We start from the raw sequence: 113703 nt of genomic DNA, 5'->3' as shown, positions 1-113703 counted from the left end.
CATCGTGGCGACGGCCGCGGCGAAGCGGAGCTCCACGGAAATCCGAGGGAACGTTAGCGGTCGACAGACCCAGACGCGGGCCGACACGCCCGACCTCGGGGGCCGGGGAGACCTAAGACGGAACAAGCAAGACGCGACAGAAGGCTGGTCCATTGCCCACGATCCAGCAGCTGGTCCGCAAGGGCCGCCAGGACAAGGCTGCCAAGCAGAAGACCGCGGCCCTCAAGGGGAGTCCGCAGCGGCGTGGCGTGTGCACTCGCGTGTACACCACGACGCCCAAGAAGCCGAACTCGGCGCTGCGCAAGGTCGCGCGTGTGAAGCTGACCAGCGGCATCGAGGTCACCGCCTACATCCCGGGCGAGGGCCACAACCTGCAGGAGCACTCGATGGTGCTCGTGCGTGGTGGTCGTGTGAAGGACCTGCCCGGCGTTCGCTACAAGATCATCCGCGGTTCGCTCGACACCCAGGGTGTGAAGAACCGCAAGCAGGCGCGCAGCCGGTACGGCGCGAAGAAGGAGAAGAGCTAATGCCCCGCAAGGGTCCGGCCCCGAAGCGGCCGCTGATCTCCGACCCGGTTTACGGTTCCCCGCTGGTCACCCAGTTGATCAACAAGGTGCTGACCGACGGCAAGCGTTCGCTGGCCGAGCGCATCGTCTACGGCGCGCTGGAAGGTGCCCGGGAGAAGACCGGCACGGATCCCGTCGTCACGCTCAAGCGTGCGCTGGACAACGTGAAGCCGAGCATCGAGGTGAAGAGCCGCCGCGTCGGTGGTGCCACCTACCAGGTGCCGATCGAGGTCAAGCCGGGCCGCTCGACGACCCTTGCGCTGCGGTGGATCGTCAGCTTCTCCCGCGCCCGCCGCGAGAAGACCATGATCGAGCGTCTGCAGAACGAGCTGCTCGATGCGAGCAACGGCCTCGGGGCCAGCGTGAAGCGCCGCGAGGACACCCACAAGATGGCCGAGTCCAACAAGGCGTTCGCCCACTACCGGTGGTGAACGTAGCCCGGCTGCCGAGACAAGCCAGGCCGGGCCCCAAGCTTCGAGACAGGGGAACAGTGCAGTGGCACGCGACGTGCTGACCGACCTGAACAAGGTCCGCAACATCGGCATCATGGCTCACATCGACGCCGGTAAGACCACCACCACCGAGCGGATCCTGTTCTACACCGGGATCAACTACAAGATCGGCGAGGTGCACGACGGCGCCGCGACGATGGACTGGATGGAGGAGGAGCAGAAGCGGGGTATCACCATCACCTCGGCTGCCACCACCACCTTCTGGGCCGACCACCAGATCAACATCATCGACACCCCCGGCCACGTCGACTTCACCGTCGAGGTGGAGCGTTCGCTGCGGGTGCTCGACGGTGCCGTTGCCGTGTTCGACGGCAAGGAGGGTGTCGAGCCCCAGTCCGAGCAGGTCTGGCGCCAGGCCGACAAGTACGAGGTCCCGCGCATCTGCTTCGTCAACAAGATGGACAAGCTGGGCGCGGACTTCTACTTCACCGTCCGCACCATCGAGGAGCGCCTCGGTGCGCGCCCGCTGGTCATCCAGCTGCCGATCGGCGCCGAGAGCGACTTCCAGGGCGTCATCGACCTGGTCCGCATGAAGGCGCTGACCTGGCGGGGCGAGGTCAAGAAGGGCGAGGACTACGAGGTCGAGGACATCCCGGCCGACCTCGCCGACAAGGCCGCCGAGTACCGCGACAAGCTGATCGAGGCCGTCGCGGAGACCGACGACGCCCTGATGGAGAAGTACTTCGGCGGCGAGGAGCTGTCCGAGGCCGACATCAAGGCCGGTATCCGCAAGCTGACCGTCGCCCGCGAGGCGTACCCGGTGCTGTGCGGCTCCGCGTTCAAGAACAAGGGCGTGCAGCCCATGCTCGACGCGGTGATCGACTACCTGCCGTCGCCGCTGGACGTCCCGGCCGTCGAGGGCACCCTCACCGACGGTGAGACCCCGGCCTCGCGGAAGCCGTCGGTCGACGAGCCGTTCGCGGCCCTGGCGTTCAAGATCGCCGCGCACCCGTTCTTCGGCAAGCTGACCTACGTCCGGGTCTACTCGGGCAAGGTCGCCGCCGGCGCGCAGGTCATCAACTCGACCAAGGAGCGCAAGGAGCGCATCGGGAAGCTCTTCCAGATGCACTCCAACAAGGAGAACCCGGTCGACGAGGCCCAGGCCGGCCACATCTACGCGGTCATCGGCCTGAAGGACACCACGACCGGTGACACCCTGTGCGACCCGCAGAACCCGATCGTTCTGGAGTCGATGACCTTCCCCGAGCCGGTCATCAAGGTGGCCATCGAGCCCAAGACGAAGGCCGACCAGGAGAAGCTGTCGACCGCGATCCAGAAGCTGGCCGAGGAGGACCCCACCTTCCAGGTCCAGCTCGACGAGGAGACCGGTCAGACGATCATCGCGGGCATGGGCGAGCTGCACCTCGAGGTGCTGGTCAACCGCATGAAGTCCGACTACAAGGTCGAGGCGAACATCGGTAAGCCGCAGGTCGCCTACCGCGAGACGATCCGCCGCACGGTCGAGAAGTACGAGTACACGCACAAGAAGCAGACCGGTGGTTCCGGCCAGTTCGCGCGCGTGATCATCAAGCTGGAGCCGCTGTCCACCGGTGACGGCGCCCTCTACGAGTTCGACAACAAGGTCACCGGTGGCCGCGTGCCGCGCGAGTACATCCCGTCGGTGGACGCCGGTGCCCAGGACGCCATGCAGTACGGTGTCCTCGCCGGTTACCCGCTGGTCGGGCTGAAGGTGACCCTGTTGGACGGCGCTTACCACGAGGTCGACTCGTCGGAAATGGCCTTCAAGATCGCCGGTTCCATGGCGCTCAAGGAGGCCGCGCGCCAGGCCAGCCCGGTTCTGCTGGAGCCGGTCATGGCCGTCGAGGTGACCACCCCCGAGGACTACATGGGTGACGTCATCGGCGACCTCAACTCTCGCCGTGGCCAGATCCAGGCCATGGACGAGCGGGCAGGCACCCGAGTCGTGAAGGCACTGGTTCCGCTGTCCGAGATGTTCGGGTACGTCGGCGACCTGCGGTCTCGTACCCAGGGTCGGGCGAACTACTCGATGACGTTCGACTCCTACGCCGAGGTTCCCTCGAACGTCGCGAAGGAGATCATCGCGAAGGCGACGGGGGAGTAAACCCCACAGCACCCAACGCGGGCGCGCACAGGGGCCTCCCCTAGGGTCCGCACAACCGACCAGATCGATCGCCGTTCGGCTGCCACGCCGGCGGTGAAGCAAAGCAAGAGTCCAGGAGGACATTCCAGTGGCGAAGGCGAAGTTCGAGCGGAGCAAGCCGCACGTCAACATCGGGACCATCGGTCACGTCGACCACGGCAAGACCACGCTGACCGCGGCGATCACCAAGGTTCTGCACGACAAGTACCCGGAGCTCAACGAGTCCCGGGCGTTCGACCAGATCGACAACGCGCCGGAAGAGAAGCAGCGCGGTATCACGATCAACATCTCGCACGTCGAGTACCAGACCGAGAAGCGTCACTACGCCCACGTGGACGCCCCCGGTCACGCGGACTACATCAAGAACATGATCACCGGTGCCGCCCAGATGGACGGCGCGATCCTGGTGGTCGCCGCGACCGACGGCCCGATGCCGCAGACGCGTGAGCACGTGCTGCTCGCCCGCCAGGTCGGTGTGCCCTACATCGTCGTGGCCCTGAACAAGGCCGACATGGTCGACGACGAGGAGATCCTCGAGCTCGTCGAGCTGGAGGTCCGCGAGCTGCTGTCCTCGCAGGAGTTCCCCGGCGACGACGCCCCCGTGGTCAAGGTCTCCGGCCTCAAGGCCCTCGAGGGCGACCCGAAGTGGTCGGAGTCGGTCCTGGAGCTCATGCAGGCCGTCGACGACAACGTGCCGGACCCGGTGCGTGACCTCGACAAGCCGTTCCTGATGCCGATCGAGGACGTCTTCACCATCACCGGCCGCGGCACCGTCGTGACCGGTCGCGTGGAGCGCGGCCAGATCAACGTCAACGAAGAGGTCGAGATCGTCGGCATCAAGGAGAAGTCGCAGAAGACGACTGTCACCGGTGTCGAGATGTTCCGCAAGCTGCTCGACTCGGGCCAGGCCGGTGACAACGTCGGTCTGCTGCTGCGTGGCATCAAGCGCGAGGACGTCGAGCGCGGCCAGGTCGTCGTGAAGCCCGGCACCACGACTCCGCACACGGAGTTCGAGGGCTCGGTCTACATCCTGTCCAAGGACGAGGGTGGCCGTCACACGCCGTTCTTCAACAACTACCGCCCGCAGTTCTACTTCCGCACGACCGACGTGACCGGCGTCGTGACCCTCCCCGAGGGCACCGAGATGGTCATGCCGGGTGACAACACCGAGATCAAGGTGCAGCTCATCCAGCCGGTCGCCATGGACGAGGGTCTGCGGTTCGCCATCCGCGAGGGTGGCCGGACCGTGGGCGCGGGCCAGGTCACCAAGATCATCAAGTGATTCCATCCGGCCCCGGAGTGCTTATAGCACCCCGGGGCCGGGTTGTGGAACCACGTGTGCGACACTAGTTGAGTTGCTCGTTGCGGGGCGGCCGATATCTGTTCAGAAATCGGCCGCCCCGGCACGAGTGGCCTTGGTCCGTGGGAATCCCAGGGGGAGACCGCGGGCGCGACAGATGGCCGGCACGGCCGTCTCGCGGTGAAGACCAACCGGCACGACGACGATCCTCTTACGGGATCAGTCTGCGCAGCGGGCGCGACACGCCCGACCGCGTGGATCGGACGCGAGGGCGTTGACGTGCGGAAACCGGCGCGAAAGTGCCGGTAGAGATAGCGGCACAAGACGAAGGAACGAGCTGCGACCATGGCGGGACAGAAGATCCGCATCAGGCTCAAGGCCTACGACCACGAGGCGATCGATGCCAGCGCGCGCAAGATCGTCGAGACGGTGACGCGCACCGGCGCCTCGGTCGTCGGACCTGTGCCGCTGCCCACCGAGAAGAACGTTTACTGCGTCATCCGCTCGCCGCACAAGTACAAGGACTCGCGCGAGCACTTCGAGATGCGCACGCACAAGCGGCTGATCGACATCCTCGACCCGACGCCGAAGACGGTCGACGCGCTCATGCGCATCGACCTCCCGGCGAGCGTCGACGTCAACATCCAGTAAGCGTTGGGCGAGCGGCGGAGATAAGAGACTCATGTCTGACAGGCAAGTAAAGGGCATCCTGGGCACCAAGCTCGGCATGACCCAGGTCTTCGGCGAGGACAACCGGATCGTTCCGGTGACCGTCGTGCAGGCCGGGCCGAACGTGGTGACCCAGATCCGTACCCAGGACAACGACGGCTACCAGGCCGTGCAGCTGGCTTTCGGCGCCGTGGACCCGCGCAAGGTCAACAAGCCGGTGACCGGCCACTTCCAGAAGGCCGGCGTGACGCCGCGGCGGTACCTCGCCGAGCTGCGCACGACCGACGCCGAGAGCTACGAGGTCGGCCAGGAGATCACCGCCGAGGTGTTCCCCGCGGGCTCCCGCGTCGACGTCACGGGCACCAGCAAGGGCAAGGGCTACGCCGGTGTCATGAAGCGCCATGGCTTCAAGGGCCAGGGCGCCAGCCACGGTAACCAGGCCAAGCACCGCGCCCCGGGCTCGATCGGTGGCTGCGCCACCCCGGGCCGCGTCTTCAAGGGTCTGCGGATGGCCGGCCGGATGGGTGGCGTCCGGGTCACGACCCAGGGCCTGACCGTCCACGACGTGCGCGCCGAAGAGGGCCTGCTGCTGATCAAGGGCGCCGTCCCCGGCCCCAAGGGCAGCCTCGTCTTCGTCAAGACCGCCGCGAAGGGTGGTGCGACCGAATGACCAGCGTTGAGCTGAAGACCCCCGCCGGCAGCGCCGAGGGCACCGTCGAGCTCCCCGCCGACATCTTCGACGTGCAGGCCAACGTGCCGCTGATGCACCAGGTCGTGGTGGCCCAGCAGGCCGCCGCGCGCCAGGGCACGCACGACACGAAGACCCGCGGCGAGGTCTCCGGTGGCGGCAAGAAGCCGTACCGCCAGAAGGGCACCGGCCGCGCCCGCCAGGGTTCGACCCGCGCCCCGCAGTTCGCCGGCGGTGGCACCGTCCACGGCCCCACGCCGCGCGACTACAGCCAGCGCACCCCGAAGAAGATGAAGGCCGCCGCCCTGCGCGGTGCCCTCTCCGACCGGGCGCGCGCCGGCCAGGTGCACGTCATCACCGAGCTGGTGTCGGGCGAGAAGCCCAACACCAAGGAGGCGAAGAAGGCCCTCGCCGCCGTGACCCAGGCCAAGCGCCTGCTGGTCGTGCTGCACCGCGAGGACGAGCGGGGCTGGCTGTCCGCCCGCAACCTGCCGAACGTGCACCTGATCAACCCGGACCAGCTCAACACCTACGACGTGCTGGTCAACGACGACGTGGTGTTCACCAAGGCCGCGTACGACGCCTTCATCGCCGGCCCGGTCAAGGGCAAGGCGGCCAAGGCTTCCGCGCGGGCCAGTGAGGTTGAAGGGAGTGAAGCGCAGTGAGCAGCGTTGCCATCCCGGACCCTCGTGACATCGTGCTCGCGCCGGTGATCTCCGAGAAGTCCTACGGGCTCCTCGAAGACCACAAGTACACGTTCGAGGTCCGGCCGGACGCCAACAAGACGCAGATCAAGATCGCCGTCGAGCAGATCTTCGGCGTCAAGGTCGTCAGCGTGAACACGCTGAACCGGCAGGGCAAGCGCAAGCGGACCCGCTACGGCTTCGGCAAGCGCAAGAACGTCAAGCGCGCCGTCGTGACGCTGTCCGCCGAGAGCAAGCCGATCGAGATCTTCGGCGGACCCGCCGCGTAAGGGACGGAAGCTGTCATGGGTATTCGTAAGTACAAGCCGACGACTCCGGGCCGCCGTGGCTCGAGCGTGTCGGACTTCGCCGAGATCACCCGGTCCGAGCCGGAGAAGTCGCTGCTGCGCCCGCTGAGCAAGTCGGGCGGCCGCAACTCCTCGGGCAAGATCACCACCCGGCACAAGGGTGGCGGCCACAAGCGGGCCTACCGGGTCATCGACTTCCGGCGCAACGACAAGGACGGCATCCCGGCCAAGGTCGCGCACATCGAGTACGACCCCAACCGGACCGCCCGCATCGCGCTGCTGCACTACGCGGACGGCGAGAAGCGCTACATCATCGCGCCGGACAAGCTCAAGCAGGGTGACACCGTCGAGGCCGGCCCGCGGGCCGACATCAAGCCGGGCAACAACCTGCCGCTGCGCAACATCCCGGTCGGCACCGTGGTGCACGCCATCGAGCTGCGTCCCGGTGGCGGCGCGAAGATCGCCCGCTCCGCCGGCGCCCGCGTGCAGCTGGTCGCCAAGGACGGCCCGTACGCCCAGCTGCGGATGCCCTCGGGCGAAATCCGCAACGTGGACGTGCGCAACCGCGCCACCGTCGGCGAGGTCGGCAACTCCGAGCACCAGAACATCAACTGGGGCAAGGCGGGCCGCAACCGCTGGCGCGGCAAGCGCCCCACCGTCCGTGGTGTCGTCATGAACCCGGTCGACCACCCGCACGGTGGTGGTGAGGGCAAGACCTCGGGTGGTCGCCACCCGGTCAACCCGAACGGCAAGCCGGAGGGCCGCACCCGCCGCCGCAAGCCGTCCGACGCACTGATCGTCCGCCGCCGGCGTACCGGCAAGAAGCGCTGAGCAGGGAGGTAAGACAACATGCCGCGCAGCCTGAAGAAGGGCCCGTTCGTGGACGACCACCTGCTCAAGAAGGTGGACGCGCTCAACGAGTCGGGCAAGAAGACCGTGATCAAGACCTGGTCCCGCCGGTCCACGATCATCCCGGACATGCTGGGTCACACCATCGCGGTGCACGACGGCCGCAAGCACGTGCCGGTGTTCGTCAGCGAGGCCATGGTCGGCCACAAGCTTGGCGAGTTCGCTCCGACGCGGACCTTCAAGGGTCACGTCAAGGATGACCGGAAGTCGCGCCGCCGCTGAGCGGGCACACGAGAGTTAGGGAAAGCAAGCGATGACAGCCCCAGAAACCGCTCCGGCCCAGGTGGCCGTGGCGCGGGCTCGCTTCGTCCGGGACTCGCCGACGAAGGTGCGCCGGGTGATCGAGCTGATCAAGGGTCTTAGCGCCGCCGAAGCCCTCGCCGTGCTCCGGTTCTCGCCGTACGCGGCGAGCCAGCCGGTGGCGAAGGTGCTCGCGAGCGCCGTGGCCAACGCCGAGAACAACCTCAACCTGGACCCGGACACGCTGTTCGTGAAGAACGCGTACGCCGACGAGGGGCCGACCCTCAAGCGCATCCAGCCGCGCGCCCAGGGCCGTGCGTACCGGATCCGGAAGCGGACGAGCCACATCACGGTCGAGGTGGAGTCGCGTCCGGAAGCGAAGAAGAGCGGTAAGAAGAAGGCAGGTGGCCGCTAGTGGGCCAGAAGATCAACCCGCACGGCTTCCGGCTGGGAATCACCACCGACTGGAAGTCGCGCTGGTACGCCGACAAGCAGTACGCGGAGTACGTGGCCGAGGACGTCAAGATCCGCAAGCTGCTCTCCACCGGCATGGAGCGCGCCGGCATCTCCAAGGTCGAGATCGAGCGCACCCGTGACCGCGTGCGGGTGGACATCCACACCGCGCGTCCGGGCATCGTGATCGGCCGCCGCGGCGCGGAGGCCGACCGGATCCGCGGCTCGCTGGAGAAGCTGACCGGCAAGCAGGTCCAGCTGAACATCCTCGAGGTGAAGAACCCCGAGGCCGACGCGCAGCTGGTCGCCCAGAGCGTCGCCGAGCAGCTGTCCAACCGCGTGGCGTTCCGCCGCGCGATGCGCAAGGCGATCCAGACGACCATGCGCTCGTCGCAGGTCAAGGGCATCCGCGTGCAGTGCAGCGGCCGTCTCGGCGGTGCCGAGATGTCGCGGTCGGAGCACTACCGCGACGGCCGGGTCCCGCTGCACACGCTGCGCGCGGACATCGACTACGGCTTCTTCGAGGCCCGTACCACCTTCGGCCGCATCGGCGTGAAGGTGTGGATCTACAAGGGCGACCTGGTCGGCGGCCTGAAGGCCAAGGCCGAGCGGGACGCCGCGGCCGCCAACGAGCGTCCGCGCCGGGAGCGTCCGTCGCGCCCGCGCCGGTCTGGTGCGCAGGGCACGACGCCGACCTCGACCGAAGCCGGCCGCGCCGCTGCCGCCGCGAAGGCCGACACGGATGTCGCGACCAGCGAGGCGCCCGCGCAGGGCTCGCCGGACGCGGCCGAGAAGACGGAGGGCTGAGGCGTGCTCGTCCCACGCAAGGTCAAGCACCGCAAGCAGCACTCGCCGAAGCGTTCCGGTGCCGCCAAGGGCGGTACGAAGGTCACCTTCGGTGAGTACGGCATCCAGGCGCTTGAGCACCACTACGTGACCAACCGGCAGATCGAGTCCGCTCGTATCGCCATCACCCGGCACATCAAGCGTGGCGGCAAGGTCTGGATCAACATCTTCCCGGACCGCCCGCTCACCAAGAAGCCGGCCGAAACCCGCATGGGTTCCGGTAAGGGTTCGCCCGAGTGGTGGGTCGCGAACGTCAAGCCGGGCCGCGTCATGTTCGAGCTGAGCTTCCCGAACGAGGCCCAGGCTCGTGAGGCGCTGCGCCGCGCGATCCACAAGCTCCCCATGAAGTGCCGCATCGTGACCCGTGAAGGTGGTGAGTTCTGATGGCGCAGGCAGGTGTCGCCGCCGCAGAGCTGCGTGAGCTCACCAACGAGGAGCTCGTGCTGCGCCTGAAGGAGGCCAAGGAGGAGCTGTTCAACCTCCGCTTCCAGATGGCCACCGGGCAGCTGGACAACAACCGCCGCCTCCGCACCGTCCGTGCCGACATCGCTCGGATCTACACGGTCATGCGGGAGCGCGAGCTCGGCCTGTCCGTTTCCCCCGACGCCGAGAATGAAGAAGGTGCTGCCTGATGAGTGAGCAGACCCCAGAGCTCGCCGCGCAGCCGGTGCAGAGTGCCGAATCCGGTCGCAACTACCGGAAGGTCCGCGAGGGCTACGTCGTCTCGGACAAGATGGACAAGACGATCGTGGTCGAGCTCGAGGACCGCAAGAAGCACCGCCGCTACGGCAAGGTTCTCCGCTCCACCAGCAAGGTGAAGGCGCACGACGAGGAGAACACCGCCGGCATCGGTGACCGCGTGATCCTCATGGAGACCCGCCCGACCTCGGCCACCAAGCGGTGGCGGCTCGTGCGGATCGTGGAGAAGGCCAAGTAATCGGAGGCCCATTCGGGCCTCCTCCGTTCCGCCAGGCTCACCGCCGCGTGAGAACCGGCGCGACATACAGGAGTTGACGTGATCCAGCAGGAGTCGCGGCTGCGAGTCGCCGACAACACGGGTGCCAAGGAGATCCTCTGCATCCGCGTGCTCGGTGGCTCGGGACGGCGCTACGCGGGTATCGGCGACATCATCGTCGCCACCGTCAAGGACGCCATCCCGGCTGCCGGGGTGAAGAAGGGTGACGTGGTCAAGGCCGTCGTCGTCCGCACGACGAAGGAGCGGCGTCGCCCGGACGGCTCCTACATCAAGTTCGACGAGAACGCCGCCGTGCTCATCAAGAACGACAACGAGCCGCGCGGCACCCGCATCTTCGGCCCGGTCGGCCGTGAGCTGCGTGACCGCAAGTTCATGAAGATCATCTCGCTGGCGCCGGAGGTGCTCTGATGAAGGTGAAGAAGGGCGACACGGTCGTCGTCATCGCCGGCAAGGACAAGGGCGCCAAGGGCAAGGTCATCAAGGCCTACCCGGAGCGCCAGCGGGTGCTGGTCGAGGGCGTGAACCGGATCAAGAAGCACACCCGGATCTCGCAGACCCAGCGCGGCGCGCAGTCCGGCGGCATCGTGACCCAGGAGGCCCCGATCCACGTGTCGAACGTGATGGTCGTGGACTCCGACGGCAAGCCGACCCGCGTGGGCTACCGCATCGGCGAGGACGGCAAGAAGGTTCGCATCTCGCGCCGGACCGGTAAGGACATCTGATGACGACCGCAGAGAAGATCGTGCCGCGGTTGAAGACGCGGTACCGCGAAGAGATCAAGGGCGAGCTCCGCAGCGAGTTCGGCTACGAGAACGTCCACCAGATCCCGGGCGTGGTCAAGGTCGTCGTCAACATGGGTGTCGGCGACGCCGCGCGGGACAGCAAGCTGATCGACGGTGCGATCCGCGACCTCGCGGCCATCACCGGTCAGAAGCCCGAGGTGCGCCGGGCGCGCAAGTCCATCGCGCAGTTCAAGCTGCGTGAGGGCCAGCCGATCGGTGCGCGCGTGACCCTGCGCGGCGACCGCATGTGGGAGTTCCTGGACCGGCTGCTGACGATCGCGCTGCCGCGTATCCGTGACTTCCGCGGGCTGTCGGCCAAGCAGTTCGACGGCAACGGCAACTACACCTTCGGTCTCAACGAGCAGTCGATGTTCCACGAGATCGACCCCGACTCCATCGACCGCCCCCGCGGCATGGACGTCACCGTTGTCACCACCGCTACCACCGACGACGAGGGCCGCGCGCTGCTCCGCAAGCTCGGCTTCCCGTTCAAGGAGAACTGATGGCCAAGAAGGCTCTGATCGCCAAGGCGGCCCGCAAGCCGAAGTTCAAGGTGCGTGCCTACACGCGCTGCAACAAGTGCGGCCGGCCCCACTCGGTGTTCCGCAAGTTCGGACTGTGCCGGGTTTGCCTGCGCGAGATGGCGCACGCGGGCGAACTCCCCGGCGTGTCCAAGTCCAGCTGGTAGGAACGACAGAAGCTCCCACTTCGCCACAGGCCCTCTGAGCAGGGGGAACCAGGCGAGAAAGGTTGAAGGTCACCATGACGATGACCGACCCCATCGCAGACTTCCTGACACGTCTGCGCAACGCCAACTCGGCGTATCACGACGAGGTCGTGGTGCCGCACTCGAAGCTCAAGGCGAACATCGCCGAGATCCTGAAGCGCGAGGGTTACATCTCGGGCTACCGGGACGAGCCGGGTGAGAAGCACAAGAACCTCATCGTGGAACTGAAGTACGGCCGCAACCGCGAGCGCAGCATCGCCGGTCTGCGCCGGGTGTCCAAGCCGGGTCTGCGGGTGTACGCCAAGTCGACCGAGCTACCGAGCGTGCTGGGCGGGCTGGGCATCGCGATCATCTCGACGTCGGGCGGCCTTCAGACCGACCGGCAGGCCAAGCGCAACGGTGTGGGCGGGGAAGTCCTCGCCTACGTCTGGTAACGGAAGGGAGAGCAGGCATGTCGCGCATCGGTAAGCAGCCGATCACCGTCCCTTCCGGGGTCGAGGTGACCATCGACGGCCAGAACATCTCGGTGAAGGGTCCCAAGGGCACCCTTTCCCACACTGTCGCCGAGCCGATCACGGTCGAGCGCGGTGAGGACGGCGCGCTGCTGGTCAAGCGCCCGGACGACGAGCGGGAGAGCCGTGCCCTGCACGGTCTGACCCGCACGCTGGTCAACAACCTGGTCGTGGGTGTGACCGAGGGTTACGAGAAGAAGCTCGAGATCCACGGTGTCGGTTACCGCGTCCAGGCCAAGGGCAGCAACCTCGAATTCGCCCTCGGCTACAGCCACCCCGTGCTGATCGAGGCGCCGGAAGGCATCACCTTCAAGGTCGAGACCCCGACCCGGTTCTCCGTGTCCGGCATCGACAAGCAGAAGGTCGGCCAGATCGCCGCGGTGATCCGCCGGCTCCGCCGTCCGGACCCGTACAAGGGCAAGGGGCTGCGCTACGAGGGTGAGCGCATCCGTCGCAAGGTCGGAAAGACGGGTAAGTGATCATGAGCGAAACGGCAACGAAGAAGCGGAAGCCGGTCGGCAAGGACATTTCGACCCGGCGCCGCGTCGCGAAGGCGCGCCGTCACTTCCGGCTTCGCAAGAAGGTCGGCGGGACCGCCCAGCGGCCCCGGCTGGTCATCCACCGGTCCTCGCGGCACATCACGGTCCAGGTGATCGACGACGTGGCCGGGCACACCCTGGCGTCGGCGTCGAGCCTCGAGGCCGACGTGCGTGCGCTCGAGGGCGACAAGAAGGCCAAGGCCGCCAAGGTCGGCGAGCTCGTGGCCGCCCGCGCCAAGGGTGCGGGCATCTCCAGCGTCGTGTTCGACCGCGGTGGCAACCGCTACCACGGCCGCATCGCCGCGCTGGCCGACGCCGCTCGCGAGGCGGGGTTGGAGTTCTGAGAACCATGCACATGCTCGCGAATGGAAGGAAAGCCTGATGCCGGGACGTACACGGCAGGGCGGTGGACAGGGCGGTCCGGGCGGCAACGACCGCGACCGTCGTGACCGCCGCGACCGCCGCGACGGTGGCCGTGGCGGGGCCGGCCAGGAGAAGACCCCGCACCTCGAGCGCGTCGTCGCGATCAACCGCGTCGCCAAGGTCGTGAAGGGTGGTCGTCGCTTCAGCTTCACCGCCCTGGTGGTCGTCGGTGACGGCGACGGTCAGGTCGGCGTCGGCTACGGCAAGGCCAAGGAAGTTCCCGCGGCCATCGCCAAGGGCGTCGAGGAAGCGAAGAAGAACTTCTTCCGCGTGCCCCGGATCGCCGGCACCATCCCGCACCCGGTCCAGGGTGAGGAGGCCGCCGGTGTGGTCCTGCTCCGTCCGGCCAGCGCCGGTACCGGTGTCATCGCCGGTGGCCCGGTGCGTGCGGTGCTGGAGTGCGCGGGCGTGCACGACGTGCTGTCGAAGTCGCTGGGCTCCGACAACGCGATCAACATCGTGCACGCGACCGTGGCGGCCCTGAAGGGCCTGCAGCGTCCGGAGGAGGTGGCGGCCCGTCGCGGTCTGCCGCTCGAGGACGTCGCCCCGGCCCGGATGCTGCGGCAGCGCGCGGGACAGGGGGTCTGACATGGCTCAGCTCAAGGTGACCCAGGTCCGGAGCAAGATCGGCACCAAGCAGAACCACCGGGACACGCTGCGGACCCTCGGGCTGCGCAAGATCCGGCAGTCCGTGGTGCGCGAGGACACTCCGGAGGTCCGCGGTCTGATCCACACCGTCCGCCACCTCGTGACTGTTGAGGAGGTCAAGGCATGACGGCCATCAAGATCCACCACCTGCGCCCGGCCCCGGGCGCCAAGCGCGAGAAGATCCGCGTCGGTCGTGGTGAGGGTTCGAAGGGCAAGACCGCCGGTCGCGGTACGAAGGGCACCAAGGCCCGGAAGAACGTGCCCGCCGGGTTCGAGGGTGGGCAGATGCCCATCCACATGCGGCTGCCGAAGCTGCGTGGGTTCAAGAACCGCTTCCGCACCGAGTACCAGCCGGTGAACGTCGGCGACATCGCCCGGGTCTTCCCGGACGGTGGCGACGTCACCAAGGAGCAGCTGGTGGAGCGCGGCCTGGTTCGCAAGAACCAGCTCGTCAAGGTCCTCGGCAACGGCGACCTGAACGGCGTGAAGCTGAACGTCTCCGCTGACAAGTTCTCCTCGTCCGCGAAGGAGAAGCTCGAGGCGGCGGGCGGCTCGGCCACCGAGCTCTGACGCTTTGACGCGGGACGGCCCGCCGGTCTTCGGACCGGCGGGCCGTTCCTGTTTCGCCCGTCCGGCCGCACGGCGCTGCTCCAGGGGGATGACCTGCGACGATCGTGACGCTGTCGTGACGGCCGTGCTCGCCTAGCGGTGTCACCATCGGACGATGTCGTTCCCGGCGGCACCACCCCCCATGGGCTACGCGCCCGTTCCCCATCGGCCTTCGGGGTGGCAGGGGAAGCGGGTCGCAGGCGCCGTATTGGCTCTGCTCGCCGCGGCGGCCGCCGTCACCGGGGCGTTCCTGCCGCTGTTCGTCGGCGAGCTGCGATTCGACGGCGAGACCCAGCTGAAGCTGACGGTGACCGGGTGGGACCTCAGCGCGGAAGCGGCCGGCCCTGGCATCCCGACGTCGACGGCCGGGGAGCCCGTCCGCAACGGCTGGGCCCTGGCCGGGGCGGGGTTGCTGCTGCTCATCGCGGCCGTGATCGGCCTTGCCGCCGCCCGTCGCGCGTCCTCGCCGGGCGGGAAGTTCGCCGCCGCACTGGCGAGCGGCATCGGCGCCGGCTTCCTCGCCGCGACCACGCTGTCGATCGGTCTCCAGGCCATCAGCCTGCACGGAAGCTTCCGCCCGGCCGGCATCGCCGAGGGCACCGACGGCGTCACCACCGCGGACAGCTTCGGCGTCGGATTCTGGCTCGTCGCGGGCGCGACGGTGCTGGCGATCGTGGCCGCGACGCTGGCCGCCGGCCGGGGGAAACGCGCGCCCGCCCCACCACCTCCGACGTACGACTACGACCCGGTCACCCCGCGCTACGGATTCCCCGCACAGCAGCCCCTCCCGCGCCCACAGCCACCGGTCAACGGCGGCGACGCGCTCAACCCCCGCCGCGACCAGCCCGGCTCGTGACCGCGGGGGGAGTGGCGGTGGGAAGTGGGGCGCGTGCGGCACGCGCCGTGCCGCACGAGGAGTGCCGCCTCACCTGCCCGGATACCACCACTCCCAGCCTTCGCCCGTGATCCCGGGGCTGTTCTGGATCAGTGTGCCGTTCGCCTCCGGGACGACCAGCGCGACCGTGCCGGTGAGCTCCTGGTTCCGCTGGTACGGCACCGGCAGCGGTCCGCTCCCGGGCTCCTTGGATTGGCACAACGAGACGTTCGCCGGGGTGGTTCCGCCGTTCTCCCCGGGTTCGGCGAACGACGTGTACCGGAACGCCTCGGGAATCAGCTCGGCGGCGTTCTTGTCCGGGCCGGTGTTGGCCCGCACGTGCAGCAGGAGAACGTGCTTCGTGCCCGTCGAGCCGTTGCACGGCGGGTCGATCTCGATCTTCTCGATGGTCCAGGTCGCGGGTTGGCTGCCATCGGCCTTGGCGCTCAGCTCGGCCGTGTCACCGAGTCGCAGCTTGGTGTAGCCGTTCGTTTCGCTCTGGCCGCTGGTGGACGCGGACGCGGGAGCCGTCGGCTTCGGCTGGAACGGAACGCCGCCGTCCGACTGCGAGGAGCTTGAGCAGCCGGTCAGCAGGAGCGCGATCGCGACAGCGGGAACGAGGTGGCGCACGGTCTTCCCCTTTGTCCGGGTGGTGTTCGGTGCAGCCAGCTTGTTGTACCGGAAATTTCCGTCGCCATCCCCGAGAACGACGAACTCCGTCGGGTGGCGGTTCTCGTTCGGAAGGATCCGGCCGGCCCGCCGGCCGAACCCGGGGTCCGGCTCATAACACGGCCTACCTCACAACCCTCCAACCCCCGGCTGTTAGAGTCGGGCGACGCGCTTCGGGGACCCATCTGCCCCGGAGCGCTGCTGGCTTGCCAGCGACATGGTGTTCCTGCCGGCCAGCGTGCCGGCCAAGCCGATCGCCGGTGACACCCACCGGCGACGCCGAGGAGGTCCCCCGCGTGCTCAGCGCCTTTCGCTCGGCTCTCGCCACGCCGGACCTGCGCAAGAAGATCCTGTTCACGCTGTTGATCGTGGCCGTGTACCGGATCGGTGCGGTCACTCCGGCGCCCGGGGTCTCCTATCCGAATGTGCAGGCTTGCCAGGCAGGTGCCGACCAGTCCGGCATCTACTCCCTGCTGAACCTGTTCAGCGGCGGGGCGCTGCTGCAGCTGTCGATCTTCTCGACCGGCATCATGCCGTACATCACGGCCAGCATCATCATCCAGCTGCTCACCGTCGTCATCCCGCGGTTCGAGGAGCTGAAGAAGGAAGGCCAGGCGGGCCAGGGCAAGCTGACGCAGTACACCCGCTACCTGACGATCGCGCTGGCGATCCTGCAGGCGACCGGTGTGGTGGCGCTGGCCGACCGCGGCCAGCTGTTCCCGGACTGCGCGCAGTCGATCATCCCGGACAACAGCATCTTCTCGCTGGCGCTGATCGTCATCACGATGACGGCGGGCACCGCGGTGATGATGTGGCTGGGCGAGCTCATCACCGAGCGCGGCGTCGGCAACGGCATGTCCGTGCTGATCTTCCTGAACATCGCGGCCCGGATCCCGGCCGAGGGCATGAACATCCTCAACAACCAGGGCGGCCTCGTCTTCGCGCTGGTCTGCGTCTTCGGCCTGGTGATCATCGCCAGCGTCATCTTCGTCGAGCAGGGCCAGCGCCGGATCCCGGTGCAGTACGCCAAGCGGATGATCGGCCGCCGGATGTACGGCGGCACGTCGACCTACCTGCCGATCAAGGTGAACCAGGCCGGTGTCATCCCGGTCATCTTCGCTTCGTCGCTGCTCTACCTGCCGGACCTGATCAGCCGCCTGTTCGGCGACCCGACCAGCGGCTCGGGCTGGCGGGCCTTCCTGCAGACCTACGTGGTCAACCAGTCCAGCTGGGTGCACATCCTGCTGTACTTCGCGCTGATCATCTTCTTCACGTACTTCTACATCACCATCACGTTCAACGTGGATGAGCGCGCGGAGGAGATGAAGAAGTTCGGCGGCTTCATCCCGGGCATCCGCCCCGGTCGGCCGACCGCCGAGTACCTGAGCTTCGTGCTGGGCCGCATCACCTTCCCCGGCTCGCTCTACCTCGGCATCATCGCGATCCTGCCGAACTTCTTCCTGTCCATCACGCAGCAGGGCAACAACCAGAACTTCCCGTTCGGCGGCACCGCCGTGCTGATCATGGTCGGCGTCGGCCTCGACACGGTGAAGCAGATCGAAAGCCAGCTGATGCAGCGGAATTACGAAGGGTTCTTGCGATGACGCGCCTGGTTCTTGTCGGCCCGCCCGGAGCAGGAAAGGGAACTCAGGCGGTAGCGCTGTCGCAGCGGCTCTCCATCCCGCACATTTCCACCGGTGACCTCTTCCGCGCACACGTGGCGGAGCAGACGCCGCTGGGCGAGGAGGCCAAGCGCTACCTCGACTCCGGCGAGCTGGTCCCGGACAGCGTGACGAACGAGATGGTCCGCGAGCGCCTGGCCGAGTCCGACACCAAGGCCGGCTTCCTGCTGGACGGGTTCCCGCGCAACACCAAGCAGGCCGAGGTCCTCGGCGAGATGCTGGCCGAGTCGGACAGCGCGCTCGACGCCGTCATCCAGCTCGACGTGCCGGAGGACGTCCTGGTCGAGCGCCTGCTGGGCCGCGGCCGCACGGACGACACCGAAGAGGTCATCCGCCGCCGCCAGCAGGTCTACCAGTCGGAGACCGCGCCGCTGCTGGACTACTACCGGGACATCCTGGTCAAGGTGGACGGCGTCGGCGAGGTCGACGAGGTGTCCTCGCGGATCGTGAACGCGCTCGACGACCGCGCGTGAACCTGGTGCCTTCCGTGCTGCGCCGCCACCGCGGCATCGAGATCAAGACGCCCGGCGAGCTGGACGCGATGCGGGCCGCCGGGATCGTGGTGGCCCGCACCCTCGCGGCGGTCGCCGAGGCCGCCAAGCCCGGCGTCAGCACCGGCGACCTCGACGAGATCGCCGAGCAGACGATCCGGGCGGCCGGCGCGGTGCCCTCGTTCAAGGGCTACCACGGCTTCCCGGCCTCGATCTGCGCGTCGGTGAACGAGCAGGTGGTCCACGGCATCCCGGCGAAGACGACCGTGCTGGCCGAGGGCGACCTGCTGTCCGTGGACTGCGGCGCCATCCTCGACGGCTGGCACGGCGACTCCGCCGTCACCCTCGCCATCGGCACCGTCTCGGCCGCCGACCAGGCGCTGTCGGCCGCCACCCGCGCCGCGATGCTGGCCGGCATCGAGGCCGCGGTGCCCGGCGCCCGGCTGACCGACATCTCGCACGCCGTGCAGTCCTCGGCCGAGACCTCCGCGGCGGCCGACGGCATCGACTACGGCCAGATCGTCGAGTACGGCGGGCACGGCATCGGCACCGAGATGCACATGGAGCCGTTCCTGCCCAACGTCGGCAAGCCCGGCAAGGGGCCGAAGCTCAAGCCCGGCATGGCGCTGGCCATCGAGCCGATGCTGACCGGCGGCAGCGCCGAGACCGTCGAGCTCGAGGACGGCTGGACCGTGGTGACCGCGGACGGCTCGCGCGCCGCCCACTGGGAGCACACGGTCGCCGTCACCGACGACGGACCGCGCGTCCTGACCCTCCCCGAAGGCTCCTGACCTGCGGTTTCGCCCCTTCGGGTGCGATCAGGGGTATCGTCGGAGTGACGTTGCCTACCACACATCACCCCGCCTCGCGAGGTGCGACACAGGCTGCGTACACTATCTAGTCGGCGTACTCATCACGCCGGTTCCAACGTGCTCGTAAATGCTCGGGTCCTCGGGATCGGTGCGGCGTGTCCGCTGAACGCAAGAGTTGCCCATTTCGCTGCTCTACCCAGTCACGAAACGCGGAGGACATGGCTAAGAAAGACGGGGCCATCGAGGTCGAAGGTCGGGTCATCGAGCCACTCCCCAACGCGATGTTCCGAGTCGAGTTGGAGAACGGTCACAAGGTCCTGGCACACATCAGCGGCAAGATGCGGCAGCACTACATCCGCATCCTCCCGGAGGACCGGGTCGTCGTGGAGCTGTCGCCGTACGACCTGTCTCGCGGGCGGATCGTCTACCGCTACAAGTGACACGGTGAGCAACGCATAAGGAAGCAGGAGACGTGAAGGTCCAGCCGAGCGTCAAGAAGATCTGCGACAAGTGCAAGGTGATCCGCCGCCACGGCCGGATCATGGTGATCTGCGAGAACCTGCGGCACAAGCAGCGGCAGGGCTGATCACCGCCTGCACCACGCAGAGCGGACGGACAGCTGAATACCCTCCCCGCACCTGCCGGGCCGCGCGAGCGGCCCAGCCGACCCCCGGACTCCAGGCCGGGGCCGGGACACCGGACACGCAAGTGCTCCGGACGACGTGCGAGTCGGTCCCGGAACCGGGCGGGGAGCACACCTGGAGTGACGAACACTAGAAGGAGCATCAAGCGCCATGGCACGACTCGCCGGCGTAGACCTCCCCCGCGAGAAGCGGTTGGAGATCGCGCTGACCTACATCTACGGCATCGGTCGTACCCGCTCGAAGGAGCTCATCGCCGCGACGTCGCTGAACCCGGACACCCGGGTGCGCGACCTGTCCGACGACGACCTCGTCAAGCTGCGGGACTACATCGAAGAGAACTTCAAGGTCGAGGGTGACCTCCGCCGCGAGGTGCAGGCCGACATCCGTCGCAAGATCGAGATCGGCTGCTACGAGGGCCTGCGGTGGCGCCGTGGTCTGCCCGTCCGCGGTCAGCGGACCAAGACCAACGCCCGCACCCGCAAGGGTCCGAAGAAGACGGTCGCCGGCAAGAAGAAGGCTGGCAAGAAGTGAGCGTCCAGGGCAAGAAGGTCGTGCGGATCGGCGCCGGGCAGGTGCGCCGCCGCAACAATTCGTGCGTTTCGCCGAAGGCCCTGTATGCCCGCCCGATGGCGCTTCGCCAGCTCTACACCGACGCCGGCTCGCTGATCCGGCGTGGCCAGCAGGAGGCCCGCGAGGCCGCCGCTGCCGCCGCTCAGACCGAAAACTCGCGCTAGGCAGGAGAAACCACCCAACATGCCACCCAAGGCTCGCGCCGGGGCCAAGAAGGTCCGGCGGAAGGAAAAGAAGAACGTGGCCCACGGCCACGCGCACATCAAGAGCACGTTCAACAACACCATCGTGTCGATCACCGACCCGAACGGTGCCGTGATCTCGTGGGCCTCGTCCGGTCACGTCGGCTTCAAGGGCTCCCGCAAGTCCACCCCGTTCGCCGCGCAGATGGCGGCCGAGAACGCTGCCCGCAAGGCCGCCGAGCACGGGATGAAGAAGGTCGACGTGTTCGTCAAGGGCCCGGGTTCCGGCCGGGAGACGGCGATCCGTTCGCTGCAGGCCGCCGGTCTCGAGGTCGGCACCATCCAGGACGTGACCCCGCAGCCTCACAACGGCTGCCGCCCGCCCAAGCGGCGCCGGGTCTGAGGAACGGGGAGGAGTAACAACACATGGCTCGCTACACCGGCCCCGCGACTCGCATCTCGCGGCGCCTCAAGGTTGACCTCGTCGGCGGCGACCAGGCTTTCGAGCGCCGCCCGTACCCGCCCGGCCAGCACGGCCGCGGCCGCGTCAAGGAGAGCGAGTACCTGCTTCAGCTCCAGGAGAAGCAGAAGGCTCGCTACACCTACGGCGTCCTCGAGCGGCAGTTCAGCCGCTACTACAAGGAGGCCGCGCGGCGCCCCGGCAAGACCGGTGAGAACCTGCTGCAGATCCTCGAGTCCCGTCTGGACAACGTCGTGTACCGCGCCGGACTGGCCCGGACCCGGCGTCAGGCGCGTCAGCTGGTCGCGCACGGTCACTTCACCGTCAACGGCGTGAAGGTGACGATCCCCAGCTACCAGGTCGAGAAGTTCGACATCATCGACGTGCGGCCGAAGTCGCTCCAGATGCTGCCCTTCGTGGCCGCCAAGGAGTCCTTCGGCGACCGGCCGATCCCCGGCTGGCTGCAGGTCGTGCAGTCCAACCTGCGCATCCTGGTGCACCAGCTCCCGGAGCGGGCGCAGATCGACGTTCCGGTCCAGGAACAGCTGATCGTCGAGTACTACTCGAAGTGATCGGTAGCGGCGGCGCGCACCCGCGCGCCGCCGCATCGCCATCCCTTTCGGCGTCATATGGCGGGCGCCGGCAGGAAAGGAAGAGAAGAAAGTGCTGATTTCCCAGCGACCGGCCCTCGGCGAGGAGCCGATCAACGAGACCCGGTCCCGGTTCACCATCGAGCCGCTGGAGCCCGGCTTCGGGTACACCCTCGGCAACTCGCTGCGGCGCACGCTGCTGTCGTCCATTCCGGGCGCGGCGGTCACCAGCATCCGCATCGACGGTGTGCTGCACGAGTTCACCACCGTTCCCGGGGTGAAGGAAGACGTCACCGACATCATCCTGAACCTCAAGGAACTGGTCGTGTCCTCGGAGGAGGACGAGCCCGTCACCATGTACCTGCGCAAGCAGGGCCCGGGTGAGGTCACCGCGGCCGACATCGTGCCCCCGGCCGGTGTCACCGTGCACAACCAGGATCTGCACATCGCCTCGCTGAACGGCAAGGGCAAGCTGGAGATCGAACTGGTCGTCGAGCGCGGTCGCGGTTACGTGCCTGCTCAGCAGAACAAGCAGGCGGGTGCCGAGATCGGCCGGATCCCGGTCGACTCGATCTACTCGCCGGTGCTGAAGGTCACCTACAAGGTCGAGGCGACCCGTGTCGAGCAGCGCACCGACTTCGACAAGCTGATCCTGGACGTCGAGACCAAGCCGTCGATCACCCCGCGCGACGCCGTCGCCTCCGCCGGCAAGACGCTGGTCGAGCTGTTCGGCCTGGCTCGGGAGCTCAACGTCGACGCCGAGGGCATCGAGATCGGCCCGTCGCCGCAGGAGGCGGACACCATCGCCGCCTACGCGATGCCGATCGAGGACCTGGACCTCACGGTCCGGTCGTACAACTGCCTCAAGCGCGAGGGCATCCACACGGTCGGCGAACTGGTCTCGCGCAGCGAGGCCGACCTGCTCGACATCCGCAACTTCGGCGCGAAGTCGATCGACGAGGTCAAGATGAAGCTCGTCGGCCTCGGCCTCTCGCTGAAGGACAGCCCGCCCGGGTTCGACCCCACCGCGGCTGCCGCGTCCTACGAGGGCGGCGAGAGCTGGTCCGCCGAGGGTGTCGGCGGTCTGTCGGACAACGGCCACGACGACGGCCAGGACTACGCAGAGACGGAGCAGCTGTAAGGACGGCAGCCCGCCCCGCCGGATGAGCGTGCGGGGCGGGCGCCGGCCTGAAAGCGGCCGGATTTACGAGGAGAAGCAATGCCCACCCCCACGAAGGGCCCCCGTCTCGGTGGATCCGCGGCCCACGAGCGGCTGATGATGGCGAACCTCGCCACGTCGCTGTTCGAGCACGGCAAGATCACCACGACCGAGGCCAAGGCCCGCCGGATGCGGCCGCTCGCCGAGAAGCTGATCACCAAGGCGAAGCGCGGCGACCTGCACAACCGGCGTCAGATCCAGCGCGTGATCCGCGACAAGGACGTGGTTCACAAGCTGCTGGCCGAGATCGGCCCGTTCTTCGCGGACCGCAACGGCGGCTACACCCGGATCACCAAGACGCTGCCGCGCAAGGGCGACAACGCCCCGATGGCGGTCATCGAGCTGGTGTCCGAGAAGACCGTCACCTCGGAGGCGGAGAAGGCGCGGAAGACCAAGTTCGCGAAGGACGAGGCTGCCGCGGCTCCGGCTGAGGTGGAGGAGACCAAGGCCGAGGCGGCCGACGATCAGGACGCCGAGGCGCCCGAGTCGGCCACCACCGAGGCGACCGCCGAGCCGGCCGAGGGTGCCGACGACGCTGCTGCCGAGGCCAAGGACGACGCCAAGAAGGACGAGTCCTGACGGCAGAAGTTCCACGCGACGAGCCCGCTGCTCCCTCCGGGGAGGGCGGGCTCGTTCGTCTGCGCCTGGACGTCAGCTACGACGGCACGCAGTTCTCCGGGTGGGCCCGCCAGCCGGGCCGCCGCACGGTGCAGGGCCTGCTGGAGGAGGCGCTGGCGAAGCAGCCGCCCGGGGCCGCGGTGCCGAAGTCGGTCGTGGTGGCCGGTCGCACGGACGCCGGTGTGCACGCGACCGGGCAGGTCGTGCACGTGGACGTGGTGCCGCTGTCCGGGCCGGCCGGGCGGCTGGCGGTGGACGAGCGGGGGATTCCCGACCTCGAGCGGATGCGGCACCGCTGGAACCGGTTCCTGCCCGGCGACGTGCGGGTGCTGGACGCGCGGGTCGCGCCGGAGGGTTTCGACGCCCGGTTCTCCGCGATCCGCAGGCACTACCGCTACCGGGTGTCGGACGCGCCATGGGGCGTGGACCCGCTGCGCCGGTTCGACACGCTCGGGTGGGGCCGACCGCTGTCCCTGACGGCGATGAACCAGGCGTCGGAGGCGCTGCTGGGCCTGCGGGACTTCGCAGCGTTCTGCAAGCAGCGCGAGGGCGGCACGACGATCCGCGAGTTGCAACGGTTCGCGTGGCGCCGGATCGACGAAAACGTGGTGGAGGCCGAGGTCTCGGCGGACGCGTTCTGCCACTCGATGGTCCGCAGCCTGGTCGGAGCAATGCTCCTGGTCGGCGACGGCCGTCGCCCGGTGGAGTGGCCGGCGGAGCTGCTGCGCGGGGGAGTGCGGGACAGCGCGGTGGCCCCGGCGCACGGCCTGACGCTGATCGGGGTCGACTACCCGCCAGACGAGGAGCTCGCGGCACGGGCCGAGCAGACGCGCAACATGCGCGCGGCGTCCGAGGCGAGCTAGTTATCCACAATCCACAAGGGTTGTCCACAGGTATCCACAGGACGGGTGCGCCGATACGATCCGTCTGTGATCAACGAGGTGGACGACCTCGACTGGGAGGAGTTCGGTCTCGATGTCCCCGAACTCGTTCGGCGAGTCGCGGCCGGTGACGGTGGAGCACTGGACGACCTTCTCGGGATACTGTGGCACGACTACGATTTCCAGGGTCACGAACCCATCGCACGTGCGCTGCCGTTCCTGATCGAGCTGCTCGACGTACCCGCCCTCGACCGGGTTGCGCTGCTCGACGTCATGATCGAGATCAACGAGCGGCACACCGCGCCGGACGGGGAGGAGCCGACGGGGTTGTGGGCCGCGGCCGCCTGGCAGGCGGTGCTCGACGGTGCGCCCGCCTACCTTCGGTTGCTCCTGGACGATCCCACCGCCGACGCGGAGATCCGGGCCAGGGCGGCGCACCTGCTTGGAGCGGGCGTGCCACGCGGCTCCCAGGCAGTGGCGGTGATGGAGCGGCGCAGCCGGGAGGATCCGAGCCCGGTGGTCCGCGCCTGTCTCATGCTGGCGGTCGAGATGACTGGCGCACCGACCGCACCGCTGCTGGACGGGTGGCTGGCGGATCCGGAGCCGTTGCCCCGTCTGGTGGCCGCGCTGATCGCACCCCGGCCGCCGGTGGAGGCGGCCTGCCGGGATTTGGCGGCCTCGATCCCACTGCTCGCCCTGATGCCGGTGGTGGGCGACGACGCGGTGACGTTCCTGTGTGAGCGTCTGCACGGGCAGTGGGAGCTACTCGTCGCACTGCTCGACTCCTGGCTGGCCCACGAGGACGCCGCCACGCGCCGGATGGCGATTCCGGGGGCCGCCTTCGCGATCAAGGCCTGGCGGCCGGCGCTCGCGCGCCTGGCGCCCGGGCTGGCGCAGTGCCTCAACCCCGACGCGGATGCGTCGTCGCGGTGGACTGCTCGAGGCATCCTGGAGATCTTCGCGCACGCGGGCACGGGTGGTGCGGTCGCGGCGGACGACCTGTGGCTTCTGATCGAGACGCACCGTGGGAAGGACTGGGACTCCGACGTCCTGACCGCCACCAGCTTCGCGTTGGCGACCTTGTGCGAGATGCGAGACACCCGGGTCGGGTCCTACGTGGCCGATCAGCTGGCCGCCCCCGACATCGACTGGTTGCGCCTGGACCTGCAGGTGGTGGAGCGTCTCGGTCCGTGGGCCGCTGCTACCTGCCGTCGGGAGCTGCTGCGCCATGTCGTCCTCGCTGAGGACGGTGAACTGCACCTCGGTGCCGTCAAAGCGCTGGCCCGGATGAGCACGGCAGGCGACTCCGACATCAACGACGTCGTCGCCGCGTTGCGTGCCCGCATCCACTCCCGCGTCCACGCCCTGCCGGGGCGTCGCCCACGCCCGGAAGTCTTCTGCCGCCTGCTGGGTGAGCTCGGTCCGGTGGCAGCCGTGGCGTTGCCGGACCTGCGGGCCCTGCTCGACCACGAAGCGGCGGACGTGCGGATCGAGGCGGCGCGGGCCGTCTTCCGGATCAGCGGTACTGCCGCCGAGGCGTTGCCCTTGATCAGGACGGGCCTGGAGTCGGACGATCGGGTTCGGGCGCTGGCACTGCTCGCGGAACTGGGATCGGCGGGCGCGGAGTTCGCCGACGCGGTCCGCGACCTCGTCGCGAGCGAGGACAGCCTGATCGCGACGCGCGCGGCGATCGCCTACTGGCGGGTGAACCTCGATGCCGAACCGGTCGTGCCCGCGCTCCTGCGACACCTCGAAAGCGGGGACCTCGGGGTGCGGGCCGGCGCCGGAGCGGTCATCCCGCGCGTTTCGGCGAAGTCGGAGTTCGACCCGATCAAGGAAGAGAGGGCCACCGCACGCGGCGACGCCGTCCGGTGCCTGGCGGAGATCGGCGCCGAAGCCGCGCTGCCGATGCTCCGGCGGACGATGACGACCGACGTGCGGCAGATCTGGACCGGCGAGCTGAAAGCGGTGGCGCAGGACGCCGAATGGGTCCGGCTGTGCGCGCAAGCGCTGGCGTCGATCGAGAGCTGACGCGAGCGCCGAGCTCCCGCGCAGGGCCGGCCCCTGCCGGACGCGGAGCAGACGCGACGTCCGGCAGGAGCGGGAAACCCGGCGGGATCCGCCGCCACGGGTCCGAGTGCCGCCCCGCAGGTAGCGCAGCGGCGACGACGGGATGCCGGGGCAGCTCCTCGTCTCGGGCTCAGTCGCCGCGGCGGACTGGGCCTAGCAGTGCTTGCTCCTTGGGCGTGGTGACCAGCCGCAACGGTCGCCAGAGGTTCTGGCCCAGTGCCACCACCTGGTCGTCCTTCAGCGTGGTCAGCTGCCGCATCATCTGGGGCGGCAACCGCCAGATGCGCGCGGCCAGCTCGGCCTGTCCGGCGGGCAGGCGCTGCATCAGCACGACGTCCGCGGCGTTCGCGATCGTCGTTGCCTGGGGGTGCAGGTACGGCAGCACGTAGACCGTCGTGTGCCAGGGCGACCGTGGCGGGAACAGGTCCTGCGGTGTCGGCCCGCCGTCGGTGACCACGAGCAGCGGCGCGTCCTCCGACGGGCGCGGCATCTCGACCGGCGAGAGCCTGCGAATGGTCACCAGGGGCGACGGTCGCCCGTTCGGCTGGTTCCCGGCCGCCTTCGGCAGCACCTGCCACGCCGCCGGCCGCCCGGTCGCGATGGTCACCCACGCGCCGACCGCCATCGCCCGCAGCGCCACCTGCCGCGCCAGGTACAGACCACCCACCAGCACGATCCGGGTGGGCGCGGCACGCAGCGCGGAGATCGTCAGCGGCTCGCCCTTCAGACCCGAGCCGACCACGATCCCGCCGCGGTCACCGGACGGGCTGACCGCGTCCAGCAGCACCGGGTCCACGACGAACTCGGGCGCCACACCCGTGTTCCGGCCCGGGTCACGAAGCCGCAGGCTCATGCGGTGCCTCCCATCGGCATGGTCGCGGCGAGCCCGTCGATCTGCAGGCCGCGCAGCGGGGTCAGCGACACACCCACGCGCTCGGCGAGCGAGTTGAGCCGCTCGTCGGCGGTGTCCAGCTCACGCGGGTTGCGCGCGCTCAGCCGCACCACCCCGCGCAGGCCGACCTTGCCCTCGTCGTCCGCGGGCGAGATGGACATCGCCACCGTGGAGGACAGCGTGCGGACACTGGTCAAGGCGTTGAGCGTGGTGGTGATCTTGCCCTTGGGCCAGCCGGTGATCGCGTAGCTGGCGTGCCCGATGCCGGCCGCGGTCGCGCTGGTCCAGTTCTCCTTCATGCTCACCTTCGCGCCGCCGGCGACCGCCGCGGTCAGCTCCGCGGCCGAGATCCCGGCCCGCAGCAGCTCGTCCGGGCTGAGCGGGCGCGTCGGCACGCCCTGCGACTCGAGGGCGTTGCGCACGCGGGACAGCGCGCCGATCAGGGCGCGGTGCGCGCCGACCACGCCGCCGCCGCGTTCCCGGATCGCGGTCGGGCAGCGTCGCGGGTCCAGCCGGATGGCGACCCACGTGGTGCGCCGCGCCGCGGCCGGCAGCGGTCCGAGGACCTCCAGGTAGGACGTCAGCGCGGGCGAGTCCGCGGGCAGCGCCGCGCTGCCCGGGTAGCAGTGCCAGATCACCTGGATGGAGTCCAGGACCACACCCCGGTCCTCCAGACACGGCGCCAGCGCCGACAGCGGCAGGCTCGGCGCGCCACCCGCCTGGGTGATCAGCGCGGGCGCGGGCTCGACGAGCAGGACCGCGGTCCACGTGCCGTCGTGCCAGGCGAGCCCGACCTCCTGCAGCTCGTGGTCCTTGCCGTGGGCGACCACGAGGTCCGGCACGACGAGCCGCAGCAGGCTGACGCGCACGTCCTCCGGGCCGGTAACGGACACGTCGCCGGTCGCGATGGCCTGGGCGTCGGGCTTCGGCGGCGTCGACACCCGATCGTGGTTGCGGAACGAGTAGCGCAGCGTAAGTCCAACCCATTGGGTGAACCACTGACCGCGCCAGCGCAGGATCGCGATGATCAGGGCGGCGGCGAGCACGCCGATGCCGACGTAGAGCAGCGACTCGTTGATCGCGATGAGGATCAGCCCGATCGCGAGGCCGATCTCCAGCACCACGAGGTTGGTCACCGGGACGGGACCGAGCCGGGTGTTCAGCACGCGGCGGCGGGCCGGGGGAGCGACCGGCGCCGGACGTTCCGCGGGCGGCTGCGCGGGCGGCGGGGGTCCACCCGGTCCACCGGGACCACCCGGTCCACCCGGACCGCGACCACCAGGTCCACCGGGGCCACCAGGTCCACCCGGGCCTTGCGGGCCGCGCGGTCCGGCGGGTCCTCCCGGCCCGCCCGGCACACCGCCGCGCGGCGGCGGACCCGGCGGACGGCCCCTCGGCGGCGGCGAACCCGGAGGCCCACCCGGACGTGGCGGAGTGGTGACGGACATCCGCTCGTTCTTCCCCTCGTACCTACAGCGATCCCGGCAAGCCGGTCGGCCGGGAACCCGACCCTAACCGGAGTTGGGACAAACCCACACCGGCGGAGTTCCCGTACCGCTATCCTGCGGAACCGTACCGCGACTCGGGGAGCAGTAGGTCGAGAATGCCGTCAACACCGACAACGAAATCGCAAGTTCACGCTTACCAGTTCGTGCTGCGCCGCATGCAGTCCGCGCTGGTCCGGCGTGACTCGGTCATGCTCCACGACCCGATGCGGACCCACGGCAGAGCGACGATCGTGGGCTTCATCCTGGCGCTGCTCGGTGTCGTCGGCTTCGTGATCTTCGGCTTGATCAGCCCGAAGCCGGCTGTGCCGGACTCGGGCAACATCGTGATCGGCAAGGAGTCCGGCGCGATCTACGTCGTCACCGGCAACCCGAAGCAGCTGGTCCCGACCTTCAACCTGGCCTCGGCGCGGCTGTTGCTGATGTCCCAGTCGGGGCAGGGCAACGCGGCGGCGACGTCGGCGGTGGAGCCGTCGGTGGTGCCGGACGACCAGCTCAAGGACATCCCGCGCGGACGGCTGACGGGCATTGTGGACGGTCCGCAGCTGCTGCCCACCACGTCGCAGCGGGTTTCCGACGACTGGGCGGTGTGCGACCAGCTGACCATCCGGTCCGACCTGCCCAGCCAGCTCGCCCTGCAGCAGGCCACGAACGCGACGACGGTGCTCGCCGGTGTGCCGAACCCCGGCCGTGAGCTGGGCGACGACGAGGCGGTGCTGGCCGTCGGCGACAACGACAAGCCGTACCTGATCTACCGCCTGGAGCGGAACCCGAACCAGCCCAACGCGAACACGGTGCGGGCGGAGCTGGACCCGAAGCGCGCCGGTGTCTACACGGCACTGGGCCTGAACCCGCAGAACGCGCGGCGCATCTCGATCGGCCTGCTGAACGCCATCCCGCAGGTGACGCCGTTCACGCCGCCCTCGATCCCCGGGCAGGGCAGCCCGTCGCAGTTCTCGGCTCTGGAGAACTTCAGCCTCTCGGTGGGTGACGTGTTCGCGGTGCCGTTCGCGGACGGCACCAGCGTGAACTACGTCATCCTGCAAAACGGCATCCAGCGGGTGTCCCCGGCGGTAGCCGACCTGATCCGGTTCTCGTCCGACTCCAACGCCGCCCCGCGCCCGCAGGAGGTGCGGCCGGACGTGATCAGCAGCATCCGGCAGATCCAGCCCGGTGACGCGGACGCGCTCAAAGTGGACACCATGCCGGCCAAGCTGCCGACGGTCCTCGACCCGACGCAGACGCCGGTGACCTGCCTGGGCTGGAACGTGGTGAACCCCGGCGACCCGACGACGGAGGACCAGCACACGGCCGTCTACGTCGGCACGCAGCTCCCGGTTCCCGCCGACGCGAAGCTGATCCAGATCGGCCAGCCGAGCCCGGACGGCCTGAAGATCGACAACTTCTACATGCCCCCGGGCCGCGGAGCGGTCATCCGATCGGCGACGTCGAAGCAGTCGTTCAAGACGGGCCCGATCTCGCTGGTGACCGACCGGGGCCTGCGGTACGGGGTGCCAGACGCGAACACGGCGAACGCGCTGGGCCTGACCGACCCGAGGCCCGCCCCGGACGCCATCGTGCGCCTGCTGCCCACCGGAGCGTCGCTGAACGTGCAGGACGCGCAGCGGAGCTACGACTCGGTCCCGGTCTCCCCGAACGCGGGAACCTTCCCGACGCAGCAGCAACAAGCGACCGGTGGAACCGGAGCGTCCAGGAACTAGGTCCACACAGGACAGAACAGCCCCCGCGCGAAAGGCGGGGGCTGTTCTGTTTCTTCATTGTTTTCCCAGCACCACAACACAAACCGCAAGCCGGCAACGCAACGCCACCGACTACCCCAACCAGACCTCCCCCGCCCCCGATCCACAGCCGATCTTTGGTCGCCGATCAGGCGTGTCAAGGTACTCTTTCCCGCCTTGACACGTCTGCTCGGCGACTGAAACACAATCAGGCATCGGGGGCGGGGGTGGTCGTAAGGTGACCTTTGGCGCCGTGAGGCGCTCTTTTCACCGCCCGCAGGGCGGGCTCTTCGCCTGCCTCAAGTCACTTCTAAAGATCAAGAGATGTCCTCGCCGGACGGGCAGGCTCCGGGATGACGGGGGACCGTTGTCGTCTCACCTCGGGTGGGTGGGAGCTGGGTGGTCATCCCGTCGCCTTCCGGTTTGTGCATATCACCTTGAGCCAGGGCCGCAAGGTTGGCATCTTCGGCCGCCGGAGAGAGCCTGGGTTGCGGCCCTGGCTCAAGGTGATCGTTCCGGTGTCAGGCGACGGGATGACCACCCAGCTCCGGGTTGGTTCAAAGATCAAGGGCACGGCGCTGCCGCCGTCAGTGGGTGCGGCGGATCGTGCGCATCACGAACATCACCACGAGCAACACCACCAGGCCGCCGCCGGTGCCGGCCAGCGCCACGATCATCGGTGTCCAGTTCTTCGGGTTCGCCTCCGGCAGTCCGGACGGCAGCTGCCGCCCGGCGTTCGCCGCCAGGCCCTCCTCCGACGGCACGATCGCGGTCAGCGCCGCCACCGGGTTCACCACGCCGTAACCGGTGAAGTTGTCCCGCCCGCCCTGTGCGCCCGGGTGCTGTGCGGTCACCCGGATCCGGTTCATGATCTGCCGCGCCGTCAGCTGCGGGTATTGCGCCGCCACCAGCGCCGCGACCCCGGCCACGTACGGCGCCGCGAAGCTCGTGCCCTGGATCGGCGTCGCCTTGTCATTCTCGATCGTCTGGTTCGCCAGCTGCGACGAGCCCTTCGACGGGTCCAGCGAGATGATGTTCGTGCCCGGCGCGGCCACGCTCACCCACGGCCCGTGCACGCTGAACGGCGCCACCCCGCCGGTCTCGTCGATCGCCGCCACGGACAGCACGTCGTCGGCGAACCACGGGGGCGTCACGATCGATCGCGGCCGGTTCGGGTCGGGCTGGTCGTTCTGCGGGCAGGTCTCCGACGTGTTGCCCGCCGCGGCGACGACCACCACGTTCCGGTCCACCGCGTACCGCACCGCGGCCTGGATCGCCCGCTCGCCGTCGGTGATCGAACCGTCCGCGGGGCGGCAGTTGTCCACCGACATGTTGATCACGTCGACGTTCAGGTTCACCGCGCGCACGATCGCCTGCGCGAGCGACAACGTGGTGCCCGCGCCGTTGGCGTCGTTCTGCTGGCGGCCGCCGGTCTGCTGCCCGCTGGTGCCGCCCTGGGCATCCGGCTTGGCGTAGTTCTGGCTGGACTGCCGGATCGACACGATCGTCGAATCGGGCGCGACACCGGTGAACCCGATCTGGTCCTGCGGGGTCTGCGCCGCGATGATCCCGGCCACCTCGGTGCCGTGACCGTCGCAGTCGTTGAGGCCGTTGTCACCGGCCGAGACGTAGTCGCCGCCGCCCTCGAGGCGGGGCAGGTACGGGTGCTGGGTGACCCCGGTGTCGATCACCGCGACCCGGATCCCGCCGCCTGCCGACCCGGTCCTCGCGCGCGCGAGCTGCTGGGCCTCTTCGATCTGGAGGTACTGCTGGCCCCACGGCTTCTCGCGCAGCATGACCTCTTTCTGCCCGAGGTCGCGCGTCACGCAGGCGTTCTTTTGCTGGTAGTCGAAGCTGTTGCGTCCACCGTTGTCGCTGGGCAGGTAGCTGGCGACGAACGGCGGCGGCACCGCCCAGTACCCGTCGGAGCCGGTGCCGCCCGTCTGCGCCTGCGCCGTGCCGGTCGCCAGCACGCCGATCGACGCCGCCAGCAGGACGGTCGCCGTCCGGCCGGGCACACCGAGTCTCCGCACGCGAGTTCCCCCTCGAGTCATGCTCAGCCGAACGAGATGTGCCGCAGCGTGGCGTAGAGGTCCATGACCGCCAGCGCGAGCGGCAGGACGGTGGCGATGCAGATCGCCTCGAAGATCTCCACGGTGCGGCGCAGCGGCGGCGAGAACCGCTGGTTCGGGAACACCACGCCGACCACCAGCGAACCGGCCCCGATGATCACCAGCACGCCGAACACCCACAGCAGGCGGCCCATCGGGGTCTGCGTGCCCAGCCAGCCGAGCAGGATGCCGGCGCCGGAGACGATCCCGGTGGTCAGCAGCGCCACGGCCTGGCTGCCGTTGGCGTAGGAGCGGGCGCGCAGCAGCAGCACCATCGTCGCGACGGCCGCGGTGAGGATGCCCCACACGCCGGGCGCGGTCGCGGTGATGATCGCGGCGATCGCGGTCGCGCTGCCGCACCCGATCAGCAGACCGGTCATGTAGTTGTGGGCGACGGCCGTGCGGCGCTCGATCTCGGTGTAGTCCGGGAACGTGGTGTCCTCTTTGAGCTCCTCGGCGGTGCCCGGCACGTGCGGCAGCGGCAGCTTGGCCAGCCAGATCGTCGCGCGCGGCAGCAGCGAGATCAGCGCGAGCGCGCCGGCCGCGGTGCCCGCGGCGATGCCGGCCGCCGGGTGCGCGATCAGGGTCGCGACGGTGAACGCGATCACCCCGATCACCCCGGCGGTGGCGGCGGCGATGAACGTCGTGATGCCCGCGCCCATGATCATGATCGCGACCGCGGCGAGGATCACCACCAGACCGCTGGCCAGGAGCAGGTTCGCGCGCACGGTCAGCCCGGGCACGGCGTAGAAGCCGGCCACGAAGGCGAACGGCAGGCCGCCCGCGGCGGCGATCACCACACCGGTCGCCTCGGCCTGGTAGGCCTTCGCCAGTGTCGCGCCGACCGCGAGGCACGCGATCGCGGCCACACCCGCGGTGAGCGCGGCGGCGAGGCCGTTGCCGCCGAACAGCGGGCCGCCGAAGAACAGGGCCAGCGCGGCGGTGAACAGGGCCAGACCACCCGCGATGTGGCCGATGCGGCGCGCGGTCTCCTTGGTCCACGGCCGGAAGGTGTCCGGCTGGGCGTCGGCGATCGCGTCGACCACGTCGTCGTACAGCGGCGGCGGCGGGTTGTCGTTGCGCTTGCGCAGCTGCAGCAGGTCGCCGTCGACGATGCCGAGCGAGGCGAGCGTGCGGCTCGGGTCCAGCGGCGCGTCGCCGAGCTTTGCCAGCGCCCAGCCGCCGTGGCGGGCGCCGCCGTCCGGCGACTTCTCCCGGGCCATGTCCAGCAGCATCGGCATCAGGTCGGCGACCGCGACGTCGGCGGGCAGCGCCACGTCGATCCTGGTGCGGGGCGCGACCACCGTCACCCTGCTGAATACCGTCGTGCCCGTTGCCACTTGCCTGCCCCCTACCCGAGAGAATGCTGCGGGCTACTTATACCGAACGACCGTGTCCGCGGCAGCCGCTGCCCGTGAATTCCTGCCCAACGTGCGCCCGCGGATCGTTCCGGACTGTCGGTGGGCGGTCCTAGTATTACTGCACCTGGCTCCGCCTCGGGGGTGGATTCGGGCAATCGGTGCCGGGTTGGGCGGTCTCGACCTCGGAAGGGGTCGTTGTTCGCTACCGTGTGGGCGCTGGAGGAGCAGGCGAGATCGAGTTGAAGAGGGGACCCTTCGGTGAGCACGCTGCAGTTCAAGAGGTCACCAAGGCTTGCTGCGCCGCGCCCACCGGGTGGTGAGGTCCACCTCGAACCGCCACCCGAGGTGCCCCGCACGATCCCGGGCAACGTCGTCCAGAAGATGATGCCGGTGGTCATGATCGTGGCCACGCTCGGCATGGTCGTGGTCATGTTCACCACCGGCGGTGCGGCCGCGCGCAGCCCGCTGACCCTGATGTTCCCGCTGATGATGGTCATGTCGATGGGGGGCATGTTCGCCGGCGGCGGCAAGAGCGGCGGGGCCAAGAAGGCCGAGATGAACGAGGACCGCAAGGACTACCTGCGGTACCTCGGGCAGATGCGCGAGCGGGCCCGCGAGGCGATGGCCGAGCAGCGCGCGTCGCTGGAGTGGGTGCACCCGGATCCGCAGGCGCTGTGGTCGCTGGCCGCGAGCCGCCGCATGTGGGAGCGCCGCCAGAACGACCAGGACTTCCTGCACCTGCGCGTGGGCCGCAGCTCGCACCGGCTGGCCACGCGCCTGGTGCCGCCGCAGACCGGACCGGTCGACGAGCTGGAGCCGATCGCGACGCTGGCGCTGCGCCGGTTCGTGCGCGCCCACTCGATCGTCCCCGACCTGCCCACCCAGATCACGCTGCGCGGCTTCGCGGCGGTGAGCCTGAGCGGTGACAAGGAGCTGACCCGCGGTCTGACCAGGGCGATGCTGGCCCAGCTGGTCACCTTCCACAGCTGTGACGACGTGCTGCTCGCCTTCGCCACCACAGGGCGCGCGAAGGCCGAGTGGGAGTGGGCGAAGTGGCTGCCGCACGTCCAGCACCCGGAGCTGGCCGACGGCATCGGCCAGCTGCGGATGATGGCCGGCTCGCTCGCGCAGATCGAGCAGTGGCTGGACGCGGAGCTGCGCGACCGGCCGCGGTTCTCGCGCAACGCGACGCCGTCGCCGGACCAGCCGCACATCGTGATCGTGCTGGACGACGCCGAGGTCACCCGCGAGGAGCAGATCATCCTCGAGGAGGGCCTGGTCGGCGTCACGCTGATCGACCTGTCCGATTCGCTGGGCAACCTCGCCGCGCGCCGCGGCCTGCGCCTGGTGGTGGAGAAGGAGCGGGTCGGCGCGCGCAGCGGCGGCGGCATCGAGTGGTTCGGCAAGCCGGACACCCTCAGCGTCGTCGAGTGCGAGGCGCTGGCCCGCAAGCTCGCGCCCTACCGCGTCGGCAGCGCCGCGCAGGAGGCCAGCGAGGACGAGCCGCTGCTGTCCAACCCGACGCTGTTGGAGCTGCTCGGCATCCCGGGCGACCCGATGACGTTCGACGTGCAGCAGGCGTGGCGGCCGCGGCCGGTGCGCGACCGCTACCGCGTCCCGTTCGGGATCGGCGAGTTCGGGCAGGCCGTCGAGCTGGACATCAAGGAAGCCGCGATGGAGGGCATGGGCCCGCACGGCCTGTGCATCGGGGCGACCGGTTCCGGTAAGTCGGAGTTCCTGCGCACGCTGGTGCTCGGCCTGCTGGCCACGCACTCCAGCACGACGCTGAACATGATCCTGGTCGACTTCAAGGGTGGTGCGACGTTCCTCGGGCTGGACAAGGCCCCGCACGTCGCCGCCACGATCACCAACCTGGCCGGTGACCTGACGCTGGTCGACCGGATGAAGGACGCGATCGCCGGTGAGGTCGCGCGCCGCCAGGAAGTGCTCGCGAAGGGCAACTACAAGAACGTCTGGGACTACGAGAAGGCCCGTGAGAACGGCGCCGACCTCGACCCGCTGCCCGCGCTGTTCATCTGCATCGACGAGTTCTCCGAGATGCTGACGGCCAAGCCGGACTTCATCGACATCTTCCTCCAGATCGGCCGCGTCGGCCGGTCGCTGCAGATGCACATGCTGCTCGCCTCGCAGCGGCTGGAGGAGGGCAAGCTGCGTGGTCTGGACACGTTCCTGTCCTACCGGATCGGCCTGAAGACGTTCTCCGCCGCGGAATCCCGCGCCGCGATCGGGGTTCCCGACGCGTTCGAGCTGCCCTCGATCCCGGGTTCCGGGTACCTGAAGTACGACACGAACACGATGGTCCGCTTCAAGGCGTCCTATGTGTCCGGTCCGTACCGGCCGGCGGGGATGCAGGCGGCCGGGCCGATCGCCAACGTGGTGCGCGCGGACAAGCGGCCGCAGCTGTTCGTGCCCGACTACGTCGAGCTGCCGCCGGAACCGGAGCCCGAGCCCGTCCGCATGGAGGCCGCGCCCCGGCCGCAGCAGGAGGAGGGCACCGAGCCCACCGAGCTGGAGGTCATCGTCAACCGCCTGGTCGGCCAAGGCCCGCCGGCGCACGAGGTGTGGCTGCCGCCGCTGGACGAGTCCAACTCGCTGGACACGCTGCTGCCGAACCTGAACCCGACCGACGACCGCGGTCTGTCGCCGGTGGGCTTCTTCGGCAACGGCAAGCTGCAGGTGCCGATCGGCATCGTCGACCGGCCGTTCGAGCAGCGGCGCGACCCGCTGTGGGCGGACTTCTCCGGCGCGGCCGGTCACGGTGTGATCGTCGGCGGCCCGCAGTCGGGCAAGTCGACCCTGCTGCGCACGCTGATCATGTCGCTGTCGCTCGCCAACACCCCGGAGGAGGCGCAGTTCTACTGCATCGACCTCGGTGGTGGCACGCTCGCCGGCCTGTCCGAGCTGCCGCACGTCGGTGGTGTCGCGGTGGCCCGGCGCGAGCCGGACAAGGCCCGCCGCATCGTGGCCGAGCTGAACGCGCTCGCCAACGCGCGGGAAGGCCTGTTCGGACAGCTGGGCATCGACTCGATGGCCGACTTCCGCAATCGCAAGCGGCGCGGCGAGATCACCCCGGAGCAGGACCCGTGGGGTGACGCGTTCCTGGTCGTCGACGGCTGGCGCGCCCTGCGCGACGACTTCGAGGAGCTGGAGCCGCAGATCACCGCGCTGGCCCAGCGCGGTCTGGCCTACGGCGTGCACGTGATCATCTCGGCGAACCGGTGGGCCGACATCCGTCCGGCGATCAAGGACATGCTGGGCACGCGGTTCGAGCTGCGGCTCGGTGACCCGAGCGAGTCCGACATCGACCGCCGGGTCGCGGTGAACGTGCCCGAGGGCCGCCCCGGCCGCGGTCTGACCCGCGACCGGCTGCACATGCTGATCGGCCTGCCGCGGATCGACGGCTCCAGCGATCCGGAGACGGTCGGTGCGGGTGTCGCGGACGCGGTCGCCAAGATCAAGGCCGCGTGGCCGGGCCGCCCGGCCCCGCAGGTGCGGCTGCTGCCGGAGATGGTGTCCTACGAGGACGTGCTCTCGATGGACAAGCAGCGGCACACCAAGCTCATCCCGATCGGCATCAACGAGGACGAGCTGGCGCCGGTCTACCTGGACTTCGACGCCGACCCGCACTTCATCGCCTTCGCCGACGGCGAGTCCGGCAAGACGAACCTGCTGCGGCAGATCACGCGCGGGATCACCGAGCGGTACACGGCCAAGGAAGCGGTCATCGTGCTGGTCGACTATCGGCGCACGATGCTCGGGTTCGTGGAGGGCAACCACCTGCTCGGCTACGCGGTGTCGGCCAACCAGCTGGACGGCATGGTCAAGGACATCGTCGGGTCGATGACCCGGCGGCTGCCGGGGCCGGACGTCACCCAGGAGCAGCTGCGCAACCGGTCCTGGTGGAAGGGCCCGGAGCTGTTCATCGTGGTCGACGACTACGACCTGGTCGCCACCCAGACGTCCAACCCGCTCAAGCCGCTGTCGGAGTTCCTGGCCCAGGCCAAGGACGTCGGCCTGCACATGGTCGTGGTGCGCCGCACGGGTGGTGCGTCGCGGGCGGCCTACGACCCGATCATCGGCAAGCTGAAGGAGATCGCGGCGCCGGGCATCGTGATGAACGGCAGCAAGGACGAGGGCCAGCTGCTGGGCAACGTCAAGCCGTCCGCGATGCCGCCCGGCCGTGGTGTGCTGGTGAGCCGCAAGGTCGGCAAGCAGCTGATGCAGGTGTCGTGGATCCAGCCGGACTGATCGGAACGGTCGTACCCGGGCGCGGGAGCCGTGGCCCGGCTCCGGTGCCCGCGCGCCGCGGGGGCGCCTCGTGACCCTGCGCGTCGCTGTGGACTTCGGGACCTCGAGCACCTGCGTGGTGGCCGCGTTGAACGGGCGGCCGCCGCAGGTGGTCGTCGTCGACGGGCAGCCGCTCATGTCCTCAGCCGTGTACGCCGCGGCGGACGGCACCCTGTTCGTCGGGCAGGAGGCCGACCGGCAGGCGGCGATGGACCCCTCGCGCTACGAGCCGAACCCGAAGCGCCGCATCGACGAGGGCGAACTGCTGCTCGGCGACCGGGTCCTGCGGGTCACCGACGTCGTGCGCGCGGTGCTCGATCGGGCCGTCACCGAGGCCCGCCGTCTCGCCGGCAACGCCGAGGTCGACCTGCTCGTGCTGACCCACCCGGCCGACTGGGGGGCGGTCCGCACCCGGCTGCTGCGCCAGGCCGCCGGTGGCCTGGCCCGCGAGGTCACGCTCGTGCCGGAACCGGTCGCGGCCGCGGTCTTCCACGCCGCGACGTTCGCGCCCGAGGAGATCAACTCCGACCGCACCGTCGAGATCAGCAACCGCCCCGGCGCGACGCTGGCCGTGCTCGACCTCGGCGGCGGCACCGTCGACGTGAGCGTGGTGAGCCGCGTTCCCGGCCACCGCGGCGGTTTCCAGGTGCTCGCCACCCGCGGTGACCCGAGCTTCGGCGGCGCCGACGTCGACCAGCTGCTGCTGGAGCACGTCGGCGGCCTGGTGTCGTCGGCCGATCCGGAGGCGTGGCGCCAGCTCGTCGAGGGCCGCGAACTCGCCGACCGGCGCCGCCGCCGCGTGCTGCGGCAGGACGTCCGCGGCGCGAAGGAAACGCTGTCCCGGCACGCCTACACCGACGTCCCGATGCCGCCGCCGTTCGCCGACGCGCACGTCACCCGGGAGGACCTGGAGCGTCTCGTCGCCGCGCCGCTGGGGCGCGCGGTCGAGCTGACCTGCGCCGCGATCGAGGAGGCCGAGCTGCGGCCGAAGCAGCTCAGCGCGATCTTCCTGGTGGGCGGGTCGAGCCGGATCCCGATGATCTCCCGGCTGGTGCACGAGCGCACCGGTGTCGTACCGACCACTTTGGACCAGCCGGAGACGGTCGTGGCCCGCGGTGCGCTGCTCGCCGTCCAGAAGGCGCCGTCCGCGCCACCGCCGCGCGTGCCGGCCCGGCAGCTCGCCGACCAGCGCACGGAGGTCGTGCGCAACCCGAACGCGCCGCGTCCCGGGTTCTCGCCCCGGCCGCCCACCCCGCCCGGCGGGTTCAGCGGTCCCACCGTGCCGCGGCAGGCGCCGGGAGTGCGCCGTCCGCCACCGGGCCCGCCGCGCCCCGCGCACCACAGCCCGGCCCCGCACAGTTCGGGACCGGGTTCGCCGCCGCGCGGGATCCCCGCGACGCCGGCGCGCACGAAGCCCAAGCTGCCGTGGATCATCGGCGGTGCGGTGGTGCTGGTCGCGGCCGCGGTCGCCGGGCTGCTGCTGGCGCTCAACGCCGACGGGGAGCCGGAGCAGCCACCCGGGAAAGTCGTCGCGCAGTACCACTACCAGTTCAACGCGCCGCAGGACTGGACGCAGACCGGTGGCGATCCCGATCTGCGGGAGACGCTGATCAAGCCGGACGACGCGCAGCAGCAGTTCGATTCGGTGTCGGTGCAGGAACACGCGCTGTCCTACGACGCGTCGGCCGATCCCGGCCGGCTGGTGGGGGAGTTGCGGTCGCAGATCATGGCCGCCCCGTCGCAGTACTCGGGGTTCAACCCGGACGCGACCTACGCCGGCCGGAAGGTCATCTTCTACCACCAGGTCCTGCCCGGCCAGAACGCCTCGATCGACTGGTACGCCCTCGCGCAGGGCAAGGTCCAGGTGAACGTCGGATGCGTGTACGCGAACGAGAACGCGCGCGGGCGGGTCGACGGCGCCTGCACCCAGGTGATCCGGACGCTCAACATCAGGACGTGAAATCGCTCGCCCACTCGTCCGGGTGAGCGCGGCATTCACTCTCGCAACTACTTCCGGGAAGAGCGGGACAAGGCGGAACCGCCCATGGCAAGGTCGTCGTCGTAGGTCCGTAAGGCGGTTGGGATCATTACGGACGACACCACGACGAAGGGGGTAGTTCCTCATGGCAGGCGGCTTTGAAGGGGATCCGGCAGAATTTGCGGCCGCGCACCTGAAGGTGTCCGAGGCCAAGCTGGCGATGGACCAGAACCTGATGCAGCTGGCCAACAACATCGAGGCCACGCAGGCGGGCTGGACCGGCCCCGCGGCCAAGGTGTTCCAGGAGGTCATGGACGCGTTCGGGCAGAAGTCGGCGAAGCTGAACGACGCGCTCGAGCACATCGGCGAGATGTTGAAGTCCTCCGGTGTCCAGTACGAGGTGCAGGACCAGGAAGTCAACCAGCAGCTCAGCTCGCTCCAGGCCGCTCTCGAAGGCCTGTGATCGCGGCCTGAGCGCCGTTCTCCCACCTGACTTCCAGACCAGAAAGGACAATCATGTCGGGCCCGATGAAGGTCGATTACGCCACCATCCACCAGGCGGCGGAAGACTGCAACAAGACCGGCGGTGAGCTGGAGAACCTCTTCACGCAGCTGAAGTCGGATCTCGCTCCGCTGACCAACTCCTGGACGGGTGACGCGCAGCAGGCGTGGCACGACCGCCAGGAGGAGTGGAACCGCGCGCTGGAGGACATGAAGGCCCTCCTCGCCCGGATCGCCACCGCGCTGCCGCAGATCGCCGACGGCTACCAGACGACGGACACCGGCATCACCAAGATGTTCGGCGGCTGATCATTCGTCGAAAGGGCCCCGGCTGCGCGCCGGGGCCCTTTTTCCGTTTGTCAGCGCGGCATTCCGACTTCGTACTGGGCCTGGTCGTTGAGAACGCGGACGGTCACCTTTTTCGGTTGTCCCGCGACGGTGACGGTGCATTCGAACGTGGTTCCCGTGCGGACGGGCTGGTCCTCGGGGCACTGGGCGTTCTTGACGTCTCCCTCGCCGAAGTCCTCGCGGAGGATCTTGAGGACCCCGTCCTGGACGGCGGCCTGGTCGAGGGTGTCGCCCTGGAACGCGCCGAGCAGCCAGGCGCCGGCCCCACCGCCACAGAGCAGAACCACCACCGCGAGCCCGATCAGGAGCGGTTTCTTGGAGCGCTTGGCCTTCTCCGGAGCGAACGCACCGAACCCCCCGTAGCTCGGCTGCCACTGCTCACCCTGCTGCGGCTGAGGCCCACTGGGCGGGTTGTGGGACTGGCTCGGGCCGGTGGCGGGGTACTGCGGCGGCGCGCCAGTGCCGTGCCCCCAGGGTTGGGGTGTCGGCCCGCTCGCCGGACCGCTGGTGTGTTGCCCCCACGGTTGGGGCGTCGCCCCGCTCGCCGGACCGCTGGTGTGTTGCCCCCACGGTTGAGGCGTCGCCCCGCTCGCCGGACCGCTCCCGGACGGGTTCCACGGTTGTCCCATCGGCCCACTCGCCGGACCGGGACCTGCCGCGCTCTGCCCGGCGCCGCCGGGCTGGCTCCACGGCTGCGGCACCGGGCCGCTCGTCGCGCCGGGGCCGGGCTGGCCGGAATGAGCCCAGCCCTGCGGCGCCGCCCCGCCGACCCCACTCGCCCCGGGCTGCGAGTAACCCCCGCCTTGCCCGGGCTGTGCGCTGCTGTGCGGGCCGTACGCCCCAGGCGCCCAGTTCTGCTCGCCCGGCTGCCCGGTGTTCCCAACCTGCGCCCCCGAGGCCCCCTGCTCCTCCGAAGACCCCGCCGATCCCCACGGCTGCCACCCGGGCTGTTGCGGCTGGTTCACGCCACTCACCTACCCTGCCCCTGGATGTCATCCATCCGGGCGTAGAAATCAGCCACCGCCGCGCTGTCCGCCAGCACCGTGACCTGCGACGGGTCCGGGATCTTGGGCAGGTCGACCTCGGAGGGCGTGCCGTCGAGCCGGTAGTGGTAGTCGATCTCCAGCTCGTGCCCGTTGCCGGTGATCTTGCCCGTCATCTCGATCTCGGTGAGCTTGCCCTGCGGGTCCAGCGCGACCCGCGTCTGCAGCGTCTGCGCCTTCATCTCGGCCGTCAGCTCGGAGGCGATCGCCGCCGGGAAGGTCACCACGTCGTTGTCGATGAACGCCGTCAGCGTGACCTCCGCCATCAGCTCGACGCTGCCGTCGGGCTTGCTGTTCGCCCGCTTCGCGCCGTGGCCGTCCTCCACCGAGTCCTGCACGGCGCCCAGCATCTTGCAGACCGTCTGCGCGCCCTCCCAGAAGCACTCGTTGTACTGGCCCGACGTGTACGGCATCTGCACCCACGGCGTCGGCGCGAGGCTCGCGTACACGGGCCCCAGCAGCATGTACTCGACCGGGCTGTTGGCCGGGTGGTAGACGTCGAGGTACTCGTTCGAGTCGAGGTTGGAGTGGTTGCGGCTCAGCCGGGCGGGCGGGTGCCCCAGCTGCACGGCGCTGATCGTCGCGTTCAGGCGCCTCTCGTCGAACCGGACCACCTGGTCCAGCCGGGTCTTGCGGGTCTCGTTGGCGCTGAACTGGTCGGACAGCTTGTTGAGCGTGTCGTCGAACTTCGCGCTCACGTACGCCGCGGCGTCCTCGCCGTCCGGCACGGGCGTCCCGGCCTGTGCGCTGCCGCACCCGGCGAGCAGGCCCACCGTGGCGAGCACCGCGGTCAACCTCGGTAGTCTGGATCTCGTTCGCGCGGACACGCCGGTGGCCCCCTCCAGGCGAAAAACCGTGTTGTCGACTGCGCGTAACCCTAGTATGTAAGCCGGGACCACCCCGCTTTCAAGGTCGCCGAACCCGGCGGGTATCTTTATATGTCGTTGTGCGTGCAGCAAGCGTTCGCGCTGGGTACGCACTCGACCCCAAACGCACCGTTGACCACGAGGTAGACCCTTGCCCACGTACAGCCCTAAGCCTGGCGATGTCACCCGTGCCTGGCATGTGATCGATGCCGAGGATGTCGTGCTCGGCCGGCTCGCGACCGAGGTCGCCACGCTGCTGCGCGGCAAGCACAAGCCCACGTATGCACCTCACGTGGACACCGGTGATTTCGTCATCATCGTGAACGCCGAGAAGGTCCGTCTGACCGGTAACAAGCGCGACCAGAAGTTCGCGTACCGGCACAGCGGTTACCCGGGCGGTCTGCGCAAGCGCTCGTTCGGCGAGCTGCTCGACACGCGGCCGGACCGGCTGCTGGAGAAGGTCGTCAAGGGCATGCTGCCGAAGAACAAGCTCGGCCGCGCCCAGGCGAAGAAGCTGAAGGTCTACGCAGGCCCGCAGCACCCGCACGCTGCGCAGCAGCCGCAGCCGTTCCAGATCACCAAGATCGCGCAGGTCGCCAAGTGAGTGAGGAAGTGTCTGTGACCAGCACCGAGACCGAGGCCTCCGCGGCCACCGAGGCCCCTGAGGCCACCGAGGCGGTCGTGACCAGCGAGACGCCGGCCGCGCCGCGGCCGTCGCGCGCTGCCGGTGGCTCCGCCCAGACCGTCGGCCGCCGCAAGGAGGCCGTCGTCCGCGTGCGGCTCGTCCCCGGCACCGGCAAGTTCAAGCTCAACGGGCGCAGCCTCGAGGAGTACTTCCCGAACAAGGTGCACCAGCAGCTCATCCGTGAGCCCCTGGTGACCGTCGAGAAGCCGGACTCGTTCGACATCTTCGGCAACCTGACCGGCGGTGGCATCTCGGGCCAGGCCGGCGCGCTGCGCCTGGCGATCGCCCGCGCCCTGGTCGAGGTCGACGCCGACGACCGTCCCGCGCTGAAGAAGGCCGGGTTCCTGACCCGCGACGCGCGTGCCACCGAGCGCAAGAAGTACGGCCTCAAGAAGGCCCGCAAGGCCCCGCAGTACAGCAAGCGCTGACCCGCGCTCAGCTCGTTCGAAGGCGCCCATCCGGTTCCGGGTGGGCGCCTTCGTCGTTCCCGGCAAGGTGACACACCGGCTGGGTTCGTCACGCGCGAAAAGGGCATTCTTCCAGCGGAACGCACCCTGGCGACGACGTCACGGGGCAGCGTTACCGTCGAACCGGAGGACGCTAGGTTGTCGGGGTTGCACGGCTCGAGGAGAGGATGAGATGGCTCGCCTTTTCGGCACCGACGGGGTTCGAGGTCTGGCCAACGGGGAGCTGACGCCGGAGCTGGCGCTGTCCGTGGCGGCCAGCGCGGCCCGCGTGCTCGCCGCGCACGACCGCTCGCACCGCCCGGTGGCCGTCGTCGGGCGCGACCCGCGGGCCAGTGGTGAGATGCTGGAGGCCGCCGTGGTGGCGGGCCTCGCGTCGGCCGGTGCGGACGTCCTGCGCGTGGGCGTCCAGCCGACCCCCGCCGTCGCCTACCTGGTCGGCGCCCTCGAAGCCGACCTCGGCGTGATGATCTCCGCGTCCCACAACCCCATGCCGGACAACGGCATCAAGCTCTTCGCCTCCGGCGGGCACAAGCTGCCGGACGGCATCGAGGACGAGATCGAGGCCGGCCTGACCGGCGACGGTCCGCGCCCGACCGGCGCCGAGATCGGCCGGGTCAGCGACGTCGCCGACGCCATCGACCGCTACACCGACCACCTGCTCGCGGCCACCCCGCACCCGCTCACCGGCCTGCGGATCGTGGTCGACTGCGCCAACGGGGCGGCCTCGTTCGCCGCGCCCGAGGTCTACCGCAAGGCCGGTGCCGAGGTCATCGCCATCCACGCCGAACCGGACGGCATCAACATCAACGAGAACTGCGGCTCCACGCACCCGGAGCAGCTGCAGGCCATGGTGGTCGAGCACGGCGCCGATCTGGGCATCGCCCACGACGGTGACGCCGACCGCTGCCTGGCCGTGGACGCCTCAGGCGAGCTGGTGGACGGCGACCAGATCATGGCGATCCTGGCGCTGGCGATGGCCGAGGCCGGTGAGCTGACGCACGACACCCTCGTCGCGACGGTGATGAGCAACCTCGGTCTGCACCTGGCGATGCGCGATCACAAGGTGAACCTGCGCACGACCGCCGTCGGCGACCGGTACGTGCTCGAGGAGCTGCGTTCGGGCGGGTACGCGCTGGGCGGCGAGCAGTCCGGTCACGTGGTGTTCCCCGCGCTGGCGACCACCGGCGACGGCCTGCTGACGGCGCTGCGGGTGATGAGCCGGGTCGCCTCCACCGGCAAGCCGCTGGCCGAGCTCGCCGGGGTGATGCGCAAGCTGCCCCAGGTGCTGGTCAACGTGCGGGTCTCGGACAAGGCGACGGTGGCGAAGTCGCAGACCGTGCGGGAGGCGGTCGAGGCCGTCGAGGCCGAGCTGGGCGACGAGGGCCGCGTCCTGCTACGCCCGTCCGGCACCGAGCAGCTGGTGCGGGTGATGGTCGAGGCGCCGGCGCAGGAGATCGCGCAGGCCGCGGCCGACCGTCTCGCCGGAGTGGTCTCGTCCGTCTCCTGAACCGACTGCGAACTGTCGTACCCCCTGGGTACATTCTGTGCACGACACGGATTGAGGGGGAGTGGTCGTGGCCGGGTACGAGGTCGATCCGCAGCAGCTGAGCGCCGCCGCGGCGGCGGTCCGGGACGAGCCCGGGACGCAGCTGAAGTACACGCTGCCCAACCTGCGGGACGTGCGGATCAAGGCCGAGGACTTCGGCCGAAAGCACCACGAGTCCTTCGCCGGGTTCAAGGCGGGCGTGGAGCGGCTGGTGGCCTGTGTGGACAGCTACGTGCGCGCTTCCGGTGAGTACGCGGACAAACTGGGCGGCGCGGGCAGGTCCTACACCGCCGCCGACGACCAGTCGCAGGCCGGCGTGCGGAAAGCGGCGAACTGATGGCGGCGCGGCTGCCCACGATCCAGGAGGTCCAGCAGCTCGTCGACGACCCGAAGATCGACGACGAGACCAAACGGACCCTGCTCGTCCGGTACTTCGACGCCATCGGTGACCACGACCCGGTCGGCTACGGCTTCCGGAACGAGAACGAGAAGAAGCAGCTGCTGGAGTCCTATCAGGACCGGTTCGGCTTCACCGACCGGGACCTGACGGACGGCGCGTTCGCCTACGACGCGTACTCAGCGGCGCAGGGCAAGCACGACGCGAACATGCAGGCGGCGCGCGAGGCGCAGGCGCGGGCGGTCGACGACGGGAAGGCGCGCCTCGACTCGCTGAAGGGCACGGACACCAGCGCGGGGGCGGCGAACTCGAACGAGATCCTGGACGCGGGCGCGGCGGGGCTGGACAGTTTCCGCACCTGGCTGCCGGTGTACAGCCGGGCGCGTGCGGTGGCCGCGCCCGGGCTGCCGGACTTCCGCCTGCCGGAGCTGATCGACCGGTACGACGAGCAGCGCGACATCCCGTTCGACAAGTTCGCCGCCGGGGTGGCCGAGATCGTGCAGGTGCGGGAGTCGGTCGCCGACGCGGCGCCGTCGCAGAACTCGGCGATGCAGGCCCTGTTCGGCTCGTGGGACGGCGACGGGAAGAACGCGGCGGCGGCGTCCTGGACGAAGTTCGGGGACGGGGTCAAGACGGTCGAGCAGGCGTTGGAGCACGCGGCGGACGTGGTGAACCGCACGATCGCCGCGGTGGCCGGGTCGTGCCGGGACAAGGCTTCGTGGGTGCTGCAGTACGCGTTCCAGACGTGGCCGCAGCAGCAGGGGCTGACGGCGCAGGACACGGACCGGCTCACGCGGATCGCCGAGCTGGGGCGCAACGCCAGCGCGGACGACTTCAAGCACTTCATCCCGTTCTTGATCGGGCAGCATTCGCCGCTGGCGGGCCAGTTGCTGATGGGTTCGTCGTTCGGGATGTCCGATGAGCTGCTGGACGCGGTGCAGGCGTGGGCGAAGAGCTGGCTGGCGCAGTTCTGCGGCTGGTTCGCCGGGTTCGTCGGCGAATTCCAGTCGATGTGCGAGAACACGCGTGTCGCTGTGGCAGCTCAGTGGGCGGCGCTGAACACCGAGCTGCAGAAGGTGCCGGACAACCCGTTCGCCGCGGTCGGTGAGGCCGCAGCGGTGCCCGCGCGTACGGGGGCGGGCGGTTCGGGTCGCTCAGGCGGGGGTTCGGGCGGCGCGGCTGGCGCCGGCGGTGGTGGCTTGGCAGGCGGCGCGGCTGGTGCCGGCGGTGCTGGGTCGGCTGGCGTTGGCAGCGCCGATGGGTTGACGGGCGGCGCGGCCGCGCCGCCACCGGCCGCCGCACCGATCGTCCCCCCGGCAGTCGCCCCCGTCGCGCCGGTGCCGGACGAGCAGGACACGCTGACGGTCCAGCGGGGCGACAGCAAGCTCGAAATGTCCGAACCGGACCAGACCGGTCGGATGGCGATTAAGATCGACACCGGCGACGGCCGGCCGAAGGACTACCAGCTCACGTGGGGAACCCCCGACCCGGCCAACCCCGCTCACACCCCAGCCGCCGACGGCAAGATCCACATCGACGAGGGCCCGCTGCACATCACAGCGGAACGCCCAACCGGCGGCTCCGGCCCGACGGTGATCACCATCGACGACGGCACAGGCCCCCCGACGACCTACACCCTCGGCGAGGAGCCCGCGCCCTCGGCCGGCGCGGGAGCAGCCGCCCCCCTGGCGGAAGCCGCCCAGCGGTCGGCCACAGCCGGAGCCTTCGCCCCCGGCTCCCTCTCGGACGCCGCCGAGCGGTCGGGTACAGCTGGAGCCTTCGGCACCGGCTCCCTCCCGGAGGCCGCCGAGCGGTCGGCGACAGCTGGAGCCTTCGGCACCGCCTCCTTCCCGGACGCCGCCGAGCGGTTGGGCACAGCCGGAGCCTTCGCCCCCGAGCAGGCGGCTGAGCAAGCCTCCACCACCGGTGCCGAGCACTCAGCCGCCCCCAGCGGCGCGGCAGTTCACGGCTTCGCCCCCGACGCCGAGCAGACGGCCGCCTCCGGCGGCGTGGCCGCCCCTGACCCTGGGCTGGCGGCAGCCTCGGGCGGCCTGGCCGGGCATTCCGCCACCCCCGCCACCGGGGATGCGGCTGCTGTCGGCAGCGTGGCTTGGCAGGATGCCGCACAGGCCGCTCCCGGCGGGGCCTTCACCTCCGACGCCGCGCACGCGGCCGCCTCCGCTGGTCGGGTCGCCCCCGACCCTGGGCTGGCGGCCACCGGCGGCGCGGCCACGCAGGACGTTGCCGCTGGCGCCGAGCCGGCGGCTGCTGCGGCCGGGCAGGGACTCGCATCCGACTCCGCGCAGCCGGCGTCATCCGGAGGCGCGAGTGCCGCTCAGACCGCCCCCGGCGTCGCCGGTGCTGGTGCGCCCGGCTTCCCCGGTGCCGGTCACGCGGCTGCCACCGATCAAACAGCCTCCGGCTTCGCCGATGGTGGTGCTCCCGGCTTCGGCGTTCAGGACCAGACCTCCCCGGCGAGTGCACTCGGCGGGGTCGCGGACGGGCTCGGCACCCAGGTCAGCGGCTCCCTCGGGGATCCCGGCTCGCTCAGTCACTCGTCGGCGCCCGCCGCCTCCGGGGCGACCCTCGGCACGGCGCCGGGGCTGGATCCGGTCGGCGCCGCCGTCGATCCGGGCGGGATGGGCATGCTCGGCGGCATGCCACCGGCAGCGGGGCAGCAGGGCGGTGACGACCCAGAACGGACTTCGCGCGCCTACCGCGTCGACGGTGACATCTTCGACAGCCCTGGCTCGGGCGGCCGCATCAGCGGTTCGCTGGACGACGAGGAGACCCGCAGGTGAGCGAGTTCCAGACGCGACTCGACGCGATCGCCGCCGAGCGCGTGGCCCGCCACGAGCTGATCAGCCGCCGGGTCGACACGAGCCTCGCGGAGAGCCAGTCCCGCACCGACGACCTCACGAGGGAAACCGCCGCGACCGTGCAGCGCCTCGCCGAGCAGGCCGCCCGCGCGCGGACCGCCGCCGGCTGGGAGCGGCCCGAGAAGCCCGACCCCAACGCCTCGCTCGGGCTGGACTTCGAGGACCCCGAGATGGCGACCGAACCCACCAACCGCCACGCCCCACCGCCGGAAGCCGCGACCCGCCGAGGCCGCCACGCCCGCCCCGACGACCCCGAGGACGACTACTCGAACAAGGACTGGCTGGGCTGAAGCAGCCACCCCGCGAACTCCAGGCGCGCTGCCAGGGCCTGCGCGACCACGGCGCGGGGGGTCGCGCCCCGGGGGCGGGGTGGGTGAGGGGCGCCGCGGGGTGTGGCCGTGGGTGTGCTGGTGGGGCGTGCGCGACCACAGTGCGGGCTATCGCGACCCCTGGGTGGGGTGGGTGAGGGGCGCGGCGGGTGTGCCTGTGGGTGTGGGGCGTGCGTGACCACGGCGCGGGGGATCGTGACCCCGGGGCGGGGGTGGGTGAGGGGCGCCGCGGGGTGTGGCCGTGGGTGTGCTGGTGGGGCGTGCGCGACCACAGTGCGGGCTATCGCGACCCCTGGGCGGGGTGAGTGAAGTCGCGGCGGGGTGTGGCCGTGCGTGTGCTGGTAGGGCGGCGCGACTACAGCGGCGGGCGATCGCGCCCCGGGGGCGAGGTGGGTGAAGGTCGCGGCGGGGTGTGGCCGTGGGCGTGCTGGTAAGGCGTGCGTGACCATGGCGCGGGGATCGTGACCCCGGGGGCGGGGTGGATGAGGGGCGCGGCGGGGGTGTGGCCGTGGGTGCTGGTGGGGCGGGCGCGACCGATCGCGACCCGAGGGAGAGGTGGCTGAAGGTCGCAGCCGGGTAGCCGCTGTCGTGTGGGCGGCTGGCGGATCGGCGGCGGGCGCGAACGCTGGCTCACGCGCCGCGGGGCGGGGCGGCCGGCTCGCCTGCCGGGGTGGTGGCGGCGTCGGGGCCCGGAGTCGGGATGCGGGGCTGGCTCGCCTCCGCCGTCGGGCGGGGCGGTCGGGGCTCGCCGGCGGGGGCCGCCGTGCTGCGGTACCTGCTGGACCAGCCGCCCGCCGGGATCGGCTGCGCTGCCGGGGCCGGCCGCCCTGCCGGGATGGGCCGCCCTGCCGGGACGCCCCGCCGGGGCCGGCCGCCCTGCCGGGACCAGCAGCCCGCCGGGACCGGCGCGGCCCGCCGGCAAACCCGCCTAAGCAGCTGCCGGCAACGCCTCGCGCTCGAAGTCGATCGCCGCGCGCTTCGCGTCCGCCTCCAGGACCCCGCGGTACTTGTCCGTCCCCGTCAGGTGCGTCAGGAAGAACGCCGTGAACAGGGCCCTCACCAGCATCTGCGTCCGGTGGTTCGGCTTTCCGTGCAGCAAGCGCTGGCTCCAGTGGCCGCCCTCGGTCAGCGCGAGGTGAGTCGACTTGTCGACCTTTCGGTACTGGACCGGCCCGCCCCAGGCCTTCGCTATCGCCTCCGCGTTGCCGCCCGCCGGGGCCACCAGGTCGCCGTCCGCGGCCAGGTGCAGGCCCGGTGCCGTCACGCGCACCGCGGCCGCGCTCGCGGACGGCAGCGTCTGCGCCGCGGCGAACGTCGCCACCCCGCGCACCTCACCGGGACCCGCAGCAGCCAGCACCGCCGACCCGCCACCCGTCGAGTGCCCCGCCAGCCCCAGCCGGCCCGGGTCCACGCTGATCGCGTCCGGGCCGAGCCGCACGCCGGTCACCACGTCGAGCGTCGCGCGCAGGTCGGCGGCCAGCAGGCGGTGCGACGGCAGCGGACCCAGCTGCGTCGCGGGCGCCGCGGCCACGATGCCCCAGCTCGCCAGGTGACTCAACAACCCGCGGTAGCGCCCGGGCGGCTGCAGCCACCCGTGGCCGAACGCGACGGCCGGCAGCCCGAGGCCGCTTCGTGGGGTGAAGACCACACCGGGCAATCCGGCGAGCGCGAGGTTGCCCCGCAGCACCTCGTGCGGTCCCGCGTGCGACAGCTCTTCGAGCAGCTCCTTGGGCTTGCTGACCATGGTCGAGAGCTTAGGGCAGCCCGCCCCGGCACGGCCGCGCAACATCCATCGGAAGCGCGGTTTCACCGAGGTGGAGATGAGCCGGGGGAGCGCACACCGCATCCCTCGTTAGGCTGGTGGGGTGTGCGGAATCGTGGGATATGTCGGTCACCGGCAGGCGCTGGACGTCGTGCTCGGCGGGCTGCGCCGGATGGAGTACCGAGGCTATGACTCGGCCGGGGTGGCCGTGCTGGACGGCGCCGGCGAGCTGACCGTCGAACGCAAGGCGGGCCGACTGGCCAACCTGGAGGGCGCGCTCGCCGAACACGGCCTGGACCGGTTCGCCGGCACCGCGGGCATGGGCCACACCCGCTGGGCCACCCACGGCGCCCCCATCGACCGCAACTCGCACCCGCACCGGGACGCCTCGCAGCGCGTCGCCGTCGTGCACAACGGCATCATCGAGAACTTCGCCGCCCTGCGCGCGGAGCTGGAGGCCGACGGTGTCGAGATGACCAGCGACACCGACACCGAGACCGCCGCCCACCTGGTGGCCCGCGCCTACGCCGACGGCCCCACCGCCGGTGACCTGCCGGCCAGCGTCCGGGCCGTGTGCCGCCGCCTCGAAGGTGCGTTCACCCTGGTCGTCACCCACGCCGACCAGCCGGACATGATCGTCGCCGCGCGGCGGTCGTCCCCGCTCGTCGTGGGGGTCGGCGAGGGCGAGCACTTCGTCGCCTCCGACGTGTCGGCCTTCATCGAGCACACCCGCGAGGCCGTCGAGCTGGGGCAGGACCAGGTCGTGGTCATCACCCGCGAGGGCTACGACATCTCCGACTTCGCCGGCGAGCCCGCGCAGGGCAAGCCGTTCACGGTCAACTGGGACCTCTCCGCCGCCGAGAAGGGCGGCCACGAGTACTTCATGCTCAAGGAGATCGAGGAGCAGCCGGAGGCGCTGGCGAACACGCTGCGCGGGCACTTCGACCGCGGCCGCATCGTCCTCGACGAGCAGCGCCTGTCCGACCAGGACCTGCGCGAGGTCGACAAGGTGTTCGTGGTGGCCTGCGGTTCGGCCTACCACTCCGGCCTGGTCGCCAAGTACGCGATCGAGCACTGGTGCCGCCTGCCGGTCGAGGTCGAGCTGGCCAGCGAGTTCCGCTACCGCGACCCGGTGCTGGACCGGGACACCCTGGTCGTCGCGGTGTCGCAGTCCGGGGAGACCGCCGACACGCTCGAGGCGATCCGCCACGCCCGCGACCAGAAGGCCCGCGTGCTGGCCGTCTGCAACACCAACGGCGCGCAGATCCCGCGCGAGTCCGACGCCGTGCTCTACACGCACGCCGGGCCCGAGGTCGGGGTCGCGGCGACGAAGACGTTCCTGTCGCAGATCGCGGCGAACTACCTCGTCGGCCTCGCGCTCGCGCAGGCCCGCGGCACCAAGTACCCGGACGAGGTCGCGCGCGAGTTCGCCGAGCTGGAGGCCATGCCGGCCGCCGTGCACAAGGTGCTGTCCACTGTGGACCAGGTGCGCGCGCTCAGCCGCGGCATCGCCGACTCGAAGGCCGTGCTGTTCCTGGGCAGGCACGTCGGCTACCCGGTCGCGCTGGAGGGTGCGCTCAAGCTCAAGGAGCTGGCGTACATGCACGCCGAGGCCTTCGCCGCCGGCGAGCTGAAGCACGGCCCGATCGCGCTGATCGAGGAGGGCCTGCCGGTCGTCGTCGTGATGCCCTCGCCGAAGGGCCGCGCGGTGCTGCACGCCAAGCTGGTGTCCAACATCAGCGAGATCCAGGCCCGCGGCGCGCGCACGATCGTGATCGCCGAGGAGGGCGACGACACCGTGCGCCCGTTCGCCGACGAGTTGATCGAGGTACCGGCGGTGCCGACGCTGCTCCAGCCGCTGGTGTCGACGGTGCCGCTGCAGGTGCTCTCGGCCGAGATCGCCCGCTCGCGTGGATACGACGTGGACAAGCCGCGCAACCTGGCGAAGTCGGTGACCGTGGAGTAGACAGGGCCAGCCGCTTCCCCTCCGCCACCCTCAACGGAGGCGCTCCGCGCCGCTAGCCTCGACTGATGCGAGGCATTTGGACCACCGAACGAATTCGCGCGGCCGAAGAGCGGCTGCTGGCCGTCACGCCGGAAGGCGCGTTGATGCACAAGGCCGCGTTCGCGGTCGCCGTGCACGCGGCCGAGATGCTGGCCGAGCACACCGGGCGGGTGTCCGGACGCCGGGTCGCGCTGCTCGTCGGCGCGGGCAACAACGGCGGTGACGCGCTGTGGGCGGGTGCGTTCCTGCGGCGCCGCAATGTGAGCGTCACCGCGATCCTGCTCAAGCCCGAGAAGGCGCACGCCGCCGGGCTGGCCGCGCTGCGGCGGGCGAAGGGCCGCGTGGTCTCCGCCGAGGACGGCCCGGCCGTGCTCCAAACCGCGGACCTGGTGATCGACGGCATCGTCGGCCTGTCAGCGCACGGCGGCCTCCGCCCGGACGCGGCGGCGCTGGTCGAGCACGTCCACGCGCCGGTGCTGGCGGTCGACCTGCCCAGTGGCGTCGAGCCGGACACCGGGGCGGTGCCGGGCGCGGCGGTCACGGCCACGCGGACGGTGACCTTCGGCGCACGCAAACCGGTGCACGTCCTCAACCCGGCGCGCTGCGGCCGGGTCGAGCTGGTCGACATCGGACTCGACCTGGACGACCCGGACCTGCGGCAGCTGGACGCCGCCGACGTGGGCCGCGCGTGGCCGGTGCCGGGGCCGGAGGACAACAAGTACAGCCAGGGCGTGACGGGCATCGCGGCCGGCTCGGCGACCTACCCCGGCGCGGCGGTGCTCGCCACCGGTTCCGCGGTGCTCGCGACCTCCGGCATGGTGCGCTACGCCGGCCCGGCGGCCGATGTCGTGCGCTCGCGGTGGCCGGAGGTCGTGGCGACCGGTTCGGTGACCGACGCCGGGCGCGTGCAGGCCTGGGTGGTCGGGCCGGGGATCGGCACCGGGAGTGAGGGCCGCGAGGTGCTCACCCACGTGCTGGGCGCCGGGGTCCCGGTGTGTGCGGACGCCGACGCGACCACGCTGATGGCCCACCGCCCGGACGTGCTGGACGCCCGCGACCCGGGCACGCCGCTGGTGCTGACCCCGCACGCGGGCGAGTTCGAACGCCTGATGGGCCGGCCGCCGGGCGAGGACCGGGTCGCGTCGGTGCGGGAGGCCGCGGCCAAGTACGACGCGGTCGTGCTGCTCAAGGGCAACGTCACGATCGTCGCCGACCCGGACGGCCGCCTGCTGGTCAACGTCGCCCGCGGCTCGTGGCTGGCGACGGCCGGTTCGGGCGACGTGCTGTCCGGCTTGATCGGCTCGCTCCTGGCGAGCGGGCTGGACCCGTGGCTGGCCGCCGGATGCGCGGCGTACGTGCACTCGCTGGCCGGGGACCTCGCGGCGCGCGGGGTGCCGGTGTCGGCGTCGGGCATCCTCGCCGCGATCCCGCAGGCGGTACGGACGCTCCGCGTGGGGCTCTTTGAGTAAAACTTATCGAGTTATGTGTTAACAAGCCGGTCTTCCTCTGGTAAATAAGTGGGCGTCCCCACCAACTACGGAGGAACCCAATGACGGGAGCGCCCCCCAGGGGCGTCGCGCGGCGGTCGGTGCTCAGAGGAGCGCTGGCGGGCGGCGCGGCCCTCGCCACCGGCGGCCTGCTCGGCGCCTGCGGAGCCCGCCAGGACGCGCCACGGATCGCCACCGACGACCGCTGGCGCCAGTTCGCCGGCGCCACCATCAACCTCATCTCGGAGAACACCGCGCCCACCGCGGCCATCGCGGCGAACCTCAAGCCGTTCACCGACCTGACCGGCATCAACGTCAACATCGTCACGCTGGAGCTGTCCGCCCTGGTCCAGAAGGTCGCCCTCGACCTGGCCGGCGGCGAATCGCAGTACCACGTGATCTACGCCGACCCCTACCAGGTGCTCGCGCCCTACTCGAAGGGCCTGGTCGACCTGCGGGAGCTCGCCGCGCAGCCCGGTCTGCCCGAGTTCACCGGCTGGGACGACTTCATCCCGACCCAGCTCGACGCCGCCGGCCGGTTCGGCGACCGGGACAAGATCTTCGCCGTCCCCTACGACTGCCCGACGATGATCTGGCAGTACCGCGCCGACCTGTTCGACAAGTACGGCGCGCGGATGGCCGACGACCTCGGCTTCGACCCGACCCCCGGCCTCGACCGGACCTGGGACGAGTACCTGCGGATCGCCAAGTGGTTCACCGACAACGCCGACGAGGTCGCCTACGGCACCGGTCACCAGGCCAAGCAGCACGACTCGCTGATGTGCGACTTCTCCAACGTGCTGTGGTCCTACGGCGGCGACTACTTCGACCACGGCACCGAGATCGGCCTGTACGGCGCCACCGACCCCGGCCCCTGCCGCCTCGGCAGCGACGCCGCGATCGCCGCCGCCGAGTTCTACCAGCGGCTCCTGTCGATCGCCGACCCGTCGTCGAAGACCTGGGACTGGAACGGCCTGGCCCCGGCGCTCAGCTCGGGCCGCATCGCGATGTGCGTCAACTGGCACGAGTACGCCGCCGCCAACGAGAAGGCCATGCCGGGCCGCTTCGGCTACGCGCCGCTGCCGCGCGGGCCGGTCCGCTCCGCCAACCACTACGGCGGCTGCGGCATCGGCATCAACGGCAACACCCAGCCCAACGAGCGCATGGCCGCGTGGCTGTTCGTGCTGTGGGCGACCTCGACGCAGACCCAGCTGGCCAACCTGAAGAGCGAAGCCGGCGGTGGCACCCCGACCCGCCAGTCCGTCTACGACCTGCCCGAGGTGAAGGCCGCCGAGCACCGGCCGTCCGCGATGCCGAACATCCTCGCCGCGCCCGCCGTGGCGACCGCGTGGCAGCCGGAGAACATCGGGCTGCGGCCGAAGATCCCGATGTGGAACGAGTGCGACACCGCCGTCTACACGCAACTGTCCAAAATGCTCGCCGGTGACACCTCGCCCGCCGAGACGATGCGCGACGCGGCGACGAAGATCGACCGGATCACGGCACGGGGGTGGGCGGCCTGATGACCACGACACTCGACGCTCCCACCACGACGCCCGTCCGGAACGCCAAGCCGCGCAAGCGGATCGGCTTCCACGGCCTCATGATGACGCCGGGCATGATCCTGCTCGCGCTGCTGTCGGTCATCCCGCTGGTCACGATCATCGCGATGAGCTTCTCGCGGGTGCACCTGCTCGGCGGGGTGGTGTTCGACAACGTCGGCCTCACCTACTGGGCGCGGCTGTTCTCCGATCTCGACCTGTGGACGCAGTGGCTGCGCACCATCGCGTTCTTCGTGCTGACCGTCGGCCTGGAGATGCTGTTGGGCCTGGCGTTCGCGCTGTGCCTGTGGAAGCTGATGCGCGCCCGCAACCTGCTGCTGACGCTGTTCCTGCTGCCGATGTTCGTCGCGCCGGTGATCGTCGGCCTGCTCGGCCGGTTCCTCACCGACTCCACGTTCGGCCTCTACACCTGGCTGCTCGGCCTGGTCGGCTACCACGGCGACATCCTCGGCAGCGGCACGTCCGCGTTCGCCGCGGTGGTCGCGATGGACGTCTGGGAGTGGACGCCGCTGATCACGCTGGTCGTGCTCGCCGGGCTGACCTCGGTGCCGCAGAGCATCCGCGAAGCGGCCGCGCTGGACGGCGCGAACGGCTGGCAGAGCTTCCGGCACGTCCTGCTGCCCTCGATCTCCGGCGTGCTGATGGTGGCGTTGCTGATCCGCTCGATGGACGCCATCCGCTACTTCGACATCATCAACGTCACCACCAACGGCGGCCCCGCAGACGCGACCAAGACTGTGCCGATCCGGCTCTACGAAACGGCTTTCCGCTTCTTCGACCTCGGCTACGCCGCGGTGATCGGGATCGTCATGCTGGTCGTGACGATCCTCATCGCGCGGGCGTTCGTCCGGGTACTGGACAGGAAGGGGCTGACCCGATGACGACGAGCGCCATCGACCGCACCCCGCTGCGTGCCCGGCTGGGCGTCCGCGTGGTGGTGATCATCGGTCTGCTGTGGACATTGGTGCCGCTGGTGTGGATGGTCGCGTCCTCGTTCAAGTCCGATGTGGACGTCACGGCGGCGGAGCCGGAGTTCCTGTTCCAGCCCACGCTGGAGAACTACCGCAGCCTGTTCACCGGCGCCAACAACCTCGGCCCCTACATCTGGCACAGCGTGCTCGCCTCCGGCATCTCCTCGGTGCTCGCGGTCGCGATCGGCGCGCTGGCCGGCTACGGGCTCGCCGGCACCCGGATGCGGGCCAAGAAGCACGTCGCGTTCTGGATCATCTCGACCCGGATGGCGCCGATCGCGGTCGTGGTGCTGCCGCTGTTCCTGCTGTTCCGCGGCGCGAACCTGATCGACAGCATCCCCGGGCTGATCCTGGCGTACCTGACGTTCAACCTGCCGTTCGCGATCTGGCTGATGAGCGCGTTCTTCGCCGAGGTGCCGCCCTCGGTGGAGGAGTCCGCGCTGGTCGCGGGCTGCACGCGGTGGCAGGCGTTCTGGTACGTCGTGCTGCCGCTGACCAAGTCGGGCCTGGTGACCACCTTCGTGCTGTGCCTGGTGTTCTCCTGGAACGACTACGCGTTCGCGCTGGTGTTCGGCGGTCCGCACTCGCAGACCCTGCCGATCGCCGCCGACCAGCTCGTGACGCAGACGGGAATCGACTGGGGCCAGCTCACGGCCATCGGCACTATTGTGGTGTTGCCGATGATCGTGGCCGGTCTCGCCGTGCGCCGGTGGCTGGTCACCGGCCTGACGCTGGGAGCCGTGACAGGTGAGTGATGTGCCCGCGACGATGAAGGTCGCCGTGCTGTACGGGATCCACGACATCCGGATCGAGGAGCGGCCGGTGCCGCGGCCGGCGCCGGACGAGGTGCTGATCCGGGTCGCCTCCGTCGGCACCTGCGGTTCCGACGTGCACTACTACGAGCACGGCCGCATCGGGGACTTCGTCGTCGAGCAGCCGCTGGTCCTCGGGCACGAGCCCAGCGGCGTGGTGGTGGCCCGCGGCAGCGACGCGCGGCGGCACGAGATCGGCGCCCGCGTCGCCCTCGAACCGGGTGTGCCGTGCTCGGTGTGCGGCGAGTGCAAGGCCGGCCGCTACAACCTGTGCCCGCGCATGCGGTTCTTCGGCACCCCGCCGATCGACGGCGCGTTCTGCGGGTACGTCGTGCTGCGCGAGGACTTCGCGCACCCGGTGCCGGACGCGCTCAGCGACGACGCGGCCGGCCTGCTCGAACCGCTGTCGGTCGGCGTGTGGGCGAGCCGCAAGTCCCGCATCGCGCCGGGCAGCCGCGTGCTGATCACCGGCGCCGGGCCGATCGGCCTGGTCGCGACCCAGACCGCGCGGGCGTTCGGCGCGAGCGAGGTCGTCGTCACCGACGTCAACCCGCGCCGCTTGGAGGTGGCCGAGGAGCTGGGCGCCACCGGCACGATCGACGTGTCCCGGGAGAATCTGGCCGACGCCGGGTTCACGCCGGACGTGCTGCTCGAGTGCTCGGGCGTGCCGGCCGCGGCGGGGCAGGCCATCCGCACGGTGGCGCGCGCAGGCCGGGTCGTGCTGATCGGCATGGGCGGCGACGAGATCCCGCTGCCGCTGGCGCACGTGCAGAACTTCGAGCTGGAGGTCACCGGCACCTTCCGCTACGCCAACACCTGGCCGACCGCGATCGCGCTGGCCGCGAGCGGCGAGGTCGACCTGGACCGCCTGGTCACCCACCGGTTCGGCCTGGACGAGGTCGAGCAGGCCCTGACCATCGCCGGGAAGGACGACTCGGTCATCAAGGCGGTGGTGCGTGCCTAGGCCGTCCGACGCCGAGGTCGAGCAGCGCCGCCAGGAGGTCCTGCGGCACGTGATCGACTGCGGTGAGGTGCGCATCGACCAGCTGACCGAGCAGTTCGGGGTCAGCCTGATGACGATGCACCGCGACCTCGACGACCTCGCCGAGCGGCGGCTGCTGCGCAAGCTGCGCGGCAAGGTCGCGGCGTACCCGGCGCTGACCATGGAGACGGCGAAGCGCTTCCGGGAGAACCTCAACCTGCCGGTGAAGGAAGCGTTGTCGGCGCTGGCGTTCGAGCAGGTCAGCGCGGGGCAGACGGTGTTCGTCGACGACTCGACGACCCTGTTCCCGCTGGTCCGCCGGTTCCCGGAGCTGGGACGGCTGGTGGTGATCACCAACTCGCTGGAGGAGGCCCGGATCCTCGGCGAGGCCGAGGGCGTCGAGGTGCTGCTGCTCGGCGGCCGCTACACCGAGTTCGACTCGTGCAGCGGCCCGGACACGGTCGCCGCGCTCGGCCGGATGCGGGCCGACGTCGGGTTCGTCTCCGCGACCGCGGTGGCCGGCGGGCGGCTCTACCACCCGGTGCGCGACTACGCGGACCTCAAGACGGCCGCGCTGGCCGCGTCGAACCGGAACGTGCTGGTGGTCGACCATTCGAAGTTCGGCCGCACCGCGACCTACGACTACGGTGACGTCGGCGCCTACGACGTGGTGATCACCGACGACGAGACGCCCGCCGAGGAGATCGCCGCGATGCGGGCGCTCGGCGTGGAAGTGCTGGTGGCGCAACTCCGGGAGGAAGCATGACGGACAAGCTGGTGGCCGGGGTCGACTCCTCCACGCAGTCCACGAAGATCGTCGTCTGCGACGCCGAGACCGGCGCCGTGGTGCGCACCGGCCGCGCCGCGCACCCGGACGCGACCGAGGTGGACCCGCGCGAGTGGTGGCGGGCCTTCACCGAGGCGAGCGACGGGTTGCTGGACGGCGTGCGGGCGCTGGGCGTCGGCGGTCAGCAGCACGGCATGGTGACCCTCGACGAGGACGGCGAGGTCGTGCGGCCGGCGCTGTTGTGGAACGACACGCGGTCCGGCCAGGCGGCCGAGGACCTGGTGCGCGAGCTGGGCGGCCCGGCGGCGTGGACGGAGGCGGTCGGCTCGGTGCCGGTCGCCAGCTTCACGGTGACCAAGCTGCGGTGGCTGGCCGAGCACGAGCCCGAGCTGGCCGACCGCGTGGCGCGGGTGGTGCTGCCGCACGACTGGCTGACCTGGCGGCTGACCGGGGGCGAGCCGGTGACCGACCGCGGTGACGCGTCCGGCACGGGGTACTTCTCGCCGGCGGACGGTGTGTACCGGCGGGACATCCTCAAGCACGCGTTCGGCGGCCGGGACCCGGAGCTGCCGCGGGTGCTGGGCCCGGCGGAGGCGGCCGGGCGGACGCCGGACGGGGTGCTGGTGTCGGCCGGCACGGGCGACAACATGGCCGCGGCGCTGGCGCTGGGCCTCGGCGAGGGCGACGTCGTGGTGTCGCTGGGCACGAGCGGGACGGTGTTCGGCGTGTCCGAGACGGCGGCCGCGGACGCCACCGGCCTGGTCGCCGGGTTCGCCGACGCGACCGGGCGGTTCCTGCCGTTGGCGTGCACGCTCAACGCGGCACGCGTGCTGACCGCGACGGCCGGGATGCTGGGCACCGACCTGGCCGGGCTCGACCGGCTGGCGTTGTCGGCCCCGCCGGGTGCGGAGGGGCTGACCCTGTTGCCGTACCTGGACGGCGAGCGCACCCCGAACCTGCCCACGGCGGCCGGTTCGCTGCACGGGCTGCGCCGGGGCAACATGACGCCGGAAAACGTGGCGCGGGCCGCGGTCGAGGGCATGCTGTGCGGGCTCTCGGCGGGGCTGGACGCGGTGGCGGCGCAGGGCCTGTCCGCGCGGCGGGTGCTGCTGATCGGCGGCGCGGCCCAGTCCGAGGCGGTGCGGGCGATCGCGCCGGTCGTGTTCGGGGTGCCGGTGGTGGTGCCGGAGCCGGCGGAGCACGTCGCCCTGGGCGCGGCGCGCCAGGCGGCGTGGGCACTCGCCGGTGGCGCCGAGCCGCCGGCCTGGGAGGCGAAGGCGCAGGTGACGCTCGAGCAGCCGTCCTCGCCCGAGGCCGGGGACGAGATCCGGGGACGCCACCTCGCGGTGCGGCAGCTGGTGCACAACGTGCCGATGCAGGGGGCGTGAGGGGGCGCGGTCCCCACCCGGTACCCCGGACGTGGGAAAATGGGCCCCGATGAGTCCCGATTCCCCCCGTGCCGAGGTTGTCGTCGACCTGGCTGCCCTGCGTCACAACGTCGCCCTGCTCGCGAGCCGGGCGGCGGTTTCCGGTGCCGCGACGATGGCGGTCGTCAAGGCCGACGGCTACGGCCACGGCGCCGTCCCCGTCGCGCGGGCCGCGCTGCGGGCGGGCGCGACCTGGCTCGGGGCCTGTTCCCTGGACGAGGCGCTCACCCTGCGCGCGGCCGGCATCACCGCCCCGCTGCTCACCTGGCTCGACCTGCCGACCACCGATTTCGCCCCGGGCATCGTCGCGGACATCGACCTCTCGGCCAGCTCGCGTCACGAACTCGCCCGGATCGCCGAAGCCGCCCGACGCGCCGGCAAGAAAGCCCGCGTGCACCTGAAGATCGACACCGGCCTGTCCCGCAACGGCTGCCCCGCCGCGGACTGGCCCGCACTGGTCAAGGAGGCGGCGGCGGAGCCGGCCGTCGAGGTCGTCGCGGTCTGGTCGCACCTCGCGTGCGCCGACGAGCCCGGCCACCCGTCGATCGACCAGCAGGCCGACCGCTTCGCCGCCGCCTACCTCCTCGCGCGCGACGCCGGCCTGAACCCGTTGCGGCACCTGGCGAACTCGGCCGCCACGCTGAACCGGCCGGACCTGCACTTCGACCTCGTCCGCCCGGGCATCGCGATCTACGGCCTCAACCCGAACCCGGAACCCGAGGACCTGCGCCCGGTCATGACGTTCCGCTCCTCGGTCGTGCTCACCAAACGGATCCGCGCGGGCGAATCCGTCTCCTATGGACATACGTGGACCGCGGAGCGCGACACCACGCTGGCGCTCGTGCCCACCGGCTACGCCGACGGGGTGCCGCGCACGCTGTCCGGCCGGATGGACGTGTGGCTGCACGGCAAACGCCGCCCGGTCGCCGGGCGCGTGTGCATGGACCAGCTGGTCGTGGACTGCGGCGACGACGAGCCGCCGCTGGGCGCCGAGGTGGTCCTGTTCGGCGACGGCGCGCGCGGCGAGCCGACCGCTCGCGAATGGGCCGACAAGATCGGCACCATCGACTACGAGATCGTCACCGGCATGTACCGGCCGCGGATCCGGCGGCGGTACCTGGGGGAGGACGTCTGATGGCGTCCCGCCGGATGCTCACCGTGCTCGGCGGTGCCGTCGCGCTGGTCACCGGCACCGCGGCGGCCACCATCGCGGTGACCGCCCAGCAGCAGCGCCAGCGCGACCACCTCGCCGCCACGCCACTGGGCACCCTCGACCCGGACCGCACCTCCACCGTCGCCGCCGACGACGGCACCCCGCTGTCGGTGTCCGAGATCGACCCGGCCGACGGCGGCGAACCCGAGCTGACCGTGGTCGGCGTGCACGGGTTCGCGTTGTCCCAGTTGAGCTGGCACTTCCAGCGCCGCGACCTGGCCTCGCTCACGCTGCCGCGCGTCCGGCAGGTCTACTACGACCACCGCGGGCACGGCACGTCCGGCCCGGCGAGCGAGAAGGCCAGCACGATCGAGCAGCTGGCCCGCGACCTGGACGCGGTGCTGCGCGCGGTCGCGCCGGAGGGGCCGATCGTGCTCATGGGTCACTCCATGGGCGGCATGGTGATCATGGAGCTGGCCCAGCAGAACCCGGACCTGTTCGCCGACCGCATCTGCGGGGTCGCGTTCATCGCGACCGCGGCGGGCGAGGTCGGCCGCAAGGGCCTGCCGCGCGGACTGCTGTCCAAGTACAACCCGCTCACCCGCGGCGTCGGTGAGCTCGCCGGGTGGCAGCCTGGGCTGGTCGAGTTCGTGCGGGCCGCGGGCGGGCAGCTGACGCGGCAGGCGGTGCGGTTGCTCGCGTTCGGGTCCCGCGACGTCGATCCGCGCGTGGTCGACTTCATGCTCGAAATGCTGGCCGTGACGTCGGTGAAGGAGCTGGTCGGGTTCGTCGACACGCTCGGCAGCCACAACCGGTACGCCGCGCTGGCCGGCCTGAAGCACGCGCACGTGCTGGTGATCGGCGCCGACACCGACCGGTTCACGCCGTACTCGCACGCCGAGCGCATCGCGGCCGAGCTGCCCGACGCCGAGCTGGTGCGGGTGCGCGGCGCCGGGCACATGGTGCAGCTCGAGCAGCCCGAGGTGGTCAACAGCCACCTCATCGACCTGGTACAGCGATGTGCCGGCGTGACCGACGAGTCCCGCCCGCGCCGGATGTGGCGGTGGTTGAACCAATGAGCATCGAGTTGCCGACGGCCGAGGACACGGTTGCGTTCGGCGAGTCTCTCGGCCGCATGCTGCGGGCCGGCGACGTCGTCCTGCTCGCCGGGCCGCTCGGCGCGGGCAAGACCGTGCTGACGCGCGGGATCGCGGCCGGGCTCGGGGTGTCCGGGCGGGTCAGCTCGCCGACGTTCGTGCTGGCGCGGGTGCACCCGGCGGGGGAGCGGGGTGTGGCGCTGGTGCACGTGGACGCCTACCGGCTCGGCGGCGACCTGACGCAGCTCGACGACCTGGACCTGGACACCGACCTGGAGTCCGCGGCGGTCGTCGTCGAGTGGGGCGAGGGTTCGGCGGAGCGGCTGTCGGCCGACCACCTGGTGGTCCGGCTCCACCGCAGGCCCGACGACGTGCGGGAACTGACCCTGGAGCCGCACGGCTCGTGGGTCGAGCGGGTTCCCGAGCTGGTGGGCTGATGGGCCGCGCGGTCGTCGTCGAGGGCCCGGGCAAGCTGAGCGTGGTGCGGGCCGAGCCGGAGGATCCCGGCCACGGCGAGGTCGTCGTGCGTGTCGAGTGGGCGGGGATCTGCGGGTCGGACCGCGAGGTGCTGGCGGGGACGCGGCCCGAGGGGTTCGTGCGGTACCCGGTGGTGCCGGGGCACGAATGGTCCGGGACGGTCGTCGAGCTGGGGCCGGGCACGGATCCGGAGCTGCTGGGCAAGCCGGTGGTGGGCGAGGGGTTCCGCAACTGCGGCCGGTGCGCCCCGTGCCGGCGCGGGGACACGACCCTGTGCACCGCCGAGTACGACGAAACGGGCTTCACCCAGCCCGGCGCGTGGGCCGACGAGCTGCGGCTGCCCGCGCGGTTGTTGCACGTCCTGCCCGACGGAGCTGATCTGCGCGCGGCCGCGTTGCTGGAGCCGGCGGCGTGCATGGCGGCGGCGACGCTGCTCGCGGCGGTCGTGCCGGGTGAGCGGGTGGGGGTGATCGGCGGCGGGACGCTCGGGCTGCTGGCGACCCAGCTGCTGGCGGCGAGCGGGCCGGCGGAACTGCTGGTGGTGGACCCGCGGGCGTCCCGGGCTGCGTTGGCGTCCCGCTGCGGGGCGACGGATTTCTGCAGCCCGGGTGCGGCGCCGGGCGGGTTCGACGTGGTGGTGGAGGCGGCGGGTGCGCCCGGCACGGGTGCGCTGGCGGTGCGGATGTGCCGCCGCGGCGGCCGGGTGGTGCTGACGGGCTTGGCGGGGCACGAGACGGAGCCGATCGCGCCCGCGGACCTGGTGACGGCGGCGGTGACGGTGCACACGGTGTTCGGCGCCCCGTCGCGGGCGTGGACCCACGCGGTGCGGGCCTTCGCGACCGGCGTCCTGGACCCGGCGCCACTGATCACGCACGAGTTCCCGCTCGAAGAGGCCGACCGCGCGATGCGCGTGCTGGAAGACCCCGCCGCCGACGCCGGCAAGGTCCTGCTGCACCCCTGACGCGCACGCAAGCGCCGCTCACGCCAAGCTCCCGGGACGGGTGCCACGTTCACGGCGGGTTCCGCCGGCGGGCTCGGATGTTCCCGGGCGTGAGGACCAATGGCCGGGTGCCGACCGAGCGCGAACCGCCTCCGGCGGGGCGCCCCGCGCGCACGGCGCGCGAATCGCCTCCGGTGGCGCGCCGCGCCTGCGGCCACGAGCCGACCGCAGGCGAATCGCCTCTGGCAGCGCCCGCGCCGTCAGCGCGAGCCTGCCTGCGGACGGACCGTCTCCGGGTGCTCTCCTGCGCCTCGAGCGCGCCGCGTCTGAGCCGTCTGCGGATGCGAGCCCGCGCCGTGGGCACGCGCACCCGCCCCCGCGGCCGCGGGCGCACCGCGCGAACTCCGGTGGCGCGCCCGCCGTCACAGCCATGAGGCCGCCGCCGCGAGCCGCACGGCGCCGGCTCAGCGGCTCACTATCCCCCGCGCGATGCCCAGCTCCACCAGGTCCTGCGGCCGCAACCGCAGCTGGTTGGCTGTCTCCGGGACCTCCGAGGGCGCGCGCTTCAGGATCGACGCCGCCGCCTCCGGGGACGTCACCGAAAAGAAACTGTCCGGCGTCACCCACGTCCGCTCCGGGTGGGCGAACGCCAGCGCGCCCCCGGAGCCGCCCTCGCCGATCACCAGCGTCGTCACCGGCACGCGCGCCCCGGCCACCGCCGCGAACACCTCCGCGATCGCCGCGCCCGCGCCCGCCCGCTCCGCTGCCGCGTCGTTCGCCGCGCCGGGGGTGTCCACCAGCGTCAGCACCGGGATCCCCAGCCGGTCCGCCAACCGGATCAGCCGCGCCGCCGTGCGGAAACCCGACGGCAGCGTCGCCGTCCCGCACTGCGCCGCGTAGGCGACCGTCACACCCGAGCGCATCCCAAACCCGCACCGCACGCCGGGATCCACCCCACCGCAGCGATCGCCGCTGATGTCCTCCCGCCAGTCGAAGTAGCCGTCCAAATAGGACTCCGCGCGCGGACGCGAAGGAGCCCGGGCCGCCCGCACCGCCGACCAGCCGTCCGGGGGCAACTCGACCGCACCCAGCGCCGAGGGCGGCGGCGCGGGCCGCCCGTCCGCACCGGTGAGCAACGACAACCACCGGCCCAGCCGCTCACCCAGCTCCGCCGCCGGCACGATCTGGTCCACGTGCCCCGACGCCAGCTGCGCCTCCGCGGTGTACGCCGAAGCGTCGCCCGACGGCCGCACCCGCGACCCGGCGAACCCGACCTGCGCCCCCGGCAGCGCCAGCGTCACGTCCGAACCGGCGCCGAGCGTGGCCCACCCGCCGCCGGTCGTCGGGTCCCGCACGACCGCGACCTGCGGCAACCCGGCGGCCCGCGTCAACGCCGCCTGCCGCGCGATCCGCTGCAGCTGGGACAGCGCCGCCATGCCCTCCTGCATCCGGCTGCCGCCGGTCGCGATCATCGACACGACCGGCGTGCCCAGCTCCCGCGCCCGCTCGAACGCCGCCTCGATCCGGTCACCCGTGCGCCGCCCGAGCGAACCGCCGAGGAACCCGAACTCCCACGCGATCACGGTCGCCTCGGTGCCGCCGAACTTGCCGACCCCGCACACCACCGACTCCGACTCGCCGGTGCGCTCGGCGGCCCGCGCACGCGCGGAGTCGTAGCCGGGCCAACCGATCGGACCGTCCACACCGGACTCCTCGGGCTCCGGCACGGGCAACTCGGTGAACCCGGAACACACCGAGCCGATCACCGAGCGGGCACTCTCACGCATTCAGCGCCCGCTTCATGACCTTGCCCATGTCGTTGCGCGGCAACGCGTCCAGGAACCGCACGACCCGCGGCCGCTTGTGCGGCGACAGCAACCGCGCCACGTGGTCGGCCAGCTCCTGCTCCGCCGGCGGCTCCCCGGCGGGCACGATCCACGCCACGATCCGCTCCCCGAGGTCCGGGTCCGGCTCGCCGGTCACCGCGGCCTCGGCCACGCCCGGGTGCTCCAACAGCGCGTTCTCGATCTCGCCCGCGCCGATCTTGTAGCCGCCGCTCTTGATCAGGTCGGTGGCCTTGCGCCCGACGATCCGGTAGTAGCCGTCCGCGTCGCGGGTCGCCATGTCACCGGTGCGGAACCAACCGGCGTCGAACACCTCCGCGGTCGCGTCCGGGCGGTTGAGGTACTCGGTGAACAGGTTCGGCCCGCGCACCTGGATCTCGCCGACCGTCTCGCCGTCGCTGGACTCGATGACCGCGCCCGACTCGTCGACCAGCCGCACCTCGACCCCGCGCAGCGGCACGCCGACCGTGCCGGGCTTGCGCTCGCCGTCGGCGCGGACGCTGGTGTTCATCAGCGTCTCACTCATGCCGTAGCGCTCCACGACCCGCTGCCCGGTGGCCGCCCGGATGCGCTCGTGGTCGTGCACCGGCAGCGCCGCCGACCCCGACACCAGCAGGCGCGCCCCGCTCAGAGCCTTCGCCAGCTCGGGGTTGCCGCCCACCTCCTCCGCGATGCGGTGGTACATCGTCGGCACGCCGAACATCATCGTCGCCTCGGTCGCCAGCTCCCGCGCGATGACGTCGGTGGCGAACTTGCCGGTGTGGTGCACGGTGCCGCCGCGGCGCAGCGGGCCGAGGATCCCGAGGATCAGGCCGTGCACGTGGAACAGCGGCAGCGCGTGCACGAGCACGTCCTCCGACGTCCACTGCCAGGCGTCCTCCAGCGCGTCGAGCGTGCTGGAGATGGCGCGCCGAGGCAGGACCACGCCCTTCGGCGGGCCGGTGGTGCCCGAGGTGTAGACGATCAGCGCGGGAGCCTCGTCGCCCGGCTCTTCGGGCAGGTCACCGGGGCTGCCGATCAGCGCGACCTGCTGGCGCGGCAGGTTCGCCAGCCGCTCCGGCAGTTTCGCGCCCGGCTCGTGAAGCACGAGCGAGGGCGCGCTGTCGTCGACGATGTGGTCGAGTTCGCGTTCGCCGATCTTCGGGTTGACCGGAACCGCCGGGACGCCCGCGAGCAGCGCCGCGACCACGGCGACGCTCGTGTGGATGGTCGGCGTCGCCCACACCGCCACCCGCGTGGGTGACTGGGCGCGGATCTCCCGGGCGAGTGAACCGGCGATCGCCGCCAGTTCCGCGTAGTCGATCGAGACCTCGCCGAAGCGCAGGGCCTCCTTCTCGGGCGGTTCCGCCAGGGCCGGGAACAACCGTTCGGGCACGTGAACTCCTCACAGATCAGCCGAGTCCGGGCACGATGAACACGAGCCAGACCACGGCGGGTATCACCGCGACCATGATGCCGCCGTAGACGAGCAGTTGCCGGAAGAAGGAATCCCGGTCCACCTCGCGGGCGTTGGCGAGCACCAGCGCGCCGTTGGTGGAGAACGGGCTGACGTCCACGACCGTCGCCGACACCGCGAGCGCGCAGATCATGCCGACCGGGCCGACCGTGCCCAGCGCGAGGAACGGCACCGCGAGCGGGATGAGCGCGCCCATGATCCCGACCGAGGACGCGAACGCCGACACGATCGCGCCGATGTAGCACAGCAGCAGCGCGGCGAGCAGCGGTGCGCCGATGCCGCCGACGCCCTCGCCGGCCCACTCGATCGTGCCCATCTCCTGCAGCACGCCGACGTAGGTCAGCACGCCGCAGATCAGCAGCACGGTCGGCCAGGTGACCTCGCCGACGGCCTTCTTGCTGGTCGCGGGCCAGATCACGCTGAGCACGACGGCGAGCGTCATCGCGGTCAGGCCGACGTCGAGGTCGAACACCAGGGTGGCGACGACCAGCACGGCCAGGCTGGCGAGCGTGGCGACGCGGGGCGCGTTGAGGCGGATGCGCTCGCGGGTTCCGGTGCCCGCCGAGCCGGTGGTGGTGGGCGGGCCGCCGGTGCCCGCGGCGACGAGTTCGCGCTCCCGCTCGGTGGTGTGGACGATCTGCCGTTTGCGCAGCACCACGAACACGATGGCCGCGATGACCAGGTTGACCACGAAGCTGGCCAGGAAGAGCGTGATCTCGCTGCCGCCGAGGCGTTCGCGCGCGACGATGCCGTTGACGATCGTGCCGTAGACGCTGATCGGCGAGAAGCCGCCGGCCTGCGCGCCGTGTACGACCATCGCGCCCATGAGCAGCGGGTGGATGCCGTACTGGGCGGCGAACCCGAGCGCGACGGGCGCGACGATGGCGACCGCGGCCGGGCTGACCGCGCCGATCGCGGTGAGCACCGCGGTGATCGCGAAGGTGACCCAGGGGATCAGCGCGACGCGGCCGCGGACGAGCCGGACGGCGGCGTCGACCAGCCAGTCCGTGGTGCCGTTGGCGCGGGCGATGGCGAACAGGAACGTGACGCCGACGAGCACGACGAACAGGTCGCCGGGGAAGCCGGCGAAGATCTCGTCGGCATCCAGGTTCGCGGCCAGCGTGCCGACGCCGAACGCGGCCGCGAAGGACAGCACCCCCATGTTGATCGAGCGGGTCGTCGCTATCACGAAGACGACCGCGAGGACGAGGATCGAGATCAGCTCAGCGGACATCAGGAGAACTCCCGCCGTTGGGATTCAAGTGGCTGAGTGGCTGAACCACTTTGCGGCTCAGCCACTCAGCCTGTCAAGGGCTAGGCTGCGGAATGTGTCTGATGCGCTGAGTCCGATGGTTCGTCCGCGGCTGTACGAGCAGGTCCTGGAGCGGTTGCGGGCGTACGCGGCCGACGCCGGGCTGCGCGCGGGTGACCGGTTGCCCGCGGAGCGTGACCTGGCGCAGCGGCTCGGGGTGAGCCGGGCGTCGGTGAAGCAGGCGATCGTCGTATTGGAAGTGCAGGGGCTGGTGGAGACCCGGCACGGCGGCGGGACCTACCTGGTGCGGGACGCGCTGGACGCCGAGCCGGTGGAGCGGCTGGTGGAGCGCAAGCGGCGGTTGCCGGACGTGCTGGACGCGCGGGAGGCGCTGGAGACGAAGCTGGCCGAGCTGGCGGCGATGCGCCGGACGGACGATGATCTGGCCGCGCTGGAGTCGGCGCTGGAGTTCATGGCCGCCGAGATCGGTGACGGCGGAGCCGGAGTCGAGGGCGACCGCCGCTTCCACGCGGCGGTCACCGGGGCCGCGCACAGCGCGCTGCTGGCCGAGTTCATGGACGCGATAGCCGACCAGATCACCGAGAGCCGCAACGAGTCGCTCCGCCAGCCGGGCCGCCCGCCGCGGTCGCTGGACCAGCACATCCGCATCGCGGAGGCCATCCGCGACCGCAACCCGAAAGCCGCCGCCGAAGCGATGCGGGACCACCTCCGCACGGTCGCCGAGGTGCGCTTGCTGAGCTGGGACCCGGAGGACTGAGCCGGGGCGCGACCGGCCCGACCGCCGGCCGGCAACGCAAGCCCCGACTACGCCCCAGACCTCCCCCGCCCCCGATCCACAACTGGAACACAATCAGGCATCGGGGGCGGGGGAGGTCGGCCCGACGGCCCGGTAAGCCCAGGTCGGCGCACACGCCGTACCCTGGAGAGCTGTGCTGGTACTGGCTCTGGACACGTCGACGCCCGCGGTGACCGCCGGGGTCGCCGAGCTCGCCGCGGGTGTCACCGTGCTCGCCGAGCGCGTGACGCTCGACGCGCGGGCGCACGGCGAACTCATCACCCCGCACGCCCTCGACGCGGCGCGGGAAGCGGGCGTCGCGCTCAAGGACGTCGCGGCGATCGTCGTCGGCGCCGGGCCCGGGCCGTTCACCGGTCTGCGCGCCGGCCTCGCCACCGCCGCCGCCCTCGGGCACGCCCTCGGCGTCCCGGTCCACCCGGTCTGCAGCCTCGACGCGATCGCCCAGCAGGTCGACGCCGGCGAGCCGTTCACCGTCGTCACCGACGCCCGCCGCCGCGAGGTCTACTGGGCCGCCTACGCCGCGGACGGCACCCGCACCGACGGCCCGCACGTCCAGGCTCCCGCCGAGCTGTCCCTCGGCCTCGCCGCCGGGGACGGCGCCCGCCTCTACGCCGAGCAGCTCGGCGCGCGCGTCGTCGAGCCGTACTACCCGAGCACCGCCGGCCTGGTGGCGGCCGCCCGCGACGCGCTCACCTCCGGCGCCGCGCCCGCCCCGCTGACGCCGCTCTACCTGCGCCGCCCGGACGCCGTCGAGCCCGGCGCGCGGAAGCGGGTGACCACCTCGTGAAGCTCGCCAAGCTGCGCCGCAAGGACATCCCGCGCTGCGTGGAGATCGAGAAGGTCCTCTTCGCCGGGGACGACCCGTGGAGCGCCCGCGCCTTCCACAGCGAGCTGGACTCCGGCGGCTACTACCTCGGCGCGTACACGCCCGAGGACGTCCTGATCGGCTACGGCGGGCTGGCGGTCGTCGGCAGCAGGGGCGACTACGAGGCCAGCGTTCACACGATCGGTGTCGACCCGGACTACCAGGGCCAGGGCATCGGCACGGCGCTGCTGCGTGCCCTGCTCGCCCGCGCCGACGAGGTGCGCGCGCCGGTGTTCCTCGAGGTCCGCACCGACAACGACCGCGCGCAGGCGCTGTACCGGCGGCACGGTTTCGAGCAGATCGGCCTGCGCAAGCGTTACTACCACCCGTCCGGCGCCGACGCGTACACGATGATGCGTCCCGCCGTGTCCAAGCAGGAGGTGGGCTGATGTCCCGCGTCATCCTCGGCATCGAAAGCTCCTGCGACGAGACCGGCGTCGGCCTCGTGCGGCTGCACGACGACGGCACCGTCGAACTCCTCGCCGACGAGGTCGCCTCGAGCGTCGAGCAGCACGCGCGTTTCGGCGGCGTGGTGCCGGAAGTCGCCAGCCGCGCCCACCTCGAAGCGATGGTACCGACGGCCGAGCGCGCGTTCGCCACGGCCGGCCTGACGCTGTCCGATGTGGACGCCATCGCCGTCACCGCGGGTCCGGGCCTGGCCGGTGCGCTGCTGGTCGGCGTCTCCGCGGCGAAGGCATACGCGGCGGCGCTGGACGTCCCGCTCTACGGCGTCAACCACCTCGCCGGGCACATCGCGGTGGACACCCTGCAGCACGGCCCGCTGCCGAAGCCGTGCCTGGCGCTGCTGGTGTCCGGCGGGCACACGCAGTTGCTGCGCGTGGACGACATCGCCGGCGAGATCACCGAGGTCGGCTCCACTGTGGACGATGCCGCGGGCGAGGCCTACGACAAGGTGGCCCGCGTGCTGGGCCTGCCGTACCCGGGTGGCCCACCGATCGACCAGGCGGCTCGCGCGGGCAACCCCACGGCCATCGACTTCCCGCGCGGCATGACCGGCCCCCGCGACGCGAAGTTCGACTTCTCGTTCTCCGGGCTGAAGACCGCGGTGGCGCGGTGGGTGGAGAACGCCGAACGCCGCGGCGAGGAGATCCCGGTCGACGACGTCGCGGCGTCCTTCCAGGAGGCGGTGGCCGACGTGCTGACCGCGAAGGCCGTGCGCGCGGCGAAGGAGATGGGCATCGGGACGCTCGTGATCTCCGGCGGCGTGGCGGCGAACTCGCGCCTGTCCAGCCTGGCGCGCGAGCGCTGCGAGGCCGCGGGCATCGAGCTGCGCGTCCCACGGCCGCGTCTGTGCACCGACAACGGCGCGATGATCGCGGCGCTGGGCGCGCACGTGGTGGCGGCCGGCCGCAAGCCCTCGGCGCTGGACCTCTCGGCGAACCCGGCGCTGCCGGTGGAGGTCGTCTCGCTCGAGGCCTGACCTCGCGCGGTCAGAACTCCCGGTCGTGGGACTCCCGGTTCAGGGGCGCGTGCGCGACACCACCACGTCGTCGAGCTTCACGAAGCCCACCCGGTGCCCGAACTGGATCTGCACGTACTTCGTCTGCCCGCGCACCACCACGTGCTCGGCCGGGTCGAAGGTCGTCGCCGAGTAGTACTCCGCCGTCAGCGTCGGGCCGGCGGTGTACTTCTGGCCCGCGGGCAGCGTGTACTGCAGCGGCACGACCTCCTGCGGCGTGAGCCCGGAGGGGTACGCGGAAGCCTCCGGGTACGCGCGCCCGTACACCGGCACCGACGAAAGCCCCGGCCGCGGCGTCACCACCTGTCCCAGCACCGGCACCACCCCGGACGAGCGCAGCCACCCCTTCTGCCCGAGGAACCACACCGCCGTCCAGTCGCCCCGGACCTCCGCCACCGCGTACCGCTGCCCGGTCGACACGCGGCTGCCCACGTCGGAGATCGCCACCGAAGACGGCCCGCCGTCGGGGTGCAGGCCGATGTCCGCCAGCAGCGGAGCGTCGTCGCGCGGCTCCACCCGCAGGAACAGCGCCGACGAACCGCGTGCCGGGCAGGCGGCGCCGGGAGCCGACGTGTCGCACCCCGTGTAGCCCGTCGGGTTCGAGGCGAAATCCGGCTTGACCATGACCATGCCGGTCGGCTGCCGCACCGGCCGCGCGTTCAGCGGCGCGCCGAGCAGGTCGAAGTAGTGCGCCCAGTCCCAGTACGGCGCCGGGTCCCAGTGCATGCCCGCGACCTTGTCCGCCGTCGTCCCCGGCACGTTGTCGTGGCCGATGATGTGCTCGCGGTCCAGCGGGATCCGGTACTTCCCGGCGAGGTAGCGCACCAGCTTCGCCGAGGTCCGGTACATCGCCTCGGTGTACCAGGTGCCCTGCGCCGCGAACCCCTCGTGCTCGACGCCGATCGACTTCGCGTTGAAGTACCAGTTCCCGGCGTGCCAGCCGACGTCCTTGGTCAGCACGTGCTGGGCGACGTGCCCGTCGGTCGAGCGCAGCGTGTAGTGCCAGGCCAGGTACGACGGGTCCTGCACGAGCCCGATCGCCGCGTCGTAGGTGCACTCCGTGTCGTGGATGACGATGTGCGTGATCCGCTGCGAGTTCGGCCGCTCGGCCTTGTCGTAGTTGCCGTAGTTGCCGTTGCCGAGGTCCTGGTAGGGCGCCGGGATCCACTCGACGGGCAGCCCGGGCGGCGCCTCGGCCGCGCCCTCCGCGACGGTGGACAACCCGAGTGCGCGCACCTGCTCGCGTCGCGGCGACACCGGCGTCGCGGGCAGCGTGACCGCCTGCCCGTCGTCGGTGGTCCGGCTCGCCCCGGCGGCGATGGTCGCGAACACCTCGTCGGCGAAGAACGTCGCGGTCCCGGTGTCCGACGCGCCGCTGTAGCGGGCGACCGCGCCGTACCAGTCGGCCGGACCGTCCGCCCGTGCGCCGAGTTCGCGCTGGTAGTGGGCCAGAACCGCGGCGCCGCCGCGGATGTTCTGCACCGGGTCGGTCCGCAACGTCGCGGCGTCCACGCCGGTCAGTTCGGCGGCGAGGTCGACGGTCTGCAGCGCCGCCGACGTGTGCGGCCGCAGCTCCCCGCGTGCTGAGTCGCCGCGCGGGTCCTCGCCCTTGTCGTGGTGGCTCCCGCCCGCCGCGACGGCCCGCAGGTCGGTCAGGTGCAGCGGGCCGAAACCAGCGCCGGTGCTCGGCGCGCCGCCGTGGGAGTCCCAGCGGGACTTCAGGTACGACACGCCGAGCAGCACGGACTCCGGGACGCCGAACTCCGCCGCCGCGGCGGCGAACGCGCGCTGCCGCGCTCCGGTCGTGGCGGCCGACGCGCCGGGCGCGGCCACCACGGCCACGCCGGCGGTCCCGGCGGCCAGCGCGCGCAGTGCGTTGCGGCGGGTGAACGACGTCATTGCTGCCTCCCTGGAAGATGCAGTCAGAAAACTACACACCGTCAAGGGGAGGAGGGAACCATCTTCCGTCTCAGACCCGGTGCAGGCTCGGATCGCGGTCGGTCACCACGAAGCTGGCCGCGGTCTCGGCGGCCGCCCCCGGCTTGCTGACGTAGGGCAGGATCCGGTAGTCGGCCCGCAGTTCGTTCGCGGTGAAGCGGGTGCGGATGTAGCCGCGCCGGTTCTTGTGGAACTTGACGTGCGGGTTCTCGTCCAGCACCGACTGGTACGGGTCGTCGTTGCCGTCGCGGCCGCTGGTGATCGACGTCGTGATCAGCTCGACGCCCACGCCCTTGGAGTCCGGCCGCCCGTAGGTCTGCTTGACCTCCGAGGCCCAGTGCCGGTGCACGTCACCGGTCAGCACGACACCGTTGCGCACCCGCGAATCGCCCATCGCGGCGGCGATCCGGTCGCGGTTCGCCTTGTAGCCGTCCCAGGCGTCCATGTTGTAGCCCAGCTGCGAGCCGGCGGTGAAGTCGATCTCGGAGAACACCACCTGCTGGCCCAGCACGTCCCACCGCGCCCGGCTCTGCCGGAACCCGTCGATCAGCCACTTCTCCTGCGCCGCGCCGGTGATGGTGCGGTTGGGGTTCAGGCGCTCGTCGCAGCTGACCTTGACGCCGTCGCCGCAGGCCTGGTCGTCGCGGTACTGCCGGGTGTCGAGCATGTGGAAGGTGGCCAGCTGTCCCCAGTGGAGCCGCCGGTAGAGCTGCATGTCGATGCCCTGCGGGCGGGCGGTGCGGCGCAGCGGCATGTTCTCGTAGTAGGCCTGGAAGGCGACCTTGCGGCGGTCCAGGAACGACGCGCCGGGCGTCTGCGACGAGACCTCGGGCACCTCGTCGGCCCAGTTGTTCTCGGTCTCGTGGTCGTCCCACACGACCAGCCAGGGCGCGGTGGCGTGCGCGAGCTGGAGGTCGGGGTCGGTCTTGTACTGGGCGTGGCGCAGGCGGTAGTCGGCGAGCGTGACGGTCTCCGGGCCGACCACCGTGCGCACGTCCGTGGCCTTGGCCGCGTACTCGTACTGGTAGTCGCCCAGGTGCAGGATGAGGTCCGGGTGGTCCTCGGCGAGGCGGCGGTAGGCGGTGAAGTAGCCCTCGCCGTAGTGCGAGCACGACGCGAAGCACATGGTCAGCGGGGACAGCTGCCAAGGCGCGGGCGCGGTGCGGGTGATGCCGACCGGCGAGATCTCGCCGCCGACGCGGAACCGGTAGTAGTACTCGGTGCCCGGCTCCAGGCCGTCCGCCTCGACGTGCACGCTGTGCGCCGCCTCCGGCGCGGCCCACGTCTGTCCGGAGTGGACGATGCGGGTGAAGCGCTCGTCGCGGGAGATCTGCCACTGCACGGGCAGTGCCCGGTTCGGCATGCCGCCGAGGCCGTTCTCGGCGAGCGGGTTCGCGGCCAGGCGCGTCCACAGGACGACGCTGTCCGGCAGCGGGTCACCGGAAGCGACGCCGAGGTTGAAGACGTCACCGACGGGCCCGGAGCCCGCTCCGGGAGAGGCGGAGGCGCGGGTGATTCCGGCGCTCAGCGCGACCGCCGCGGCGCCGCCGATGAGGACCTTGCGACGGTTGAGTTTCGGGGTGTCCGGCACGTGCACTCCTCGTGGTGGGAACCAGTGGGGCCCATCGACGGTGCATCCCCGGGACGAACGGGACGAAGGTGATCAGGTGGCCGGAGGGTGAATTTCCCTCAGCGGAGCGGTTCCGGCGCCGGCCTGTTGTCGAACGCCTCCCGCGCGGCGAGGATCTCGCCGACGTGCTCCTCGGCCCACTCGCCCAGGACGTTGAACATCTCGCCGACCTGCGTGCCCAGATCGGTCAGGGAGTACTCGACGCGTGGCGGCACGGTCGGGTAGACGGCCCGGTCGACCAGGCCGTCGCGCTCCAGGGTGCGCAGGGTCTGGGTGAGCGACTTCTGCGTGATGCCCTCGAGCAGGCGGCGCAGCTCGTTGAACCGCATCGGGCCGTCGTGCCGGCGCAGCGAGCTGAGGACCAGCAGGCTCCACTTGTTGGCGAGCGCGTCGAGCACGGTGCGGGCCGGGCAGGCCGTCAGGTAGGACTTCACGGTATCCATGAGGTACCTGGATGTCAGGAAGGTGCCTTCTTCACAACGGATACCGCCCGGGGCGACGATCTTCGCCATGAGAGCTGTCGATGTGCGGGCCCTGGGCGGGCCGGAGGTCCTGGAGCTGGTGGATGCGCCGCGGCCGGTGCCGGGGCCGGGCGAGGTGCTGGTGCGGGTGCACGCGGTGGGGGTGAACCCGGCGGACTGGAAGCTGCGCCGCGGGCTGGTGGACGGGGTGGGGCTCACGCCGCCGTTCCGGCTCGGGCTGGACTTCTCCGGCGTGGTCGAGGAGACGGGGGAGGAGGTGTTCGGGCTGGTGATGTCGCAGTGGGGCGCGTACGCCGAGTACGTGGCGGTGCCCGCCGCGGCGCTGGCGCCCAAGCCGGCCGGGCGGGACCACGTCGCCGCGGCCGCTGCGCCGACGGCGGTGCTCACGGCGACGCAAGCGCTTGCCGAGGTGCGGCCGGGGCAGCGGGTGCTGATCCACGCGGCGGCCGGCGGGGTCGGGCACGTCGCGGTGCAGGTGGCGAAGGCGCGGGGCGCGTACGTGATCGGCACCGCGCGATCGGCCAACCACGAGTTCCTGCGCGAGCTGGGCGCGGACGAGCTGATCGACCACACGGCGGTGGACTTCACGACGGCCGTGTCGGAGGTGGACGTGGTGTACGACCTGGTCGGCGGTTCGTACGGTGGGCGCTCGCTCGTCGTCCTGAAGCCGGACGGCGTGCTGATCGACGCGCAGGGCAACGACGCCGCGGAGGACCCGCGCTACCGCCGGTTCCACGTGCAGCCGTCCGGGGCGGCGCTGGCGCGTGCCGTGGAGGGCGTGCGGGTCCACGTCTCGCAGGTACTGCCGCTGGAGGACGCCGCGAAGGCGCACGAGCTGAGCGAGAGCGGCCGGGTGCGCGGGAAGATCGTGCTGACGGTGTGACGCGAACGGCCCCGGGACCACGCCGTCGGGGTCCCGGGGCCGTTCAGGTCAAGGCCGGTGCTAGCAGCCTCCGCAGCAACCGCATCCGGGGCCACTGCACGAGCTGCAACAGCTGCAACCACCCATGGGAACACCATTCCTTCCAGTCGTGTCCGGGCCGTGTCCCAAGGTAGGGAGGTGCGGACGAGGTCAACACCGCCCAACGAGTGAGATGGTGGTATCGCTACGTGACGATGAGGTTCAGTCCTCGGCGACCTGGAGCAGCGCCGCGAACATCCCACCCGTCGCGACGACGGCGACCACACCGTCGAAGGTGTGGCGGGTGACCGGCGTCCAGCTCCTGCCGCTGCCACCGCGTGTCGTGTTCGTCCACCACAGGGCGTCCCCGCCCAGCAGCACCGCCATGTGCTCCACCGCGGCTCGCGCCGCTTCGCGGTCGGCGCACAACTCGGTCTGGAAGGCCAGGTCCTCGGCGGCCAGCTCCAGCATCAGGTCGAGGCCGGTAGCGGGATCGACCGCGAACAGCGCCGGCGCGACGTCAGCCGGCGACTGCGGGCCGGGAATCGACAGGTCGGCCTCGCGCTCGAGCGCCCTCTGTGCCCGCAGCGCGAGCTCGTACACCTCCGCGGCGACGCCACCGGCGCCGAGGCGGCCCGTCCGGGCGAACACGAGCTCCGAGGTGAGCGAGCCGATCAGCGACTCCACCTCAGGCGCACTGTCCACCGTCACATCGTGCCAGCCGTGCCCGCGCGGACTCCGTGGGACAAAGTGCCCGGTCAAGCGCCTTGACAAGGGGCGCGCCCCGCACCGGGGGACCCTCCTTGCGCGGCTAGCACTCCCGTGGCTAGAGTGCTAATCGAAGGCACCGCACACGCCCCGGCACCCGCGACGGCGGGGGTGGTAGGCGCCGAAACCAAGTAAGTACCTGCCAACGCTTTCGACGACCCGTGGAGGTCAACCCGGTGAGCGTGAACATCAAACCGCTCGAGGACAAGATCGTTGTCCAGACGAGCGAGGCCGAGGAGACGACCGCGTCCGGCCTCGTCATCCCCGACACCGCCAAGGAGAAGCCCCAGGAGGGCAAGGTTCTGGCCGTGGGCCCGGGCCGCGTCGACGACAAGGGGAACCGCATCCCCGTCGACGTCAACGTCGGCGACGTCGTCATCTACTCCAAGTACGGCGGCACCGAGGTCAAGTACAACGGTGAGGACTACCTGATCCTGTCCGCTCGCGACGTGCTGGCTGTCGTCAACTGACACAGGCGCTGCGGTGAACGCCCCGGGCCCCGCTGGAAAGCCGGGGACGGGGCGTTCTGCTGTCTGAGAGGACTTCCATGCCCAAGCAGATCAACTTCGACGAGGACGCTCGTCGAGCCCTCGAGCGCGGCGTCAACAAGCTCGCCGACGCGGTCAAGGTCACCCTCGGCCCGCGTGGTCGCCACGTCGTGCTCGACAAGAAGTTCGGCGGCCCCACGATCACCCTCGACGGCGTCACCGTCGCGCGGGAGATCGACCTGGAGGACCCGTTCGAGAACCTGGGTGCCCAGCTGGCCAAGAACGTGGCCACCAAGACCAACGACGTCGCCGGCGACGGCACCACCACGGCCACCGTGCTGGCGCAGTCTCTGGTGAAGGTCGGCCTCCGCAACGTGGCCGCCGGCGCCAACCCGGCCGGCCTCGGCAAGGGCATCGAGGCGGCCGCGGAGAAGGTCATCGAGGTGCTCAAGTCCAAGGCCACCCCGGTCAAGGGCCGCGACAACATCGCCCAGGTCGGCACGGTCACCTCGCGTGACGCCACCATCGGCGCCCTGCTCGGCGAGGCCGTCGAGCGGGTCGGCGAGGACGGTGTGATCACCGTGGAGGAGTCCTCCACGCTGGCCACCGAACTCGAGATCACCGAAGGTGTGCAGTTCGACAAGGGCTACCTGTCGGCGCACTTCGCGACCGATCCGGAGGAGCAGCGGGCGATCCTGGAGAACGCCTACGTGCTGCTGCACCGGGAGAAGATCTCGGCGCTGGCCGACCTGCTGCCGATCCTGGAGAAGGTCGCCGAGTCGAAGAAGCCGCTGCTGATCATCGCCGAGGACGTCGAGGGCGAGGCGCTGTCCACCCTGGTGGTCAACGCCCTGCGCAAGACCCTCGTCGCGGTCGCGGTGAAGGCCCCGTTCTTCGGTGACCGCCGCAAGGCGTTCCTGGACGACCTGGCCGTTGTCACCGGCGCGCAGGTCATCTCCTCGGAGGTCGGCCTCAAGCTGTCCGAGATCGGCCTGGACTCGCTGGGCACCGCCCGGCGCATCGAGATCACCAAGGACAACACGACGATCGTCGACGGCGCCGGCACCAAGGCCGACATCGAGGCCCGCATCGCGCAGATCCGCAAGGAGATCGAGACCACCGACTCCGACTGGGACCGCGAGAAGCTGCAGGAGCGGCTGGCCAAGCTCGGCGGCGGTGTCGCGGTGATCAAGGTCGGCGCGGCCACCGAGACCGAGCTGAACGAGCGCAAGCACCGCATCGAGGACGCCGTGGCTTCCACCAAGGCGGCCGTCGAGGAGGGCATCGTGCCCGGCGGTGGCTCGGCGATCGTGCACGCGGTCAAGGAGCTCGAGGGTGACCTCGGCCTGACCGGCGACGAGGCCACGGGTGTCCGCATCGTGCGGGACGCCCTGACCGCGCCGCTGAACTGGATCGCCACGAACGCCGGCTACGAGGGCCCGGTCATCGTGTCGAAGGTGCAGGAGCAGGGCTGGGGCTACGGCTTCAACGCCGCCACCGGCGAGATCACCGACCTGCTGCAGGCCGGCATCGTCGACCCGGTCAAGGTGACCCGGTCCGCGGTCGCGAACGCGGCCTCCATCGCCCGTCTCGTCCTCACCACGGAGAGCACCGTGGTGGACAAGCCGGTCGAGGAGCCCGAGAACACCGGCCACGGCCACGGTCACGCGCACTAGCAACAATGAGCACCAAGAGGGCCCCCGCCAAGGCGGGGGCTCTCCCTTTTTCACCTAGACCAAAACCGCCACCCGGCAACGAAAGCCCTCGCCCCCGAGCCACCCCCCCTCCTGCAACCCGATCCCCAGCCCAATCGGGGGCTCGGCAACCGAACACTGAAAGATCGGGTTCGGAAGGGGCAGACCCGGGCGTAGCGAAGCGAAGCCCGGCGCCCTAACAACCCGCGTAGCGGCTACAAAACCTCAAGCATTGACCCCACCATCGACAGCGATCACCGACCCGGTGATGAACGCCCCAGTCGCCCCAGCGACATGCGCAACGGTCGCCGCCAGATCCTCCGGTGAAGCGTGCCGCCCAACGGCCGACAGCGCGAGAGAACTCGCCGCGCGCGGCCCGTCCGCCGGGTTCATGTCCGTGTCGGTCGGCCCCGGCTGAACCACCACCGACGTGATCCCGCGCGACCCCAGGTCCCGTGCGAACGCCCGGCTCATCCCCACCACGGCCGCCTTCGACGCCGCGTAGGCGCTCATCCCCGGCCCAGGCACCCGCTCGCCGAGCGTGCTGCCGATCGTGATGATCCGGCCACCGGCCGGCAGGTGCCGCACCGCGGCCTGGGTCGCGACGAACACGGCCCGCACGTTGACGGCCAGCGTCCGGTCGAAGTCGGCGAGGTTCATCTCGTCGACCGTCCCGCGCGGGAAGATCCCCGCGTTGTTGACCAGCACGTCCAGCCCGCCCAGCGCTTCGGCCGCCTGGTCCACCGCCGCGGTCAGCGCCTCGGCGTCCGCGCTGTCGGCCTGCAGCGCCAGCCCCTTCCGGCCGAGGCCCTCGATCGAAGCCACCACCTCGGCCGCCCGCGAGGCGGACTTCTCGTAGGTGACCGCGACGTGCGCCCCTTCCGCCGCCAGCTTCCGGGCGATCGCCGCCCCGATGCCCCTGCTGCCCCCGGTGACGAGCGCGACCTTGCCGTCCAGTGAACCCATGAGTCCTCCATTTCTGTAGTGATCGGCACAGAAGTTAGAGCGACTTCTGTGCCGACCGCTATAGAATGCGAACCATGTCACCACGCGGGCGTCCGAGGAGCTTCGACCGGGACGCGGCCCTGGACGAGGCGATGTACGTCTTCTGGGAGCGCGGCTACGAGGGCACGTCGCTGTCCGACCTGACCGCTGCCATGAAGATCGGCTCACCGAGCCTGTACGCGGCCTTCGGTGGGAAGGAGGCGTTGTTCCGGGAGGCGATCGAGCGCTACGGGCAGCGGTTCGGGCGCCGGCCGCCGGAGGGGGAGACCGCGCGTGACGCCGTCGAGGCCTGGTTGCGGGAGAGCGCCCGCGGGTACGTTGAGGAGGGGCACCCGCGTGGGTGCATGGTCGTGCTGGCCGCGCTCAACTGCACGGAGCAGAACCGGCCGGTCCGCGAATTCCTCGCGGCCAAACGGCGGAACAACCTCACCGGCGTGGCGGCCCGGTTGCGGCGCGCGGTAGCGGAGGGGGACCTGCCCGAAGACGCCGACGTCGACGGAATCGTCCGGTTCTACGGCACGATTCTGCACGGGATGTCGATTCAGGCGCGAGATGGCGCCGAACTCGTGGACCTGGAAGCGGTCATCGACACGGCGATGACCGTGTGGCCCCGATTTCTGGGAAAAAAGACGGCACCCGGCTGACGGGCGTTCACCCGGGTGCCGTCCGCTTTTTCCGTTCCGGCTACTGGCCGGAAAGGGTCAGCTGTGGTTTTCCGGTGCGGATGATCGTCTCCCGCTCGGCTTCCGACAGCCCGCCCCAGATCCCGTACGGCTCGTGCACCGCGAGCGCGTGCTCCCGGCACAGGTCCAGCACCGGGCAGGACTGGCAGATCGCCTTCGCGCGGGCCTCCCGGCGCGCTCTCGCCGGCCCCCGTTCACCGTCCGGGTGGAAGAAGGCCCCGCTGTCCATCCCCCTGCACGACCCCCGCAGCTGCCAATCCCAGATATCGGCGTTCGGGCCCGGGAGCCTCCGCGTGTCTGCCATCGTGACCGCCTCCGATTCGGTCGTGCCACCCCTGCTTTGTTGCCCGCCGATTACTCCGAATGGCGCAACGGCGGTAACGTTAGAAGCGCGCCAATAGTTGTTCAAGGGAATCCCGGTGATTCAGCCGTTAGGTTTCCCCCGGATGCGTGAGTTCAGGGCCGTAAACAGGGAAAATAACGAAACCGATTCAGGTTGCCCCGTTCGAGTGGTACCGGGATATTGGGTCGGGTGAGCCGTCCCAGGGGTGCCGGTCAGGCCGAGCCGACGATGCCCGTGGCCGCCGTCGCCCGGCGGCTCGGCGTCGCGCCCTCGACCCTGCGCACCTGGGACCGCCGCTACGGGCTCGGCCCGAGCCGGCACACCGGCGGCAAGCACCGCCGCTACTGCGCCGACGACATCGGCCGCCTCGAACTGATGCAGCGCGCGCTGCTGCGCGGCGCCTCGACCGCGGAGGCCGCCCGCTACGCGCTCCAGCAGATGCCGAAGTCGTCCGGCGCCGCTCCGGAGATCGCCGCCCAGCCGCTGCCGCCACCGGCCGAGCAGCTGACGGCCGCGCAGAACGGCGCCGCGGCCCGGCGGCTGCGCGCGGCCGCGGTGGCGCTCGACGGCCGGGCGGTGCAGCAGACCCTCGACGACGCGATCGGCGGCGCCGGCGTCCTCGACGCGTGGGAGGGCGTGATCGCCCCGGTCCTCGACGCCTGCGGCGACGGCTGGCCGGGCACCGCCGCCGGAGTCGAGGTGCAGGCCCTGCTGACCGAGTGCGTGCTGGCCGCGGTCGTGCGCGCGACCCCGGTGCTCGACCACCCCCGCAACCAGCGCCCGGTCCTGCTCAGCCGGGCCCCGGACGAGCCGGACGCGCTGCCGCTGCACGTGCTGGCCGCCGGTCTGGCCGGGCGCCGCATCGGCTCGCAGGTGTTCGGGCTCCCGCTGCCCGAGCCCGCGCTGTCGGCCGCCGTGCGGCGCAGCTCGCCCGCGGCGGTGGTGCTGTGGGCCGACCGGCCCGGCAACGCCGACGCGGACCTGTTCCCCGAGGTGTCCCGCGGTGGCCTGCGCAGCCGCCTGTTCGCCGCGGGCCGCGGCTGGCGCGCCGGGATGCTGCCCGACCGCGTCGAGCCGCTGCCCGACCTGCGGACGGCGGCTGACCGGATCGAGTACGTCCTGGTAGGGAAGTAGCGTGCACGAGATCGAACTCCGACGAGCGGCCTTCGGCGACCGGCCGGCGCCGCCGCCGGACGTGCTCGCGGCGGACGGCCCGCCGAAGCGGCGCCTGCTCGGCGCGATCGTGCTCGGCGCCCAGGGCCGGTACGCGGCCGCGGCCACCCTGCTCGACGGGCTCGCCCGCGACCGGGACCCGGTGATCGCCGCCCTGGCGCTGGCCACCCTCGCCTCGCACCGCCGTCAGCTCGGCGGCCACGCCGTCGCCCGTGGGCTCGACGGCGCCGCGCTCCGCCGGGCCGCCGCCGCGACGTCGGCTCCGGACCCGGACGGCCTGGACGCCCGCGGCGCGCTCGCCGACGCCCTCCTCGGACTGGCCGCCGACCACCTCGGCACCGGACGGCTCACGGCGTCGCGGCGCGTCCTCGACCGGGCGGCCGCCGCCGCGGACAACTGGCGCACCCGGACCCGGCTCGGCTGGGTCACCGCGGAACTGGCCCTCGCCTCGGGGGACGCGCCGGGCGCCGTGGAACCGGCCGAGGCCGCCCTCGGCGAAGCCACCGCCGCCGGATCGATCCGGCACACCGTCAAGTCGCAGCTGGTGCTCGCCGCGGCGCTGGGCACCATCGGGCAGAAACGAAGAGCCGGGGAGCTCGTCTCCGGCGCGCTGGCCGACGCGGACAAGTACGAACTGTCCTCGCTCAGCTGGCCCGCCGGGCTGATCGCGGCCGATCTGTGGCCCGCCGAGGCGGAGCGCCACCGATCGAAAACGGCCGCGGTGTTACACGCAGTGTTACTGAGCTCCGATCCGGAGGGGAGGCGGCTCGCGCATGGTTCACCGTGGGTTCCGGTCTGATCCCGGGTGGGGCCCCGGCCGGCCATACCGACATCCGGGCGAAGAAGTTCCCAAAAAAAGCCACCGGATCGTGTCAAGGTACGGCCTCAAGCGTCCGATAGGGGATATGGAATGTCACCCGGCTGCAGGAAGGAACACCCGTGACGACGGTCTTGATCTGCGACGACCGACGCAGTGTCCGCGAAGGGCTCACCCGCGTGATGTCTGCTGTCCCCGGTGTCAGTCGCATCGACTGTGTAGCGCACGGTGACGAGTTGCTGGCCCGGTACTCGCGGCAGCCGGTCGACGTCGTGCTCGTCGGCACCCAGCGCGCGATGCCGGCCGGGGTGGAGGCGACTCGGCGGCTGGTGTCCGCCAACCCTCAGGCCAACGTGATCGTCTTCGGCGCGCCGGACGACGCCGGCAGCATCGCCGCCGCCATCGCCGGCGGGGCCCGCGGCTACCTGCGCTGGGACGCGTCCCGGCCGGAGCTGGTCGCCGCGCTCGCGCACACCCTCGCCAGCACCTCGGTGCCCGCGCCGCGCCAGCCGGCCGACCCGGGCGTCCAGCTCACCGAGCGCGAGCTGCAGGTGCTGCGCGGCATGAGCCAGGGCAAGAGCAACGGCCAGATCGGCCGTGAGCTGTACCTGTCCGAGGACACCGTGAAGACCCACGCGCGCCGCCTGTTCCGCAAGCTCGGCGTGCGGGACCGTGCGCAGGCCGTGGCCCACGGCTTCCGTCGCGGTCTGGTCTCCTGACGCCGGCGCGCGGATCCGGCGAAGAATTTTCACGGTTCCGCGCGCCGCGTGGCTTCATCGACCCCACTGCGAACCACATCCGTGCGATACTGGGCGGCCTCGGTTCGGCGAGGCCGGCGCGGCTGAAAGAGCCGACCACGCATACGCGACACCGGCGTCGCCAGGTACCGTAGGCCTCACCGGTGTGAGCGATGTGGGGATTGCCGCGCCGTTAATTTTGCACGCCTACACGTAACGCTGGGACTGTTGTCTGCGATGGCCAATGTGGGGGACGGGCTGGATGAGCCAGTCGCCGCCGCTGTCGAGGGGGATCCCCAGGCGGTGGAGCGGCTGCTGGCCGCTATCCGTCCCCTGGTGGTGCGGTATTGCCGCGCCCGGGTCGGACGACAAGAGCGGTCGTTCGCCTCGGCAGACGATGTGGCCCAGGAGGTGTGTCTAGCAGTGCTCACGGCGTTGCCTTCGTACCGTGACCAAGGCCGTCCGTTCCTGGCCTTCGTGTACGGCATCGCCCAGCACAAGGTGGCCGACGCGCACCGGGCCGCCGCGCGCAACCGGGCCGAGCCCGTCGCCGAGTTCCCCGACGAGATCGAGGGCGACATCGGGCCGGAGCAGCGCGCTTTGCAGGGGGAGTTGAACGAGCGCATGGCACAGCTGCTGCGCGTCCTGCCCGACAAGCAGCGGGAGATCGTGGTGCTGCGAGTGGTCGTGGGCCTGTCCGCCGAGGAGACCGCGGAAGCGGTCGGCTCGACGCCGGGTGCCGTCCGCGTCGCCCAGCACCGCGCGCTGGCCCGGCTCCGCAAGGCGCTGGCGTCCGAGGAGGTGGCCTGAGTGACCGATCGCGAAGACGTCAGACGTGAGCTCGACGAGCTGGAGTTCGAGTCGACCATGAGTTCGTCGCAGGCCGAGTTCGAGGCCGACCTCACCGCGATCCGCGCGGACGACGGTCTGCTGGACTCGCTGGGCGGGTCCGACCCCGGCATCGCCGACGACCTGGGCGACCAGGAGCTCAACGCGCTGCTGCTGTCCTGGCGGCGCGACATCGACAGCGAGCCGCTCGCCGAGCTCATCGACACCGACACCGCGGTCACCACGATCAAGACGGCCGCGCTGGCCCGCCGCCACGGGCAGCGGGCGCGCCGTCGCCGCCTGCTCGTGCCGGTCGCCACCGCCGCCGCCGTCCTCGCCATCGGGTTCACCGGCACCAGCATCGCCGCGCGGGACGCCCAGCCCGGCGACACGCTGTGGGGCCTGACGAAGGTGCTCTACGCCGACCACGCGCGGTCGGTCGAGGCCGCCTCCGCGGCCCGCATCGACCTGCAGCAGGCCAGCATCGCCCTGTCCCAGGGCCGGATCGCCGAGGCGCAGCAGGCGCTGGCCGAGGCCGCCGCGAAGCTGAGCCAGGTCACCGAGGAGGAGAACCTCAGCCAGCTGATGGCCGAGCACCAGCAGCTCGCCTCGATGCTGCCGGACTCCACCACGACCACGCCGAACCCGCCGACGTCGCTGCCGACCTCGGCCGCGCTGCCGCCGCCGAGCTCGACGAAGTCGCCGAGCTCGCCGACCACGACGAGCCCGCAGCAGACCACCACGCCGACCCCGTCGGAGAGCAGCACGCCGTCCCCGAGCTCGACGACGGACAGCAGCACGACCGCCCCGGGTGACGGCACGTCGGGCAGCACCGTGCGGTACGACACGCCGGACTCGGGCACGGGCCAGGCGCCGGCCGGGGTGGACACGGGCACCAGCTCGAACTGATTCGTGGGGAAGGCCCGGCCGGGAGCGGCCGGGCTTTTTTCATGCCCACGGGCGGCGGCCGGACAGATGGCGGACGGCCCGCGGAGCGGCCCTGAGCTGTGAGGGCCGCCCGTCCCGTGGCCGAGGCTGGGCCCCTTCAGCCGGCGGCGCCGCGGGGCGCCGGCTGAAGCCGGCCTCGCGTCCCGTGAGAAGGGAGCCGGGCCACCGTCGGACGGCCCGCCTGCCCTGCGCCTCCCGCGCGGGCGAGGGCTGCTTCACGCGGCCGGGGGCTCCGCCGCGTGCCCGAACGTGATGAAGGCCCAGCTCAGGGGCGCCGCCGATGGCGGCCGTGCGCCGAGGTAGGAACGCCCCGCTGCCGCCCTCGCCGACCGCCGGAGTCGCTCCGCCGGGCGCCCCGGCCGCGGGGACTGCCCTGCTCAGAGCCACCGCCCTCCACAGCCCCCGGACATGGCGAAGGCCCGGCCACCCGGGCCGGGCCTCCTCGTGCGATTCGGTCAGTAGGCGCTTTCGGTCGTCGTGATCCCGTCCGCGAAACCGCGGCAGTAATCCCAGCTCACGTAGTCCGCCGGGTTGGGGTCGAAGGCCGGCTCGTGCGGGCGCATCCGCCCGTCCGCGAGCAACTGCTCCAGGCTCGCGCGCAGCAGGTGCCAGTCGTGGAAGTGCGGCTGATCGCATTCGCCGCAGTCGACCACGATCCCGCGCACCCCGCGCGGCTCCAGCAGCGCCTGGTAGACCGCCAGGTCGGACAGGTCCGCGAGCAGCTCGGCGCGCGCCTGCGCGTCCATCGGTTCGGCCAGCTCGTCGTCCCCGAAGCCGGCGAGCTCCCGGGCGGGGTCGTCCGGGTCGTCGGCGAACGGGTCGGGGGGCAACACTTCGTGCGGCACGCGTCGCACCGTACCTGCCCGACCGGGTCGCTTGTCCAGGGCCTTTCAGTCCCCTCAAACAGGAGCGAGTTTCCCCGGTCACGTCTGGCCCCAGTCCGGCGGTTGCCGCGCCGGCGGCCAGATACCATCGAGGACAGGTTCACCCGCCACTGCCAGGAAGGTCAGCCACCCACATGACGAGCGAGTTCGCCCCGGAAGACAAGTTCGCGATGCTCGGGCTGACCTTCGACGACGTGCTGCTGCTGCCGGCCGAGTCGGACGTCGTGCCCAGCAACGTCGACACCTCGACCCGGCTGTCCCGCAACATCACCCTGCGCATCCCGCTGGTCTCCGCGGCGATGGACACCGTCACCGAGGCGCGCATGGCGATCAGCATGGCCCGCCAGGGCGGCATGGGCGTCCTGCACCGCAACCTGCCGATCGAGGAGCAGGCGGCGGCCGTCGAGGTCGTCAAGCGGTCCGAGGCCGGCATGGTCACCGACCCGGTCACCTGCTCGCCCGACGACACCCTCGCCGAGGTCGACGCCCTGTGCGCCCGCTTCCGCATCTCCGGCCTGCCGGTCACCGACGCCTCCGGCACGCTGGTGGGCATCATCACCAACCGCGACATGCGGTTCGAGCTGGACCACAGCCGCCCGGTCAGCGAGGTGATGACCAAGGAGAACCTGATCACCGCGCAGGTCGGCGTCACCGCGGACGCAGCGCTGGGCCTGCTGCGCCGCCACAAGATCGAGAAGCTGCCGATCGTCGACGGCGCCGGCAAGCTGCGCGGGCTGATCACCGTCAAGGACTTCGTCAAGACCGAGCAGTACCCGCACGCCACCAAGGACCCGGACGGCCGCCTGGTCGTCGGCGCCGCGGTCGGCGTCGGCGCCGCCGGTCACCAGCGCGCGATGGCGCTCGCCGACGCGGGCGTGGACGTGCTGATGGTCGACACCGCGCACGGCCACTCGCGCGCGGTCATCGACATGGTCGCCACCCTGAAGAAGGAGCTGGGCGACACGGTCGACATCGTCGGCGGCAACGTCGCCACCCGTGCCGGAGCCCAGGCGCTGGTCGACGCGGGCGCGGACGCGGTCAAGGTGGGCGTCGGCCCGGGCTCGATCTGCACCACCCGCATCGTCGCCGGGGTCGGCGTGCCGCAGATCTCCGCGATCTACGAGGCCGACAAGGCCTGCCGCCCGGCCGGGGTCCCGGTGATCGGCGACGGCGGCATCCAGTACTCGGGCGACATCGCCAAGGCCATCACCGCCGGCGCGTCCACCGTGATGCTGGGCAGCCTGCTGGCCGGCACCGCCGAGTCGCCGGGCGATTTGATCCTGGTCAACGGCAAGCAGTTCAAGACCTACCGCGGCATGGGGTCGCTGGGCGCGATGCAGTCCCGCGACGGGCGGAAGTCGTACTCGAAGGACCGCTACTCGCAGGACGACGTGCTCAGCGAGGACAAGCTGGTGCCGGAGGGCATCGAGGGCCGCATCGCGTTCCGCGGGCCGCTGGCCAACGTCGTGCACCAGCTCGTCGGCGGGCTGCGCTCGGGCATGGGCTACGCGGGCGCGGAGACCATCGAGCAGCTGCAGCGGGCGCAGCTGGTCCGGATCACCGCCGCGGGCCTGAAGGAAAGCCACCCGCACGACGTGACGATGACGGTCGAGGCGCCCAACTACACCTCGCGCTGACCCCCTGCGCGCAGGTCACACCGATGGCCTAGCGACAATGGGGCCGTCACTACTGGCGGCGAGAAGGGACCTGACGTGCGCGATCTGGTCGAGATCGGCATGGGACGCACCGCGCGGCGGGCGTACGACCTCGATGACGTGGAGATCGTCCCGTCCCGGCGGACCCGGTCGTCCGCGGTCGTGTCCACCGCGTGGCAGATCGACGCCTACCGGTTCGACATCCCGCTGGTCACCCACCCGACTGACGCGGTGGTGTCCCCGGAGACGGCGGTCGAGGTCGGCAAGCTGGGCGGGCTGGGCGTGCTCAACGCCGAGGGCCTGTGGGCCCGGCACGCCAACGCCGAGCAGGCGCTGCTCCGGCTGGTGGACGCCGCGAAGGACGAGGACCGCACCGCGCTGGTCCGGACCCTGCAGGAGCTGCACTCCGCGCCGGTCCAGCCCGAGCTGCTGGCCGAGGCGATCCGGCGGGTGCGCGAGTCGGGCGTGACGGTCGCGGCGCGGGTCAGCCCGCAGCGCGCGGCCGAGCTGACGCCGCACCTGATCGCGGCCGGGGTCGAGATCCTGGTCGTGCAGGGCACGATCATCTCCGCGGAGCACGTCGCCCACGACGACGCCGACCCGCTGGACCTCAAGGACTTCATCGGTGGCCTGGACGTGCCGGTGATCGCCGGCGGCGTGTCGGATTACCGCACCGCGATGCACCTGATGCGCACCGGCGCGGCGGGCGTGATCGTCGGCCACGGCTACACGCCGGGCGTGACGAGCACCGACCGCGTGCTGGGCATCGGCGTGCCGATGGCGACCGCGATCATCGACGCGGCCGCCGCCCGGCGCGACTACCTGGACGAGACCGGTGGCCGGTACGTGCACGTCCTGGCCGACGGCGGGATCACCAGCTCGGGCGACATCGCGAAGGCCATCGCGTGCGGCGCCGACGCCGTGGTGGTGGGCGCCCCGCTGGCGGCGGCGTCCGAGGCGCCCGGCCACGGCCTGTACTGGACCGCGGCCGCCGCGCACCCGAACCTGCCGCGCTCGCGGGTCGCCGCCGGGCCGGACATCGAGGTGGACCTGAAGACGCTGCTGTTCGGCCCTTCGTCGGACGCCGAAGGCGCGATCAACCTCTTCGGAGCCCTGCGCCGCGCGATGGCCAAGACGGGGTACTCGGACCTGAAGGAGTTCCAGCGCGTGGGCCTGTCGGTCCGCGGCTAACCCCGCACCTCGGCGCACGGCGCCACCACCGCGAACAGCAGCGGCTCGCCGGGCGGGGGCACCGGCGCGACGACGATCGTGACGTCGTCGGGGCCGGGGACGATCGGTGCGGCGTACCGGCCGTCCTCCTCGGCGACCAGCGGCACCGGCTGCGGAGCACGCACCGGTGCCGCGCACGCCGCCCGTGCCTGCGCCACCGAAGCGCGCCACGACGGACCGCCGGTGCGCACGCTCGAACCAGCCCAGTCGCCGAGCACCTGCACGCCCAGGAACACCGCGACGGCCCCGCCGACGACCGCCCGCGGCCGCAACCGGTCCAGCAGCGCCGCCACCGCGACCCAGAACAACAGCAGCGGCACGACCGTGTACCGCGACCCGTTCAGCGAGAACTCCGCGCGCTCCAGGAACCCGCCCGTGCCGCGCAACCCGACCGGCACCACCAGGTACGCCACCGAACACACCAGAGCCACCACCGCGACCTGCCGCGCCACTCGCTCCGCGCGCCACAGCAACAGCGCCGCCGCCAGCGTTACCACCACGCCGACCACCGCCACCAACGCCAGCCCGGCCGCCTGGTACACCGGCCCCAGCAACCGGTCGCCGGTCAGCGCGCTCAGCACCACCCGCAGCCCGTAGATCGACGGCAGCTCACCGGCCACCGTCTCACTCGCCCGGTACCCGGCCGCGCGAGTCAGGTGCACCCAGCCCTGGACGGCCAGCGCCACCACCATCACCGCCGGCGCGATGCAGGCCACCGGCCGCCGGGGTGCTCGCACGATTCCGACGACCGCGGCCGGCAGCACCAGTGCGGTCAGCGGATCGGACAGCGCCGCCAGCGCCACCACCGCCGCCGAGCCCACCTGCCCGGCCGGCGACCGCGGCGGGGCCAGCAGCACCCAGAACGCCGCGTAGGCCAGGTACCAGTGCAGGTCGTTGACCGCCGCGTTCACCTCGAACCCGGCCTGCGGCAGCAGTGGCACGATCACGGTCACCAGCACCCGCGCCCAGGTCGACCGCAGCACGTGTCCACTGTGGAACCACGCCAGCAGCGAGATCAGCGCGACGACCAGCGCCGCACCCGTCGCCAGCGCGGCCGCCGCCCACGACAGCGGCAACGCCGCGACCGGCTGCCCCACCAGCTTGGCGACCACCTGCAGGTACCCGGCGTGCGGCGTGACCAGGTTGTGCCACAAGGAATGCCGCATCGCTTGGTTCAGGAAGACACCGCCGTCCTCCGCCCACACCACGTCGTAGGCGCGCAGGCCCGGGCCGCGCATGAGCTGCAGCCAGGTCGCGGCGAGCACCCAGGCCACGCTCGCCGCGATCGTCGCGGTGCGACCCCGGTTCACTGCCGTCGCAGGACGCGCTCGGCGAGTGTCGCGGGGCGCTCGTCGAGCATCGCCCGCAGCCGTTCGTTCTGCCGGCGCAGTTCGTCGGCCTCGGCCCGCAGGTCTTCGCTCTCCGTCGCGAGCCGGTCGAGGTCGCGGCGCTGCCGGGCGATCGTCTCCGCCATCGCGTCCGCGTTCTCCGCGTGCGCCACCATCTCGAACTGCAGTTGCAGCAACCGGGTGTAGAGCGCGATGCGGTTGTTCTCCATCGTGTAGAGCAGCCGCGAGTCGCGGTAGGGCCGCAGCGCGTCCATCAGCGCCTCGTCCCGCGACACGACGCCGACGCCGAAGATCGCCGGGATCATCGCCAGCTGCCAGCCCTCGGCCAGCGCGTCCTCGACCGCGGTGAGCACCCCGTTGCGCTCACCGCCGGCCTCCTGGGCGCAGGTGAACGCGCCCAGGCCGACGAACCCGGCGCGGGTCAGCTCGTCGTGCCACACGGTCGGACCCTCCGAACTGGACGGATGGCGCTCCTCCGGCGCGAGCCGGGACGGCAGGTAGTACTGGTCCCGCCGCGAGCACGGCCACAGCAGGTCGTGCAGCACGACCACGGCGTCCCGCGCGTTCGTCAGCACCCAGGCCAGTTCGGCGTGCACGGTGGCGTAGTTGTGGTCGCCGTCCAGGACGTAGAGGTCCGCGATCGGGAGGTTCGGCAGCACGTCCGGGGAGCGGTCCTCGACCAGGTGCAGGGCCGGGTTCTCGGCCAGCGCGGCTCGCAGGCTGTCGGTCGGGGCCGGGTCCACGCAGTACACCGCGCGGGCGCCCAGCTCCGTGTAGATGCCGCTGACCTGCCCGGACTCGACGCCGACCTCGACCACCGTGGAGATCGGGTGGTGCGCGTAGACGACCTCGAAGATCTCCCGGAAGCAGGACAGCGAATGCAGCAGCAGGGGCGCCTGGCGGGCGGCGCGGGCCTGGGCGTGCGGGTCGGTGCGGGTGCCGTAGTCGTTCACTTGCCGCTCCGCAACTGCCGCACGGCGATGCGCGCCGCCGATGTGGCCAGTCCGACCGGCCCGTGCGTGCGCAGCTCCTCGCGCACCCGGCTCTTCGCGCGGGTCAGCCGCGGCGCCGACGGCGGGCGGACGCCCAGCCCGGTCCGCGACTTCGGCAGCATCGCGAAGGCGACCGTCACCTGCCCGGACGTCACCGGCGCGCCGAACCGGGCGGCGACCGGGAACCACACCGCACCCTCGTCGGCCTCGAACTCGAACAGCGTGCCGCCCAGCCACCGGCAGGCGGCGTGGATCAGCCCGGCGAAGTCCTCGGGGTGCTCCCAGCGCTCCACGCGCGGCACGCTCTGACCGGGCACGATCGCCTTGACCTCGACCCAGTCGATCCGCACCAGCGCGGGCCGTCCGGGCACCGCGAGCGCCACCTCGGTGACGTCGGCCGAGCGGAAGTCCAGCCGCGCGAACGACAGTCCGTTGTGGTTGATCCGGACCCGGCGGCGCGGGCCGTCGTGCCATTCGCCGTCGCCGGTGCGGAAGGACAGCCGGGTCTCGGCCGGATCGTCGGACGGCTCGAAGAGGTCCGGGTCCACCTGCCGCTCGGCGAGCGCGCGTGCCCCGGCGGCCAGGCGGGTGTCCGAGGCCGCGAGCAGGGCGGGCCAGAACGCGTCGCGCATGGTCAGATCGGCCAGGTCGGCGGGGGACAGGTAGGGGATCGCGGGCACCAGGTCCTCCGGCACGACCCGGGTGATCAGCGCGGATCCGTAGTTGTCCTCGTGCGCCCAGTTGCCGAACACCGCGGCCTCCGCGGCGGTGGGCGCCTTCAGCGCGGACACCAGGATGTTCGCCAGCCGGTGCCGCGCGGTGCCGGTCAGGTCCGGCCAGCCGTCGCTCGCGTAGCGGTTCCACTGGGCCTGGAACTCGCGGATGCCGTCCTGCACCGCGTGCCGCTGCGCCAGCTGGGCCTCGCCATCGGAGGCCGGGCCGAGCACGGGCGAGCCGTCGTCGGAGAAGTCCAGCAGCGAGCCGCAGAAGTCGTTGACCGACTGCTCCAGCACCTCCGGGCTGCGGCTGACGGTCCGCGCGATCTCCGGCGGCTGCCCGCCCCGGCTCAGGTACCCCTCGATGCGCAGCCCCGCCCGGTACACGCGGGTCGACCGGTCGTCGGTGGCGAGGTAGAAGCCGGCCGGGCGGGCTCCGGTGCCGGCCACGTCGAGGAGTTTGCCCAGGTAGTACTGGATGGTGCCGCCCCAGCCGAGGTCGACCAGTGCCGGCTCGGGCTGCTCCAGCATCCCGGCGCGGCGCAGCTCGCCGAGCACGCGCTCGCGGATGCGGGTGACCGTGACGGTGAGCCGGTTGCGCAGGTGGGCGGTCTCGGTCAGCACGTCGGTGACCAGGCCGATCTCGCGGTCGTTGTCCAGGACCGTGTCCAGCATCTCGGCCAGCGGCGGCACGTCCCCGGGCCGCAGGTGCAGGGCCTGCATGAGCTGGCGGACGGTGAGCCCGTGGCGTTGCTCGATGAACTGGCGCAGCGAGTCCGCGTCCGCCGGGTCGAGCGCGGCCAGCGAGGTGACGTGCCGGGACAGCCAGACCGGCCGGGCCTCGACGTCCCAGCCGCGGGCCTGCGCGGCGTTGTTGATCAGCGCGGAGAGCAGGGTTCCCTCGCGCATCGGGCACCACAGCACGGAGACGCCGGACTGGTGGGCGCGCAGCGCGACCCATTCGGCGAACCCGGTCAGCACCGGCCCGAGTACCGACGCGCCGTACCGCCACGCGGTGCGCACCGGCGTCGGCGCCGCCGGGTCGACCCGCTGGAGGGTCTTCGCCCGCAGGCTCGTGATGCCGTAGTCGCCCTGGTCGGTGTCCAGGTGCTCGCCCAGCGGGTCCTCCAGGCCGAGCGGTTCGCGTTCCCGCTCCAGCACGGCGAGGAACTCCTCGTCCAGGCGCTCGTAGTACACGGTCCGGATGCCCAGCTCCCGCGGCACCTCGATGTCGGCGACCACGTTGTCCCCGATGTGCACCACCTGCTCGGGGTGCACGCCGAGGTTGTCCAGGACGATCTCCCACAGCCCGGACGCCTTGTCCAGCCCGTGCTGGTGGGAGCGGAAGATGCGGGCCTCGCGCAGCGCGCCCAGGCCGGGGCGGTCCAGCAGCTCGGCCAGGTGCTCCTCGGTGAAGTAGGTGTCCGACACCAGCACGGTCGGCACGTGGTGCTTGGCGGCGAGTTCGACCAGTTCGGCGATGTCGAGGTCGGGCACGGTGAAGTCGCGCTCGCAGGTCACCTCGGCGCGGACCAGTTCGGGCAGCTCGGCACCGAAGATCTGAAGCGGCATGTGCTGCCAGATGTCGGACAGCGACACCTCGGTGCCCAGGGCCTCGTCGCTGTCCCGCGCCCGCTGCTCCGCGACGATCCGCATGCGCCGGAACGCGGCCGGCGTGACCCAGTCCGGGCACCGGCCGTCGCGCACGAGCCGCGCCCCCAGCACGGCGAACACGTCGGTGGGCCGGGGGGTGCGCCGCCACAGGATGGTGTCGAAGACGTCGAGTGACAGCGCGGCGCACGAGCCGTCGGCGATCATCCGGCGGACCCGGTCGAGCGAGGGTGGTAGCGACAAAGCGGTCTCCCCAGAATGTGATGTGATTTACAACGATAATCACTCGGCTGGGCGAGATACGTTACGAACCGCCGGGAGGTTGCCCGAACTGATCGGTAACTTACTACTGGTCAGAACCCTGTGGTGGTGGTTACGCTTTACCTGTGACCACGCGTAACAGCAATGCGGCTGACTATGACGTCATCGTGGTCGGATCGGGGTTCGGCGGCAGCGTCGCCGCGCTCCGGCTGACCGAGAAGGGCTACCGGGTGGCCGTCGTGGAGGCGGGCCGAAGGTTCGCCGACGACGAGTTCGCCAAGACGTCCTGGGACCTCAAGCGCTACCTGTGGGCGCCCGCGCTGGGCTGCTTCGGCATCCAGCGGATCCACCTGCTCCGCGACGTGATGATCCTGGCCGGCGCCGGGGTGGGCGGTGGCTCCCTGGTCTACGCCAACACGCTGTACCGCCCGCTCAAGCCGTTCTACCAGGACAAACAGTGGGCGCACATCACCGACTGGGAGTCCGAGCTGGCGCCCTACTACGACCAGGCCAGCCGGATGCTCGGGGTGGTCACGAACCCGACGGTCACGCCGTCGGACGAGGTCATCCAGAAGGTCGCCGCCGAGATGGGCGTGGCCGACAGCTACCACCCGACGCCGGTCGGGGTGTTCTTCGACAAGCCGGGCGAGCGGGTGCCGGACCCGTACTTCGGCGGGGCCGGGCCGGAGCGGACGGGCTGCACCGAGTGCGGCTCGTGCATGACCGGCTGCCGGGTCGGGGCGAAGAACACGCTGGTCAAGAACTACCTGTACCTCGCCGAACAGGGCGGCGCGAAGGTCATCCCGCTCACCACGGTCACCGCCGTCCGCCCGCGTGGGGACGGCTCGTTCGAGGTCGACGTCCGCAAGACCGGCACCCGGTCGAAGCGGTTCCGCACCACGCTCACGGCCGGGCAGGTCGTGCTGGCCGCGGGCACCTGGGGCACACAGCGGCTGCTGCACGAGATGCGCGACCAGGGCGTGCTGCCCCGGCTGTCGCCGCGGCTGGGTGAGCTGACCCGCACCAACTCCGAGGCCATCATCGGCGCGGGCCGCCCGACCGTGGACCCGGAGCGCGACTTCAGCAAGGGTGTGGCGATCACGTCGTCGTTCCACCCCGACGAGTCCACCCACATCGAGCCGGTGCGCTACGGCAAGGGCAGCAACGCGATGAGCCTGCTGCAGACGATCGCCACCGACGGGTCCGCGCCGGCGCCGCGCTGGCTGCAGGCGGTGCGGTTCCTGGCCAAGCACCCGGTGCAGAGCGCGAAGCTGCTCAACGGGTACCGGTGGAGCGAGCGGACCGTGATCCTGCTGGTGATGCAGAGCCTGGACAACTCGATCACCACCTACACCAAGCGCGGCCTGTTCGGGCGGCGCAAGTACACGTCGAAGCAGGGGCACGGCGAGCCGAACCCGTCGTTCATCCCGGCCGGGCACCAGGCCAACGAGCTGACCGCCAAGCACATCGACGGCATCGCGGGCGGCACCTGGGGCGAGGTCTTCGACATCCCGCTCACCGCGCACTTCATCGGCGGCGCGCCGATCGGCACCAGCGCCGAGGACGGGGTGATCGACCCGTACCACCGGGTGTTCGGCTACCCCGGACTGTCCATCGTGGACGGCACCGCGATCACCGCGAACCTCGGCGTGAACCCGTCGCTGACGATCACCGCGCAGGCCGAGCGCGCGTTCTCGTTCTGGCCCAACAAGGGCGAGGCGGACCAGCGGCCGGACCAGTCGCAGGGCTACCAGCGGATCAAGCCGGTCGCGCCTGAGAACCCGGCGGTGCCGGCCGGGGCGCCGGCCGCCCTGCGACTGCCGCTGGTGTCTACAGGTCGATCCCGGCGAACACGGTGACCCGCTCCTCGGTGAGGTCGTGCATGGCGGCGAGCACGCCTTCACGGCCCACCCCGGAGCCCTTCACGCCGCCGTAGGGCATCTGGTCGGCGCGGTAGGACGGCACGTCCCCGATGATCACGCCGCCGACCTCGAGTTCGACGGAGGCGCGGAAGGCGAGGCGGACGTCGCGGGTGAAGACGCCGGCCTGCAGGCCGTAGGCGGAGGCGTTGACCGCGGCGAAGGCCTCCTCGGCGTCGTCGACCACGGAGACGGCCAGTACCGGGCCGAAGATCTCCTCGGACCAGGCCTTGGTGTCGGCGGGAACGCTGGTGAGCAGGGTGGGTTCGACGGTCGCGCCCTGGCGTGAGCCGCCGGCCAGGAGCTTGGCCCCGGCGGCGACGGCCTCTTCGACCCAGGCCACGATCCGTTCGGCGGCGGCCTCGTCGACGACCGGGCCGACGTCGACGGTCGAGTCGTACGGGTCGCCGGTGCGCAGTGCGCCGATCGCTTCGGCGAGCGCGGGGATGAACTCGTCGGCCACCGAGCGCTCGACCAGGACCCGCTGCACCGCGATGCAGGACTGGCCGGCCTGGTAGTTGCCGAAAGTCGCGATGCGCTGGGCCGCGCCGGCCAGGTCGGGCCAGTCGCCGAGCACGACCGCGGCCGCGTTGCCGCCCAGCTCGAGGACGACGTGCTTGCGCGGGGCGGCCTCGGCCAGCGACCAGCCGACCGGGCCGGAGCCGGTGAACGACACGACCGGCAGGCGCGGGTCGGCGACCAGCTTGGCGGTGTCCGCGTTGCCGAGCGGGAGGACCGAGAACGCGCCCGCGGGCAGGTCGGTCTCGGCCAGGATCTCGCCGAGGACCAGCGCGGACAGCGGGGTGCGCGGGGCGGGCTTGACGATGATCGGGGCGCCGACCGCGAGCGCGGGGGCGACCTTGTGGGCGACGAGGTTGAGCGGGAAGTTGAACGGCGCGATGCCCAGGACCGGTCCGCGGGGGACGCGGCGGACCATGGCCAGGCGTCCCTCGCCGGCGGTGTCGGTGTCCAGGCGCTGCAAGTCGCCGGAGAAGCGGCGGGCCTCCTCGGCGGCGATGCGGAAGACGGAGACCGCGCGGCGCACCTCGGCCTCGGCCCACTTCAGGGGTTTGCCGTTCTCGGCGGTGATGAGCTCGGCGAGTTCCTCGGCGCGCGCGGCGAGTTGCTTGGAGGTGTGCTCCAGGGCGGCGGCCCGGACGTGGGCGGGCGTCCGGCGAAGCTGCGGCGCGACGGCGACCGCGGCGGCCACCGCACGCTCGACCTGGTCCGCCCCCGGCACGGCGACGGTCGCCACCTCGCTGCCGTCGAACGGGTGGTGCACGTCCAGGGTGGCCGTCCCCTGCTCCGCCCGGCCGGCGATCCAGGCCGGCCGCGGTTCCGGCGTGATGGTGTCCATGCCTGACAACTTAGAGCGCCGGGGGGAAGGTGGTTTCACGTTCCACGCGTGCCGCCCGCATCGCCCCGATCGGGTGACTTCAGCGGGGGATCGGCAGGAAGGAGGGCCACCCGGGCGGATCCTCGACGAGGCAGGCCCGGTTCAGCGCGGTCGGCACCACCAGGCCGCGGACCTCCCACACCCAGAACGCCCAGGTCACCAGGACGGCGCCGGCGAGCACGATCACCACCACCGGCACCAGCCACCGCCACACCCGCTTCCGGGCGAGCCGGACGATCAGCCAGCCGGCCAAGCCGGAGTAGGCCACGAGGGCCACCAGCTCCAAGGCGAACACGAACAACAGGCCGAAACCCGTACCGGGTTCGATGTCGGTGTTGCAGGCACGGTGGTACCAGCGCATCGGGAACCACACCGCGAGGAACCAGCCGAACCCGATGACGAGGTACAGCAGCATCCACGCGCACCCGCGCAGGCACCAGCGGAAATCGCCCTCCTCCACGGTGTCGGCCACGCACCAAGATCGTCTCCGCCGATCGGCCCGTTACGGAATACCCGGCGCGCCGGGCCGGTTGTACGAGCTGGTCGGTGCGGTCCGTGTCCCCCGGGCCTCACCAATATCGCCGTCAGGGAACACCGGTTCGGCCGGAGCCCTGTTCGGACTTCTCGCCGAGAGGCGACCGCCGTACCGGCCACCACTCGTCCGAAGGCCCTGGGCCGCGCGCCCGGGGCCTTCGCCGTAACCCCGTCCCGGGCGGCACGTGACCCAGCCCACCTGGGACGATGGGAGACACACGTCGTCCTGATGGAGGTCCGGTGTCCAATCCGAGCGGTCCGGTGCTCGTCGTCGACTTCGGCGCGCAGTACGCGCAGCTGATCGCCCGCCGCGTCCGCGAGGCCCAGGTCTACTCCGAGGTGGTGCCGCACACCGCGTCGGTCGACGAGATCCTCGCCAAGAACCCCTCCGCGATCGTCCTGTCCGGCGGCCCGGCCAGCGCTTACTCGCCCGACGCGCCCGGCATGGACCCCGAGCTGGCCAAGTCCGGCGTCCCGATCTTCGGCATCTGCTACGGCTTCCAGGTCCTCGCCCAGGCGCTCGGCGGCACCGTCGAGGCCACCGGCAACCGCGAGTACGGCCGCACCGAGGTGCACATCCCGGCCGACGGTGGTGTCCTGCACCGCGAGCTGCCCGAGCGGCACCAGGTGTGGATGAGCCACGGCGACAGCGTCACCAAGCCCCCGGCGGGCGCGAAGGTCACCGCGACCTCCGAGGGTGCCCCGGTCGCCGCGTACGAGAACACCGAAGACCGCATCGCCGGCGTCCAGTACCACCCCGAGGTCCTGCACTCGCCGCACGGCCAGGAGGTCCTGCGCCGCTTCCTGCACGACATCGCCGGCATCAAGCCGCAGTGGACCACCGCCTCGATCGTCGAAGAGCAGATCGGTCGCATCCGCGAGCAGATCGGCGAGGACGGCCGCGCGATCTGCGGCCTGTCCGGCGGTGTCGACTCCGCCGTCGCCGCCGCGCTGGTCCAGCGCGCCATCGGCGACCGGCTGACCTGTGTCTTCGTCGACCACGGTCTGCTCCGCACGGGGGAGCGCGCCCAGGTCGAGCGCGACTTCGTCGCCGCCACCGGGGTGAACCTGGTGACCGTCGACGCCCGCGAGCGCTTCCTCGACGCGCTGGCCGGCGTCACCGACCCGGAGCAGAAGCGCAAGATCATCGGCCGCGAGTTCATCCGCGTCTTCGAGCAGGCCGAACGCGACCTCAAGGCCGAGGGCGACTACCGCTTCCTCGTCCAGGGCACGCTGTACCCGGACGTCGTCGAGTCCGGCGGCGGCACCGGCGCGGCCAACATCAAGAGCCACCACAACGTCGGCGGCCTGCCCGAGGACCTGCAGTTCGAGCTGGTCGAGCCGCTGCGGCTGCTGTTCAAGGACGAGGTCCGCCGCGTCGGGCTGGAGCTGGGCCTGCCGGAGACGATCGTGCACCGGCAGCCGTTCCCCGGCCCCGGCCTGGGCATCCGGATCATCGGCGAGGTCACCGCGGACCGGCTGGAGACACTGCGCGCGGCCGACGCGATCGCCCGCGAGGAGCTGACCGCGGCGGGCCTGGACCGCGACATCTGGCAGTGCCCGGTGGTGCTGCTCGCGGACGTCCGCAGCGTCGGCGTCCAGGGCGACGGCCGCACCTACGGCCACCCCGTCGTGCTGCGCCCGGTGTCCAGCGAGGACGCCATGACCGCCGACTGGACCCGCCTGCCCTACGACGTGCTGGAGCGCATCTCCACCCGCATCACCAACGAGGTGCCCGAGGTCAACCGGGTCGTGCTGGACGTGACCAGCAAGCCGCCGGGCACCATCGAGTGGGAGTGAGCCGGAGGGACTGACCTGGGGGCGGCGTGCTGGCCGCCCACCCGGTCGCCGAGGGGCGGGCGCCGCACAGCTTCGTGCTCGTCGGCCAGCAGCGCGGCACGAACCAGGTGATCCCGGAGGGCGCCCGGCAGGAGGCCGTCGAGAAGCCGGTCGACTCCTACCAGACCGATTTCCGGGCCGAGTCGGTCGAGTTCCTCGGTCTGCGGGCGTCTACCTCTCGATGCTCACCTGGTGACGAAAAAGGGAGCCGTGGACGGCTCCCTCCTCCGTGGCCTGGCAACGACCGGCGTCAGTCCCGCCGGCCTCCGCGCATCGACGCGCCCAGCATCAGCACCCCGACGAGCACCGCGCCGCCGGCCAGCACCCACTTCAGGTCGAAGGCGGGCAGCCAGGTGGCGCCGTCGGACAGGACGTACGCCGAGACCAGCAGCGTCGCGATCCCGATGATGAGCGTGAAGACGTCGACCCCGCGGCGGCGCTCCGGCTGTGCGGGCGTCTCCGTGTCGTAGGTGTACGGGTTCTCGTGCTCAGCCACGACGCACCTCCAGGCTCCCGACGCCCTGGTCGGCCGTCAGCGTCAGCTGCAGCCCGCCCGGACCGTCGATTCCGTAGTCCACCCCGGTGAGCGGGGCGATCCCGACGCCGTTGGTCTCCCGGCCGAAGCAGCTCACGTCCCCGGCTTGCGACGCGCACGAGTAGGTGACGTCCGCCGTCGCCGGCACGCGCACCGTCGTGTCGCCCGCGCCGAGGTGCACCTCGGTCCGCACCGGCACGTCCGCGGGCAGCCTGGTCAGGTCCAGGTCGACCGTCCCGGCCGTGCGCTGGTAGCTCGGCAGCACCTCGGCCGCGCTCGCCGGCGTGACCCGCAGGTCGCCCATCCCGCCGGAGTAGTCGCCGATCGGCACGGTGGTGAGCGCGACGCCCACGATCGACAGCGGCACCGCCAGCACGGCCAGCTTGCGCCCGCCGCCGGCGAACGCACCGGCCACCATCCCGACACCCAGCACCCCGAGCACCAGGCCGATCACGTGCTGCGGCGAGAACCACGCGTCACCGGTCGAACCGATCGCCGCGCCGACCCCCGCGACCAGCAGCGCGAGGCCGAAGGTCGCGACACCGATCTTGCTCGTCCGCCGTGGCGCGCGCGGCGGTCGCGGCGGGGCCGGGGACGGCGGCGGAACCGGGTCCGGCAAGTCCCAGGCCATCGGGTCGGCGCCCAGCGGGTCCCACCCGGACTCGGCCTGCTCGGTGGTGCCCGGCGCGCTCATCGAGAACGCCGCCGGACCCACCCCGGCCGCCGCGGGCGTCGCCGGTACCGGCCGGTTGAGGTGCCCGCGCCCGCGGTGCAGCAGGTACAGCGCGGTGACCATCATGGCCGCCCCGATGATGCCGCCCCCGTCGAACCAGCCCCCGGCGAACGCCCAGCTGGACAGCGGGAAGAACAGGATGGCCAGCACGATCGTCATGTGCTTGGACATCGAGCTGCGGCCCTGCCCGAACAGCGACTCGATCGGCGACGCCGTGTCGCCCTCGGCCGGGAACAGCAGCCAGCACAGCAGGTACAGCGAAGCGCCGACCCCGCCGAACACGGTCGCCGTCACGAACGCCACCCGCACGATCACCGGGTCGATGCCGTACCGGTTGCCGATGGCCGCCGCGACACCGCCGATCTTGCCGCCCCGGGCGGGACGGCGCGGGCGGCTGGCCCAGAAGTCCTTCACGGTCTCCTCGAAACCGCCCAGGCCATGCGGTTTCGGAGCCTCTGCCGTGTCGTTCATGGTGACCAGCATGCGGGAGCCGGGCCGCGCGCACATCGGGGAACGACCCTGAGTTCGCCGCGGCGGCGATCCCCGGGGTTTTCCCTGATGAATCGTGCTTGCGGGCATGTGACCATGGCAGAACCATGGATCACGTGCAGGAGAAGCCGCGGACCGAGACCGGGATGCCGCTGCCGCGCCCACCGGGCGAGGCGTCGATCGTGCCGGCCGCCGGGAGCGCGCTGACGGAGGCCGACGAGCGGCCCAGGATGTACCGGCGCCGGTCCAGCCGGGTGGTGGCGGGGGTCGCCTCCGGCATGGCCGACCACCTCGGCATCAAGGTGCTGTGGGTGCGCGCCACGTTCGCGATACTGGCGGCGTTCGGCGGGGCCGGGCTGGTGGCCTACGGGCTGCTGTGGGTGTTCGTGCCGCAGCGGCGCCGCGAGGAGAGCGAGACGCCGGCCACCCCGAAGGAGAAGCAGCAGGCCATCGGCCTGCTCATCCTCGGCATCGGCCTGCTGGTCGCCGGCGGCGCCATCACCGGGGCGATCAACGGCTGGGTCGCGGTGCCACTGGCGCTCGGCATGGTCGGCGCCGCGGTCGTGTGGCGGGAGGCCGACGAGTCGCAGCGCCGCCGCTGGCGGGACGGGGCGCGCTCGGGTGTCGCGGGCATGGTGCTCGGCGGCGGGGGATGGTCGGCCGCGGTCCGCATCCTGGCCGGTGTCGCGCTCGTGATCACCGGGATCGGTGTCGTCGTGCTGCGCACCGGTTCGTTCGACCAAGTGAAGTTCGCGTTGCTCGCGGTGCTCGCGACGTTGGTCGGGGTGGCGGTGCTGACCGTGCCGTTCTGGCTGCGGATGGGCCGCGACCTGGGGGAGGAGCGCCGGGCCCGCATCCGCACCGAGGAGCGCGCGGAGATCGCCGCGCACCTGCACGACTCGGTGCTGCAGACCCTGGCGCTGATCCAGAAGCAGTCGGAGTCGCCGAAGGAGGTCGCCCGCCTGGCGCGCAGCCAGGAACGCGAGCTGCGTGGCTGGCTCTACGGCCCGTCCGGTTATGGGACGCCCAAGCAGGAGGTCGGCGGCGGTCAGTTTTCGCAGGCGATCGCCACCGCGTGCGGCGAGGTCGAGGACACGTTCGCGATCTCGGTGTCGCAGGTCGTGGTCGGCGACGCGCAGCTGGACGAGCGCCTCACCGCGCTGGTGCTGGCGGCCCGCGAGGCGATGGTCAACGCGGCCAAGCACGCGGGGGTCGACGAGGTGAGCGTGTACGCCGAGGTGGAGCCCACCGCGGTCACCGTGTTCGTGCGGGACCGGGGCAAGGGCTTCGACCCGGAGACCGTGTCGGAGGACCGGCATGGCCTCGCGGACTCCATCCGGGGGAGGATGGAGCGCAACGGCGGCACGGTACGGCTGCGCACGGCGCCCGGGGACGGCACCGAGGTGCAGCTGGAAATGCCGGTGAAAGCCGAATCTGGAGGAACGCGTTGAGCGAGACACCGCAGCCGAAGGCCCCCATCAGCGTGTTCCTGGTCGACGACCACGCGCTGTTCCGGGCCGGGGTGCGCACCGAACTGGACTCGATCACCGACGAGGTGCGGGTGGTCGGCGAGGCCGGCTCGGTCGCCGAGGCGGTCGCCGGCATCGCCCGGACGAAGCCGCAGGTCGTGCTGCTCGACGTGCACATGCCCGACGGCGGCGGCGCCGAAGTGCTCCGCCGCGTCCGCACCGACCTGCCGGATGTGGTGTTCCTGGCGCTGTCGGTGTCCGACGCGGCCGAGGACGTCATCGCGGTCATCCGCGCCGGCGCCCGCGGGTACGTCACCAAGACCATCTCGTCCAAGGAGCTGGTGCGGGCCATCGCCCGCGTGTCCGAGGGCGACGCGGTGTTCTCGCCGCGGCTGGCCGGTTTCGTGCTGGACGCGTTCGCCGACCGGCCGGGCTCGGCGCCGATCAGCGACCCCGAGCTGGACCTGCTGACCCCGCGCGAGCGGGACGTGCTGCGGCTGCTCGCGCGGGGCTACGCGTACAAGGAGATCGCCTCGGAGCTGTTCATCTCGGTGAAGACCGTCGAGACGCACGTGTCCAGCGTCCTGCGCAAGACCCAGCTGTCCAACCGCTACGAGCTCTCCCGCTGGGCCTCGGACCGCAGGCTGGTCTGAGCCACCACCCGCCGTCGCACGCGGGTGAGCGCGACACCGGCCAGCACCACGGCGACCCCGGTCAGCACGCGCGGGTTGAGGGATTCGCCGAGGACGAGCGCGCCGAGGACCAGGGACACCACGGGCAGCAGGTAGCCGACGACGGACGCCGTGACCGCGCTCTCGGTCGCCAGCAGCCGGTAGTTGAGCGCGAACGCGATCCCGGTCGAGAACACCCCGAGGACGAGCACGGCGATCACCGGCCCGGCGGACAGGTGGACCGGCGCCGTGCCGCCGATGGGCATCGCGAGCATCGTGAACCCGGTGGCGGCGCTCATCTGGGCGCCCGCGAGCGCGACCGGCGACGAGCCGGGGGCCGACAAGTGCTTGCCCTCGTAGACGTACACGAAACCGTAGCTCACCGCGGCGGCGACGCAGGCCAGCGCGCCCCAGCTGAGCAGGTCGGACTCCTGCCACGGCGCGAAGATCAGCACGCTGCCGGCCAGGCCGACGATCAGTCCGGCGAGCTTCGGCGGGTCGAGCCGGCGCTCGACGCCCACCAACAGCGCCATGACCAGCGTCCACAGCGGAACCGTCGCGTTCAGCACACCGGTGACGCCGGAGCTGACGGTCTGCTCGCCGACCGCGATCAGCAGGAACGGCACCGCGTTGTGGAACAGCGCCGCGACGAGCAGGTGCCGCCAGATGCGGCGGTCGGCCGGGAGCCGGTCGCCGCCGGCGTAGCAGAGCCCGATCAGAACCGCGCTGCCCAGCGCCGTGCGGATGAGCACGAGCTGCACCGGCGTGAACGCGGCCAGCCCGATCTTGATCCAGAGGAAGCTCGATCCCCACATCAGCGCCAGGGCACCCAGGCGCAGCAGTGTCTTCAGTTCACCCACGATCTTCACGATCGCGTCGTTGATATGTAAGAACAAGCGAAATTTCCTACACGCAGGTGTTAGCAGAACTGTAGTATCGAGCCATGCTCGACGTCCGCCGGTTGCAGGTGCTGCGGGCCGTGGTGTCCAGCGGGTCGATCAGCGCGGCCGCCCGCAACCTCGGCTACACCCCGTCCGCGATCAGTCAGCAGTTGTCCACTTTGGAGCGCGAGGCGGGCGTCGCGCTGCTGGAGCGGGTTGGCCGCGGTGTGCGGCCCACCCCGGCCGGCGCGTTGCTGTCCCAGCACGCCGAGGTCGTGTTCGCGCAGCTGTCCAAGGCCGAGTCGGAGCTGGCGGACCTGAAGGCCGGCCGGACGGGCCGCCTGGCGATCCGCTACTTCGCGACGGCCGGCGCGGCGCTGGTGCCGCCCGCGGTGGCGGCGTTGCGGGCCGAGTACCCGGGCGTGCGGCTGGACCTGCGGCTCCTGGAACCCGGCGATGCGCTGCCGCAGGTGGAAAACGGTGAAGCCGACGTGGCGATCGTGGTGTTCGCCGGCCACTATTCGAATCCGGGCGTCGAGCTGCACCACCTGTTCGACGACCCGTACCGCGTGGCGCTGCCGAAGGGCCACCCGCTGGCCCGCAAGAGGGTCGTGGACCTGGCCGACCTGGCCGACGACCCGTGGATCAACAACGAGGGCGTGCCCGGCCCGTGCCGGGACGTGCTGATGGCCGCCTGCGGGGCCGCCGGTTTCGTGCCCAACTTCGTCATGGAGTGCGAGGACTACGCCACCGCGCAGGGCTTCGTCGCGGCCGGGCTGGGAATCAGCGTGGTCCCGGTGCTGGGCCTGGGCGCTCCGCAACCCGGCGCCGTGATCCGGCGAATCCGCAACCCGGAGCCCATCCGCCCCATCCACGCCGCGGTCGCCACCCGCTCACGCGACCAGCCCGCCCTCCGCCACCTACTCAAAGTGCTCAAGGACATCAAGAGCGACATCGCCGCGTAGCCCAACCGCCACCCGGCAACGCAACGCACAACCCCCACGAACCACCCCTCTCCCGCAACCCGATCCCCAGCTAAATCGGTTGTCGAGCAGTCGGGTCAAGGTACTCTTTCCAGCCTTGACGCGACTTCTCGGCAACCGAACACTGAAAGATCGGGTTCGGGAGGGGCAGATCCGGGCGTAGCGAAGCGAAGCCGGCGCAGTCAAATACGCGCGTAGCGCCCACTCACAAGAACAAGAGCTGCGTAACCCCGATCCCAATGGCCGCGGCAACAAGCACAGCCATGGCCGCCAGGATCAGCTGCCGCACCCGATCCGGCGAAATCCGCACCAACGGCTCCTTCGGCGGAGGCGGTGGCGGTGACTGCGGCCGGAACGCGGGCACCGTCGGCAGCGCGGGCGCGGTGGGCGGGATGAACGCCGTCTGCCGCCCCTGCGTGATGGCCTGGAACGAGGTGATGCTGTCGGCCAGCGTGGGACGGCTCAGCGGGTCCTCGCGCAGCAGCTTCATCAACGCCGGCGCGAGCACGCCGGCCTTCTCCGGCTGCCGCAGCGGCCCACCGCCGTGGTCCCCGTAGGGCGGCACACCCTCGACAGCCGTGTACAGGGTCGCGCCGAGCGAGAACGCGTCGGTGGCCGCGGCGGCGGTGGCGCCGCGGGAGAGTTCCGGCGCCCGGTAGGCGGGGTTGAACCCGGCGCCGGTGAACCCGATGTCGGTGACCTTGACGCCACCGTCGTCGGCGAGCAGCACGTTGCCCGGCTCCAGCCCGCGGTGCACGACACCGGCCCGGTGCGCCGCGGCCAGCGCCGACGCGAGCTGGATGCCGAGGAACGCGGTCTGCTCGGGCGTGAGCGTGCCGTACTCAGCGAGGAAGTCCGCCATGTTGCGCGAGGGCACGTACTCCATGACCACCCACGGGTCGGCCCCGTCGCGCAGCACGTCGTACACGCCGATGGCGCAGTTGTGCTGGATGCGCATCGCCGCGCGGCCCTCGTCCAGCGCGGCGGCGATCGACTGCTCGCTGTGCCCCGGCGCGATCGGCATCTTCTTCGCGGCCACCGTGCGGTTCAGCTGCGTGTCGTACGCCAGCCACACGATTCCGGCGCGGCCACGACCGATCGGCTGATCCAACCGGTACCGGCCGCCGACGAGTGCGCCCTCAGTACCCACTACACCCTCTCGTCGTCCCGGCGTGTCGGATAGTCACCCACCACCCTACTGGCCGATCCTGAACGTTTCCGGCAATCGTTCCTACGGCGTAGCCGTGGCCGTGCCGGTGTTGGTCGGCTCGTTGTCGTTCGAAGACGGGGTGCTCGTCGGGGTCTTCGACGGGCTTGACTTGGTGGGCGACGTGGTTCGCGGCGTCGAGGTCTCCTCCGCGGTGCTGCGCCGCGGGGAGGAGGACCGCGTCGGCTCCTCGTACTGGCTCGACCGCGTCGCGGTCGGCGTCGAACTCTCCGTCGTCTCCACCGACGAGGTGGTCACCGGCGGCGGCACCACCGGCGGGCTGGTCTCGGTGGTGTTCGTGGCGTTGTCCGGCGGGCTGAACAGCCAGATGCCGAGCGCCACGAGACCGGCCACCACGACGGCGCCGATCGCGGCGGGCACCTTCCACCTGCCCGGCTTCTCGGCCTCGTCGTCCGCGGCCGGGCGGGGCTCGTCGTCGTACCCGGCGGGCACCGCGCGCGTCGCGCCTTGGCGGTCGTAGTCGTCCGTCGGGTAGGCCGCGGTGGTGCCGTACGCGTTGTCCGCGTAGTCGTCGTACTCGTCGTAGAACTGGTCGCTCGGGCTGCCGGCCAACGTGCCGGAGTGCGCGCCCAGCTCGTCGCCGCGGAAGGCGCGCGTGGCACCCGCGCCCGCGGCAGCCCCCAGCGCACCGGCCCCCAGCGCACCGGCGGCCAGCGCGCCACCGGCGAGCGCCCCGCCGGAGGGCGAGAACTGGGTCTCGTCGTCCGGCCCGCCCAGCGGTGTCTCACCGCGAGCCACGGCGGCGAGCAGCTCCTCGGCCTCGGCGGCGGTCGGGCGGTGCTGGACCTCGGGGTGCAGCAGCACGGCCAGCACGCTCGCGAGCGGACCGGACTGCCGCGGCGGGTTGATCTGCCCCGCGGCGACCGCGTGCAGCAGGCTCAGGGTGTTCTCGCTCAGCCCGAACGGCGGCTGGCCCTCGCACGCCGCGTACAGCGTGGAGCCCAGGGAGAACACGTCGGCCTCCGGGCCGGGGTCGCCGCCGATCGCGACCTCCGGTGCCAGGTAGGCGGGGGTGCCGGCGATCATGCCGGTCTTGGTGACCGTGACGTCGTCCTTGGCGCGCGAGATGCCGAAGTCGGTGATCTTCACCACGCCGTTGTCGGCGAGCAGGATGTTGCCCGGCTTGATGTCCCGGTGCACGATCCCGACCGCGTGCGCCTCCTTGAGCGCGGCCGCAATCTGGGCGCCGATGCGCGCCACCTCCCGCGGCGGCAGCGTTTTCCGGTCCCGCAGCAGCTCGGCCAGGCTGGTCGAGGGCAGGTACTCCATCACCAGGCACGGGTGGCCGTTGTCGTCGGTGACCACGTCGAACACCGAGATCGCGTTCGGGTGGTGGAGGCGGGCGGCGATGCGGCCCTCGCGCATCGTGCGCTGCTTGGCGTCCTCGGCCTCGTGCTGGTCCAGCCCCGGTTGCAGAAGCAACTGCTTGATCGCGACCGAACGGCCGAGTACGTCGTCGTGCGCCTGCCACACGGCACCCATGGCGCCGGTGCCGATTCGCCGCTCGATCCGGTACCGGCCGGCGACCAGGCGACCCTCGTCGCTCACGCGACCTCCTTCGGGGGCTGTTTCAGGGCGCGACGCAGTGCCGCACGCCTGGGAGCCTATGCACGTAGCTCGGCCCGTGGGCCGGGTAGGGCCAGATCCGTTCAGTCAAGGCTAGGGTGCTCACTCTGCGCGCATGCATCCGGCACTGTTTGGGGCGATCCGGGCCACGCCTGCTATGGCGGCCGTTACAGCTCCTCGGCGGCCAGCAGGACCGCCTCCGAGATGCTGCGCCCGGCCTGGTCGAGACCCAGCTGCTGGGTGACGCGCAGCCGCGTGCCGTCGTCGCGGCGCATCAGCACCACGGCGAGCACCGACCCGTCCGGCTGGACGTTCGCCTGCGTCACCTTGACCTGGCGCATGGTGCTCCACGCCCGCACCAGGTCACCGGCCTCCTCGCCGGCCAGCGCCGGGCTGAGCAGGTCCAGCGCCTTCTCCGGCGCGGAGTCCACCCGCCGGTAGAACTCGTTGACCACCGCCAGCTTCTCCGCGTCGGTCAGCGCGGCGGCGGTGGTGGTCGTCGGCGCGGCGGACGCCTCGGGGGCGCTCGCCACTCCGGTCGCGGGCGCCTGGGTCGGCGTCACCGGCGCCTGGGCGGCCGGCGCGAGGTTCAGCTGGGGGTGACCGGGCGTGTGACCGCCCCGCTGCTCGTCCGGGGCGCCACCGGAGGCGAACCCGCCGAGCGCGGCCGCCCCGGTGATCTGCGGCGGCGCCGGGCTGGCCGGCGCGGCCGACTGGTCCCGGCCCCGGCTGACCATCGACGACGCCACGACCGCACCCACGAGCAGCGTGCCCGCCATGGTCAGCCCGGTGAGCTTGGCGAGCTTCGCGCCCCGGCTCTCCGGCTCCCGGGGCGGCTCGGTCCGGGTCCGGACGCGCGGTGGCGGCAGGTACTTCCGCGGCTCGCGGAACACCTGCCTGAGGTACTCGCGGTCGACCATCTCGTTGTCGAGGATCTCGGGGGAGATCAGCTCCTCGACGCGGAGTGCGTCCGGCGTGCGGATGGCGCGACGCCGTTCGTGTGCGACTCTCATGGACCTGTCGTCTGGATCTTCCGTCTCGGGGGGACTGGCCGGGGTGTCGTGCTGTTCATCAGCGAACCCCCGTACCGCGTTACCGGCCACCCCCGATCGGTGGAGGGGCACCGGGGAACGACGAACGGCAGTGACCGTCACCCACCTGGCGCAACGCGGTGGTCAGGCACCGTCGCTGGTGATCTTGTCGCCGGAGAACTCGAGCGTGCGCTCCTCGGTGACCTGGCGGCCGTCCTTGTAGACGGTCTGCACGGTGCACACCGTCTTGCCGTCGTACTGGTGCACGCGGATGTGCTTGACCTGGAAGTACGCCACGTTCGCGTACTTGCGCTCCAGCCCCTGCGGGCCCTCCTGCCGCAGCTCGCCGCTGGTCATCGAGGCGGCCGCCTCGGGGTTCTCGGTGACCGTGTCCAGGAAGCTCTGCGAGGTGCTGGCCAGCGTCTTCGGGTCCTCGTCCGCATACACGGTGAACCGGTACGGGTCGGCCTCGTAGGGCGCGGGGGAGGGCGGGGGCTTGCGCGGGACCGAGCTGGTGGTCGTCGTGGCGGTCGCCGAGCCGCTCGTGGTGCCACCGGCTGTCGAGGTGTCGCGGACCGTGCTCGGGCCGGGAGCCCGCACGCCCGCGCTCTCGGTCGGCCGGGCGCTGGTCGTGGCCGGCGCGGGGATGTCGTCGCGGGAGGTGCTGGAGGTGTCGGCCTGCGCGCCGCCCCCGCTGGGCGGTGCGATCTGCTCGCCGGACAGGGTCGGCACGCCACCGCCGAGGCCCGGGACCCACGCGCCGCCGGCCTGGTCCGGCGCCGGTTTCGCGACGAACGCCGAGCCGGCGAACATCAGCGCGACGACGACGCCACCCGAGGAAGCGGTGGCGAACCAGGCGGCCTTGCGCCAGCTGCGCGGCGGGGTCACCGAGGCCGGCACGTTGCCGAGGTCGAACGAGCCGAGGCCGGTGACCGGCGCCGCCTCGTACACGCGCACGTCGGTGTCGTCGGCGTCGCGGGTGCGCGGTGGGGTCAGCTTGACCTTGGTCCGCTGGGGTTTCCGCCCGGGCTGGGCTTGCCGGGTGGGCTGGGCCGACGGCGCGGGCTGGGGAACTGGTAGCTCACCGTGCGCGGGCGGGAACACGTCGGCGGTGGGCCGGGTGTCCGGACCGCGTTCGGTCAGCGGCAGGGAACCGCGGGCGGGTGCGTAGAACGGCTCCGGCGCGCGCCGGGCGGCCGGCCGGTGCGCCGGGACGACCGGGGTCCAGGTTCCGGCGCCACGACGGTGCCGGCCGGTCCGGGAACGAGAGCTGTCCGTGAATTCGGCCCCGCGTGTCATGCCGTGTGGACACCGCCCTCTGCGTCGCCTGACGCCGGACCGAGCCCGATTCGACCGAATGGAGCAGGCCGTGCATGTGCGGGTGCACGTTCGTCTGCACGCGCACGGCCTGTCGCCGGGCGCGTGGTGCCGAATCTTGGCCGTTCCACGCGTTCAAGGGTAAGAGCCCGCGGCGGCCGTCAAAGCGTGATCCCGCAAGTTCACTCTGTTGGGGCCTCGCCGACTCCGTCACCCACCGCTTCGGTAGCGCGCCTGGGTCGACTGCAGGGCCTTCGTGGCGACCGCGCCGCTGCCCGCGGCGACGATGATCGCGAGGATGTCCATTCCCGCGTTGCCCGAGGTGAACAGCCACGCGAGGAGCGACGCGGCGGTCGTCCCGCCGGCGAGCGCCCACCGGCTGCGGACGTACTGCGCGACCGGCGCGCCGCCGGCCCGCTTGTTCGCCGCGTTGTTCAGCAGCGCCAGGTAACCCACATGGGCTAGCGAGGCGAGCACACTGGCGATCGCGATGATGACCGCGATGACGTTAATCATGTCTCCAGTGTGCCCGTCCGCCGCACCACCGGGCCTCCGGGAATCCCCGGAAATCGGACGATTTTCAGCGGCCCAGCCTGCCGCGCCCCAGGTTCAGCAGCGCCATCGCGAGCTGGCGGCCGTCCGGGCCGAGTTCCCGGTAGCGGGCGAGGACGTCCATCTCGCGGTTGTAGACGATCCGCGTGCCGCCCGCGGCCATCCGCGCGGCGCCGATCGTCCGGGAGACCTCGACCCGGCGCTTGACGAGCCGCAGGATCTCGGAGTCGAGCCAGTCGATCTCCTTGCGCAGCTCGGCGATCTCCTCGGCCGAGGCGACGGGTTCGCCCGACGTCTCCGGCGAGCTGTCCTTCTCATTCGTGCGTGCGTTCATCGGGCCCTCCGGTCGGTTTCCGGACCCGCACGGCCCCGAAGCCGACGAAAGCCCCGGGTCCGCGGACTCCGGGGCTTGTGGTGACGGTGGTGTGGGCACCTACGCGATCACGGGAGCCGGAGTCCGGATCCCGTAGAAAAATCGGTACGCGTGGTGCTGCACGCGATCAGTATGGCACAACCCGGCCCCGGCCGCGGACGGCCGCGTGTGCGAGCAGGCTCACGCCGAGCCAGAACATCGGGAACAGCGGCCAGAAGAACTCCGCGTCCGACACCGCGAACCGCGCGATGAGCAGCGCCGACAGCACGGCGACGATCGCGGCGTGCACCCGCAGCGGGACCGGGAAGCGCGCTCCTCGCGGAGGCGCCGGTTCGGGTAGGTCGCGCGTGAGCGCGGTCAGTTCGTCGACGTAGGTCGCGGCGTAGGCGGCCGCGAGCCGGTCTTCGGCTTCGCCTAGGGTCAGCCTGCCCTCGCCGCTCGCCTCCTGCAGCCGGGTCGCCACGCGTTCCCGGTCCTGGTCCCCGGCGCGGATCCGGGTCGATGGTGTGGTCATGCCGTCGATCCTCCGCGTGGCGAGCGCCTCGCGCGTCCGTCCGTCGGCGACACCTGGCGGTACGTCCGGCGCGGTAAACCGTCAGTGCCCCCGAGTAGCGTGGAGAACCGATGAGCACCCTGTTCGACCTCCCCG

117 protein-coding genes (1 of these 117 running past the window's edge) are annotated in these 113703 nt (G+C 71.4%); 83 read left to right on the top strand and 34 right to left on the bottom strand.

The window, feature by feature from the left end; translation table 11 throughout:
* Positions 1 to 152 precede the first annotated feature (152 nt).
* The 26 genes from rpsL to IE290_RS15455 all read left to right on the top strand — a co-directional run bounded on the left by rpsL (position 153) and on the right by IE290_RS15455 (position 15368).
* Complete coding sequence (gene rpsL, locus IE290_RS15580) at positions 153 to 527, top strand: 30S ribosomal protein S12 (protein WP_003102113.1); 375 nt, start codon at positions 153 to 155, stop codon at positions 525 to 527.
* Entirely contained in the window at positions 527 to 997 is a 471-nt protein-coding gene (gene rpsG, locus IE290_RS15575) for a 30S ribosomal protein S7 (RefSeq protein WP_017986602.1), read from the top strand. The genes rpsL and rpsG overlap by 1 nt, the downstream gene beginning before the upstream one ends.
* Positions 998 to 1061: 64 nt before the next feature.
* Positions 1062 to 3161, top strand: coding sequence for an elongation factor G (gene fusA, locus IE290_RS15570; RefSeq protein ID WP_191245297.1), 2100 nt, complete (start codon positions 1062 to 1064; stop codon positions 3159 to 3161).
* A gap of 127 nt (positions 3162 to 3288) precedes the next feature.
* Complete coding sequence (tuf, locus tag IE290_RS15565; RefSeq protein ID WP_191245296.1) at positions 3289 to 4482, top strand: elongation factor Tu; 1194 nt, start codon at positions 3289 to 3291, stop codon at positions 4480 to 4482.
* Positions 4483 to 4845: 363 nt separating this feature from the next.
* Positions 4846 to 5151, top strand: coding sequence for a 30S ribosomal protein S10 (gene rpsJ, locus IE290_RS15560; protein WP_003883485.1), 306 nt, complete (start codon positions 4846 to 4848; stop codon positions 5149 to 5151).
* 31 nt (positions 5152 to 5182) lie between these two features.
* Positions 5183 to 5839: a 50S ribosomal protein L3 gene (gene rplC / locus IE290_RS15555; RefSeq protein ID WP_191245295.1), complete on the top strand. Its 657-nt coding sequence runs from the start codon at positions 5183 to 5185 to the stop codon at positions 5837 to 5839.
* Positions 5836 to 6522, top strand: a complete 687-nt coding sequence (gene rplD / locus IE290_RS15550; RefSeq protein WP_191245294.1) for a 50S ribosomal protein L4 — start codon at positions 5836 to 5838, stop codon at positions 6520 to 6522. Before rplC ends, rplD begins: the two co-directional genes overlap by 4 nt.
* On the top strand, positions 6519 to 6830 hold the full coding sequence (gene rplW, locus IE290_RS15545) for a 50S ribosomal protein L23 (protein WP_017986607.1): 312 nt from the start codon (positions 6519 to 6521) through the stop codon (positions 6828 to 6830). The genes rplD and rplW overlap by 4 nt, the downstream gene beginning before the upstream one ends.
* Before the next feature lie 15 nt (positions 6831 to 6845).
* The gene (gene rplB, locus IE290_RS15540; protein ID WP_026153757.1) at positions 6846 to 7679 is read left to right on the top strand and encodes a 50S ribosomal protein L2; all 834 of its coding nucleotides are present in this window, start codon (positions 6846 to 6848) and stop codon (positions 7677 to 7679) included.
* 18 nt (positions 7680 to 7697) lie between these two features.
* A complete protein-coding gene (gene rpsS / locus IE290_RS15535; RefSeq protein ID WP_017986609.1) occupies positions 7698 to 7979 on the top strand; it encodes a 30S ribosomal protein S19 in 282 nt (93 codons plus the stop codon).
* 31 nt (positions 7980 to 8010) lie between these two features.
* On the top strand, positions 8011 to 8412 hold the full coding sequence (rplV, locus tag IE290_RS15530) for a 50S ribosomal protein L22 (protein WP_026153758.1): 402 nt from the start codon (positions 8011 to 8013) through the stop codon (positions 8410 to 8412).
* Positions 8412 to 9257 carry a 30S ribosomal protein S3 gene (gene rpsC / locus IE290_RS15525; RefSeq protein ID WP_017986611.1) on the top strand — a complete coding sequence of 282 codons (846 nt, stop codon included), beginning with the start codon at positions 8412 to 8414 and terminating at the stop codon, positions 9255 to 9257. The genes rplV and rpsC overlap by 1 nt, the downstream gene beginning before the upstream one ends.
* Positions 9258 to 9260: 3 nt before the next feature.
* Entirely contained in the window at positions 9261 to 9680 is a 420-nt protein-coding gene (gene rplP, locus IE290_RS15520) for a 50S ribosomal protein L16 (protein ID WP_094003902.1), read from the top strand.
* Positions 9680 to 9928: a 50S ribosomal protein L29 gene (gene rpmC / locus IE290_RS15515; protein ID WP_017986613.1), complete on the top strand. Its 249-nt coding sequence runs from the start codon at positions 9680 to 9682 to the stop codon at positions 9926 to 9928. Before rplP ends, rpmC begins: the two co-directional genes overlap by 1 nt.
* A complete protein-coding gene (gene rpsQ, locus IE290_RS15510) occupies positions 9928 to 10233 on the top strand; it encodes a 30S ribosomal protein S17 (RefSeq protein WP_020417563.1) in 306 nt (101 codons plus the stop codon). The genes rpmC and rpsQ overlap by 1 nt, the downstream gene beginning before the upstream one ends.
* A 78-nt stretch (positions 10234 to 10311) precedes the next feature.
* Positions 10312 to 10680 carry a 50S ribosomal protein L14 gene (rplN, locus tag IE290_RS15505; protein ID WP_017986615.1) on the top strand — a complete coding sequence of 123 codons (369 nt, stop codon included), beginning with the start codon at positions 10312 to 10314 and terminating at the stop codon, positions 10678 to 10680.
* Positions 10680 to 10994 carry a 50S ribosomal protein L24 gene (gene rplX / locus IE290_RS15500; RefSeq protein WP_017986616.1) on the top strand — a complete coding sequence of 105 codons (315 nt, stop codon included), beginning with the start codon at positions 10680 to 10682 and terminating at the stop codon, positions 10992 to 10994. Before rplN ends, rplX begins: the two co-directional genes overlap by 1 nt.
* On the top strand, positions 10994 to 11557 hold the full coding sequence (rplE, locus tag IE290_RS15495; RefSeq protein WP_017986617.1) for a 50S ribosomal protein L5: 564 nt from the start codon (positions 10994 to 10996) through the stop codon (positions 11555 to 11557). The genes rplX and rplE overlap by 1 nt, the downstream gene beginning before the upstream one ends.
* Positions 11557 to 11742 (top strand): type Z 30S ribosomal protein S14, encoded by a 186-nt coding sequence (locus IE290_RS15490; protein WP_017986618.1) that lies wholly within the window; start codon positions 11557 to 11559, stop codon positions 11740 to 11742. Before rplE ends, IE290_RS15490 begins: the two co-directional genes overlap by 1 nt.
* Positions 11743 to 11816: 74 nt before the next feature.
* Positions 11817 to 12215, top strand: a complete 399-nt coding sequence (gene rpsH, locus IE290_RS15485; protein ID WP_020417564.1) for a 30S ribosomal protein S8 — start codon at positions 11817 to 11819, stop codon at positions 12213 to 12215.
* A gap of 17 nt (positions 12216 to 12232) precedes the next feature.
* On the top strand, positions 12233 to 12772 hold the full coding sequence (gene rplF / locus IE290_RS15480) for a 50S ribosomal protein L6 (RefSeq protein WP_017986620.1): 540 nt from the start codon (positions 12233 to 12235) through the stop codon (positions 12770 to 12772).
* A gap of 2 nt (positions 12773 to 12774) precedes the next feature.
* Complete coding sequence (gene rplR / locus IE290_RS15475; protein ID WP_094003916.1) at positions 12775 to 13176, top strand: 50S ribosomal protein L18; 402 nt, start codon at positions 12775 to 12777, stop codon at positions 13174 to 13176.
* Positions 13177 to 13213: 37 nt separating this feature from the next.
* Positions 13214 to 13843 (top strand): 30S ribosomal protein S5, encoded by a 630-nt coding sequence (gene rpsE, locus IE290_RS15470; RefSeq protein WP_017986622.1) that lies wholly within the window; start codon positions 13214 to 13216, stop codon positions 13841 to 13843.
* A gap of 1 nt (position 13844) precedes the next feature.
* Positions 13845 to 14030, top strand: coding sequence for a 50S ribosomal protein L30 (rpmD, locus tag IE290_RS15465; RefSeq protein ID WP_094003904.1), 186 nt, complete (start codon positions 13845 to 13847; stop codon positions 14028 to 14030).
* Complete coding sequence (gene rplO / locus IE290_RS15460) at positions 14027 to 14473, top strand: 50S ribosomal protein L15 (protein ID WP_191245293.1); 447 nt, start codon at positions 14027 to 14029, stop codon at positions 14471 to 14473. Before rpmD ends, rplO begins: the two co-directional genes overlap by 4 nt.
* A 247-nt stretch (positions 14474 to 14720) precedes the next feature.
* Positions 14721 to 15368, top strand: a complete 648-nt coding sequence (locus tag IE290_RS15455) for a hypothetical protein (RefSeq protein WP_191245292.1) — start codon at positions 14721 to 14723, stop codon at positions 15366 to 15368.
* Between the two features lie 69 nt (positions 15369 to 15437).
* On the opposite strand, the gene IE290_RS15450 is transcribed toward IE290_RS15455, so the two are convergent.
* Positions 15438 to 16016: a YajG family lipoprotein gene (locus IE290_RS15450; protein ID WP_191245291.1), complete on the bottom strand. Its 579-nt coding sequence runs from the start codon at positions 16014 to 16016 to the stop codon at positions 15438 to 15440.
* A gap of 335 nt (positions 16017 to 16351) precedes the next feature.
* On the opposite strand from IE290_RS15450, the gene secY reads away from it, so the two are divergent.
* From secY to IE290_RS15385, 13 genes are all read left to right on the top strand, one after another.
* Entirely contained in the window at positions 16352 to 17659 is a 1308-nt protein-coding gene (gene secY, locus IE290_RS15445) for a preprotein translocase subunit SecY (RefSeq protein WP_191245754.1), read from the top strand.
* Positions 17656 to 18210 (top strand): adenylate kinase, encoded by a 555-nt coding sequence (locus tag IE290_RS15440; RefSeq protein ID WP_191245290.1) that lies wholly within the window; start codon positions 17656 to 17658, stop codon positions 18208 to 18210. Before secY ends, IE290_RS15440 begins: the two co-directional genes overlap by 4 nt.
* Positions 18207 to 19019: a type I methionyl aminopeptidase gene (gene map / locus IE290_RS15435; RefSeq protein ID WP_268246351.1), complete on the top strand. Its 813-nt coding sequence runs from the start codon at positions 18207 to 18209 to the stop codon at positions 19017 to 19019. The genes IE290_RS15440 and map overlap by 4 nt, the downstream gene beginning before the upstream one ends.
* A gap of 239 nt (positions 19020 to 19258) precedes the next feature.
* Complete coding sequence (infA, locus tag IE290_RS15430; RefSeq protein ID WP_005443304.1) at positions 19259 to 19480, top strand: translation initiation factor IF-1; 222 nt, start codon at positions 19259 to 19261, stop codon at positions 19478 to 19480.
* 32 nt (positions 19481 to 19512) lie between these two features.
* Entirely contained in the window at positions 19513 to 19626 is a 114-nt protein-coding gene (gene rpmJ, locus IE290_RS15425; protein WP_004558882.1) for a 50S ribosomal protein L36, read from the top strand.
* A 208-nt stretch (positions 19627 to 19834) separates the two neighbouring features.
* Positions 19835 to 20215: a 30S ribosomal protein S13 gene (gene rpsM / locus IE290_RS15420; protein ID WP_094003910.1), complete on the top strand. Its 381-nt coding sequence runs from the start codon at positions 19835 to 19837 to the stop codon at positions 20213 to 20215.
* Complete coding sequence (locus IE290_RS15415) at positions 20212 to 20418, top strand: hypothetical protein (protein ID WP_017986632.1); 207 nt, start codon at positions 20212 to 20214, stop codon at positions 20416 to 20418. Before rpsM ends, IE290_RS15415 begins: the two co-directional genes overlap by 4 nt.
* 19 nt (positions 20419 to 20437) lie before the next feature.
* A complete protein-coding gene (gene rpsK / locus IE290_RS15410) occupies positions 20438 to 20839 on the top strand; it encodes a 30S ribosomal protein S11 (protein WP_017986633.1) in 402 nt (133 codons plus the stop codon).
* A gap of 23 nt (positions 20840 to 20862) precedes the next feature.
* Positions 20863 to 21468, top strand: a complete 606-nt coding sequence (rpsD, locus tag IE290_RS15405; protein WP_020417571.1) for a 30S ribosomal protein S4 — start codon at positions 20863 to 20865, stop codon at positions 21466 to 21468.
* 91 nt (positions 21469 to 21559) lie between these two features.
* Positions 21560 to 22627, top strand: a complete 1068-nt coding sequence (locus IE290_RS15400; protein ID WP_017986635.1) for a DNA-directed RNA polymerase subunit alpha — start codon at positions 21560 to 21562, stop codon at positions 22625 to 22627.
* A gap of 78 nt (positions 22628 to 22705) precedes the next feature.
* Positions 22706 to 23284: a 50S ribosomal protein L17 gene (gene rplQ / locus IE290_RS15395; protein WP_191245289.1), complete on the top strand. Its 579-nt coding sequence runs from the start codon at positions 22706 to 22708 to the stop codon at positions 23282 to 23284.
* 65 nt (positions 23285 to 23349) lie between these two features.
* Positions 23350 to 24186, top strand: coding sequence for a tRNA pseudouridine(38-40) synthase TruA (gene truA / locus IE290_RS15390; RefSeq protein ID WP_191245752.1), 837 nt, complete (start codon positions 23350 to 23352; stop codon positions 24184 to 24186).
* 66 nt (positions 24187 to 24252) lie between these two features.
* The gene (locus IE290_RS15385) at positions 24253 to 26235 is read left to right on the top strand and encodes a HEAT repeat domain-containing protein (protein WP_191245288.1); all 1983 of its coding nucleotides are present in this window, start codon (positions 24253 to 24255) and stop codon (positions 26233 to 26235) included.
* A 169-nt stretch (positions 26236 to 26404) separates the two neighbouring features.
* Here the strand turns inward: IE290_RS15385 and IE290_RS15380 are convergent, their stop codons facing one another.
* From IE290_RS15380 to IE290_RS15370, 3 genes are read right to left on the bottom strand one after another with little or no spacing between them, the layout of a single operon-like run.
* On the bottom strand, positions 26405 to 27127 hold the full coding sequence (locus IE290_RS15380) for a hypothetical protein (RefSeq protein WP_191245287.1): 723 nt from the start codon (positions 27125 to 27127) through the stop codon (positions 26405 to 26407).
* Positions 27124 to 28302, bottom strand: coding sequence for a type VII secretion protein EccE (gene eccE / locus IE290_RS15375; RefSeq protein ID WP_191245286.1), 1179 nt, complete (start codon positions 28300 to 28302; stop codon positions 27124 to 27126). The genes IE290_RS15380 and eccE overlap by 4 nt, the downstream gene beginning before the upstream one ends.
* Before the next feature lie 23 nt (positions 28303 to 28325).
* Positions 28326 to 28586, bottom strand: coding sequence for a hypothetical protein (locus tag IE290_RS15370; protein WP_229874519.1), 261 nt, complete (start codon positions 28584 to 28586; stop codon positions 28326 to 28328).
* Positions 28587 to 28769: 183 nt separating this feature from the next.
* On the opposite strand from IE290_RS15370, the gene eccB reads away from it, so the two are divergent.
* Positions 28770 to 30392 (top strand): type VII secretion protein EccB, encoded by a 1623-nt coding sequence (gene eccB / locus IE290_RS15365; protein WP_191245285.1) that lies wholly within the window; start codon positions 28770 to 28772, stop codon positions 30390 to 30392.
* Positions 30393 to 30997: 605 nt separating this feature from the next.
* Here the strand turns inward: eccB and mycP are convergent.
* A complete protein-coding gene (gene mycP, locus IE290_RS15360) occupies positions 30998 to 32443 on the bottom strand; it encodes a type VII secretion-associated serine protease mycosin (RefSeq protein ID WP_373300459.1) in 1446 nt (481 codons plus the stop codon).
* 23 nt (positions 32444 to 32466) lie between these two features.
* Entirely contained in the window at positions 32467 to 33831 is a 1365-nt protein-coding gene (eccD, locus tag IE290_RS15355; RefSeq protein WP_191245283.1) for a type VII secretion integral membrane protein EccD, read from the bottom strand.
* Between the two features lie 309 nt (positions 33832 to 34140).
* On the opposite strand from eccD, the gene eccCa reads away from it, so the two are divergent.
* The 4 genes from eccCa to IE290_RS15335 all read left to right on the top strand — a co-directional run bounded on the left by eccCa (position 34141) and on the right by IE290_RS15335 (position 40978).
* Positions 34141 to 38151 (top strand): type VII secretion protein EccCa, encoded by a 4011-nt coding sequence (eccCa, locus tag IE290_RS15350; protein ID WP_191245282.1) that lies wholly within the window; start codon positions 34141 to 34143, stop codon positions 38149 to 38151.
* A gap of 70 nt (positions 38152 to 38221) precedes the next feature.
* Positions 38222 to 40150 (top strand): type VII secretion-associated protein, encoded by a 1929-nt coding sequence (locus IE290_RS15345; RefSeq protein ID WP_229874517.1) that lies wholly within the window; start codon positions 38222 to 38224, stop codon positions 40148 to 40150.
* A 163-nt stretch (positions 40151 to 40313) separates the two neighbouring features.
* On the top strand, positions 40314 to 40631 hold the full coding sequence (locus tag IE290_RS15340; protein ID WP_191245281.1) for a WXG100 family type VII secretion target: 318 nt from the start codon (positions 40314 to 40316) through the stop codon (positions 40629 to 40631).
* Between the two features lie 65 nt (positions 40632 to 40696).
* Positions 40697 to 40978, top strand: a complete 282-nt coding sequence (locus tag IE290_RS15335; protein ID WP_373300458.1) for a WXG100 family type VII secretion target — start codon at positions 40697 to 40699, stop codon at positions 40976 to 40978.
* Positions 40979 to 41028: 50 nt separating this feature from the next.
* Here the strand turns inward: IE290_RS15335 and IE290_RS37865 are convergent, their stop codons facing one another.
* The gene (locus IE290_RS37865) at positions 41029 to 41307 is read right to left on the bottom strand and encodes a DUF4333 domain-containing protein (protein ID WP_229874516.1); all 279 of its coding nucleotides are present in this window, start codon (positions 41305 to 41307) and stop codon (positions 41029 to 41031) included.
* A 680-nt stretch (positions 41308 to 41987) separates the two neighbouring features.
* Entirely contained in the window at positions 41988 to 42845 is an 858-nt protein-coding gene (locus tag IE290_RS15325; RefSeq protein WP_191245749.1) for a hypothetical protein, read from the bottom strand.
* Positions 42846 to 43077: 232 nt separating this feature from the next.
* Here IE290_RS15325 and rplM point away from each other — a divergent pair, with 232 nt between their 5' ends.
* The 6 genes from rplM to IE290_RS15295 all read left to right on the top strand — a co-directional run bounded on the left by rplM (position 43078) and on the right by IE290_RS15295 (position 49190).
* Positions 43078 to 43530 (top strand): 50S ribosomal protein L13, encoded by a 453-nt coding sequence (gene rplM, locus IE290_RS15320; RefSeq protein WP_017986650.1) that lies wholly within the window; start codon positions 43078 to 43080, stop codon positions 43528 to 43530.
* Between the two features lie 14 nt (positions 43531 to 43544).
* Entirely contained in the window at positions 43545 to 44039 is a 495-nt protein-coding gene (gene rpsI, locus IE290_RS15315) for a 30S ribosomal protein S9 (protein ID WP_191245278.1), read from the top strand.
* A 211-nt stretch (positions 44040 to 44250) separates the two neighbouring features.
* Positions 44251 to 45585: a phosphoglucosamine mutase gene (glmM, locus tag IE290_RS15310; protein ID WP_191245277.1), complete on the top strand. Its 1335-nt coding sequence runs from the start codon at positions 44251 to 44253 to the stop codon at positions 45583 to 45585.
* A gap of 67 nt (positions 45586 to 45652) precedes the next feature.
* Positions 45653 to 45961 carry a hypothetical protein gene (locus IE290_RS15305; RefSeq protein ID WP_229874515.1) on the top strand — a complete coding sequence of 103 codons (309 nt, stop codon included), beginning with the start codon at positions 45653 to 45655 and terminating at the stop codon, positions 45959 to 45961.
* Positions 45961 to 48822, top strand: a complete 2862-nt coding sequence (locus IE290_RS38235; protein WP_191245275.1) for a hypothetical protein — start codon at positions 45961 to 45963, stop codon at positions 48820 to 48822. Before IE290_RS15305 ends, IE290_RS38235 begins: the two co-directional genes overlap by 1 nt.
* Complete coding sequence (locus tag IE290_RS15295) at positions 48819 to 49190, top strand: hypothetical protein (protein ID WP_191245274.1); 372 nt, start codon at positions 48819 to 48821, stop codon at positions 49188 to 49190. Before IE290_RS38235 ends, IE290_RS15295 begins: the two co-directional genes overlap by 4 nt.
* 967 nt (positions 49191 to 50157) lie before the next feature.
* On the opposite strand, the gene IE290_RS15290 is transcribed toward IE290_RS15295, so the two are convergent.
* Positions 50158 to 50973 (bottom strand): dienelactone hydrolase family protein, encoded by an 816-nt coding sequence (locus IE290_RS15290; protein ID WP_191245273.1) that lies wholly within the window; start codon positions 50971 to 50973, stop codon positions 50158 to 50160.
* 121 nt (positions 50974 to 51094) lie between these two features.
* Between IE290_RS15290 and glmS the strand changes: the two genes are divergently transcribed.
* The 12 genes from glmS to IE290_RS15230 all read left to right on the top strand — a co-directional run bounded on the left by glmS (position 51095) and on the right by IE290_RS15230 (position 64712).
* Complete coding sequence (gene glmS / locus IE290_RS15285; RefSeq protein WP_191245272.1) at positions 51095 to 52957, top strand: glutamine--fructose-6-phosphate transaminase (isomerizing); 1863 nt, start codon at positions 51095 to 51097, stop codon at positions 52955 to 52957.
* Positions 52958 to 53022: 65 nt separating this feature from the next.
* Entirely contained in the window at positions 53023 to 54465 is a 1443-nt protein-coding gene (locus tag IE290_RS15280) for an NAD(P)H-hydrate dehydratase (protein WP_191245271.1), read from the top strand.
* A gap of 80 nt (positions 54466 to 54545) precedes the next feature.
* The gene (locus IE290_RS15275; RefSeq protein ID WP_191245270.1) at positions 54546 to 56006 is read left to right on the top strand and encodes an extracellular solute-binding protein; all 1461 of its coding nucleotides are present in this window, start codon (positions 54546 to 54548) and stop codon (positions 56004 to 56006) included.
* Entirely contained in the window at positions 56006 to 56926 is a 921-nt protein-coding gene (locus tag IE290_RS15270) for a carbohydrate ABC transporter permease (protein ID WP_229874514.1), read from the top strand. Before IE290_RS15275 ends, IE290_RS15270 begins: the two co-directional genes overlap by 1 nt.
* The gene (locus IE290_RS15265) at positions 56923 to 57771 is read left to right on the top strand and encodes a carbohydrate ABC transporter permease (protein WP_191245268.1); all 849 of its coding nucleotides are present in this window, start codon (positions 56923 to 56925) and stop codon (positions 57769 to 57771) included. Before IE290_RS15270 ends, IE290_RS15265 begins: the two co-directional genes overlap by 4 nt.
* A 1-nt stretch (position 57772) precedes the next feature.
* The gene (locus IE290_RS15260) at positions 57773 to 58792 is read left to right on the top strand and encodes an NAD(P)-dependent alcohol dehydrogenase (RefSeq protein ID WP_229874563.1); all 1020 of its coding nucleotides are present in this window, start codon (positions 57773 to 57775) and stop codon (positions 58790 to 58792) included.
* Positions 58785 to 59576, top strand: coding sequence for a DeoR/GlpR family DNA-binding transcription regulator (locus tag IE290_RS15255; RefSeq protein ID WP_191245267.1), 792 nt, complete (start codon positions 58785 to 58787; stop codon positions 59574 to 59576). The genes IE290_RS15260 and IE290_RS15255 overlap by 8 nt, the downstream gene beginning before the upstream one ends.
* The gene (gene xylB, locus IE290_RS15250) at positions 59573 to 60985 is read left to right on the top strand and encodes a xylulokinase (RefSeq protein ID WP_191245266.1); all 1413 of its coding nucleotides are present in this window, start codon (positions 59573 to 59575) and stop codon (positions 60983 to 60985) included. The genes IE290_RS15255 and xylB overlap by 4 nt, the downstream gene beginning before the upstream one ends.
* A gap of 49 nt (positions 60986 to 61034) precedes the next feature.
* On the top strand, positions 61035 to 62159 hold the full coding sequence (gene alr / locus IE290_RS15245) for an alanine racemase (protein ID WP_191245265.1): 1125 nt from the start codon (positions 61035 to 61037) through the stop codon (positions 62157 to 62159).
* Complete coding sequence (locus IE290_RS15240; protein WP_191245264.1) at positions 62159 to 63256, top strand: alpha/beta fold hydrolase; 1098 nt, start codon at positions 62159 to 62161, stop codon at positions 63254 to 63256. The genes alr and IE290_RS15240 overlap by 1 nt, the downstream gene beginning before the upstream one ends.
* Positions 63253 to 63711 (top strand): tRNA (adenosine(37)-N6)-threonylcarbamoyltransferase complex ATPase subunit type 1 TsaE, encoded by a 459-nt coding sequence (gene tsaE / locus IE290_RS15235; protein WP_191245263.1) that lies wholly within the window; start codon positions 63253 to 63255, stop codon positions 63709 to 63711. Before IE290_RS15240 ends, tsaE begins: the two co-directional genes overlap by 4 nt.
* A complete protein-coding gene (locus tag IE290_RS15230) occupies positions 63711 to 64712 on the top strand; it encodes a zinc-dependent alcohol dehydrogenase (RefSeq protein ID WP_191245262.1) in 1002 nt (333 codons plus the stop codon). Before tsaE ends, IE290_RS15230 begins: the two co-directional genes overlap by 1 nt.
* A 443-nt stretch (positions 64713 to 65155) precedes the next feature.
* Here the strand turns inward: IE290_RS15230 and IE290_RS15225 are convergent, their stop codons facing one another.
* From IE290_RS15225 to IE290_RS15215, 3 genes are read right to left on the bottom strand one after another with little or no spacing between them, the layout of a single operon-like run.
* Positions 65156 to 66478 carry a carboxyl transferase domain-containing protein gene (locus IE290_RS15225; RefSeq protein ID WP_191245261.1) on the bottom strand — a complete coding sequence of 441 codons (1323 nt, stop codon included), beginning with the start codon at positions 66476 to 66478 and terminating at the stop codon, positions 65156 to 65158.
* The gene (locus IE290_RS15220) at positions 66471 to 67910 is read right to left on the bottom strand and encodes an acyl-CoA synthetase (RefSeq protein WP_191245260.1); all 1440 of its coding nucleotides are present in this window, start codon (positions 67908 to 67910) and stop codon (positions 66471 to 66473) included. Before IE290_RS15220 ends, IE290_RS15225 begins: the two co-directional genes overlap by 8 nt.
* Positions 67911 to 67926: 16 nt before the next feature.
* Complete coding sequence (locus IE290_RS15215; RefSeq protein WP_191245259.1) at positions 67927 to 69225, bottom strand: SLC13 family permease; 1299 nt, start codon at positions 69223 to 69225, stop codon at positions 67927 to 67929.
* Between the two features lie 115 nt (positions 69226 to 69340).
* Between IE290_RS15215 and IE290_RS15210 the strand changes: the two genes are divergently transcribed.
* From IE290_RS15210 to tsaD, 4 genes are all read left to right on the top strand, one after another.
* Positions 69341 to 70021 (top strand): FadR/GntR family transcriptional regulator, encoded by a 681-nt coding sequence (locus IE290_RS15210; protein ID WP_229874513.1) that lies wholly within the window; start codon positions 69341 to 69343, stop codon positions 70019 to 70021.
* A gap of 172 nt (positions 70022 to 70193) precedes the next feature.
* Complete coding sequence (tsaB, locus tag IE290_RS15205) at positions 70194 to 70847, top strand: tRNA (adenosine(37)-N6)-threonylcarbamoyltransferase complex dimerization subunit type 1 TsaB (RefSeq protein WP_191245257.1); 654 nt, start codon at positions 70194 to 70196, stop codon at positions 70845 to 70847.
* Positions 70844 to 71314 (top strand): ribosomal protein S18-alanine N-acetyltransferase, encoded by a 471-nt coding sequence (rimI, locus tag IE290_RS15200; RefSeq protein ID WP_191245256.1) that lies wholly within the window; start codon positions 70844 to 70846, stop codon positions 71312 to 71314. Before tsaB ends, rimI begins: the two co-directional genes overlap by 4 nt.
* Positions 71314 to 72366: a tRNA (adenosine(37)-N6)-threonylcarbamoyltransferase complex transferase subunit TsaD gene (gene tsaD / locus IE290_RS15195; protein ID WP_191245255.1), complete on the top strand. Its 1053-nt coding sequence runs from the start codon at positions 71314 to 71316 to the stop codon at positions 72364 to 72366. The genes rimI and tsaD overlap by 1 nt, the downstream gene beginning before the upstream one ends.
* Before the next feature lie 39 nt (positions 72367 to 72405).
* On the opposite strand, the gene IE290_RS15190 is transcribed toward tsaD, so the two are convergent.
* The 3 genes from IE290_RS15190 to IE290_RS15180 all read right to left on the bottom strand — a co-directional run bounded on the left by IE290_RS15190 (position 72406) and on the right by IE290_RS15180 (position 76416).
* Positions 72406 to 74304 (bottom strand): N-acetylmuramoyl-L-alanine amidase, encoded by a 1899-nt coding sequence (locus tag IE290_RS15190; RefSeq protein ID WP_191245254.1) that lies wholly within the window; start codon positions 74302 to 74304, stop codon positions 72406 to 72408.
* 70 nt (positions 74305 to 74374) lie between these two features.
* Positions 74375 to 75934: an alkaline phosphatase D family protein gene (locus tag IE290_RS15185; protein ID WP_191245253.1), complete on the bottom strand. Its 1560-nt coding sequence runs from the start codon at positions 75932 to 75934 to the stop codon at positions 74375 to 74377.
* Between the two features lie 98 nt (positions 75935 to 76032).
* Complete coding sequence (locus IE290_RS15180) at positions 76033 to 76416, bottom strand: winged helix-turn-helix transcriptional regulator (RefSeq protein ID WP_191245252.1); 384 nt, start codon at positions 76414 to 76416, stop codon at positions 76033 to 76035.
* A 67-nt stretch (positions 76417 to 76483) separates the two neighbouring features.
* Here IE290_RS15180 and IE290_RS15175 point away from each other — a divergent pair, with 67 nt between their 5' ends.
* Entirely contained in the window at positions 76484 to 77338 is an 855-nt protein-coding gene (locus tag IE290_RS15175) for an NADP-dependent oxidoreductase (RefSeq protein ID WP_191245251.1), read from the top strand.
* Positions 77339 to 77578: 240 nt separating this feature from the next.
* Here IE290_RS15175 and IE290_RS15170 read toward each other — a convergent pair whose 3' ends face one another.
* The gene (locus IE290_RS15170; protein WP_191245796.1) at positions 77579 to 78061 is read right to left on the bottom strand and encodes a hypothetical protein; all 483 of its coding nucleotides are present in this window, start codon (positions 78059 to 78061) and stop codon (positions 77579 to 77581) included.
* Positions 78062 to 78300: 239 nt separating this feature from the next.
* On the opposite strand from IE290_RS15170, the gene groES reads away from it, so the two are divergent.
* Positions 78301 to 78594, top strand: a complete 294-nt coding sequence (gene groES, locus IE290_RS15165; RefSeq protein WP_026153773.1) for a co-chaperone GroES — start codon at positions 78301 to 78303, stop codon at positions 78592 to 78594.
* Between the two features lie 77 nt (positions 78595 to 78671).
* On the top strand, positions 78672 to 80288 hold the full coding sequence (groL, locus tag IE290_RS15160) for a chaperonin GroEL (protein ID WP_191245250.1): 1617 nt from the start codon (positions 78672 to 78674) through the stop codon (positions 80286 to 80288).
* A 243-nt stretch (positions 80289 to 80531) separates the two neighbouring features.
* Here the strand turns inward: groL and IE290_RS15155 are convergent, their stop codons facing one another.
* Entirely contained in the window at positions 80532 to 81272 is a 741-nt protein-coding gene (locus IE290_RS15155; protein WP_191245249.1) for a 3-oxoacyl-ACP reductase family protein, read from the bottom strand.
* 74 nt (positions 81273 to 81346) lie between these two features.
* Here IE290_RS15155 and IE290_RS15150 point away from each other — a divergent pair, with 74 nt between their 5' ends.
* Entirely contained in the window at positions 81347 to 81955 is a 609-nt protein-coding gene (locus tag IE290_RS15150; RefSeq protein ID WP_229874512.1) for a TetR/AcrR family transcriptional regulator, read from the top strand.
* Positions 81956 to 81995: 40 nt separating this feature from the next.
* Here IE290_RS15150 and IE290_RS15145 read toward each other — a convergent pair whose 3' ends face one another.
* The gene (locus IE290_RS15145) at positions 81996 to 82298 is read right to left on the bottom strand and encodes a WhiB family transcriptional regulator (RefSeq protein ID WP_094003959.1); all 303 of its coding nucleotides are present in this window, start codon (positions 82296 to 82298) and stop codon (positions 81996 to 81998) included.
* Between the two features lie 273 nt (positions 82299 to 82571).
* On the opposite strand from IE290_RS15145, the gene IE290_RS15140 reads away from it, so the two are divergent.
* The 5 genes from IE290_RS15140 to IE290_RS15120 all read left to right on the top strand — a co-directional run bounded on the left by IE290_RS15140 (position 82572) and on the right by IE290_RS15120 (position 86801).
* Positions 82572 to 83471 (top strand): MerR family transcriptional regulator, encoded by a 900-nt coding sequence (locus tag IE290_RS15140; RefSeq protein WP_229874562.1) that lies wholly within the window; start codon positions 82572 to 82574, stop codon positions 83469 to 83471.
* A 1-nt stretch (position 83472) separates the two neighbouring features.
* Positions 83473 to 84309: a hypothetical protein gene (locus IE290_RS15135; protein WP_191245248.1), complete on the top strand. Its 837-nt coding sequence runs from the start codon at positions 83473 to 83475 to the stop codon at positions 84307 to 84309.
* Positions 84310 to 84449: 140 nt separating this feature from the next.
* On the top strand, positions 84450 to 85046 hold the full coding sequence (locus tag IE290_RS15130; RefSeq protein ID WP_017986686.1) for a response regulator transcription factor: 597 nt from the start codon (positions 84450 to 84452) through the stop codon (positions 85044 to 85046).
* A gap of 255 nt (positions 85047 to 85301) precedes the next feature.
* Complete coding sequence (locus tag IE290_RS15125) at positions 85302 to 85874, top strand: sigma-70 family RNA polymerase sigma factor (protein ID WP_191245745.1); 573 nt, start codon at positions 85302 to 85304, stop codon at positions 85872 to 85874.
* Entirely contained in the window at positions 85875 to 86801 is a 927-nt protein-coding gene (locus IE290_RS15120) for an anti-sigma-D factor RsdA (protein ID WP_191245247.1), read from the top strand.
* A 494-nt stretch (positions 86802 to 87295) separates the two neighbouring features.
* Here the strand turns inward: IE290_RS15120 and IE290_RS15115 are convergent, their stop codons facing one another.
* Positions 87296 to 87694, bottom strand: coding sequence for a DUF5319 domain-containing protein (locus IE290_RS15115; RefSeq protein WP_162830649.1), 399 nt, complete (start codon positions 87692 to 87694; stop codon positions 87296 to 87298).
* A 164-nt stretch (positions 87695 to 87858) separates the two neighbouring features.
* Here IE290_RS15115 and guaB point away from each other — a divergent pair, with 164 nt between their 5' ends.
* Together guaB and IE290_RS15105 are read left to right on the top strand one after the other, a co-directional pair.
* Complete coding sequence (gene guaB / locus IE290_RS15110) at positions 87859 to 89361, top strand: IMP dehydrogenase (protein WP_191245246.1); 1503 nt, start codon at positions 87859 to 87861, stop codon at positions 89359 to 89361.
* Positions 89362 to 89436: 75 nt separating this feature from the next.
* The gene (locus IE290_RS15105; RefSeq protein ID WP_191245245.1) at positions 89437 to 90570 is read left to right on the top strand and encodes a GuaB3 family IMP dehydrogenase-related protein; all 1134 of its coding nucleotides are present in this window, start codon (positions 89437 to 89439) and stop codon (positions 90568 to 90570) included.
* Here IE290_RS15105 and IE290_RS15100 read toward each other — a convergent pair.
* From IE290_RS15100 to IE290_RS15090, 3 genes are read right to left on the bottom strand one after another with little or no spacing between them, the layout of a single operon-like run.
* Positions 90567 to 91919 (bottom strand): glucosyltransferase, encoded by a 1353-nt coding sequence (locus IE290_RS15100; protein ID WP_191245244.1) that lies wholly within the window; start codon positions 91917 to 91919, stop codon positions 90567 to 90569. The genes IE290_RS15105 and IE290_RS15100 overlap by 4 nt on opposite strands.
* Entirely contained in the window at positions 91916 to 92911 is a 996-nt protein-coding gene (locus tag IE290_RS15095; protein WP_191245243.1) for a class I SAM-dependent methyltransferase, read from the bottom strand. Before IE290_RS15095 ends, IE290_RS15100 begins: the two co-directional genes overlap by 4 nt.
* Positions 92908 to 95484, bottom strand: coding sequence for an HAD family hydrolase (locus IE290_RS15090; RefSeq protein WP_229874561.1), 2577 nt, complete (start codon positions 95482 to 95484; stop codon positions 92908 to 92910). The genes IE290_RS15095 and IE290_RS15090 overlap by 4 nt, the downstream gene beginning before the upstream one ends.
* A 179-nt stretch (positions 95485 to 95663) precedes the next feature.
* Here IE290_RS15090 and IE290_RS15085 point away from each other — a divergent pair, with 179 nt between their 5' ends.
* Positions 95664 to 97397 carry an FAD-dependent oxidoreductase gene (locus IE290_RS15085; RefSeq protein ID WP_191245241.1) on the top strand — a complete coding sequence of 578 codons (1734 nt, stop codon included), beginning with the start codon at positions 95664 to 95666 and terminating at the stop codon, positions 97395 to 97397.
* On the opposite strand, the gene IE290_RS15080 is transcribed toward IE290_RS15085, so the two are convergent.
* Both IE290_RS15080 and IE290_RS15075 read right to left on the bottom strand, forming a co-directional pair.
* Positions 97369 to 98814 carry an aldehyde dehydrogenase family protein gene (locus IE290_RS15080; protein WP_191245240.1) on the bottom strand — a complete coding sequence of 482 codons (1446 nt, stop codon included), beginning with the start codon at positions 98812 to 98814 and terminating at the stop codon, positions 97369 to 97371. The genes IE290_RS15085 and IE290_RS15080 overlap by 29 nt on opposite strands.
* Positions 98815 to 98893: 79 nt before the next feature.
* The gene (locus IE290_RS15075; protein ID WP_191245239.1) at positions 98894 to 99325 is read right to left on the bottom strand and encodes a hypothetical protein; all 432 of its coding nucleotides are present in this window, start codon (positions 99323 to 99325) and stop codon (positions 98894 to 98896) included.
* 302 nt (positions 99326 to 99627) lie between these two features.
* Between IE290_RS15075 and guaA the strand changes: the two genes are divergently transcribed.
* On the top strand, positions 99628 to 101187 hold the full coding sequence (guaA, locus tag IE290_RS15070; RefSeq protein ID WP_229874511.1) for a glutamine-hydrolyzing GMP synthase: 1560 nt from the start codon (positions 99628 to 99630) through the stop codon (positions 101185 to 101187).
* Positions 101188 to 101476: 289 nt separating this feature from the next.
* On the opposite strand, the gene IE290_RS15065 is transcribed toward guaA, so the two are convergent.
* Both IE290_RS15065 and IE290_RS15060 read right to left on the bottom strand, forming a co-directional pair.
* Entirely contained in the window at positions 101477 to 101722 is a 246-nt protein-coding gene (locus IE290_RS15065; RefSeq protein ID WP_191245237.1) for a hypothetical protein, read from the bottom strand.
* Positions 101715 to 102977, bottom strand: a complete 1263-nt coding sequence (locus IE290_RS15060; RefSeq protein ID WP_191245744.1) for a PspC domain-containing protein — start codon at positions 102975 to 102977, stop codon at positions 101715 to 101717. Before IE290_RS15060 ends, IE290_RS15065 begins: the two co-directional genes overlap by 8 nt.
* Positions 102978 to 103090: 113 nt before the next feature.
* Here IE290_RS15060 and IE290_RS15055 point away from each other — a divergent pair, with 113 nt between their 5' ends.
* Both IE290_RS15055 and IE290_RS15050 read left to right on the top strand, forming a co-directional pair.
* Positions 103091 to 104434, top strand: coding sequence for an ATP-binding protein (locus IE290_RS15055; RefSeq protein WP_191245236.1), 1344 nt, complete (start codon positions 103091 to 103093; stop codon positions 104432 to 104434).
* Positions 104431 to 105105 carry a response regulator gene (locus IE290_RS15050; protein ID WP_191245235.1) on the top strand — a complete coding sequence of 225 codons (675 nt, stop codon included), beginning with the start codon at positions 104431 to 104433 and terminating at the stop codon, positions 105103 to 105105. Before IE290_RS15055 ends, IE290_RS15050 begins: the two co-directional genes overlap by 4 nt.
* Here the strand turns inward: IE290_RS15050 and IE290_RS15045 are convergent.
* On the bottom strand, positions 105063 to 105983 hold the full coding sequence (locus tag IE290_RS15045) for a DMT family transporter (RefSeq protein ID WP_191245234.1): 921 nt from the start codon (positions 105981 to 105983) through the stop codon (positions 105063 to 105065). The two genes, IE290_RS15050 and IE290_RS15045, sit on opposite strands and share 43 nt — an antisense overlap.
* Positions 105984 to 106066: 83 nt before the next feature.
* Between IE290_RS15045 and IE290_RS15040 the strand changes: the two genes are divergently transcribed.
* Positions 106067 to 106969, top strand: coding sequence for a LysR family transcriptional regulator (locus tag IE290_RS15040; RefSeq protein WP_191245233.1), 903 nt, complete (start codon positions 106067 to 106069; stop codon positions 106967 to 106969).
* A gap of 223 nt (positions 106970 to 107192) precedes the next feature.
* On the opposite strand, the gene IE290_RS15035 is transcribed toward IE290_RS15040, so the two are convergent.
* The 7 genes from IE290_RS15035 to IE290_RS15005 all read right to left on the bottom strand — a co-directional run bounded on the left by IE290_RS15035 (position 107193) and on the right by IE290_RS15005 (position 113568).
* On the bottom strand, positions 107193 to 108137 hold the full coding sequence (locus IE290_RS15035; RefSeq protein ID WP_191245232.1) for a serine/threonine-protein kinase: 945 nt from the start codon (positions 108135 to 108137) through the stop codon (positions 107193 to 107195).
* 81 nt (positions 108138 to 108218) lie between these two features.
* Positions 108219 to 109763, bottom strand: a complete 1545-nt coding sequence (locus tag IE290_RS15030; protein WP_191245231.1) for a serine/threonine-protein kinase — start codon at positions 109761 to 109763, stop codon at positions 108219 to 108221.
* Between the two features lie 185 nt (positions 109764 to 109948).
* Positions 109949 to 110794: a hypothetical protein gene (locus tag IE290_RS15025; RefSeq protein WP_191245230.1), complete on the bottom strand. Its 846-nt coding sequence runs from the start codon at positions 110792 to 110794 to the stop codon at positions 109949 to 109951.
* Between the two features lie 162 nt (positions 110795 to 110956).
* Positions 110957 to 112111 (bottom strand): hypothetical protein, encoded by a 1155-nt coding sequence (locus tag IE290_RS15020; RefSeq protein WP_229874510.1) that lies wholly within the window; start codon positions 112109 to 112111, stop codon positions 110957 to 110959.
* Between the two features lie 228 nt (positions 112112 to 112339).
* On the bottom strand, positions 112340 to 112645 hold the full coding sequence (locus tag IE290_RS15015) for a hypothetical protein (RefSeq protein WP_017986712.1): 306 nt from the start codon (positions 112643 to 112645) through the stop codon (positions 112340 to 112342).
* 64 nt (positions 112646 to 112709) lie between these two features.
* Positions 112710 to 113015, bottom strand: coding sequence for a chorismate mutase (locus tag IE290_RS15010; protein ID WP_191245229.1), 306 nt, complete (start codon positions 113013 to 113015; stop codon positions 112710 to 112712).
* A 166-nt stretch (positions 113016 to 113181) separates the two neighbouring features.
* Positions 113182 to 113568: a DUF1707 domain-containing protein gene (locus tag IE290_RS15005; protein WP_191245228.1), complete on the bottom strand. Its 387-nt coding sequence runs from the start codon at positions 113566 to 113568 to the stop codon at positions 113182 to 113184.
* 110 nt (positions 113569 to 113678) lie between these two features.
* Here IE290_RS15005 and pcrA point away from each other — a divergent pair, with 110 nt between their 5' ends.
* On the top strand, positions 113679 to 113703 hold the 5' portion of the coding sequence (gene pcrA / locus IE290_RS15000; protein ID WP_191245227.1) for a DNA helicase PcrA. It continues 2381 nt past the right edge of the window; only the first 25 of its 2406 coding nucleotides appear in the window; the start codon lies at positions 113679 to 113681; its stop codon lies off the right edge, out of view.

This window comes from Amycolatopsis deserti (genome assembly GCF_014653945.1).
Taxonomy (GTDB): Bacteria; Actinomycetota; Actinomycetes; order Mycobacteriales; family Pseudonocardiaceae; genus Amycolatopsis_E; species Amycolatopsis_E deserti.
Note: the sequence above shows the minus strand (reverse complement) of the source record. Positions and strands in the feature narration are given on the sequence as shown.

Coding starts and splice junctions, on each gene's coding strand:
- IE290_RS15380 (WP_191245287.1), bottom strand. CDS start 27,127: ATGAGCCTGCGGCTTCGTGACCCGGGCCGGAACACGGGTGTGGCGCCC.
- rpsM (WP_094003910.1), top strand. CDS start 19,835: ATGGCACGACTCGCCGGCGTAGACCTCCCCCGCGAGAAGCGGTTGGAG.
- IE290_RS15080 (WP_191245240.1), bottom strand. CDS start 98,814: ATGGACACCATCACGCCGGAACCGCGGCCGGCCTGGATCGCCGGCCGG.
- IE290_RS15060 (WP_191245744.1), bottom strand. CDS start 102,977: ATGCTGGTCACCATGAACGACACGGCAGAGGCTCCGAAACCGCATGGC.
- IE290_RS15265 (WP_191245268.1), top strand. CDS start 56,923: ATGACGACGAGCGCCATCGACCGCACCCCGCTGCGTGCCCGGCTGGGC.
- IE290_RS15275 (WP_191245270.1), top strand. CDS start 54,546: ATGACGGGAGCGCCCCCCAGGGGCGTCGCGCGGCGGTCGGTGCTCAGA.
- rpsK (WP_017986633.1), top strand. CDS start 20,438: ATGCCACCCAAGGCTCGCGCCGGGGCCAAGAAGGTCCGGCGGAAGGAA.
- IE290_RS15010 (WP_191245229.1), bottom strand. CDS start 113,015: ATGAACGCACGCACGAATGAGAAGGACAGCTCGCCGGAGACGTCGGGC.
- tsaD (WP_191245255.1), top strand. CDS start 71,314: ATGTCCCGCGTCATCCTCGGCATCGAAAGCTCCTGCGACGAGACCGGC.
- IE290_RS15145 (WP_094003959.1), bottom strand. CDS start 82,298: ATGGCAGACACGCGGAGGCTCCCGGGCCCGAACGCCGATATCTGGGAT.
- rpsS (WP_017986609.1), top strand. CDS start 7,698: ATGCCGCGCAGCCTGAAGAAGGGCCCGTTCGTGGACGACCACCTGCTC.
- IE290_RS15015 (WP_017986712.1), bottom strand. CDS start 112,645: ATGATTAACGTCATCGCGGTCATCATCGCGATCGCCAGTGTGCTCGCC.
- IE290_RS15020 (WP_229874510.1), bottom strand. CDS start 112,111: ATGACACGCGGGGCCGAATTCACGGACAGCTCTCGTTCCCGGACCGGC.
- IE290_RS15190 (WP_191245254.1), bottom strand. CDS start 74,304: ATGACGTCGTTCACCCGCCGCAACGCACTGCGCGCGCTGGCCGCCGGG.
- IE290_RS15280 (WP_191245271.1), top strand. CDS start 53,023: ATGCGAGGCATTTGGACCACCGAACGAATTCGCGCGGCCGAAGAGCGG.
- rplO (WP_191245293.1), top strand. CDS start 14,027: ATGACGGCCATCAAGATCCACCACCTGCGCCCGGCCCCGGGCGCCAAG.
- rplE (WP_017986617.1), top strand. CDS start 10,994: ATGACGACCGCAGAGAAGATCGTGCCGCGGTTGAAGACGCGGTACCGC.
- IE290_RS15270 (WP_229874514.1), top strand. CDS start 56,006: ATGACCACGACACTCGACGCTCCCACCACGACGCCCGTCCGGAACGCC.
- IE290_RS15215 (WP_191245259.1), bottom strand. CDS start 69,225: ATGTCCGCTGAGCTGATCTCGATCCTCGTCCTCGCGGTCGTCTTCGTG.
- IE290_RS15490 (WP_017986618.1), top strand. CDS start 11,557: ATGGCCAAGAAGGCTCTGATCGCCAAGGCGGCCCGCAAGCCGAAGTTC.
- rplR (WP_094003916.1), top strand. CDS start 12,775: ATGAGCGAAACGGCAACGAAGAAGCGGAAGCCGGTCGGCAAGGACATT.
- IE290_RS38235 (WP_191245275.1), top strand. CDS start 45,961: ATGGCGGCGCGGCTGCCCACGATCCAGGAGGTCCAGCAGCTCGTCGAC.
- rpsE (WP_017986622.1), top strand. CDS start 13,214: ATGCCGGGACGTACACGGCAGGGCGGTGGACAGGGCGGTCCGGGCGGC.
- IE290_RS15290 (WP_191245273.1), bottom strand. CDS start 50,973: ATGGTCAGCAAGCCCAAGGAGCTGCTCGAAGAGCTGTCGCACGCGGGA.
- IE290_RS15210 (WP_229874513.1), top strand. CDS start 69,341: ATGGTTCGTCCGCGGCTGTACGAGCAGGTCCTGGAGCGGTTGCGGGCG.
- groL (WP_191245250.1), top strand. CDS start 78,672: ATGCCCAAGCAGATCAACTTCGACGAGGACGCTCGTCGAGCCCTCGAG.
- IE290_RS15230 (WP_191245262.1), top strand. CDS start 63,711: ATGGGCCGCGCGGTCGTCGTCGAGGGCCCGGGCAAGCTGAGCGTGGTG.
- rplB (WP_026153757.1), top strand. CDS start 6,846: ATGGGTATTCGTAAGTACAAGCCGACGACTCCGGGCCGCCGTGGCTCG.
- xylB (WP_191245266.1), top strand. CDS start 59,573: ATGACGGACAAGCTGGTGGCCGGGGTCGACTCCTCCACGCAGTCCACG.
- eccB (WP_191245285.1), top strand. CDS start 28,770: ATGCCGTCAACACCGACAACGAAATCGCAAGTTCACGCTTACCAGTTC.
- IE290_RS15040 (WP_191245233.1), top strand. CDS start 106,067: ATGCTCGACGTCCGCCGGTTGCAGGTGCTGCGGGCCGTGGTGTCCAGC.
- IE290_RS15155 (WP_191245249.1), bottom strand. CDS start 81,272: ATGGGTTCACTGGACGGCAAGGTCGCGCTCGTCACCGGGGGCAGCAGG.
- glmM (WP_191245277.1), top strand. CDS start 44,251: ATGGCTCGCCTTTTCGGCACCGACGGGGTTCGAGGTCTGGCCAACGGG.
- rpsH (WP_020417564.1), top strand. CDS start 11,817: ATGACGATGACCGACCCCATCGCAGACTTCCTGACACGTCTGCGCAAC.
- IE290_RS15180 (WP_191245252.1), bottom strand. CDS start 76,416: ATGGATACCGTGAAGTCCTACCTGACGGCCTGCCCGGCCCGCACCGTG.
- rplC (WP_191245295.1), top strand. CDS start 5,183: ATGTCTGACAGGCAAGTAAAGGGCATCCTGGGCACCAAGCTCGGCATG.
- IE290_RS15225 (WP_191245261.1), bottom strand. CDS start 66,478: ATGCGTGAGAGTGCCCGCTCGGTGATCGGCTCGGTGTGTTCCGGGTTC.
- IE290_RS15150 (WP_229874512.1), top strand. CDS start 81,347: ATGTCACCACGCGGGCGTCCGAGGAGCTTCGACCGGGACGCGGCCCTG.
- IE290_RS15440 (WP_191245290.1), top strand. CDS start 17,656: ATGACGCGCCTGGTTCTTGTCGGCCCGCCCGGAGCAGGAAAGGGAACT.
- rplD (WP_191245294.1), top strand. CDS start 5,836: ATGACCAGCGTTGAGCTGAAGACCCCCGCCGGCAGCGCCGAGGGCACC.
- rpsG (WP_017986602.1), top strand. CDS start 527: ATGCCCCGCAAGGGTCCGGCCCCGAAGCGGCCGCTGATCTCCGACCCG.
- rplQ (WP_191245289.1), top strand. CDS start 22,706: ATGCCCACCCCCACGAAGGGCCCCCGTCTCGGTGGATCCGCGGCCCAC.
- IE290_RS15240 (WP_191245264.1), top strand. CDS start 62,159: ATGGCGTCCCGCCGGATGCTCACCGTGCTCGGCGGTGCCGTCGCGCTG.
- rpsJ (WP_003883485.1), top strand. CDS start 4,846: ATGGCGGGACAGAAGATCCGCATCAGGCTCAAGGCCTACGACCACGAG.
- alr (WP_191245265.1), top strand. CDS start 61,035: ATGAGTCCCGATTCCCCCCGTGCCGAGGTTGTCGTCGACCTGGCTGCC.
- IE290_RS15175 (WP_191245251.1), top strand. CDS start 76,484: ATGAGAGCTGTCGATGTGCGGGCCCTGGGCGGGCCGGAGGTCCTGGAG.
- rplX (WP_017986616.1), top strand. CDS start 10,680: ATGAAGGTGAAGAAGGGCGACACGGTCGTCGTCATCGCCGGCAAGGAC.
- rpmC (WP_017986613.1), top strand. CDS start 9,680: ATGGCGCAGGCAGGTGTCGCCGCCGCAGAGCTGCGTGAGCTCACCAAC.
- rpsQ (WP_020417563.1), top strand. CDS start 9,928: ATGAGTGAGCAGACCCCAGAGCTCGCCGCGCAGCCGGTGCAGAGTGCC.
- tsaE (WP_191245263.1), top strand. CDS start 63,253: ATGAGCATCGAGTTGCCGACGGCCGAGGACACGGTTGCGTTCGGCGAG.
- IE290_RS15340 (WP_191245281.1), top strand. CDS start 40,314: ATGGCAGGCGGCTTTGAAGGGGATCCGGCAGAATTTGCGGCCGCGCAC.
- infA (WP_005443304.1), top strand. CDS start 19,259: ATGGCTAAGAAAGACGGGGCCATCGAGGTCGAAGGTCGGGTCATCGAG.
- IE290_RS15125 (WP_191245745.1), top strand. CDS start 85,302: ATGGCCAATGTGGGGGACGGGCTGGATGAGCCAGTCGCCGCCGCTGTC.
- rplF (WP_017986620.1), top strand. CDS start 12,233: ATGTCGCGCATCGGTAAGCAGCCGATCACCGTCCCTTCCGGGGTCGAG.
- IE290_RS15025 (WP_191245230.1), bottom strand. CDS start 110,794: ATGAGAGTCGCACACGAACGGCGTCGCGCCATCCGCACGCCGGACGCA.
- IE290_RS15090 (WP_229874561.1), bottom strand. CDS start 95,484: ATGATCGCCGACGGCTCGTGCGCCGCGCTGTCACTCGACGTCTTCGAC.
- IE290_RS15335 (WP_373300458.1), top strand. CDS start 40,697: ATGAAGGTCGATTACGCCACCATCCACCAGGCGGCGGAAGACTGCAAC.
- rpmD (WP_094003904.1), top strand. CDS start 13,845: ATGGCTCAGCTCAAGGTGACCCAGGTCCGGAGCAAGATCGGCACCAAG.
- IE290_RS15005 (WP_191245228.1), bottom strand. CDS start 113,568: ATGACCACACCATCGACCCGGATCCGCGCCGGGGACCAGGACCGGGAA.
- guaB (WP_191245246.1), top strand. CDS start 87,859: ATGACGAGCGAGTTCGCCCCGGAAGACAAGTTCGCGATGCTCGGGCTG.
- rpsD (WP_020417571.1), top strand. CDS start 20,863: ATGGCTCGCTACACCGGCCCCGCGACTCGCATCTCGCGGCGCCTCAAG.
- rplV (WP_026153758.1), top strand. CDS start 8,011: ATGACAGCCCCAGAAACCGCTCCGGCCCAGGTGGCCGTGGCGCGGGCT.
- IE290_RS15055 (WP_191245236.1), top strand. CDS start 103,091: ATGGATCACGTGCAGGAGAAGCCGCGGACCGAGACCGGGATGCCGCTG.